Source organism: Acinetobacter sp. ANC 4636 (assembly GCF_054454555.1).
The window spans coordinates 1-115343 of sequence record NZ_JBTKVD010000009.1 but is presented as its reverse complement, the minus strand read 5'-3'; the positions used below and the strand labels follow the sequence as shown (position 1 = coordinate 115343).

At 40.0% G+C, this 115343-nt stretch carries 108 protein-coding genes, 1 other RNA gene and 1 pseudogene (1 of these 110 running past the window's edge); 56 read left to right on the top strand and 54 right to left on the bottom strand.

What is annotated here, in order from left to right; translation table 11 throughout:
- Together ACX1N5_RS11125 and ACX1N5_RS11120 are read right to left on the bottom strand one after the other, a co-directional pair.
- Nucleotides 1-49 carry the start of an alpha/beta fold hydrolase gene (locus ACX1N5_RS11125; protein ID WP_458802011.1) on the bottom strand. The gene continues 653 nt to the left of window position 1, outside the view, so only the first 49 of its 702 coding nucleotides appear in the window; its start codon is at nt 47-49; its stop codon lies off the left edge, out of view.
- A 12-nt stretch (nt 50-61) separates the two neighbouring features.
- Nucleotides 62-1345, bottom strand: coding sequence for an MFS transporter (locus tag ACX1N5_RS11120; protein ID WP_131381566.1), 1284 nt, complete (start codon nt 1343-1345; stop codon nt 62-64).
- A gap of 113 nt (nt 1346-1458) precedes the next feature.
- On the opposite strand from ACX1N5_RS11120, the gene ACX1N5_RS11115 reads away from it, so the two are divergent.
- Together ACX1N5_RS11115 and ACX1N5_RS11110 are read left to right on the top strand one after the other, a co-directional pair.
- Nucleotides 1459-2370, top strand: coding sequence for a LysR family transcriptional regulator (locus ACX1N5_RS11115; RefSeq protein WP_131381565.1), 912 nt, complete (start codon nt 1459-1461; stop codon nt 2368-2370).
- A gap of 17 nt (nt 2371-2387) precedes the next feature.
- Nucleotides 2388-2609 carry a DUF1653 domain-containing protein gene (locus ACX1N5_RS11110; protein WP_004752390.1) on the top strand — a complete coding sequence of 74 codons (222 nt, stop codon included), beginning with the start codon at nt 2388-2390 and terminating at the stop codon, nt 2607-2609.
- 124 nt (nt 2610-2733) lie between these two features.
- Here the strand turns inward: ACX1N5_RS11110 and ACX1N5_RS11105 are convergent, their stop codons facing one another.
- On the bottom strand, nt 2734-2943 hold the full coding sequence (locus ACX1N5_RS11105) for a KTSC domain-containing protein (RefSeq protein ID WP_004901391.1): 210 nt from the start codon (nt 2941-2943) through the stop codon (nt 2734-2736).
- 244 nt (nt 2944-3187) lie between these two features.
- A pseudogene (locus tag ACX1N5_RS11100) lies at nt 3188-4465 on the bottom strand (acetyl-CoA C-acetyltransferase); the annotation flags it as partial.
- Between the two features lie 244 nt (nt 4466-4709).
- Between ACX1N5_RS11100 and ACX1N5_RS11095 the strand changes: the two are divergent.
- The 9 genes from ACX1N5_RS11095 to ACX1N5_RS11055 all read left to right on the top strand — a co-directional run bounded on the left by ACX1N5_RS11095 (nt 4710) and on the right by ACX1N5_RS11055 (nt 14808).
- Nucleotides 4710-6101 (top strand): 3-oxoacyl-ACP reductase, encoded by a 1392-nt coding sequence (locus ACX1N5_RS11095; RefSeq protein ID WP_458802014.1) that lies wholly within the window; start codon nt 4710-4712, stop codon nt 6099-6101.
- Between the two features lie 62 nt (nt 6102-6163).
- On the top strand, nt 6164-7021 hold the full coding sequence (locus tag ACX1N5_RS11090) for a MaoC family dehydratase (protein ID WP_458802016.1): 858 nt from the start codon (nt 6164-6166) through the stop codon (nt 7019-7021).
- Between the two features lie 187 nt (nt 7022-7208).
- Nucleotides 7209-9182 carry a DNA polymerase III subunit gamma/tau gene (gene dnaX, locus ACX1N5_RS11085; protein WP_458802018.1) on the top strand — a complete coding sequence of 658 codons (1974 nt, stop codon included), beginning with the start codon at nt 7209-7211 and terminating at the stop codon, nt 9180-9182.
- 116 nt (nt 9183-9298) lie between these two features.
- Entirely contained in the window at nt 9299-9802 is a 504-nt protein-coding gene (locus tag ACX1N5_RS11080) for a low molecular weight protein-tyrosine-phosphatase (RefSeq protein ID WP_131381560.1), read from the top strand.
- Between the two features lie 15 nt (nt 9803-9817).
- Complete coding sequence (gene murB, locus ACX1N5_RS11075; protein WP_171458171.1) at nt 9818-10855, top strand: UDP-N-acetylmuramate dehydrogenase; 1038 nt, start codon at nt 9818-9820, stop codon at nt 10853-10855.
- A 2-nt stretch (nt 10856-10857) separates the two neighbouring features.
- Entirely contained in the window at nt 10858-11988 is a 1131-nt protein-coding gene (locus ACX1N5_RS11070) for a YdcF family protein (protein ID WP_458802020.1), read from the top strand.
- Complete coding sequence (locus ACX1N5_RS11065; RefSeq protein WP_458802022.1) at nt 11989-13020, top strand: alpha/beta hydrolase; 1032 nt, start codon at nt 11989-11991, stop codon at nt 13018-13020.
- Between the two features lie 411 nt (nt 13021-13431).
- Nucleotides 13432-14151, top strand: a complete 720-nt coding sequence (locus ACX1N5_RS11060; RefSeq protein WP_458802024.1) for a hypothetical protein — start codon at nt 13432-13434, stop codon at nt 14149-14151.
- A 72-nt stretch (nt 14152-14223) separates the two neighbouring features.
- Complete coding sequence (locus tag ACX1N5_RS11055; protein ID WP_458802026.1) at nt 14224-14808, top strand: hypothetical protein; 585 nt, start codon at nt 14224-14226, stop codon at nt 14806-14808.
- 44 nt (nt 14809-14852) lie between these two features.
- On the opposite strand, the gene ACX1N5_RS11050 is transcribed toward ACX1N5_RS11055, so the two are convergent.
- From ACX1N5_RS11050 to ACX1N5_RS11040, 3 genes are read right to left on the bottom strand one after another with little or no spacing between them, the layout of a single operon-like run.
- Complete coding sequence (locus tag ACX1N5_RS11050; RefSeq protein ID WP_458802028.1) at nt 14853-16025, bottom strand: ribosomal protein uL16 3-hydroxylase; 1173 nt, start codon at nt 16023-16025, stop codon at nt 14853-14855.
- An 18-nt stretch (nt 16026-16043) separates the two neighbouring features.
- On the bottom strand, nt 16044-16637 hold the full coding sequence (locus ACX1N5_RS11045; RefSeq protein WP_458802030.1) for a Maf family protein: 594 nt from the start codon (nt 16635-16637) through the stop codon (nt 16044-16046).
- A complete protein-coding gene (locus ACX1N5_RS11040) occupies nt 16637-17020 on the bottom strand; it encodes a DUF2237 family protein (protein WP_458802032.1) in 384 nt (127 codons plus the stop codon). The genes ACX1N5_RS11045 and ACX1N5_RS11040 overlap by 1 nt, the downstream gene beginning before the upstream one ends.
- Before the next feature lie 146 nt (nt 17021-17166).
- Here ACX1N5_RS11040 and ACX1N5_RS11035 point away from each other — a divergent pair, with 146 nt between their 5' ends.
- The 6 genes from ACX1N5_RS11035 (at nt 17167) to ACX1N5_RS11010 (ending at nt 22370) form a co-directional block, all read left to right on the top strand.
- On the top strand, nt 17167-18354 hold the full coding sequence (locus ACX1N5_RS11035; RefSeq protein WP_004752362.1) for a phosphoglycerate kinase: 1188 nt from the start codon (nt 17167-17169) through the stop codon (nt 18352-18354).
- An 18-nt stretch (nt 18355-18372) separates the two neighbouring features.
- A complete protein-coding gene (locus tag ACX1N5_RS11030) occupies nt 18373-18612 on the top strand; it encodes a hypothetical protein (RefSeq protein WP_458802034.1) in 240 nt (79 codons plus the stop codon).
- Nucleotides 18613-18733: 121 nt separating this feature from the next.
- Nucleotides 18734-19768, top strand: coding sequence for a class II fructose-bisphosphate aldolase (gene fba, locus ACX1N5_RS11025; protein ID WP_004752357.1), 1035 nt, complete (start codon nt 18734-18736; stop codon nt 19766-19768).
- A 298-nt stretch (nt 19769-20066) separates the two neighbouring features.
- Nucleotides 20067-20921 carry an EamA family transporter gene (locus tag ACX1N5_RS11020; RefSeq protein ID WP_131381551.1) on the top strand — a complete coding sequence of 285 codons (855 nt, stop codon included), beginning with the start codon at nt 20067-20069 and terminating at the stop codon, nt 20919-20921.
- 409 nt (nt 20922-21330) lie between these two features.
- Nucleotides 21331-21564, top strand: coding sequence for a hypothetical protein (locus ACX1N5_RS11015; RefSeq protein WP_131381550.1), 234 nt, complete (start codon nt 21331-21333; stop codon nt 21562-21564).
- 227 nt (nt 21565-21791) lie between these two features.
- On the top strand, nt 21792-22370 hold the full coding sequence (locus ACX1N5_RS11010) for a YceI family protein (RefSeq protein ID WP_004751965.1): 579 nt from the start codon (nt 21792-21794) through the stop codon (nt 22368-22370).
- 130 nt (nt 22371-22500) lie between these two features.
- Here the strand turns inward: ACX1N5_RS11010 and ACX1N5_RS11005 are convergent, their stop codons facing one another.
- Nucleotides 22501-23226, bottom strand: coding sequence for a glutamine amidotransferase (locus tag ACX1N5_RS11005; RefSeq protein ID WP_458802037.1), 726 nt, complete (start codon nt 23224-23226; stop codon nt 22501-22503).
- A gap of 221 nt (nt 23227-23447) precedes the next feature.
- A complete protein-coding gene (gene exaC / locus ACX1N5_RS11000; protein WP_131381547.1) occupies nt 23448-24959 on the bottom strand; it encodes an acetaldehyde dehydrogenase ExaC in 1512 nt (503 codons plus the stop codon).
- Nucleotides 24960-25106: 147 nt separating this feature from the next.
- On the opposite strand from exaC, the gene ACX1N5_RS10995 reads away from it, so the two are divergent.
- Nucleotides 25107-26285, top strand: coding sequence for a helix-turn-helix domain-containing protein (locus ACX1N5_RS10995; RefSeq protein ID WP_458802040.1), 1179 nt, complete (start codon nt 25107-25109; stop codon nt 26283-26285).
- Between the two features lie 193 nt (nt 26286-26478).
- Here the strand turns inward: ACX1N5_RS10995 and mdh are convergent, their stop codons facing one another.
- A complete protein-coding gene (gene mdh / locus ACX1N5_RS10990) occupies nt 26479-27651 on the bottom strand; it encodes an iron-dependent methanol dehydrogenase (RefSeq protein WP_045793069.1) in 1173 nt (390 codons plus the stop codon).
- Nucleotides 27652-27961: 310 nt separating this feature from the next.
- Here mdh and ACX1N5_RS10985 point away from each other — a divergent pair, with 310 nt between their 5' ends.
- Together ACX1N5_RS10985 and ACX1N5_RS10980 are read left to right on the top strand one after the other, a co-directional pair.
- Nucleotides 27962-29677 carry an AAA family ATPase gene (locus tag ACX1N5_RS10985; protein WP_458802043.1) on the top strand — a complete coding sequence of 572 codons (1716 nt, stop codon included), beginning with the start codon at nt 27962-27964 and terminating at the stop codon, nt 29675-29677.
- A gap of 13 nt (nt 29678-29690) precedes the next feature.
- Nucleotides 29691-30056, top strand: coding sequence for a 5-carboxymethyl-2-hydroxymuconate Delta-isomerase (locus ACX1N5_RS10980; RefSeq protein ID WP_116726084.1), 366 nt, complete (start codon nt 29691-29693; stop codon nt 30054-30056).
- A 36-nt stretch (nt 30057-30092) separates the two neighbouring features.
- Here ACX1N5_RS10980 and ACX1N5_RS10975 read toward each other — a convergent pair whose 3' ends face one another.
- The 4 genes from ACX1N5_RS10975 to ACX1N5_RS10960 form a co-directional block, all read right to left on the bottom strand.
- Complete coding sequence (locus ACX1N5_RS10975) at nt 30093-30719, bottom strand: LysE family translocator (RefSeq protein WP_131381544.1); 627 nt, start codon at nt 30717-30719, stop codon at nt 30093-30095.
- 51 nt (nt 30720-30770) lie between these two features.
- Nucleotides 30771-31589 (bottom strand): hydroxyethylthiazole kinase, encoded by an 819-nt coding sequence (thiM, locus tag ACX1N5_RS10970; protein WP_458802046.1) that lies wholly within the window; start codon nt 31587-31589, stop codon nt 30771-30773.
- Between the two features lie 27 nt (nt 31590-31616).
- Nucleotides 31617-32708 (bottom strand): hypothetical protein, encoded by a 1092-nt coding sequence (locus ACX1N5_RS10965; RefSeq protein ID WP_458802142.1) that lies wholly within the window; start codon nt 32706-32708, stop codon nt 31617-31619.
- A gap of 165 nt (nt 32709-32873) precedes the next feature.
- Nucleotides 32874-33131, bottom strand: a complete 258-nt coding sequence (locus ACX1N5_RS10960) for a hypothetical protein (protein WP_004751988.1) — start codon at nt 33129-33131, stop codon at nt 32874-32876.
- A 378-nt stretch (nt 33132-33509) separates the two neighbouring features.
- Here ACX1N5_RS10960 and ACX1N5_RS10955 point away from each other — a divergent pair, with 378 nt between their 5' ends.
- Nucleotides 33510-33878 (top strand): hypothetical protein, encoded by a 369-nt coding sequence (locus ACX1N5_RS10955; protein ID WP_131389395.1) that lies wholly within the window; start codon nt 33510-33512, stop codon nt 33876-33878.
- Between the two features lie 136 nt (nt 33879-34014).
- Here the strand turns inward: ACX1N5_RS10955 and ACX1N5_RS10950 are convergent, their stop codons facing one another.
- Nucleotides 34015-34287, bottom strand: a complete 273-nt coding sequence (locus ACX1N5_RS10950) for a DUF3761 domain-containing protein (protein WP_131381541.1) — start codon at nt 34285-34287, stop codon at nt 34015-34017.
- Between the two features lie 132 nt (nt 34288-34419).
- On the bottom strand, nt 34420-34845 hold the full coding sequence (locus tag ACX1N5_RS10945) for an Sbal_3080 family lipoprotein (protein ID WP_131381540.1): 426 nt from the start codon (nt 34843-34845) through the stop codon (nt 34420-34422).
- Nucleotides 34846-35324: 479 nt separating this feature from the next.
- Between ACX1N5_RS10945 and prmB the strand changes: the two genes are divergently transcribed.
- The 3 genes from prmB to ACX1N5_RS10930 all read left to right on the top strand — a co-directional run bounded on the left by prmB (nt 35325) and on the right by ACX1N5_RS10930 (nt 37829).
- On the top strand, nt 35325-36335 hold the full coding sequence (gene prmB / locus ACX1N5_RS10940; protein ID WP_458802049.1) for a 50S ribosomal protein L3 N(5)-glutamine methyltransferase: 1011 nt from the start codon (nt 35325-35327) through the stop codon (nt 36333-36335).
- A 12-nt stretch (nt 36336-36347) separates the two neighbouring features.
- The gene (gene aroC / locus ACX1N5_RS10935; protein WP_004901479.1) at nt 36348-37439 is read left to right on the top strand and encodes a chorismate synthase; all 1092 of its coding nucleotides are present in this window, start codon (nt 36348-36350) and stop codon (nt 37437-37439) included.
- Between the two features lie 150 nt (nt 37440-37589).
- Nucleotides 37590-37829, top strand: coding sequence for a hypothetical protein (locus ACX1N5_RS10930; protein ID WP_004751998.1), 240 nt, complete (start codon nt 37590-37592; stop codon nt 37827-37829).
- Between the two features lie 627 nt (nt 37830-38456).
- Here the strand turns inward: ACX1N5_RS10930 and accC are convergent.
- From accC to ACX1N5_RS10910, 4 genes are all read right to left on the bottom strand, one after another.
- The gene (gene accC, locus ACX1N5_RS10925) at nt 38457-39830 is read right to left on the bottom strand and encodes an acetyl-CoA carboxylase biotin carboxylase subunit (RefSeq protein WP_004752000.1); all 1374 of its coding nucleotides are present in this window, start codon (nt 39828-39830) and stop codon (nt 38457-38459) included.
- Between the two features lie 15 nt (nt 39831-39845).
- A complete protein-coding gene (gene accB, locus ACX1N5_RS10920; RefSeq protein WP_131381537.1) occupies nt 39846-40268 on the bottom strand; it encodes an acetyl-CoA carboxylase biotin carboxyl carrier protein in 423 nt (140 codons plus the stop codon).
- 23 nt (nt 40269-40291) lie between these two features.
- Entirely contained in the window at nt 40292-40741 is a 450-nt protein-coding gene (aroQ, locus tag ACX1N5_RS10915) for a type II 3-dehydroquinate dehydratase (protein ID WP_004752004.1), read from the bottom strand.
- Between the two features lie 846 nt (nt 40742-41587).
- On the bottom strand, nt 41588-42457 hold the full coding sequence (locus tag ACX1N5_RS10910; protein ID WP_131381536.1) for a DMT family transporter: 870 nt from the start codon (nt 42455-42457) through the stop codon (nt 41588-41590).
- Nucleotides 42458-42569: 112 nt separating this feature from the next.
- On the opposite strand from ACX1N5_RS10910, the gene ACX1N5_RS10905 reads away from it, so the two are divergent.
- The gene (locus ACX1N5_RS10905) at nt 42570-43961 is read left to right on the top strand and encodes an aminotransferase-like domain-containing protein (protein ID WP_458802053.1); all 1392 of its coding nucleotides are present in this window, start codon (nt 42570-42572) and stop codon (nt 43959-43961) included.
- A gap of 26 nt (nt 43962-43987) precedes the next feature.
- Here the strand turns inward: ACX1N5_RS10905 and ACX1N5_RS10900 are convergent, their stop codons facing one another.
- A complete protein-coding gene (locus ACX1N5_RS10900) occupies nt 43988-45397 on the bottom strand; it encodes a coniferyl aldehyde dehydrogenase (protein ID WP_458803638.1) in 1410 nt (469 codons plus the stop codon).
- A 436-nt stretch (nt 45398-45833) separates the two neighbouring features.
- Between ACX1N5_RS10900 and lldP the strand changes: the two genes are divergently transcribed.
- From lldP to dld, 4 genes are read left to right on the top strand one after another with little or no spacing between them, the layout of a single operon-like run.
- Complete coding sequence (gene lldP, locus ACX1N5_RS10895; RefSeq protein WP_458802055.1) at nt 45834-47501, top strand: L-lactate permease; 1668 nt, start codon at nt 45834-45836, stop codon at nt 47499-47501.
- A gap of 26 nt (nt 47502-47527) precedes the next feature.
- Nucleotides 47528-48283 carry a transcriptional regulator LldR gene (gene lldR, locus ACX1N5_RS10890; protein WP_004752013.1) on the top strand — a complete coding sequence of 252 codons (756 nt, stop codon included), beginning with the start codon at nt 47528-47530 and terminating at the stop codon, nt 48281-48283.
- On the top strand, nt 48280-49431 hold the full coding sequence (gene lldD, locus ACX1N5_RS10885; RefSeq protein WP_458802057.1) for an FMN-dependent L-lactate dehydrogenase LldD: 1152 nt from the start codon (nt 48280-48282) through the stop codon (nt 49429-49431). Before lldR ends, lldD begins: the two co-directional genes overlap by 4 nt.
- Nucleotides 49432-49447: 16 nt before the next feature.
- On the top strand, nt 49448-51145 hold the full coding sequence (dld, locus tag ACX1N5_RS10880; protein WP_458802059.1) for a D-lactate dehydrogenase: 1698 nt from the start codon (nt 49448-49450) through the stop codon (nt 51143-51145).
- A gap of 43 nt (nt 51146-51188) precedes the next feature.
- On the opposite strand, the gene ACX1N5_RS10875 is transcribed toward dld, so the two are convergent.
- Nucleotides 51189-52037, bottom strand: coding sequence for a YbgF trimerization domain-containing protein (locus ACX1N5_RS10875; RefSeq protein ID WP_458802061.1), 849 nt, complete (start codon nt 52035-52037; stop codon nt 51189-51191).
- 279 nt (nt 52038-52316) lie between these two features.
- On the opposite strand from ACX1N5_RS10875, the gene ffs reads away from it, so the two are divergent.
- An RNA gene (gene ffs, locus ACX1N5_RS10870) (signal recognition particle sRNA small type) lies at nt 52317-52413 on the top strand.
- Between the two features lie 9 nt (nt 52414-52422).
- On the opposite strand, the gene ACX1N5_RS10865 is transcribed toward ffs, so the two are convergent.
- The 4 genes from ACX1N5_RS10865 to ACX1N5_RS10850 all read right to left on the bottom strand — a co-directional run bounded on the left by ACX1N5_RS10865 (nt 52423) and on the right by ACX1N5_RS10850 (nt 55269).
- Nucleotides 52423-52908, bottom strand: coding sequence for a regulatory protein RecX (locus tag ACX1N5_RS10865; protein WP_458802063.1), 486 nt, complete (start codon nt 52906-52908; stop codon nt 52423-52425).
- 57 nt (nt 52909-52965) lie between these two features.
- Nucleotides 52966-54009 (bottom strand): recombinase RecA, encoded by a 1044-nt coding sequence (recA, locus tag ACX1N5_RS10860; RefSeq protein WP_004752024.1) that lies wholly within the window; start codon nt 54007-54009, stop codon nt 52966-52968.
- Nucleotides 54010-54152: 143 nt separating this feature from the next.
- The gene (locus ACX1N5_RS10855) at nt 54153-54596 is read right to left on the bottom strand and encodes an RNA-binding S4 domain-containing protein (RefSeq protein WP_458802065.1); all 444 of its coding nucleotides are present in this window, start codon (nt 54594-54596) and stop codon (nt 54153-54155) included.
- Complete coding sequence (locus ACX1N5_RS10850; RefSeq protein WP_458802066.1) at nt 54580-55269, bottom strand: HAD-IA family hydrolase; 690 nt, start codon at nt 55267-55269, stop codon at nt 54580-54582. The genes ACX1N5_RS10855 and ACX1N5_RS10850 overlap by 17 nt, the downstream gene beginning before the upstream one ends.
- A gap of 876 nt (nt 55270-56145) precedes the next feature.
- On the opposite strand from ACX1N5_RS10850, the gene ACX1N5_RS10845 reads away from it, so the two are divergent.
- From ACX1N5_RS10845 to ACX1N5_RS10815, 7 genes are all read left to right on the top strand, one after another.
- Complete coding sequence (locus ACX1N5_RS10845; RefSeq protein WP_131381527.1) at nt 56146-56340, top strand: hypothetical protein; 195 nt, start codon at nt 56146-56148, stop codon at nt 56338-56340.
- Between the two features lie 246 nt (nt 56341-56586).
- Nucleotides 56587-57288: a GntR family transcriptional regulator gene (locus ACX1N5_RS10840; RefSeq protein ID WP_004752031.1), complete on the top strand. Its 702-nt coding sequence runs from the start codon at nt 56587-56589 to the stop codon at nt 57286-57288.
- Nucleotides 57281-58165: a methylisocitrate lyase gene (prpB, locus tag ACX1N5_RS10835; protein ID WP_458802069.1), complete on the top strand. Its 885-nt coding sequence runs from the start codon at nt 57281-57283 to the stop codon at nt 58163-58165. Before ACX1N5_RS10840 ends, prpB begins: the two co-directional genes overlap by 8 nt.
- A gap of 66 nt (nt 58166-58231) precedes the next feature.
- Nucleotides 58232-59392, top strand: a complete 1161-nt coding sequence (gene prpC / locus ACX1N5_RS10830; RefSeq protein ID WP_004752034.1) for a bifunctional 2-methylcitrate synthase/citrate synthase — start codon at nt 58232-58234, stop codon at nt 59390-59392.
- Complete coding sequence (gene acnD / locus ACX1N5_RS10825; RefSeq protein ID WP_458802071.1) at nt 59389-61989, top strand: Fe/S-dependent 2-methylisocitrate dehydratase AcnD; 2601 nt, start codon at nt 59389-59391, stop codon at nt 61987-61989. The genes prpC and acnD overlap by 4 nt, the downstream gene beginning before the upstream one ends.
- Before the next feature lie 86 nt (nt 61990-62075).
- Nucleotides 62076-63635: a DUF4365 domain-containing protein gene (locus ACX1N5_RS10820; protein ID WP_458802073.1), complete on the top strand. Its 1560-nt coding sequence runs from the start codon at nt 62076-62078 to the stop codon at nt 63633-63635.
- Between the two features lie 320 nt (nt 63636-63955).
- On the top strand, nt 63956-64099 hold the full coding sequence (locus ACX1N5_RS10815; RefSeq protein WP_004752043.1) for a zinc ribbon-containing protein: 144 nt from the start codon (nt 63956-63958) through the stop codon (nt 64097-64099).
- A 140-nt stretch (nt 64100-64239) separates the two neighbouring features.
- On the opposite strand, the gene ACX1N5_RS10810 is transcribed toward ACX1N5_RS10815, so the two are convergent.
- Nucleotides 64240-65619: an L-serine ammonia-lyase gene (locus ACX1N5_RS10810; protein WP_458802075.1), complete on the bottom strand. Its 1380-nt coding sequence runs from the start codon at nt 65617-65619 to the stop codon at nt 64240-64242.
- 1147 nt (nt 65620-66766) lie between these two features.
- On the opposite strand from ACX1N5_RS10810, the gene ACX1N5_RS10805 reads away from it, so the two are divergent.
- The 6 genes from ACX1N5_RS10805 to prpF all read left to right on the top strand — a co-directional run bounded on the left by ACX1N5_RS10805 (nt 66767) and on the right by prpF (nt 71556).
- On the top strand, nt 66767-67630 hold the full coding sequence (locus tag ACX1N5_RS10805; protein WP_458802077.1) for a transporter: 864 nt from the start codon (nt 66767-66769) through the stop codon (nt 67628-67630).
- A 210-nt stretch (nt 67631-67840) separates the two neighbouring features.
- Nucleotides 67841-68089, top strand: a complete 249-nt coding sequence (locus tag ACX1N5_RS10800) for a DUF6868 family protein (protein ID WP_458802079.1) — start codon at nt 67841-67843, stop codon at nt 68087-68089.
- 104 nt (nt 68090-68193) lie between these two features.
- A complete protein-coding gene (locus ACX1N5_RS10795) occupies nt 68194-68898 on the top strand; it encodes a DUF1003 domain-containing protein (RefSeq protein ID WP_458802081.1) in 705 nt (234 codons plus the stop codon).
- A gap of 91 nt (nt 68899-68989) precedes the next feature.
- Nucleotides 68990-69655 (top strand): pseudouridine synthase, encoded by a 666-nt coding sequence (locus ACX1N5_RS10790; RefSeq protein ID WP_458802083.1) that lies wholly within the window; start codon nt 68990-68992, stop codon nt 69653-69655.
- Nucleotides 69656-69782: 127 nt separating this feature from the next.
- On the top strand, nt 69783-70157 hold the full coding sequence (locus tag ACX1N5_RS10785; protein WP_458802085.1) for a ribonuclease E inhibitor RraB: 375 nt from the start codon (nt 69783-69785) through the stop codon (nt 70155-70157).
- Between the two features lie 214 nt (nt 70158-70371).
- Complete coding sequence (gene prpF, locus ACX1N5_RS10780) at nt 70372-71556, top strand: 2-methylaconitate cis-trans isomerase PrpF (RefSeq protein WP_458802087.1); 1185 nt, start codon at nt 70372-70374, stop codon at nt 71554-71556.
- Between the two features lie 59 nt (nt 71557-71615).
- On the opposite strand, the gene ACX1N5_RS10775 is transcribed toward prpF, so the two are convergent.
- From ACX1N5_RS10775 to ACX1N5_RS10755, 5 genes are all read right to left on the bottom strand, one after another.
- Nucleotides 71616-73628 (bottom strand): esterase/lipase family protein, encoded by a 2013-nt coding sequence (locus ACX1N5_RS10775; RefSeq protein ID WP_458802146.1) that lies wholly within the window; start codon nt 73626-73628, stop codon nt 71616-71618.
- A gap of 178 nt (nt 73629-73806) precedes the next feature.
- Nucleotides 73807-74685, bottom strand: a complete 879-nt coding sequence (ubiA, locus tag ACX1N5_RS10770; RefSeq protein WP_131389354.1) for a 4-hydroxybenzoate octaprenyltransferase — start codon at nt 74683-74685, stop codon at nt 73807-73809.
- A 9-nt stretch (nt 74686-74694) separates the two neighbouring features.
- The gene (locus ACX1N5_RS10765) at nt 74695-75174 is read right to left on the bottom strand and encodes a chorismate--pyruvate lyase family protein (RefSeq protein WP_458802089.1); all 480 of its coding nucleotides are present in this window, start codon (nt 75172-75174) and stop codon (nt 74695-74697) included.
- Between the two features lie 498 nt (nt 75175-75672).
- Nucleotides 75673-76392 (bottom strand): UDP-2,3-diacylglucosamine diphosphatase, encoded by a 720-nt coding sequence (locus tag ACX1N5_RS10760; protein WP_458802092.1) that lies wholly within the window; start codon nt 76390-76392, stop codon nt 75673-75675.
- 15 nt (nt 76393-76407) lie between these two features.
- Nucleotides 76408-76917 (bottom strand): peptidylprolyl isomerase, encoded by a 510-nt coding sequence (locus ACX1N5_RS10755; RefSeq protein ID WP_004752066.1) that lies wholly within the window; start codon nt 76915-76917, stop codon nt 76408-76410.
- Between the two features lie 167 nt (nt 76918-77084).
- On the opposite strand from ACX1N5_RS10755, the gene ACX1N5_RS10750 reads away from it, so the two are divergent.
- Entirely contained in the window at nt 77085-78812 is a 1728-nt protein-coding gene (locus ACX1N5_RS10750; RefSeq protein WP_458802094.1) for a glutamine--tRNA ligase/YqeY domain fusion protein, read from the top strand.
- Nucleotides 78813-79334: 522 nt separating this feature from the next.
- On the top strand, nt 79335-79805 hold the full coding sequence (locus tag ACX1N5_RS10745) for an Lrp/AsnC family transcriptional regulator (RefSeq protein WP_004752070.1): 471 nt from the start codon (nt 79335-79337) through the stop codon (nt 79803-79805).
- 29 nt (nt 79806-79834) lie between these two features.
- Here the strand turns inward: ACX1N5_RS10745 and ACX1N5_RS10740 are convergent, their stop codons facing one another.
- Together ACX1N5_RS10740 and ACX1N5_RS10735 are read right to left on the bottom strand one after the other, a co-directional pair.
- Nucleotides 79835-80761, bottom strand: coding sequence for a ketopantoate reductase family protein (locus tag ACX1N5_RS10740; RefSeq protein ID WP_458802096.1), 927 nt, complete (start codon nt 80759-80761; stop codon nt 79835-79837).
- A gap of 169 nt (nt 80762-80930) precedes the next feature.
- Nucleotides 80931-82346 carry an aspartate ammonia-lyase gene (locus ACX1N5_RS10735; RefSeq protein ID WP_458802098.1) on the bottom strand — a complete coding sequence of 472 codons (1416 nt, stop codon included), beginning with the start codon at nt 82344-82346 and terminating at the stop codon, nt 80931-80933.
- A 182-nt stretch (nt 82347-82528) separates the two neighbouring features.
- On the opposite strand from ACX1N5_RS10735, the gene ACX1N5_RS10730 reads away from it, so the two are divergent.
- On the top strand, nt 82529-83419 hold the full coding sequence (locus tag ACX1N5_RS10730; protein ID WP_004752074.1) for a LysR substrate-binding domain-containing protein: 891 nt from the start codon (nt 82529-82531) through the stop codon (nt 83417-83419).
- 77 nt (nt 83420-83496) lie between these two features.
- Here the strand turns inward: ACX1N5_RS10730 and dapC are convergent, their stop codons facing one another.
- The 5 genes from dapC to ACX1N5_RS10705 form a co-directional block, all read right to left on the bottom strand.
- Nucleotides 83497-84666 carry a succinyldiaminopimelate transaminase gene (gene dapC, locus ACX1N5_RS10725; RefSeq protein ID WP_458802101.1) on the bottom strand — a complete coding sequence of 390 codons (1170 nt, stop codon included), beginning with the start codon at nt 84664-84666 and terminating at the stop codon, nt 83497-83499.
- A gap of 17 nt (nt 84667-84683) precedes the next feature.
- On the bottom strand, nt 84684-87350 hold the full coding sequence (gene glnD, locus ACX1N5_RS10720) for a [protein-PII] uridylyltransferase (RefSeq protein ID WP_458802103.1): 2667 nt from the start codon (nt 87348-87350) through the stop codon (nt 84684-84686).
- 29 nt (nt 87351-87379) lie between these two features.
- Nucleotides 87380-88588, bottom strand: a complete 1209-nt coding sequence (purT, locus tag ACX1N5_RS10715) for a formate-dependent phosphoribosylglycinamide formyltransferase (RefSeq protein ID WP_458802105.1) — start codon at nt 88586-88588, stop codon at nt 87380-87382.
- 117 nt (nt 88589-88705) lie between these two features.
- Entirely contained in the window at nt 88706-89053 is a 348-nt protein-coding gene (gene ygaH, locus ACX1N5_RS10710) for an L-valine transporter subunit YgaH (RefSeq protein ID WP_004752081.1), read from the bottom strand.
- Entirely contained in the window at nt 89050-89772 is a 723-nt protein-coding gene (locus ACX1N5_RS10705; protein ID WP_004752083.1) for an AzlC family ABC transporter permease, read from the bottom strand. The genes ygaH and ACX1N5_RS10705 overlap by 4 nt, the downstream gene beginning before the upstream one ends.
- Nucleotides 89773-89882: 110 nt before the next feature.
- Here ACX1N5_RS10705 and ACX1N5_RS10700 point away from each other — a divergent pair, with 110 nt between their 5' ends.
- Nucleotides 89883-90344, top strand: a complete 462-nt coding sequence (locus ACX1N5_RS10700) for a hypothetical protein (RefSeq protein WP_004752085.1) — start codon at nt 89883-89885, stop codon at nt 90342-90344.
- Nucleotides 90345-90386: 42 nt separating this feature from the next.
- Here the strand turns inward: ACX1N5_RS10700 and ACX1N5_RS10695 are convergent, their stop codons facing one another.
- From ACX1N5_RS10695 to brnQ, 3 genes are all read right to left on the bottom strand, one after another.
- Nucleotides 90387-90629: a hypothetical protein gene (locus ACX1N5_RS10695; RefSeq protein WP_131381507.1), complete on the bottom strand. Its 243-nt coding sequence runs from the start codon at nt 90627-90629 to the stop codon at nt 90387-90389.
- Nucleotides 90630-90821: 192 nt separating this feature from the next.
- Nucleotides 90822-91040 carry a hypothetical protein gene (locus ACX1N5_RS10690; RefSeq protein WP_004752089.1) on the bottom strand — a complete coding sequence of 73 codons (219 nt, stop codon included), beginning with the start codon at nt 91038-91040 and terminating at the stop codon, nt 90822-90824.
- Nucleotides 91041-91309: 269 nt separating this feature from the next.
- A complete protein-coding gene (brnQ, locus tag ACX1N5_RS10685; RefSeq protein ID WP_116726034.1) occupies nt 91310-92614 on the bottom strand; it encodes a branched-chain amino acid transport system II carrier protein in 1305 nt (434 codons plus the stop codon).
- A gap of 358 nt (nt 92615-92972) precedes the next feature.
- Here brnQ and map point away from each other — a divergent pair, with 358 nt between their 5' ends.
- Both map and ACX1N5_RS10675 read left to right on the top strand, forming a co-directional pair.
- Nucleotides 92973-93767 carry a type I methionyl aminopeptidase gene (gene map, locus ACX1N5_RS10680; protein ID WP_004752094.1) on the top strand — a complete coding sequence of 265 codons (795 nt, stop codon included), beginning with the start codon at nt 92973-92975 and terminating at the stop codon, nt 93765-93767.
- A 15-nt stretch (nt 93768-93782) separates the two neighbouring features.
- Nucleotides 93783-94673: an alpha/beta hydrolase gene (locus ACX1N5_RS10675; RefSeq protein ID WP_458802108.1), complete on the top strand. Its 891-nt coding sequence runs from the start codon at nt 93783-93785 to the stop codon at nt 94671-94673.
- 129 nt (nt 94674-94802) lie between these two features.
- On the opposite strand, the gene gcvH is transcribed toward ACX1N5_RS10675, so the two are convergent.
- The 7 genes from gcvH to ACX1N5_RS10640 all read right to left on the bottom strand — a co-directional run bounded on the left by gcvH (nt 94803) and on the right by ACX1N5_RS10640 (nt 101552).
- Nucleotides 94803-95177, bottom strand: coding sequence for a glycine cleavage system protein GcvH (gene gcvH, locus ACX1N5_RS10670; protein WP_004901591.1), 375 nt, complete (start codon nt 95175-95177; stop codon nt 94803-94805).
- A 74-nt stretch (nt 95178-95251) separates the two neighbouring features.
- On the bottom strand, nt 95252-97084 hold the full coding sequence (locus ACX1N5_RS10665) for an ABC transporter ATP-binding protein (RefSeq protein ID WP_458802110.1): 1833 nt from the start codon (nt 97082-97084) through the stop codon (nt 95252-95254).
- A gap of 84 nt (nt 97085-97168) precedes the next feature.
- Nucleotides 97169-98407 (bottom strand): mechanosensitive ion channel family protein, encoded by a 1239-nt coding sequence (locus tag ACX1N5_RS10660; RefSeq protein WP_458802112.1) that lies wholly within the window; start codon nt 98405-98407, stop codon nt 97169-97171.
- 107 nt (nt 98408-98514) lie between these two features.
- A complete protein-coding gene (locus ACX1N5_RS10655; RefSeq protein ID WP_131389327.1) occupies nt 98515-99051 on the bottom strand; it encodes a DUF2058 domain-containing protein in 537 nt (178 codons plus the stop codon).
- Between the two features lie 18 nt (nt 99052-99069).
- Nucleotides 99070-99741: a YoaK family protein gene (locus ACX1N5_RS10650; protein ID WP_116726028.1), complete on the bottom strand. Its 672-nt coding sequence runs from the start codon at nt 99739-99741 to the stop codon at nt 99070-99072.
- A gap of 26 nt (nt 99742-99767) precedes the next feature.
- Entirely contained in the window at nt 99768-100970 is a 1203-nt protein-coding gene (gene sstT, locus ACX1N5_RS10645; RefSeq protein ID WP_458802115.1) for a serine/threonine transporter SstT, read from the bottom strand.
- Between the two features lie 252 nt (nt 100971-101222).
- On the bottom strand, nt 101223-101552 hold the full coding sequence (locus ACX1N5_RS10640) for an ArsR/SmtB family transcription factor (RefSeq protein WP_458802116.1): 330 nt from the start codon (nt 101550-101552) through the stop codon (nt 101223-101225).
- A 380-nt stretch (nt 101553-101932) separates the two neighbouring features.
- Here ACX1N5_RS10640 and ACX1N5_RS10635 point away from each other — a divergent pair, with 380 nt between their 5' ends.
- Genes ACX1N5_RS10635 through ACX1N5_RS10625 form a run of 3 tightly spaced genes read left to right on the top strand, consistent with a single transcriptional unit; the run spans nt 101933 to nt 105721 of the window.
- Nucleotides 101933-103357, top strand: a complete 1425-nt coding sequence (locus tag ACX1N5_RS10635; protein ID WP_458802118.1) for an MBOAT family O-acyltransferase — start codon at nt 101933-101935, stop codon at nt 103355-103357.
- Nucleotides 103344-104423, top strand: a complete 1080-nt coding sequence (locus ACX1N5_RS10630) for an SGNH/GDSL hydrolase family protein (RefSeq protein ID WP_458802120.1) — start codon at nt 103344-103346, stop codon at nt 104421-104423. Before ACX1N5_RS10635 ends, ACX1N5_RS10630 begins: the two co-directional genes overlap by 14 nt.
- A 17-nt stretch (nt 104424-104440) precedes the next feature.
- Nucleotides 104441-105721 (top strand): GDSL-type esterase/lipase family protein, encoded by a 1281-nt coding sequence (locus ACX1N5_RS10625; protein ID WP_458802122.1) that lies wholly within the window; start codon nt 104441-104443, stop codon nt 105719-105721.
- Between the two features lie 48 nt (nt 105722-105769).
- Here the strand turns inward: ACX1N5_RS10625 and ACX1N5_RS10620 are convergent, their stop codons facing one another.
- Complete coding sequence (locus ACX1N5_RS10620; protein ID WP_458802124.1) at nt 105770-106213, bottom strand: universal stress protein; 444 nt, start codon at nt 106211-106213, stop codon at nt 105770-105772.
- A 316-nt stretch (nt 106214-106529) separates the two neighbouring features.
- Between ACX1N5_RS10620 and ACX1N5_RS10615 the strand changes: the two genes are divergently transcribed.
- Nucleotides 106530-106760 carry a hypothetical protein gene (locus tag ACX1N5_RS10615; protein ID WP_004752119.1) on the top strand — a complete coding sequence of 77 codons (231 nt, stop codon included), beginning with the start codon at nt 106530-106532 and terminating at the stop codon, nt 106758-106760.
- A 171-nt stretch (nt 106761-106931) separates the two neighbouring features.
- Here the strand turns inward: ACX1N5_RS10615 and ACX1N5_RS10610 are convergent, their stop codons facing one another.
- Together ACX1N5_RS10610 and ACX1N5_RS10605 are read right to left on the bottom strand one after the other, a co-directional pair.
- Complete coding sequence (locus ACX1N5_RS10610; protein WP_458802125.1) at nt 106932-107444, bottom strand: hypothetical protein; 513 nt, start codon at nt 107442-107444, stop codon at nt 106932-106934.
- Between the two features lie 148 nt (nt 107445-107592).
- A complete protein-coding gene (locus ACX1N5_RS10605; RefSeq protein WP_458802127.1) occupies nt 107593-108507 on the bottom strand; it encodes an AraC family transcriptional regulator in 915 nt (304 codons plus the stop codon).
- A gap of 122 nt (nt 108508-108629) precedes the next feature.
- Between ACX1N5_RS10605 and ACX1N5_RS10600 the strand changes: the two genes are divergently transcribed.
- Together ACX1N5_RS10600 and ACX1N5_RS10595 are read left to right on the top strand one after the other, a co-directional pair.
- The gene (locus ACX1N5_RS10600; protein ID WP_458802129.1) at nt 108630-109106 is read left to right on the top strand and encodes a (R)-mandelonitrile lyase; all 477 of its coding nucleotides are present in this window, start codon (nt 108630-108632) and stop codon (nt 109104-109106) included.
- Nucleotides 109103-110164, top strand: a complete 1062-nt coding sequence (locus ACX1N5_RS10595; RefSeq protein ID WP_458802131.1) for an NAD(P)-dependent alcohol dehydrogenase — start codon at nt 109103-109105, stop codon at nt 110162-110164. Before ACX1N5_RS10600 ends, ACX1N5_RS10595 begins: the two co-directional genes overlap by 4 nt.
- 156 nt (nt 110165-110320) lie before the next feature.
- Here the strand turns inward: ACX1N5_RS10595 and mhpT are convergent, their stop codons facing one another.
- Nucleotides 110321-111538, bottom strand: coding sequence for a 3-(3-hydroxy-phenyl)propionate transporter MhpT (gene mhpT, locus ACX1N5_RS10590; protein ID WP_458802133.1), 1218 nt, complete (start codon nt 111536-111538; stop codon nt 110321-110323).
- 454 nt (nt 111539-111992) lie between these two features.
- Here mhpT and hcaR point away from each other — a divergent pair, with 454 nt between their 5' ends.
- Nucleotides 111993-112886, top strand: a complete 894-nt coding sequence (hcaR, locus tag ACX1N5_RS10585; RefSeq protein WP_458802135.1) for a DNA-binding transcriptional regulator HcaR — start codon at nt 111993-111995, stop codon at nt 112884-112886.
- A 79-nt stretch (nt 112887-112965) separates the two neighbouring features.
- Here hcaR and ACX1N5_RS10580 read toward each other — a convergent pair whose 3' ends face one another.
- On the bottom strand, nt 112966-114600 hold the full coding sequence (locus ACX1N5_RS10580) for a bifunctional 3-(3-hydroxy-phenyl)propionate/3-hydroxycinnamic acid hydroxylase (protein ID WP_458802137.1): 1635 nt from the start codon (nt 114598-114600) through the stop codon (nt 112966-112968).
- Between the last annotated feature and the right edge of the window lie 743 nt (nt 114601-115343).

The following is a 115343-nucleotide window of genomic DNA, read 5'->3' as shown; positions in this document are numbered from 1 at the left end:
CGTTAAGTAAACCTGGAATAAAAACTACAGTTGGGAGAGGAGAAAGCATAAACAACCTAAATTAACGTTTTACATGCAGTAAAGACAAAATACTGCCCAAAATAGCAAAGCTCAAAGTCAGAGTAACAATAGAGAGCCAACCGCCATGTAGCCAGAACCAGCCACCCACAGAACCAATGATGCTCGAACCCATATAATAAAATAAAAGATAGAGCGATGCTGCATGACCTTTATGTTCGCCTGCGGTTGGGCCAACACAACCACTGGTCACCGAGTGACTGATAAAAAAGCCTGTGGTTACCAAAATAATCCCTGCGATTACCGCAAAAATCGAACTTGCCAAGGTCAATGCCACGCCTAAACCCATAATCATAAAGCCACTGAGCATAAGCGGGCGTTTACCAAAACGGTCGGCAAGACTTCCTGCAATTGAAGATGACACCACGCCAAAGGCATACACCAGAAAGATCATGCTAATCGTGGTTTGGCTAAATGAATACGGTGCATCAGACAAACGGAATGTCGCATAGTTAAACAGCGTGACAAAAATGCTGGTCAAGCAGAAACCGATAGCATACAGGCGAATCAGACCGATATTGCCCAAGTGTTTGCGCCATGTGCGAAGATGAAAACCAATACGAAAACCTGGTTGAGCGACAAAATTTCGGGATTTTGGCAGCAGTTGATAAAACCCGAAAGAGAACAGCAGACAGATCACGCCTAATATGCCAAGTGCTATACGCCAAGAATAAAACTCACTGACCAGCCCCATTCCCACCCGACCCATCATGGCGCCAAAAGCTGTACCACCAACATATAAGCCCATGGCTTTACCCAAGTGTGCAGGGTCTATTTCTTCTGCCAGCCATGCCATTGCTACAGCAGGCACACCGCCAAGTACCAAACCTTCAAGTGCGCGGGCAATCAGTAAAGCATGCCACTGCGGCATAAATGCAGCCAAAATGTTCAAGACCGATGCAACAGCCATAGAGACAAACATAATGCCGCGACGCCCAAAGGCTTGTGAAAATGCACTGGCAAGTACAATCGAAAAAGCCAGTAAACCTGTGGTCAAAGAGAGTGCTAAAGAACTGGTTGCAGGACTAATCTGGAAGCTATGTGAAAAAGCGGGTAAGAGTGGCTGCACGCAATAGATCAGGGAGAAGCTGGCGAAGCCCAGTAAAAACAATGCACCGCCTGCGCGATAGTAGTCTTTTGAGCCTTGCTGAATCCAGACATTTTTAAATGGAGGACGTAACGTGGACACAGAAGTTGTGTGATTAGAATCTGTCCAGGTTTCTGTTGTTGAAACCTGAACGGATTTGGATGAGGAATCGCTCGCCATGATGAATGCTCGATTTCTGGGGTTTTGCAGGGAGAAGTTAGTAACACTTAATCTAGCAATTTGATTGGTATTTTTCTAATATATTTATATGTGTACCTTGATATGTTTTATATATGGAACTTCGACATATTCGTTATTTTTTGGTGGCGGCAGAAGAAAAAAACCTGACCAAAGCTGCTGCACGTTTGAAAATTAGTCAGCCACCGCTGAGTATGCAAATTCGTGATCTGGAAAATGAAATTGGTGCAGCACTGTTCCATCGAAATGCACATGGCATTGTCTTAACAGAAGCAGGGCAGGCATTTTTACAGGCGGTGCAACCTTTGCAGCAACGTGCAGATGAAGCAATTCAGATCGCACGTCAGGTTGCCAATGGTGAACTGGGGCAGCTTAATTTGGGGTTTACAGGAACAGCCGCACTCAATCCGCTGATTCCTGCGGCGATTCGTGAATTTCAGAAAACTTACCCTAAAGTCAAGGTTAAAATTGAAGAAGCCAACTCTGCCACGCTGATTCATAAATTATTAAATGAACAGGTCGACATCGCTTTTCTACGTTCTTCTGACCCACAACCTGAAGCATTAAAAATCCAGCAGTTAGTCGATGAACCTTTGGTGGCGGTTGTGCCACATCATCATCGGGTTGCACAGCAACAGGGTGATTTGGCCTTGTTGGAACTTAAAGATGATCCATTTATTATGATTCCTGAATCATTTTCGGGCATGGGGTTGTACGATGCGATTGTACAAGCCTGCTTGCAGGCAGGTTTTGATCCGAAAATAGGGCAGAGAGCGCCACAGCTGGTTTCAATTTTATCTTTAATTTCAGCAAATCTAGGTGTATCACTGGTACCTGAGTCAGCCATGCAGGTGCAATTGGCGGGTATCCAACATCGCCGTTTGCAAGCACCTGTTCCACATGTCAGTTTAGCGCTAGCATATCGGATGGAAAACCCGTCACAATTGGCGATTAATTTTGCCAGTATCGTGATGGAACTTTGCCACCAACCACAACATTCATTTTGATTTCTCAGGAGGCTTCAATGCAGTTACAACGTGGAATTTACCGACATTACAAAGGGCAACTGTATCAGGTTTTTTCGGTTGCACAGCATAGTGAAACGCAAGAAGCGCATGTAGTTTATCAATGTCTATATGGTGATTATTCGATGTGGATTCGCCCACTAGAGATGTTTATAGAACAGGTGACTTTAGAAGATGGTACGGTGTGCCCACGTTTTGCATTGGTGCAAAGTCTAGCCTAAATGGGATGGATTGCTTGGTCAGTGTCAGAATTTATCGGAAAATAATAAACGCTGACACCAACTTTTTTAAAATCAATCATCTGCCGAGCGATGCAGATGGGTCTCTTTGAATAGAATCATGTGTTCAAGCAAGCGCAACACTGGAAAAATGTAAATTATAAGTTAAATATCTTTCTATAAAATCAGTTTTGTTCTGCACACGAAGCATGTTGTCATAAACAAAAGTTGGCACCGAATAAAACAGCACTGCCGAACCATCGGTATAAAAAATTTTTAAATAATGTGAACTCGCACTGTACTTCCATGTTTTAACAACGTGATCAGTTTTATACATATAATCTCATCCTTCTCGTTGTTGATATTTTTCTAAAATAGTGCAATTTTCAAACCAACAAATGCATTATTCCTTCTATTATTATGATTTATCTGCTGTTTATCTGACACATCCTGTGCTTTTGTATGATTCCATCCTATATTTTCAATATATCCTTTTTTAAAATAATAAGCTTGCTATAAAAAACAAACAAGTAGCCTTGCGTGTCACGTAAGGCTACTTTGTATAAAGATTATTTTTAGGTTTATTTCTCAACGATTGCAGTCACGCCTTGTCCACCTGCGGCACAGATCGAAATTAGTGCACGCCCAGAACCTTTTTGGTGAATGAGTTTGGCCGCAGTTACCAAAATGCGCCCACCTGTTGCTGCAAATGGATGCCCAGCTGCCAAAGACGAACCATTGACATTAAGTTTGCTGCGGTCAATACGTCCAAGCGGTTGAGCTAAACCTAGACGTTGCTCACAAAACTCTGGATCTTCCCATGCTTTTAAGGTGCTAAGAACCTGAGAGGCAAAAGCTTCATGAATTTCATAAAAATCGAAATCCTGAAGGGTCAGATTGGCACGTGCCAACATGCGTGGCATGGCATAAGCAGGTGCCATGAGCAAGCCTTCTTTTTTATGGACGAAGTCAACCGCCGCAGTTTCAGAGAAAGTTAGATAAGCAAGAACTTCATGCCCATTGGCTTTTGCCCATTCTTCTGATGCGAGGAGTACACATGAAGCCCCATCAGTCAACGGGGTTGAGTTGCCTGCGGTCATGGTGGCATTGTCGCCTTTACCAAATACAGGGCGTAGGGTTGACAGTTTTTCTAAAGATGAATCGGAGCGTAAATTTTGATCACGTTCTAAGCCCAAAAATGGTGTGATCAAGTCATCAAAAAAGCCAGCATCGAATGCTGCTGCCAGTTTATGGTGGCTGGCAACCGCGAGTTCGTCTTGTGTCTGACGGGAAATTCCCCATTCTAAAGCGGTGAGAGCCGCATGCTCACCCATAGACAACCCTGTACGTGGTTCGCCATTTTTCGGAGCTTCAATCAAGCTCTTAAAGTTGATGCTGGCAAGTGCCTGTAAGCGGGCTTTTGCAGTTTTGGCAATATTGAGTTCAAGTAATGCCTTGCGTAAACCATCGCCAAGTGCAACAGGAGCATCTGAAGTTGTATCTACACCACCTGCAATGCCGACTTCAATCTGCCCAAGCGCAATTTTATTGGCAATGGCAAAGGCCGCCTGTAGACCAGTGCCACAGGCTTGTTGTAAATCATAAGCGGGCGTTTCTGCTGCAAGCTGTGTATTTAAGATACATTCACGGGTCAGGTTAAAGTCGCGGCTATGTTTTAAGACCGCACCTGCAACAACTTCCCCGAGTCGTTGCCCTTGTAGCTGGAAACGTTCAATCAATCCATTGAGTGCCGCACTGAGCATGTCAGCATTACTGGCTTTTAAATATGGGCCATTGGAACGGGCAAAAGGAATCCGGTTGCCACCCAAAATTGCAACACGACGAATAGTCTGACTCATAACGGTGTTCCTATGCAAAAAATTGAAAAATACTGGATGGAAAATAAAGTGAAATTAGAGATAATTTTGGTTTACCATAGCATAGAATACAACTCGGGCAATTGACCGAAATGACACAATAACAACGATTCAAGTCAACATATCTTATACGCAATTTCAGTATGATAATTTCAGTATTATTTACCCATTCAAATGTGTTTCATGCTGTATCTATATGATTCACCGAAGTGAAGAGAACATAATTATGACTGATCAATACCAGCATTTCTTTAAAACACCAATTGGTAAATTTGTCATCAAGCATTTGGGTTTGCCTGCACCAGTCGTTCTAGAGCGTTATCAGACGGCTACGCCAGTGGTGCAAGGTGCGGTTTTATTGGGAACAACGCCGCAGGCAGTATTTACAGCTTCCATTCTGGATACATTACGACAAATCCATGCCAATACTTATATTGCCGATGACGCAGAGCTGATTAACCAAGCCAAGCAGGCAGATCTGGACGTCAGTATTTTTTCAGCAGAAGACAACACACAAAAATTCAAAGCACTGGTTTTTGATGCATCAGGGATTCGTAGCACCGAGCAACTCAAAGCCGTGTACGCATTTTTCCATCCACTGATGCGGCAAATCCAGCTCTCGGGTCGGGTGATTATTTTAGGCTTAAACCCAGATAAATCAGACAGTGTGGCACAAGCCATTGCCCAGCGTGCACTGGTTGGTTTTGTGAAGTCTTTAGGCAAAGAATTACGAAAAGGCATTACGGCACAACTGGTTTATGCTGACCCAGATGCGGCGGAGAATCTGGTATCGACCTTACGTTTTTTCTTGTCACCGCGTTCGGCTTATGTGTCAGGGCAGGTGGTACAAGTACAAAAAGCAGATGTGGTCGCTGTAGACTGGACTAAGCCGTTAGCAGGAAAAACCGCACTGGTGACAGGTGCCAGTCGTGGAATTGGCGAAGCGATTGCACATGTTCTGGCACGTGATGGCGCGCATGTGATTTGTCTTGATGTCGAACAGCAACAGGCAGATCTGGATCGGGTCGCGCAAAGTATTGGTGGCTCGACACTGGCACTGGATATTACCGCTGCTGATGCAGGCGAGAAAATTGCAGAAGCCTGTCAGCAACATGGTGGTTTGGATGTTCTGGTGCACAATGCTGGGGTCACGCGCGACAAAACCCTTGCCAATATGAAAGAACAGCTTTGGGATATGGTGATTAACATTAACCTGTCTGCGGCTGAACGGATTAACCATTATTTGCTTGAACATGATGCTTTGAATGCACATGGACGAATTGTTTGTGTGTCATCTATTAGCGGCATTGCGGGCAATTTGGGGCAAACCAATTATGCGACCTCCAAAGCGGGTGTAATTGGTTTGGTCAAATATACGGCACCACATTTAAAAAATGGCATGACCATCAATGCAGTCGCGCCAGGATTTATTGAAACGCAAATGACCGCCGCGATTCCTTTTGCAATTCGTGAAGCAGGTCGCCGTATGAATGCCATGAGTCAGGGCGGTTTGCCTGTAGATGTTGCCGAAACCATTGCATGGTTTGCCACAGCAGCATCGTCTGGAGTCAATGCCAATATAGTGCGGGTATGCGGACAAAGCTTGCTTGGCGCTTAAAATCATGCGAACTTTGGGGGATCAAAATCATCCCCCATTTTTATAATCAAAACAGGTGCATCATGAGAACACGCCATTTTAGCCAATTTCCGAAACCCTATTTTGCTTATCCAAAAGTGATTCAGGGGTTGATCTTAAAAAATAAAAAACTAGAGCAGCGTTTGCCTGAAGTGGAATATGTGGTCGATGCGTTCCATGTCGATGCCAAACATTTACGTGCTTATAACCAGATTTGTGGTTTTGCCAATAACGGCTATGTGCCTGCGATCTATTTTGCGGTGCTGTCACAAAGCCTGCAAATGCAGATGATGACGCAAGAAGCTTTTCCATTTGCAATTTTAGGTTTGGTGCATATCCATAATCAGGTGACGCAGTACAAACCGTTGGCAGCAAATTTTCAGTATCGGCTGGTTTGTCGTTTTGGTGAATTGAAACCGCATCATAAAGGTCAGCAGTTTGAGTTTATTACCGAAGTGTATATGGAGAATGAACTGGTGATGCAGGGTGTCAGTACTTATCTGGCACGACAAAAAAACACTCAGACAGTGATTGAAAAAGCTGCTGAAAAAGCCAATCTGGAATGGGTGTTACAAGATCACTGGTCAATCCATGAAAATACAGGGCGCCGTTATGCACTGGTTTCAGGCGATGCAAATCCGATCCATTTGCATGCACTGACAGCAAAAGCCTTTGGTTTTAAACAAGCGATTGCACATGGCATGTGGACTAAAGCCAAGGCACTGGCTGCGCTGAGTTTACCTGAGAAATATCAGGCAGATGTCAGTTTTAAGTTGCCTGTCTTTTTACCTTCGGATGTTGAGTTATTGACACATCAACAAAGCAAGACAGTGAGTCAGTTTTTGATTCGTAGCGCCAAATCACATAAACCACATGTGATTGGACAAATTAGCAGTTTATAACGATTTAAATTTTTTAATGGAATAGAAAGTGGGTAAAGGAATGCCCTGATTTTTAAATAGCCTAAGTATTTTAATACGCTTGATTTAAATCTTGAGCAGAATGAGTTGCTATTTAAACGAATAAATACAGTTGCATTCACTATTGATTAAAAAAACAGTATGCTTAGCGAGGTGGAAAGGAGCATACATGTATCAAGTTCTTGCTAGAAAATACCGTCCTCGTAATTTCAATGAGTTGGTCGGACAAAACCATGTGGCTAGAGCACTGATTAGTGCGCTAGAACGTGGACGTTTGCATCACGCCTATTTGTTTACTGGGACGCGCGGAGTGGGTAAAACCACGATTGCGCGGATTCTTGCTAAATGCTTGAACTGTGAAACAGGGGTAACCTCAACACCGTGTGAGACCTGTGCCACTTGTCGCGCGGTCAATGAAGGTCGTTTTATTGATCTGATTGAGATTGATGCAGCATCGCGTACCAAAGTTGAAGATACCCGTGAACTACTCGACAACGTACCTTATGCACCGACACAAGGGCGTTTCAAAGTCTATTTGATTGACGAAGTGCATATGCTGTCTACGCATTCTTTTAATGCGTTACTGAAAACACTCGAAGAACCGCCTGAACACGTCAAATTCCTGTTTGCGACGACCGACCCACAAAAACTGCCGATTACCGTGATTTCACGCTGTTTACAGTTTACCTTGCGCCCACTCGATGCTAGTGAAATTCATCACCATCTGGACCATATTTTAGTTAAAGAACAGATTCAGGCAGAGCAGGATGCACTCTGGCAAATTGCCGAAGCTGCACAGGGGTCATTGCGTGATGCGTTGTCTTTAACCGATCAGGCGATTGCTTATGGTCAGGGGACGGTACAACATCAAGATGTCAAAGACATGCTTGGATTGATTGACCGCTCTATTATTTATGATCTGATTTTGGCAATTCACCAAAACCAGCCTCAGCAAGTCAGTCAGCTTTTACTGCAATTTCGCCAGCAAGCACTGGATGTGGCGCTGGTGCTAGATCAACTCATTTCGACTTTGCATGAACTGGCATTAATGCAGTATTTGCCAGATTTGAGTTTGAAATACAGCCAAGAAATTAATCAAAAAATTCGAAATCTTTCTCAACGGGTTTCTGCTCAGGATTTGCAGTTGTACTATCAGATTGCCTGTAAAGGACGCTCTGAGCTGACATGGGCAGTGACTCAGGAGCAAGGTTTTGAAATGTGTATCTTGCGGTTACTGGCATTTCGACCTTTACAGAACAATGAAGTGATGCAAATTGTTGAATCAGAGCAGGCTTCATCTGTGGCTGTAGCTTTTGAAACGAATGCGCTAGCCTCGCCTGAGCCTGAGCCTGAGCCTGAGCCTGAGCCTGAGCCTGAGCCTGAGCCTGAGCCTGAGCCTGAGCCGATTGATGAAGAACAGTCACAAGCCGATTTGCCACAAGGCTTGGTACAGTTTGATGCACTTGATGAAAGTACTTTGATCGAAGTGGATTTACCTTCCGCTCAGCAAACTGTGATTGCCGTAGATATTTATGCTGAAGATAATCTGTTCCCGTTTGAACCTGAATATGCTGAGCCAGCACCGCAGTTGGCTGTAGAGCAACAACCCGTTTTTCCAGATCAACGCGAGGCATTGAGTTTATTTGCAGAGCCTGCTCCTGAAACAGTTATGCCTGTTGAGCAGCTGACCGCGAGTGAGCCATCTGTTGCACAAAATCTGATGCCACAGGACATTTTAAAGTTGCCTGAGCAACAACTTGAAGGGGAGTGGACGGTTGAAAAATGGGAATACTGGTTTAGAAATAGTGCATTATCACCTGCGGTGCAGGAACTGGCGCAATACGGCTTAATGCATGGTCAGATTGATGGTGTGAGTACCTTTCATATTCCGCAGCGATATGAACAGCTTTTGACCCAGCAACAGCACAATTTAGAGCAGGCATTGAAAGATCAGTGGGCAAATACCCGCTTTTCAGTTCAGTATGGTGATGTTACAGAGGTAACACCTTATGCCATGCAGCATTTGCGCCGTGAAAAAGCACAGCAGCGAGCAGCCGAACTCATCCATCAGGATCAGGTGGTTCAGCAACTGTTGAGTACTTTCGACGGGAATATTCAACAGATTGAACTCAAGCATGAATAGTCTTGTTGATTTTTTTACAAGAAATAGCATTTGTTTAAATAAAGTCTATCAAGCTGTATTTCATCGCGGAAATGAAAAGAATACAATTGATATTTAAGCCATTATTGAGGTCAGACATGTCTTCGCAACAGCCTTATAAGGTTTTGTGTGTGTGCTTGGGAAATATTTGTCGTTCTCCCACTGCCGAAGCTGTATTGCGACATTTTTGCCAACAGCATCAATTGAATGTACATGTCGATTCTGCTGGAACAGCAGCCTACCATATTGGTGAAGCGCCTGATTCTCGTAGTCAGCAATATGCACGTCAGCGCGGTTACGATTTGTCAGTGTTACGTGCGCGGCAGTTATCTCTCAACGATTTTCTGGATTTTGATTTAATTCTGGCGATGGATGAACAAAATCTAAAAAATATTCAGAAAATTGAATACCAAGCCCAACAGCAATTTGTTCAGCTTCGTGCTCAGGTTTATATGATGACTGAACATGCAGTCGAGTTGCAGCGCCAAGCGATTGCCGATCCATATTATGGTGGTGCAGAAGGGTTTGAACGTGTGCTCGATCAGTGTGAAACTGCCAGTCAGGCATGGGTAAATGTATTTAAGTCTTCACAAAAACAATAAGGTTCTGTGTCAGTGATTCAAATTCAACAAGAGTTTCAACTACAAGCATTCAATACATTGCATTTACAGGCAGTTGCTTCGCATTATGTCAAAGTGACGTCTGTGCAAGCATTACAAGACGCTTTGAACTATGCCAGCTCACAGCAGTTAAATGTGCTGATTTTGTCTGGCGGTAGTAATATTTTATTGCCTGAATATGTACATGCCTTGATTATTCATATGGATATTCAGGGAATCGAGGTGCTGGCAGAGGCCGATTCACATATTTCTGTACATGTCGGAGCAGGGCAAAACTGGCATGAGTTTGTATTGTATAGCACGACGCATCACTGGTTTGGCTTACAGAATCTAGCCCTGATTCCTGGGTTGGTTGGCGCATGTCCTGTACAGAATATTGGTGCGTATGGCGTTGAGGTTGGTGAATTTATTGAGCAGGTACATGTATATGACCGTGAGCTACAACAATTAACGCAACTTGCTGCCGAGCAATGTCATTTTTCTTATCGTCATAGTATTTTTAAAGAGCAACCAAACCGTTATGTGATTGTTGGCGTGACGTTTAAGCTACGTAAAACACCAGATTTACAACTGGCATATGGTGATTTACGTCAGGCAGTTGGCGAAGAACAAACCGCAGAAAATCTGCAAAAACAGGTCATTGCCATTCGCCAAAGCAAGTTACCCGATCCAGCAGAATTTCCAAATGTCGGAAGTTTCTTTAAAAATCCGCTCATTTCACAAGCGCAATATCAGCAGCTTGCTCAGTTATATCCTAACTTGCCCCATTATCTGCAAAAAAATGGTGCAGTTAAAATTGCAGCAGGCTGGCTGATTGATCAGGCGGGTTGGAAAGGTAAGCGTTTGGGGGCTGTTGGTATGTTTGCCCGTCAGGCACTGGTTTTAGTCAATTATGAATCGGCTAACTTGACTGATGTACAACAGACTTATCGTGCTGTTCAGGCAGCAGTCCAACAAAAATTTAATATTGTTCTTGAGCCAGAGCCTGTATTGTTTAATGAATCTGGTTTAATTCAATCGCATGTGAGTGTGTAGCGATGACTGATAAACAACATTGGATGATCAGCTTTGTGCGAATGGCTGCTGTGCTATTCGCTTTGCTGGCATGTCTGACAGTGTTGGTATACACCCCATTTTATTCCAAATTTATTGTTTTCTTGTTGAATCGGTTTACCCCTGTTGAAGTCAATACTGTAGCAGCGCGCAGTCAGCAAATGGCGGCCTTAAGTGAGCATGATGATTTAGAACCTGGTTCTGACTTGTGGGTGGCTCGACAAGCGTATTTAAAAGTCATGCAAGAAGCGGCACGACGGCAAGATGCGGCAAGCCTGAATTTGATTCAGGCACGCTATGATCTATTGCAGTCCGAGATTAAGCATAATCAGGAACACGAAGACAGTTTGCAGTCTGACCAGCAGATTGAGCAGGTCATCAAACATAAAAAACATGAGTTACGTCAGGAGCTTGAAGCTGATAATACAAAGCTTGCCAGTGAAATAGCGAGTTTGGATATGCCTGATAATTTGGCACTCATGGACAAATATATTCATTTTTTAAAAACTTTTCCTGTCAATACTCAAGTGAGTCAAGCTGTAAATCAACAGATGTATAGTGAATTACAGCAGGAAAATAACAGCCAGTCTCGTCGTATAGATACAACGCGACCCTCGGCAATTGTTGTTTTGGGTGGTGGTCTAACTTTAGCAAAAAATCGTAAAAATATTGTGGTGAATGATTATACGCGGTTGCGTTTAGAAACAACCTTAGCATTAGAAAAACAAAACAATTTACCAATTGTACTCAGTGGTGTAGAAGCCCCTTATATGCAAACCTGGCTTAACCAGCATGGTGTTTCTGCGAAATTGTTAGAAAATCGTAGTATGAATACCTGCGAAAACACTCGGTTTAGTTCACTATTATTACAAAAGAAAGGCGGAGCACCCAAAGTGATGCTAGTCACTGATGAATATCATATGCCGCGAACTCGGCGTTTATTTGCCATGAATGGGATTGCAACGATTCCAGTCAATGCACCCATGCCGATGCCACTGACCACGTGGAAACCATCGGTACAAAACTATGACCATAGCCGCCGCGCCAACTATGAATTACTTGCCACCATTCGTGATGCAATGTTTGGTGTGAGTGATTGTCGGGAGGTGCCTTAAATGGCTGATATTCCATTCTTAACGCCATCAATTTTAAAACAGCTCAAACTACCTGTACCGAGTCGGGAAATTACATCCAGCTTATTGCCTGTACTCAATTTAAATCGTCCTTATGAGCCTTCGGATGATTTGCTGGCTTATCAGAAACTGTATGGTTTAGATCAATTACAATGTAATCACTGGCAGGGGTATATTGAAATGCCTTTGTTTAAATTACATACTCAGGTTTTTGAGCCCAAAATAACACCTGTACGCGGTACGGTATTTTTGCTACATGGTTATTTGGAACATAGTGGAATTTATCAGCCGATTATTCAGGAAATTTTATCGCAAGGCTTTAGTGTTCTGGTGTTTGATTTACCTGGTCATGGCTTAAGTAGTGGTTCACCTGCCAGTATTCAAAATTTTGATCATTATCAGGATGTTCTCAGCGCTGTTTATCATTATGTAAAAAATGCTGATCAACTTCCGAAACCATGGTTGGGTATTGGGCAAAGTACGGGCGGTGCAATTTTTATGCATCACTTACTGGTATATGCTGAGCAGCGCAAAAACCCATTTGTTGATCGAGTCCTGTTACTGTCGCCATTGGTTCGACCTGCTAAAACGGCATGGTGGCATAATCCTGTTGGGCTGGGTATTATTCGCCGCGTACGCCGTCAAGTGCCGCGCCATTTTCGCCGCAATAACCATAACCCTGAATTCTTGCGCTTTATCCGTTTAACTGACCCATTGCAACCACGCATCATGGGTATGGACTGGATTTTAGCCATGTCGAAGTGGATGCAGGAAATGGAGGACCGTCCAGCTTGTCGCATTCCTGTATGGTTGGCACAAGGTGCGCTCGATCAGACGGTAGACTGGAAATACAATATTGAATTTGTTCGTAAAAAATTCCGCCTACAGACTTTATTGATGCTTGAAGAAGGTTCGCATCAGTTAATCAATGAGCGTGCTGATATTCGTGCTGCGCTCACAGGATTAATTCCTGCATTTTTACATGCCAGTCATAGTCAACTTTACTTTGAATAATCAAAAGTGATTAATGTTTTATAAAATGCTGAGTTCTAAAAAGGACTCGGCATTTTTCATGAAGAAACCAACATACCCCATAATTAGATAGCTTCTTAAAATCGAATGGCGATTTTGCAGTAAATGGTAAATGCAAAGTTAGCCGATAAGGCATTCATGAACTATCGATGATAAAGAACTGGAATGCTTAAAAGATTCTGTCTATTTTTTAGGGATATAGTGTTGGAAAGAACTTAATAAGATAAAAGTAAATAAACATAGCAACCAAGTTAAATGGCGACAAAAAAAGCTGTTGAGTTAACAGTGTTGGATTGTTTGTATTGTGCTTGCCATGGCTGTTTTAAATTAGTGAAAATATCAGTTAACTCGTCAATAAGTTTAGGGGACAAATTCTTATATATTCATTGACTTATGCGAAATTTATTTTTAATTGTCGGTGTGATTTTTGCGATTTTTTATGGATTAAATCGCTTTTCACAATCAAACTCAGGTCAAATACCTCAAAATAACCCGATTGCACAACGTGAACAAAAGCTCGGTCAGTTGGTGTTGTTACAACCATTGAAGCAGCATGATGCTAAGTATTATGAAGAAGCCCTGCAAATTGCTAATTCGGCACAGCCAAATGAAGTCGATACGGCGGTGGCGAGTTCATTATGGTGGTCGTTACGCCGTGTGATTGAGCAACAGGCAGATGATCAGGGACAATATCTTTGGGCACAAGCCTATGTACAACAATTATATGATGCTCGACAAGCAGATCGTTGCTTTTCGATTTCATTTCCTTTGTATAGCAAAAATACACCACAGCAATTGCATGAATTTCTTTCAGAATCAACCCAAAAGCAGTCTGCTGATGCTTTGACTTATATATTGACTCATTCGGGGTCATGGTCTGTGGTTGAGCGTATGCAAACTCCAGCTGCATGGATGGGTATTGCTCAGCATTTGCGTCAAGAATATGGTGCAGACGCAGACATGATTAATCAGGGTGAAGTGGCTACAGATAAACGCAAGCAATGTGATGTGGTGATTCGAGCCTTTGAATATAGCTTGTCTCTACCCGAACAAGAACGTGGCAAAGTACTACGTTGGTTGTTAGACGGACATATTAGTGTGGCTGTATTTTGATTGAATGACGAAAAATAGAGTAATAATATGAATCTCAATATTATAAAAATACCAATTCACTTATGGTTATGTATGATTTTTTCTGTATTACTTTCGGGATGTGTTCGAGTCGATCATGAGCCACATGCTGGAGAATATGGTCAGACTTTAGTGAATTCCATACAGTTGACATCTGAACAGATTGCAGCCATTAACCGTAGTGAAATGCCTCGAATACAGGACGCATTTAAACGCCCGAATATTGCAATTGACTTTCCAACCAGTCAGGAAAATCCTTATCGTTTTGTCATTGTGGTGAAAGGACATGCATTGCAACAAGGCAAAGTGAATATGCGTTGGTTTGGTGGAATTCGCCCAAGTGAAAGTGCTCAATATCATCCTCAAGTATTTGCTGGTGAAGATGATCATCGTTATAAGATCAATGAACCAGTATTGCTGGTGATTAGTTCAGATCCATTTTCGATTGCTAAAGAAAATTTCAATGTACATTATACAGCGCTGGCGGAACTCACAGAACGTGAAAATTTGGTCGTGGACTCTATACAGCTACAAGTCTGGCAGGGCAAAGGTTCACAATATTCATGGGTACGCTACGCAGGATTTTTTGTAGTTTTAATGATGGCGTTATTACCGATCTACCGCATACTCAATCGCTGATTGATTTAGTGTGACCTAAAGTAAATTTAGGTCACACGCCTGACTTATTCAGCATCTTCGTCAGGTGGTAGTAGCATCAAAATTGAATCATTCAGCAATTGTGCTAAATCCACCAAAATTTCTTCTGAAGCAAATTGCTGATTCAATTCAAAACATTGACCATCGGCAATTGCTGCCAAAGTTTCAGCAAATTCAGGTGAAATACACAATGCTTCACCATTGCCCCAAAACAGTGTTTCATCGTCCTGTTGTTTGTAGAGTAAGCGTGAAGCAGGTTCGAGTTGCAGCAAATAGCCTTGATCAAGCACAGCTTCTAAATCAGCCACTTCAATTTCGTCAGGTTCAGGCACATTGTCTGGGTACTTAGGCTCGCTCATGAGTGACATGATGGCAGCGTCAAACAGAGGTGAATCTTGTAATTGGGAGAGAACTTGTTGCTTAAGGTAGTTGAGTTCTTCTGCATCAATTTGACCGACACGGTGAGGTAGTGTGCGCTGAATATCTGCCAATGGGTTTTTGAGTAGTGCATTGTCGGCAAACTGGTCACTGACGCGATCCATCATATTCGCGACATTTGGCATACGGAAACCAAATGAGAATGTTAAGCAATCATCTTCTGCGACACCATAGTGAGACAAACCTGGTGGTACATATAACAAGTCACCTGGTGCAAGCACTTCATCAAAATTGATGTCCATATCTGGTAACAGTTTCAGCGGCTGATTAGGTACAAAAGCCGTATCTGCATCGCACATTTGTCCAAGCTGCCAACGGCGATGACCATAACCTTGTACCAAGAACACATCATAAAAGTCGAAGTGTTTGCCGACTGAACCGCCTTTAGGTGCATAAGACACCATAATGTCATCGCGACGCCACTGTGGAATAAAGTTGAATTGTTGCCAAAGTCCCGCCAAATCCATTGAATAATGATCAACGGCCTGAACCAGCAGTGTCCATAATTTTGGCATTTTCTGGAAATCGCTTTTGGCTAAAGGTGAGGATTTCACCGACCACTGGTTTGGGTCGCGATCTTTTTGTTTAATCAAACGTGCGCTGACATTCTCTTCGAGTGCCAGTTCCAAAACATCATCTGGTTCTAAAATGTTAGTAATTTCAGGCAATGCACGACGTACCAGCAGTGGTTTTTTCTGCCAGTATTCATTGAGAAATTGTTCTGCGGTAATACCGCCTAAGATGGTTAAAGGTTGAGACATGCGAGTACCTTTAAAAAATTAAGGAATTTGAATATTGAGTTGACGCAGTAGTTTACACAGTTGAATCATTGGTAGCCCCATCAAAGTGGTTTGATCCTGTCCAGTCATACTGGAAAATAGGCTAATTCCTAGACTTTCACATTTGAAACTGCCCGCGCAGTGTAATGGTTGATCTTTTTCAATATAACGCTGAATTTCGGTGAGGCTGAGTTTTCGGAACTGCACTTGGTAACGTTCAATCAGTGTGTGCTGAAAACCTGAAGCCAGATGTTGCACACTCAAACCTGTACTAAAGTAAACTGTTTTGCCTGAATTGAGCTGTAACTGCTGAATGGCATTTTCAACGCTCAGGGGTTTACCGATAAAGTCCTGTGGTGCAGTTTCACGCCATGCCACCTGATCTGAGCCAATTACAATCGCATCAGGATATTGCTCGGCAATCACACGGGCCTTTTCAAAAGCCAGACGTTTTGCCAAATCATCGGCATGGGTTTCTTGCTGGCTCGATTCATCAATATCGGGAGCGATGGTGAGATAATCCAATCCCAAACGATCCATCAATGCTTTTCGAGTCTGACTGCTTGATGCCAAAATAATCTGAGGTTGTTTCATTAGACGGCAAAATCCATGAGTATGTCGAGTGGAACATAACTCAGCACAGATTGATGGCAAGCCTGTAGTTTGAGCTTAGGTGTATGACCTGCTTCATAGGCTTCCACCCAACGGGTGACACAGATACACCAAAAATCCCCAGGTTTAAGCCCAGGGAAACCAATTTCGGGCAGTGGTGTAATCAGATCATTGCCAATTTTTTGTGAAAAATTCAGAAAGTCCGCGCTCATTTTAGCGCATACCGTATGTTGCCCTAAGTCGGTCGTTGCTGTATGGCAAAAACCATTACGAAAATAGCCCGTAATCGGGTCAAAACAGCAACTTGCCAGTGCATCACCAAAGACGTTCAGGCGGTTGATTTTTGGATCTGGATGAATAGACATACATGTTAATTTTTTTTAAAGATGCTTTATCATAATCAAAACCACATATTTCTACAGCTTTTCTACTAAAGAAGCTAATTTTTTTTTGCATAATCATTTAAAATGGCGCGATTTTTAATTTCCACAAACGCAAAAGAGAGCATTCCATGAATTTTCAGCGCATGACAGACCTTGATTTAACGGAGAAACGCGTCCTTATTCGTGAAGATTTAAACGTGCCTGTAAAAAATGGTGTGATTACCAGTGATGCACGTTTACGTGCTGCGCTTCCAACAATTAAAGCTGCACTTGAAAAAGGTGCTGCGGTCATGGTGTGTTCACACCTTGGTCGACCAGTGGAAGGTGAGCCAAAACCAGAACAATCTTTAGCGCCTGTTGCAGCATATTTAACTGAAGCACTCGGTCAAAATGTACAACTCATCACTGAATATCTAGATGGCGTTGAAGTTCAAGCAGGTCAGGTGGTATTGCTTGAAAATGTTCGTTTTAATCACGGCGAAAAGAAAAATAACCCTGAACTTGCACAAAAATACGCTGCACTTTGTGATGTATTTGTGATGGATGCTTTTGGTACAGCACACCGTGCAGAAGCGTCAACTGAAGGTGTGGCACGTTTTGCCCCTGTTGCTGCTGCAGGTCCTTTGCTTGCTGCTGAACTTGATGCTTTGGGTCGTGCTTTACAAACGCCAGCGAAACCGATGGTGGCGATTGTTGCAGGCTCTAAAGTATCTACCAAGCTCGATGTATTGACTTCACTTTCAACCCTTTGTGATCAGTTGATTGTTGGTGGTGGTATTGCCAATACCTTCCTTGCAGCGGCAGGCTTCAATGTAGGTAAATCATTGTACGAAGCAGACTTGATTGACACTGCAAAAGCGATTGCTGCAAAAGTATCTGTACCTTTACCAACTGACGTTGTGGTTGCTGATGCAACTCAAATCAACTTCGAAGACTTCTTGGGTTCTTTAGCTAATACGCCTGCGGTTGTGAAAAAAGTTGAAGATGTTACTGAAAACGATATGATTTTGGATGTTGGACCAGAAACAGCAGCAACTTTTGCAACATTATTGAAACAATCCAAAACTATTTTATGGAATGGACCTGTTGGGGTGTTTGAAGTCGATCAATTTGGCGAAGGCACAAAAGCCTTATCATTGGCGATTGCAGAAAGTGAAGGTTTCTCAATTGCAGGTGGTGGTGACACATTGGCTGCGATCGATAAATATAACGTTGCATCTCAAATCAGTTATATTTCAACGGGTGGTGGTGCGTTTTTAGAATTTGTAGAAGGTAAAACTTTGCCAGCAGTTGCAGTTTTACTTGAGCGTGCCTAAGCCGATTAGGAGCGTTTTATGAAAAAACAACTGATCATTGCATTGGCGTGTTTTGCATCACTTACGTTCACTGCATGTTCAAAAAAGTCAGAGGAAGCCAAAACTGAGCAGGCATCTGTGATTGTATCAGAAGATGACAAACCAACGACACCTGAACAGCAAGCGCAAATCAATGCTTTAGATAAACCTGTACTGGACGAAAAAAATACAGATGTCAAAGATGCTGATGCGCCAGTTTCCGAAGCAAAAGTCCAATGATTTGTTGATTTTTTAATAAAAGTCCCTGCCTATGCAGGGATTTTTTTTTAAATGATGTTTTTTGATGCTGAATTGCTATTCAGCAACATGTAGAATAAGGCCCACTACCTGGGAGGATACTATGGCACTTATTTCGTTGCGCCAGCTCTTGGATCACGCTGCAGAACATAACTACGGCGTACCAGCATTTAACGTAAACAATCTAGAACAAATGCGTGCAATTATGTTAGCTGCAGATGCAACTAACTCACCTGTTATTGTGCAAGCATCTGCGGGTGCTCGTAAATATGCAGGCGCACCATTCTTGCGTCACCTGATTTTGGCAGCAGTTGAAGAATGGCCACATATTCCAGTGGTAATGCACCAAGACCACGGAACTAGCCCTGACGTGTGCCAACGTTCAATCCAGTTGGGCTTTAGCTCAGTCATGATGGATGGTTCTTTGGGAACTGATGGTAAAACACCAACTAGCTATGACTACAACGTTGATGTGACTCGTCGTGTTGTTGCAATGGCACATGCGTGTGGCGTTTCTGTTGAAGGTGAAATCGGTTGTTTAGGTAGCCTTGAAACAGGTATGGCAGGCGAAGAAGATGGTGTGGGTGCAGAAGGCGTACTTGACCATTCTCAATTGTTAACTTCAGTTGAAGAAGCGACTCAGTTCGTTGCTGACACCAATGTTGATGCCTTGGCAATTGCAGTCGGTACTTCACACGGTGCGTACAAATTTACTCGCCCACCTACAGGTGACATTTTGGCGATTGACCGCATTAAAGAAATTCATGCGGCATTACCAAACACACATCTTGTGATGCACGGTTCAAGCTCAGTTCCTCAAGAATGGTTGAAAGTAATCAACGAATTTGGCGGTAACATTGGCGAGACTTACGGTGTGCCAGTAGAGCAGTTGGTTGAAGCGATCAAACACGGTGTACGTAAAATCAACATCGACACCGACTTACGTTTGGCATCTACAGGTGCGATTCGCCGTTTCTTGGCAGAAAACCCTGCTGAATTTGACCCACGTAAATACTTCGCGAAAACTGTTGATGCAATGAAACAAGTATGTATCGACCGTTATGAAGCATTTGGTACTTCGGGTAATGCTGACAAAATTCGTCCAATTTCTTTAGAGAAAATGGTTGAACGTTATTAATTGAGTCGTTGACTTGATTTTAAAAAACCGTCTGAAAGGGCGGTTTTTTATTTTAAAGTACACTGGCTTTGATCCATATGCTGCATGGACACTGATGAATTGGCAATTAAACAAAACTGATGCAAAAAGCTGCAAGTAGAAACTTAATGTTTCATCGTTGTATCGGTTGGTTATTATCTATAAATCATTGATTTAAAATTTAAAATCAATGATTTTAATCATGCCTTTTTATGTTGGATCATTCAGCAAACCACACCAATATTTTTCGTCCAATGTATCAAAATCCGGATGTGTATACATGAGCTTCATTTTTTTCGCTGCACTATGTAGCGTTGCTGTGTCTATTGTGTTGAAACAATTTAAGCAACTGGATTACTCAGCCTTACAAATGATTGTCTGGAATTATGTTACGGCGAGTATTTTATGCTGGTTGTGGTTTAAACCTGACTTTATGCATCTGAGTTTACAGGCAACACCGTGGTGGTTGATTGGCTTATTGGGAATGTTATTGCCAACAATTTTTTTCTGCTTGGCCAAATCTTTGCAACATGCAGGCATTATCAAAACCGAAGTTGCTCAGCGTTTATCCGTGGTTCTGTCGTTACTGGCAGCATATTTCGTCTTTCATGAGCAATTTTCTAACCTGAAACTATGGGGTGTGGTACTGGGTATTGTGGCGGTACTGAGTTTGATCGCTGCGAAAACACAGGCGATGCCACAAGCACAATCTAGCAAAGCAGGGCTGTTTCTTGCCAGTGTCTGGGTGGGTTACGCACTGATTGATATTTTATTAAAATACAATAGCAGTCTAGGTCAGCAGTTTGCCTTGAGTTTAAATCTGATGTTTATGCTGGCAGGTATTACTTCAGCAGTTTTTGTGAGTCTATCTAAGCAGCAATGGCAACGCAAAAACTTACCAGCGGGCGTGTTACTCGGTGTACTGAACTTTGCCAATATTGCCTTATATGTCCAAGCTCATCAATTACTCAAAGATGCACCTGCGGTGGTTTTTGTGGTGATGAATGTCAGTGTAGTAACGTTGGGCGTACTGAGCGGTTTGCTGTACTTCAAGGAAAAGCCAAATCTAATAACTGTTGTGGGTTTGCTATTGAGCCTCGTCGGCGTGGTGTGTTTAGCGATGAGCATGGCTTAAACTTAAAAGAACCTAAACGATATGATTTCATAAAAGGATGCTAAGTCACATTTCTTTGCTTAATCGAGGTTTTCGCAATTTAGCTTAGCATGATAATCTTACTCGTTGAATAACCCAAAGTTAACATTACAGCACTATGCGCCTTTGCTGAATAACTCAAACTCTTGGTTCAATTGCATCATCAAAGCCGCCAATCGGAAAGGCTCAATTCCTCAAAATCTGTGTGGTCAAAAGCAATTCATCGAATACAATAGAAGTCTGGATTTTTCATCCAGTTAATCTTTAACCTATGATAAATTTTTGTTTAAAAATCTTAAGCTTAACTATGTTTTACCATGCGAATAATGCTATTCTTTGCAGTGATTATTACGTGAAAGTTATTTAATTTATGTATACGGGACTAGATCAAATGATTGATAAGGATCTTGAACGTCAACTCTTAGAGCGAAAGCTAAATTTTCTAAGAAATGTGGTCATCCAGCGGGGTGATAAAATTCAATCACTAAGGGTTTTGATTAAGAAAAAAAATATCACGTTAAGCGATGACGAACTTTTGGAAAGGATTGAATTTTTGCAAGAACAAGTAAAGTATCAAGAATTTTTGGAAAAAAAGTTAGTTGAAATGATTGGATTTATTTCATAAATCATAGTTCATGCTCTTTTTGTTTTTTCCATACAGAGAAATAAGATGGATTGATTGTGATTTATTTATTTTATAAGGTTGAGATAAATTTAAAAAAATATAATCAGGCTAAGAATCTGTAAGGATTGTTGCATCGATGCAACAAACCGTTTTATCTATAACAGTGTAATTTTTCGATGAAAGTTTAGAATATCTATCATCATATAGTTTATTACGAGACAAACAAAATGAATTTCAAAGCATTATCCCTTGGTTTAGCAGTTGCGGTTGCGAGTTCATTGACTGTAGCAGCACCTGTAGCGTATAAAATTGACCCTGCGCATACAGCAACAGTTTTCTCTTGGAATCACTTTGGCTTTTCTACACCAAGTGCAAACTTTTCTGCTATTCAAGGTGTGATTAACGTTGATAACGCAAAACCTGCTAATTCTTCAGTAAACGTAACTATTCCTGTAAGCAGTGTAAACACTAACGTTTCTGCTTTAGACAAAGAGTTTCAGGAAGAAGGCTGGTTCAATGCAGCAAAATATCCAAACATTACCTTTGTAAGTACAAAAGTTGAAACTAAAGATAAAAAACACTTTAACATCACAGGTAACCTGACTGTTAAAGGCATTACTAAACCTGTTGTTTTAAAAGCTGTTTTAAACAAACAAGGTGTTCATCCGATGACTAAAGCTGAAGCGGTTGGCTTTAATGCAACAACCAGCTTTAAACGTTCAGACTTTGGCATCGCAAACTATGTGCCAAATGTTGGTGATTTGATTACTGTAAATATTACAACTGAAGCACAAGCTGCTAAGTAATAGCTTAAAATACAGTGATGTAATTTAAAAAAAGCCCTTGAGATAAGGGCTTTTTTATTGCTCAAAAATTTCAAACTATTTTTATATTAAAAATATTAATACAGTCGATAGGTTCTATTCAGAACAGCTTTTATATATTTAAATGGGTGAGATAATGTTTCAGCACTTCTGCCGATTTCGACATAAGCGCTGGTGCATAGCGCTGGTTATCTTGTCGTAACTGTGGAATATTGATATTGGCTTTACGCAGTTCACAAGTGTGCCCAATTAACCATTTTTCCAGATCTTCTTCTGCTACTTCAATATGAAACTGAAATGCCAGGATATTTTGTCCAATCTTAAATGCCTGATTCGGATACAGTTCAGAGCTTGCCAGTAATTCGGCTTGGGCAGGCAAATCAAAAGTATCACCATGCCAATGTAAAACAGCAGTATTGCCAAGTGCGGCCAAAGGATTATTGCTTGCTTCGGATAGGCTGAGTGAACTCCAGCCGATTTCTTTGGCGTGACCCGCGTAGACTTGAGCACCTAAAGCATAGGCAATCAGTTGTGCGCCAAGACAAATTCCTAAAGTTGGTTTGTTATCGGCAAGCCGCTGTTTTAAACCTGAGATTTCATCGACTAAAAATGGATAATCATCTTGCTCATAAACCCCGATAGGGCCACCCAAAATGATGACTAGACCATCGTAGGCAAGCGCGGCTGATAAATCATCAGCTCCCGCATCAAAATAGCGGACGCGAAAACCATATTGATAAAATACGTCTTCGAGTGCGCCTAAATCTTCAAAGGCAAGATGTTGAATGGCGTAAACTGTTTTGGGTAAATTGGGATGAAGTATTGTTGTCATAATCATAAAAACAGGCGAAGTAAACTAAAAACATAAACAATCAGTGGAAAAAATCAAGTCCATCAAATGTTATTTTTAAAAAGCATTTTATGGGAAAAGACAGGGCATAAAAAAGCTGATCTAAATTAAACAATCATGAATTGTTAGATCTAGATCAGCTTCGAATAAAAAATACAGCGAATCGAGGTTCGCTGTAGAGTGTAGCAAATTCGCTACAAAAGGCTAAATTAGAAGAAACCCATCGCTTTAGTTGAATAGCTTACCAACAAGTTTTTAGTTTGTTGATAATGGTTCAACATGTCTTTGTGGTTTTCACGTCCTATACCTGAACGTTTGTAACCACCGAACGCTGCGTGAGCAGGGTAGATATGGTAACAGTTGGTCCATACACGGCCCGCTTCAATTGCACGACCTGCGCGATAAGACGTATGTGCTGAACGCGACCATACACCTGCACCTAAACCATAGATGGTGTCGTTTGCAATTTTCATTGCATCATCAAAGTCTTTGAATGTGGTTACAGACAATACAGGTCCAAAGATTTCTTCTTGGAAGATCTTCATGTTGTTTTCGCCTTTGAAGATCGTTGGTTCGATATAGAAACCACCTTCTACGTCATGGCGAGGAGAACCACCTGTCAACAACTGAGCACCTTCGCTGCGACCTGTTTCGATGCAACCCAAGATTTTGTTTTGCTGTTGAACAGACGCTTGAGCACCGATCATGGTATCTGTGTCAAGTGGATGACCTGTTTTGATACGTTTTACACGCTCAATTGCTTTTTCCAAGAATTTGTCAGCAATGCTTTCTTGAACAAGTGCGCGAGAAGGGCAAGTACAAACTTCACCTTGGTTAAGCGCAAACATTGCAAAACCTTCAAGTGCTTTGTCTAGGTAGTCATCGTCTTGATCCATAACGTCTTCAAAGAAGATGTTTGGTGATTTACCGCCAAGCTCAAGTGTTACAGGAATAATGTTTTCTGTTGCATACTGCATGATCAATTGACCAACAGCAGTTGAACCTGTAAATGCAACTTTTGCAATACGTGGGCTAGTTGCAAGTGGGCGACCTACTTCAGCACCAAAACCGCTTACAATGTTTAAGATCCCTGGTGGAAGAAGATCTTGAATCAATTCAATGAGAACCAAAATACTTGCTGGCGTTTGTTCAGCTGGCTTCATAACGATACAGTTACCTGCAGCCAATGCTGGTGCAATTTTCCATGCCGCCATCAAGATCGGGAAGTTCCAAGGAATGATTTGACCCACAACGCCTAGTGGTTCATGGAAGTGATAAGCGATGGTATCTTCATCGATTTCAGAAATGCCGCCTTCTTGTGCACGAATACAGCCTGCAAAATAACGGAAATGGTCAATTGCAAGTGGGATGTCTGCAGCAAGTGTTTCACGAATTGGCTTACCGTTGTCCCAAGTTTCTGCTACCGCAAGAACTTCCAGATTTTCTTCTAAACGGTCAGCAATTTTAAGTAATAAGTTAGAACGAGTTGTAGGAGATGATTTGTTCCATGAAGCTTTTGCTTTATGTGCAGCATCTAACGCAAGCTCGACATCTTCAGCAGTTGAGCGTGCAACAGTTGTAAAAACTTTACCATCAACTGGAGAGCTATTTTCAAAATACACGCCTTTTACAGGTGGAACCCATTCACCACCAATAAAGTTCTCATATTGAGATTTGAATTGAACTTTTGAACCAGGTTGATTCGGGTCAAGATAGCGCATGTGAAAATTCCTTTGCTTTATTTTATATCATCTAACAAAAGCATACTGCTTCTGATAAAGTACTTCTGGTACATTACGGATATAATAATAATCATAAATTAGGTTGGAAAAAGGTTGGAATTTGCCAGCTATACAAGGGATATACAAATGTTTACGAAGAAAGATTTATCGCACCACCGCGGTGCGGTAGAGCAGTTAAGGCAGAGCATCTCCTGGTCGCCTCAACAAGCTCAAGAAGTAGGTCAGAGCATTATGAGCTCCTGGCAACGAAGTATTTCTGCATGCATTCCAAAAGAGCGCATGGCTGCACCATTGGTAGACAATACTGCATTCAAGGGCAACACCCTAGCTTCAGCGCTACAACGCTGTGAGGCCGAATTAAGGCACGTTGCACAGCAATCTTCCATGGTGCTGGCTATTGGTGACGTTGGTAGTACCATTGTCTGGACAGCCGCAAGCCGTGAAATGCAGGCTCAGGCTGAGCAGGTACATTTTGTGTCTGGTGGCAAATGGAGTGAAGATGCGGTGGGTACCAATGCCTTGGCACTGTCGCTGAAAACTCGACAGTCATGCTGTGTTTTTTCCAGTGAACACTATATGGAATCGGTGCATGACTGGGTTTGTTATGCGACACCAATTGTTGACCCATATTCAAATCAGTTGCTTGGCGTGGTCGATTTATCCACTACATGGAAAAATCATAATACTTTAGGCGTACTGGCAGTTGAGCGTTGTGCTTCGATCATTCAAACCGCACTGCTCGAACAGCAAAAACAGCGGTTGTATATTCGTGCTTTTTCTGTTTCGCAAGTATTGTTTAATGGCAAAGTCTTGGTACTGACTCCACGCCAATTCGAAATTATGACCATTTTGGCACTTTGCCCACAAGGTATGAATCTCGACAAGTTGCACAGCGCACTCTACGGCGAACGTAAGGTCAGTATGGGCACGTTAAAGGCAGAAATGTCACAGCTACGTGATCTGCTCGGTGGAATGCTTGGTTCGCGCCCATATCGCTTGTTAGCGCAAGTAGAGGCGGATTTCTTGCAGGCAGAGCAAGCACTTGATGCAGGCTATCTAGAATCGGCTTTACGTTTGTATACAGGTGTCTTTTTAGCGAAGACCGAAAGTCCATTTTTATGCTCTTGGCGTGATTGTCTGGAATCCCGTTTAAGTGATGCGATCTTTAAAGCCAAAGATACGGATACGCTGCTGAAACATATTGCACATGTGCCCGATGCGATTGATGCGGTTGAGCGTCTGATTGAGTTATTACCAGAAACCCATCCTGCTCATCAGGTCTTAGAAAAGTATAAAGATTCGTAAGATAAAACCAAATCGAAAAATTTAAACGATAAATAATAAAAACAACAAGCTAAATGAATAACAATAATAATTTTTGCGTTGCTCATGCATCGCATTGTCTTCTTTTGTTTTTAAAAATAAAAAAAGCCCCTCACAAAGCGAACTTTGTGAGAAGCCTATCTGGAGAAAACTTACAGCATTTAAATAAAAGCGATTACAAAGCAGCTTTAAAAATATCTACAACTTGAGCATGCGTTGCTTTACGTGGGTTAGTCAACATACAAGCATCTTTCTGAGCATTTTCAGCCATAACATCAAGATCTTCAGTTTTTACACCAAGCTCAGTCAAGCCTGAAGGAATACCGATAGAAGAAGACAATTCGCGGATTGCAGCGATTGCAGCATAAGCAGCTTCAGTCACAGTTAGACCATGAGTATTTACACCCATCAAGTGCGCAATACGTGCATAACGATCAGGACAAGCAATCAGGTTAAACTCACAAACGTGTGGTAGAAGTACCGCATTACATACACCGTGTGGCAAGTTATAGAAACCGCCTAACTGGTGAGCCATTGCGTGTACATAACCTAAAGATGCATTGTTGAATGCCATACCTGCAAGATACTGTGCATAGCTCATTGCATCACGCGCTTCAAGGTTTTGACCATTGGCAACCGCAGGGCGCAACCATTCACTGATCATGGTAATGGCTTTTTCAGCACAAGCATCTGTAATTGGATTTGCAGCAGTAGAAACATAAGCTTCAACAGCGTGCGTCAAGGCATCCATACCTGTTGCAGCAGTCAAGCTTGCTGGCTTAGCAATCATGAGTTTAGGATCGTCGATTGCAATTAGTGGAGTACAACGCCAGTCTACAATTGCCATTTTAACGTGAGTATCAGTGTTGGTAATGATACAGAAACGAGTCATTTCTGAAGCAGTACCTGCAGTTGTATTGACTGCGATTAACGGCGTCATTGGAACTGTACTTTTGTCAATACCTTCGTAATCACGAATATGACCGCCACCTGCAGTAACAAGGCCAATACCTTTTGCACAGTCGTGTGAAGAACCGCCACCGAGTGAAACGATAAAATCACAACCATTGTCAACGTATTCTTTTACACCGTTGTGTACGTTAATGTCAGTTGGGTTTGGTTCTGCGCCTGGGAAAATATGGCTCTCTACACCAGCATCTGTTAAGTATTGAGCAATTGTGTCTGCTACACCAAACTTAAATAAACCTTGGTCAGTAACAATCAGTGCTTTTTTTGCACCTAAATTTTGCGCTTTAGTTCCGATTTCTTTGGCACAACCTGGTCCAAATAAAGACACGCAAGGGATGTAAAAACCGTTAGTTTGGTCAGCAATATTTTTAAAAGCCATGGAGCGATTCCTTCTTCCATTATTCCATTGTGTTCTTTTGTAGGCGATTAACTTCACCATGTCGCTAGTATTGTTAGCTGCTCTAAAATTTCCTACCTACCAAATACCTACCAACATTTTATTAGGTAGGTTGTCTAATTATATCTTTAATTTTGAATGATTTTATTTTTATTTGTTGCAAAAAACTGAGTAAAAAACTCAGATTTTTACTGGATTTATAAAGTAAAAAAATAACACTTCAAACGGGAAATTTCCCTTATGTTTAGAAACTGGTTAAGCTATGTCAGATTGTTGAGATTTTGATGGGCTTATGAAACAAGAGACGGCGCTGAAACTTTTAAAAGCAGGCGAAAATGTTTTTTTAACGGGTTCGGCTGGTGCAGGTAAAACTTATACACTTAATCAATATATTCAATATCTTAAAATAAGAAAAGTACCCGTTGCTATTACTGCATCGACAGGTATTGCAGCAACGCATATGAACGGTATGACCATCCATACTTGGGCGGGTATTGGGATTAAAGATACGCTGAGTGATGATGACCTAAAGCGTATGAAAGAGCGTAAATACCTAAAAGAGCATCTGGAAAATACGCAGGTGCTGATTATTGATGAAATTTCGATGTTACATGCCAAACAGTTAAATTTGGTCAATCAGGTTTTAAAATATTTTAAAGAAAGTGACGAAGCATTTGGTGGTATACAGGTCGTGGTTGCTGGAGATTTTTTCCAGTTGCCACCTGTCAGTAAAAATGAAGAACGTAACCGTGATAAATTCTGTTTTATGTCAGAGGCTTGGGTTGACGCAAAATTTCGGGTTTGTTATTTGACCGAGCAGCATCGCCAAGATGATGAAACTTTAAACCAGATTTTAAATGCGATTCGGGCGCAGGATTTGCAGCACAATCATATACAAGCCTTGACCAGTGTACGCCAGCAAGATATTGGTGAAACCTTTACCCGTTTGTACACTCATAATCTGGATGTTGATAACTTGAACTTTCAACATTTAAATGCGATTGATGGCGAAAGTCACCAGTTTAATGCGGTGCTTGATGGTAATGAAAAACTGCTGGAAACTTTAAAATCTTCGGTGCGTGCTCCAGAAGAACTGACCTTGAAAAAAAATGCCAAGGTCATGTTTGTTAAAAATAATTTTGACATGGGATATATCAATGGCAGCTTGGGTGAAGTCATTGGTTTTGAAGAAGACGATGAACATGGCTTATTGCCTAAAGTTCAACTGAGCGATGGTTCGATACTTTTGGTTGAGCCTGAAACTTGGTCTGTTGAAAATGATGCAGGCAAAGTGATTGCCAGTTTTCAGCAAATTCCACTGCGTTTGGCATGGGCAATTACCATTCATAAAAGTCAGGGCATGACGTTAGAAGCTGCCGAAATTAACCTGAGTCATACCTTTGAAAAAGGTCAGGGTTATGTGGCACTGTCCCGTTTAAAATCTTTAGAAGGCTTGCGTTTGACGGGGTTTAACGATCAGGCATTGGAACTCGACAGTTTAGCCATAAAAGCCGATCGTCGTTTTCAGGAACTTTCGGAGGAAGCTGAGCAGCATTTTGCCAATATCGATTTGACTGCGCAGCATCAAACATTTATCCGACACTGTGGTGGCACGCTTAATCCCAGTGAAATTGCACGTAATGAACGCAAGTTCGCCAAAAATGCCGATAAAAATAGTTATGCCAGCAGCACTTTGGATGAAACCAAAGAGCTGTTTGAAAATGGCTATGAGATTGTGGATATTGCACAGGAACGTGGCTTGACGCCTGCCACGATTATTAACCATTTGGCAAGATTACATAAAGAGCAGGGGCTTGATATTTCTGTGGCGCATCCTGGAGATGAAGTGGTTGAGCAAGTTCGCAAGATTTATAAGCGCTTGAAAAAAGGACAACGTTCTGAAAACTTTAATGAAGATGGTTCGATTAAGTTGCGTCCAATTGTTGAAGCAACTCAACCGAAAATGGGCTATGATCAAGTAAGATTAGCCTTACTCTTTATCGAATAAAAAGGACAAGCGTATGCCACATTTAGTGATTGGATATTCACGTAACATTCATAACTTGAGTCAGGAAAAACTCCTTAAACATGTGAATCATCAACTGATCGCAACAGGGTTATTTCAAGCGAAAGACCTGAAATCGCGGATTCATAAAGACGAAGTATTTGTGATTGGAGACAATGACGATACTCAAGGTTATATTCATGCACAATTATCGGTGTTAAGTGGGCGAACCGAGGAACAAAAGCAGCAACTGAGTCAAATTTTGCTACAGGCTTTGCTGAGTTTTAAAGATTATGAAGCCTATACACTGTCGGTGCAGGTGTCTGCAGAAATTTTGGAAATGCCGCAAAATCAGTATGCGAAACAAAGTATTCAATATTAATCAATAGGGTGGAGTACGGTCTCCACCCTTTGCTTTTTAGTTTTTATACAATCCTAAGCGTAGCCCTAACATAATAAAAATACTGCCACTCAAATAACGAAATATATATTGCCCACGTGCTGATGTTTTAAATTTCTTTAAAATAAAATCTGCACAGAAGACACAAACTACATCTGCTGAGCTAAAAGCCAAATTGACGATTGTGCCAAGAATCAGAAACTGTAACCAAATCGGGAATGTGGCTTGAGCATCAATGAATTGAGGTAAAAAGGCGAGATAGAAAATAGCAGTTTTGGGGTTAAGGATTTCAACCCAAATACTTTCAGAAAAGGCACGTTGTTGCTGATGGTTCTGTAAATCTGAAGATGGTTTTGAATTACGAGCAAGCAGCAGTTTTAGTCCAAGCCAAATGAGCCAAAGAGCACCACAGATTTTGACTAGTGTATAGGCGATGGGAATAGCATGAAATAAAATCGTCAGACCCATTGCGGCAATCACGATATGGGTGTAACCACCGAAATGAATTCCTAGAGATGCCATGAGTCCTGCCTTGCGTCCGTGAGCAAGAGTTTGTGCTGCGGTATATAACATGGCAGGGCCAGGTAGATAGGCAAAAATTAAGGTGGTGAGCAGAAATGTACTGAGTAATTGTAATGAGGGCATTTTATTCTTCCTGTTATTTTGCCCAAATTCTACACATAAATGCTCGATTTTCTAGCCCAACAATTCAATATCTGCATATTGCACGATTTTCTCAGCATTCAAACTGAACAATTCATCCATAAATGCCACAGAAAATTGCCCAATCAGTGGTGCGCGTTCAGCAGCTAGTTGTCCTGCAATCGAAAAATGTACATGTGCTGCAACGCAAGCAAGCATTGGTGAAGTCACAGAACAATAAGCCGCGATCAATGCACCTAAAGCGCAACCTGTTGCCGTTACTTTAGGTTGTAATGCTGAACCGCCATTGATTTTAATCACTTGACTGGTTTCGTGACTCAAAATGTAGTCGCTTGCGCCCGAGATTGCAACACAGTCACAATGCTGCAATAAATTCTGAGCCTGTGCATAGACAGCATCACTGCTGAGCGTGCTATCTACACCTTTAGATGAACTTTGGTTTCCTGCCAAGGTACTGATTTCAGAAGCATTACCACGAATAACTGTTGGGTGATATTGTAGTAGAACATCGACCATGTCACTGCGCCATTTTAAAACTGTGCTATAGCCGACAGGGTCAAGTACCCACGGTTTTTGATATTGCTGAGCAGTTTGAGCTGAAACTTGCATGGCTTGCATTTGTTGTTCAGTCGGTGTGCCCAGATTAATACTGAGTGCTGAACTAATTTGCGTAAAACTTTGCGCTTCAAACGGGTTATCAATCATGGCAGGCGACGCGCCACAGGCGAGCAAGACATTTGCGGCATAGTTGCTGGCAACCTGATTGGTTATACATTGTACCAGTGGTGTATTTACCTGTAATTTTTGCCAAGCTTCAATCACTTGTTCAATCAAAAATGAGCGTTCAAGCATAAAAATGTCCTGTGAATTTCTTGGTGTTTAATGAGTAAAATAATGATCCTGATGCTGGCATTTGCGGCAGGTCAGTGTTACATAATCTCCTGCATCGTATTCGACATCCAGTTCATTTGAACCGCAGTGCATACAACGTTTGTCAGAGTAAAAATTTAGGCGAGGCTGGATTTTTTTCCAGAGGTGCCAGATAGGTTGGCTAAAAATTCGCTGATCGTAATTGAGAAAACGAAAATATAAAATCTGGCTCATTTTGCTGATGGGTAAATGTTCAGGTCGTGGAAAACTTGGCGTTTCCCATTTTTCAGCAATTGCACGCTCACGATACTGAGTAATGGTTTTTTTCAGGCGATGGGTATTAATAAAGCCGTCATTTCGTGCTGCCAAGGCTTTTTGTTCATGTAAATACAGCAGTGCAGTATGTGCCAAATAAAAAATCTGCTCCAGAGCAAGACTTTCTAACAACCGATAACAGAGCTGTTGAAAGGATGCATGCGAAGTAAACTGGACCTGCCACATCTTACAGATCGACTGAATAAACTGGATAATTTCCTGATAGAGCAATTCATACAATACCGCTTTTACTTCTTCACTACTTTTAAATGGAATACCTAGCGTCAGGTTGAAATAAAACCAATGCCGCAGTTGCTGAGTAATGCTAAACAGGCTCGGTTCGCTATAACCATCCAAACGGATATTTAAATAAAATGAAGTCGGTTCATCACTGGCAGTAGTGGCAGAGAAGATTTGCTCTTTTTGTAGTTGTTTTGCCAGTTGTTGCTGAAAATGATAATTTGGCGAAATATTGGAAAACTTGATTTTCTCCCAGTGAATATATTCATCGTATTGAGAGTCTTCACGCACATAGTCATCAAGTAGTGCAAGTAAAAATAGTTTTTTGAGCAAACTTAGCTGTTCTAGAGAGGGAACAACCAGATCTTTTTTTCGGTATTTTTGCAGTTCTTGTTGACGCGTTTCTTTTAGAATTTTTTTACGTTGCTGGCTACAACGAGCACAGTGACAAGTGTAGTTGCCTGTTGGGAAAACTCTATGTTCACAGTGACTGCATTGATAAAATTGAATGTCTTGATCAAATTGTTCAGCATCTACCCAAAACATGGCCGCATGACAAAGCGGGCAAAGTGTGCTGGCATCAAGTTGTTTATTTAAAACCTGAAACAAGGCAATGACCCATTCAAATAATAGCTGAACCCAAAATTATACACCGCCTGCCATAAAAAATATGCGAAAAAAAGCCAGTCATAGACTGGCTCTAGATAGGGATTATACGGGGCAAGGGAACCTGTCGTCATATTGTCCAAGTTTTTTGGCAACAATCATGGCTTGAACTTTTTTTTGCGGTACTCTGACTTTGCCACAGTCATCGTACAGATTAATAAGTAAAGTCACATCTTGCTCATTGAGAGAAAGCCCTTCACTGGTCATAAATAGGGCGATCACTTGATGCTGAATACCTGCTTTATGTAAGCAGTGTAAGGCTTTGAGGTTTTCAGCACGGTAGATTTGGTCTTTAATCGTCATTGTCGCTGACCTCCTTAAAGAGAACCTCATTCTACTTTGACATAAATTATCTGAATTGCCATGTGAAGAAATGTAAGAATCCGAAAAGTATAGTAATTACAAATGTCAAGATTATTTTTTGAATGTAACGAAATATATTGCATTGTTTTCATTCCCCAGTTTTATTTCTTTTATGTTGATTGGCATAAACTTTAATTTTTCTCAGGGAGTCAAAATCAGGTCTGAATCATGATGTAAGAAGGCAATTAATTTTTTTCTATATATTTTTTATTATAAATAAATATAAATTTCAATTGGTTATTTTATGATAGCTAAAATATATATAATATCTATTATGATAGGCAACCGAATGCTTAACAATAAAATAGGATTAAATCTATGTTGACTACTTTAAAAAAAATGACGTGTGGAATGATGATTCTATTCTGCTGTAAAAGTAGTTATGCGGAATTAAATGCTGAATTGAAACAGAGTATTGGGCAAAACTGTCAAGAAAAATCTGAAATAGCAGCCAACGTGATGACTGAGCGTCAAAGTGGAAAAGAGTTTGTTGAGATGGTACAAACGGCTGCTGCAATGCAAAAAAATGCCGTAACTAATGATCAGCATGCGCTTGCTCAATTTTATGCAGCACTTGCTTTAAAAGTATCTCGTCAACCTGTGGAAAGTAGTAATTCTGCCAAACAAGCAAAAATTGGAGAATTGCGTCAACTTGTTTTAAGTTCTTGTCAGAACAAGCAAATCTAACGATTTGATTCCTTCGTTTTCATCTAACCTGCTTTAATTAAGATTAAAGTAGGTTTTGTATGTCTCCTAAAACATTTATGTTATGCGAGTGAACCGATCTTTTTAATGAGAAATTGCAAATTCAGAGCTTAATAATTTACTTGTACCAAGTTGCTACACCACGATGTCTTGAACATGTTCCACGATGGTGTTTGCTAAAACTGTATGAGCCATCACGACATTTTGCAGAAGCTCCATTTGGACGTTTACCATTTTTACTATGTGCTGGTGAATGGACAATACGACCATTTACATTACGGTAGTGATGATGTTCAACGAGGTTTTGCTCATTGGGTTCGCTATAAGGAACATTTTTAGCAAATGTTGTTGTCGCGAATAATACGATGAATAATAAAGAAATATATTTCATAATAAGGATGTAGGTCTTTGTCGGAACTCTAAAAATAATCTTCCTTATTTTAAAGTTTGTAAACAAAAAATTGGTCGTAATTTACACAAAATGAAATAAATATGCATAAGTAAAAATTAAAAAATTAGTTCTTTATTTTCCAATGAGTTGGTCGACTAAAGGATTTATTTTTGATTCATTGCTTTTGTATTTGGTTGGGTTTAGCAAACCAAATACATGCAATTTGTATTCAGCACCACCTATTTTACTATCCCCCTTATAAAGTCTAAGCTCTGCTTGAGTGAGTATCATCGATAAATCCCATTTTTGGTATGCAACATATTTTATTGAATACTCACAATACGATGGCTTATTTCCTTTTATATATGTTTCTGTAGATATTCCATTATCTTCTAAGCGATTAATAACAATATCCTCAAATCCATTTACAACCACTCTAGGATTATGCTCAATACAAATTTTTTGTATTTTCTCATTTGCATTTAGATTCAAAGGGGTAACTTGTGTTGTTGCGCAACCTGACAATATTAAAGCAGTTAAAATTATGAATTTTTTCATTATAAATCCCTCATCGAAACACGGAATTTATAGCATAATTAATGATCAAATAGAATGTTGTTTAGTTTGGCAGTAATTACCTGAGCTTGTGGTTGGTTTTGACTGGCAGCCATAGCTTTATACTTGTTATTCAGATTGCGGATAGATTGAAGTGTAGCCATCCGAGTCTGAATTTTTCTAAGCTGCCTATATGGCAGTGAATAATAAAAATATTAAAAAAGTAATAAATAACAGTAGTTTAAATACAAGAAGTAAAGAAATACTCAAATTTTTAGCTCAGTTATAACTGATTGATTTTATTAAACTGTTAAAGAGTATTAAAAATATTGGGTCAAAATCATTCATCTGTCAAAGCAAAAACGATGAAAAACCCTTTTCTATTCAAATCTGGAAAGGTTTAAACACAGTACAGGCATTAAAAATCAAGCTAAAACAGGGTAGAATACCGAGCATATAAATTTATAGATTTGGAGTTCTGAGTGGAGCGATTGACGATTAGCCCTGAAAGTTTGAAAGAAGCGGCTGAAAACTTAAGCACGATTCGTGATTTTATTCGCTTTGGGGTCACAGCACTGCGTCAATACGATGCTCATTTAGGGCAAGGTACAGAAGACTTTTTTGCAGAAAGCTCGGCATTGGTGCTGCAAACATTGTCTTTAGACTGGGCGGCAGACAACGAAATTCTCGATGCAAAACTACTACCAAGTGAAAAAGCAGAATTTTTAAGTCTTTTGGAACGCCGTATTAATGAACGCGTCCCAACTTCTTATTTATTAAACCTTTCTTATTTTTGTGGTAAACCATTTTATGTCGATGAACGTGTGCTTATCCCACGTTCACCAATTGCAGAACTTATCGAACAGCGCTTTGCGCCATACTGTTTGGATGAAAATGGGCAAGTGCGTGAAGCATTAAACAACTTGCCTGAAAATGCAAACCCACAAACCCCACGCCGTATTTTAGATATGTGTACAGGTTCAGGCTGTATCGCAATTGCACTGGCATATGCTTACCCAGAAGCGGAAGTCGATGCAACTGATATTTCTCGTGAAGCACTTGAAGTGGCTGCAATTAATGCTGAACATCACAACATGCAGTATCAGGTTGCACTATTAGAGTCAGATTTATTCTCAAAAATTCCTTTAGAAAATAAATATGATCTCATCATCAGTAATCCGCCATATGTGGATGCTGAAGATATGGCGGATTTGCCTGAAGAATTTTTGCATGAGCCAGAACTGGCGCTTGCTGCTGGTCAAGATGGCTTAGATTTAGTACGTAAAATGTTGGCACAAGCGGCAGACTATTTGACTGAAGATGGTCTGATTGTGATTGAAGTGGGCAATTCTGAATGGGCAATGCGTCAGAATTTCAATACAGTTGACTTCCACTGGTTAAAATTCCAAAAAGGTGGTTCGGGTATTTTTGCTTTGACCGCTGCACAATGTCGTCAATATCAACAATTATTTCAAGATTCAGTAAATGCATAAGGAATTGTCATTATGGCAGGAAATAGTATTGGGCAACTTTTTCGTGTGACAACTTGTGGTGAGTCGCACGGTGTTGGCTTAATGGCAATTGTCGATGGTGTGCCACCAGGTCTTGAATTGGTTGAAGAAGATTTACAAAAAGATCTTGATCGCCGTAAACCAGGCACATCTAAATTTGCGACTCAGCGTAAAGAACCTGATCAAGTTGAAATTATTTCGGGTGTTTTTGAGGGGAAAACTACAGGCACCCCAATTGGTTTGTTGATTCGCAATACAGACCAGAAATCAAAAGATTACGGTAATATTGCCCAGACTTTCCGCCCTGGGCATGCTGATTATACTTACACACAAAAATACGGTTTCCGTGACTACCGTGGCGGTGGACGTTCAAGCGCCCGTGAAACTGCGATGCGTGTTGCCGCAGGTGCAATTGCTAAAAAATACTTGGCTGAGAAGTTTGGTATTGTGATTCGTGGGCATGTCACCCAAATCGGCACGGAAGTCGCAGAAAAACTGGACTGGAATGAAGTGCCAAATAACCCGTTTTTCTGTGGCGATGTCGATGCGGTTCCGCGTTTTGAACAGCTTGTCACGTCACTGCGTGAGCAAGGAACAAGCTGTGGTGCGAAACTGGAAATTCTGGCTGAAAATGTACCAGTTGGTTGGGGTGAGCCTGTATTTGATCGTTTAGATGCCGACATTGCACATGCCATGATGGGTATTAATGCTGTCAAAGGTGTAGAGATTGGTGATGGTTTTGCCGTTGCAGGTCAGTTCGGTCATGAAACGCGTGATGAACTGACTTCACAAGGTTTCTTGGCAAATCATGCAGGTGGTATTTTGGGTGGGATTTCAAGTGGTCAAAACATTCGTGTGGCGATTGCACTCAAGCCAACTGCGAGTATTACCACTTCAGGAAAAACCATCAACTTAAACCGTGAAGACACGGACGTCTTAACCAAAGGTCGCCATGACCCTTGTGTTGGTGTTCGTGCTACACCGATTGCAGAGGCGATGCTTGCAATTGTGTTGATGGATCATTTCTTACGCCATCGTGCGCAAAATGCCGACGTAGTTGCACCATTTGCGCCTATAGCACCTTAAAAAACCAGCAAAATCGAGATGGCTTCATGAATATGAAGCCATTTTTTTTAAGTGCTATTTATTCAGGCGATTTATACATAAATAGCGTTTCATTTCTTATTTAAACCTGTTAAAACAAAAATAAAGCCTAAAGGAAATGAGTTGAAGACAATGAAAACTATAGTGAAATATATTGCGTTAAAAAATAAAGATTATCAGTTAGGTCATCCACTTTTTGAAGAAGAGCTTGAAGAAACAGGCGATTATTTTGAGCGTATTCCAAGCCATATTCAGTTTCAAAATGTACAGTTTAAAGTAAAGTCTAAAGAACTGACGCGCAAACAAATATTCGATGACTTTGAGGAATCCCAAACGATTATTGTCAAGGTGATCGCAATGACTGAAGCTTAAGTCAATGCTGACTTAAACAGTAAAAATACATCACGTGACACGATTCAAATTAAAGCAGGCTTATTATTGATTTATCGCGCTAAACCCAACTTTAAAGTGTTGTGAAAATGCGATGCAAGTTTAGTGTATTCATAATTTATATTGAAAAACAATATCTTAAGATGTATGTGTGGTTTTGAAATAAGTGATACAGCCTAATCTTGCGGTATCAAGTGAAGGGTAAGAGGAATGAAATCGTAGAACATCATCCCTAATTGATTGATGTGATGTACAGATATTTCCCTTGTTCTGTCGATTTAATTTTGAAATTGTCCGAATCAAAAAGAAGCGAACGCAGCGCTTATTTTGCGCTTATATATAGTGATTCTTAAAATAAGTAGGTGTTTCCTAAATGGATTGGGTGAGGAGTTTTGTGGAATCAAATAGGTAGGCTCCAATGTGATGAGCATCTTATTTTTAGTAAACGGGTGATACTTGCAAAACAAGTTGAAAAAACGCATATGATCTATCAGTAAACTTAAAGACTGATATGGGTTTTAAGCAGTTTAAGAGTTTTATTGATACTTAAAATAAAACGCCCGATGAGGTTGTTCATCAGGCGTTTTAACTGAAATAAGAATAAGCTTATTAAGCAGGTTTCTTTTCTTCAGTTGCAGGCTCAAGTTGCTTTAACAAATGAGTCTCAAGATAGTGAATATCCATCGCTGTTTCACAGAAATCTTTATCTTGTAAGATCAGATCTTTGTGCAACGGAATATTGGTTTTCACGCCTGTGAGAATCATTTCATCTAGTGCTTGTCTCATACGTGCAATTGCAGTACTACGATCTTTACCATGCGCAATCAATTTTGCAATCATGGAATCATAATACGGCGGAATGCTGTAACCTGAGTAGATATGAGAATCTAGACGGATACCCGCACCGCCTGGCGCATAAAAAGTCTCAATGCGACCTGGAGATGGTAAGAATGTTGTTGGATCTTCAGCATTGATACGACATTCAATTGCATGACCACGAACTTCAATATCTTTTTGCTCAAGGTTCAGACCTAAACCAGAAGCAATACGGATTTGTTGTTCGATAATGTCAACACCAGTGACCATTTCAGTGACAGGGTGTTCTACTTGAACACGAGTATTCATCTCAATGAAGAAGAATTCACCATCTTCGAACAAGAATTCAAATGTTCCTGCACCGCGGTATTGCATGAGTTTACACGCATGCACACACGCTTCAAGAATGTCTGCACGCGCTTGTTCTGGCAAGTCTGGTGCTGGCGCTTCTTCAAGAACTTTTTGATGACGACGCTGTAAAGAACAGTCACGGTCATATAGGTGAATGGCATGACCATTACCATCAGCCAAGATTTGAACTTCAACGTGACGAGGTGTTTGTAAGAAACGTTCCATATAGACCGTATCATCACCAAACCACATTTCAGCATCACGTTGAGCTGCTTGTACAGACTCAAGCAAAGTGTCGATGCGTTCAACAATACGCATACCACGACCACCACCACCTGAAGCTGCTTTAACAATCAGTGGAAAACCGATTTTCGCTGCTTCTTCTTTGGCATTCGCTGGAGTTACTGCATGTTGTGAACCTGGTACAGTAGGTACACCCGCTTTACGCATTGCTGTAATTGCAGAAACTTTGTTCCCCATAAGGCGAATATGCTCTGGGCGTGGGCCGATAAAAACATAGCCCGAAGTTTCGACCATTTCGGCAAATTCAGCATTTTCAGACAAGAAGCCATAACCAGGGTGGATGGCATCTGCACCTGTAATTTCAGCAGCAGTTAATAATGCTGGAATATTTAAATAACTTTCGCTTGTTGAGCCTGGACCAATACATACAGCTTCATCGACAAAACGCAAATGCATCAAGTCTTTATCAGCGCTAGAATACACTCCAACGGTTTTAATCCCTAGAGCTTTACAAGCGCGGGTGATTCGCAAGGCGATCTCACCACGGTTTGCAATCAGTACTTTTTGCAACATTGTGAGTCCCTGTAATTATGCGCGGTAACGGAATAATGGTTGACCAAACTCAATCACTTCGCCATTTTTTACCAAGATTTCTTCAATCACGCCGCTTTGAGTTGCTTCAATCGGGTTCATAATTTTCATTGCTTCGATAATACCTAGAGTATCACCAGCAGAAACAGTTTGACCGACTTGAACAAATGGTGCTTCGCCTGGACTTGGAGCAGCATAATAGACACCAACCATTGGTGAAGTTTCAACAATGCCACGTGGAGTTTTTGCTTTTGGTGTAGATTCAGCAGACGGAGCAGGCATTGCAGCAACACCCATTTGAATTGGTGCTGGGCTGCGGCGGGTTAAAGCAATCGATTGATCACCTTCTTTTACTTCAATTGCGTGAAGATCAGATTCAATCATCAAATCGATGAGCTTTTTGATTTTACGAATATCCATGGTGTTCGTATTCCTTATGAAGATTAATGAGAAGGTTGAAGCTTAGAAACAGCATAATTGAGTGCAAAGTGATAGCCTTGTGCACCTAAACCACAAATCACACCCACAGCTTTGTCGCTGAGATAAGAATGGTGGCGAAAAGTTTCACGGGCATGCACATTAGATAAATGCACTTCAATAAATGGGATATTGACCCCAAGCAATGCATCACGTAGTGCCACAGAAGTGTGGGTGTATGCAGCAGGATTAATGATAATAAATTGCACAGCTTGTTCTTGTGCTAAATGAATACGGTCGACAATCGCACCTTCATGGTTGCTTTGAAAAGTATCTAAGTCGCAATCTTGTTGTTTTGCTTGTTCAATGAGGCTTTGGTTGATGTCATTTAAGGTGAGGTGACCATATACTTCAGGTTCGCGCTTTCCGAGCAAATTCAAATTTGGCCCATGAATGACCAAAATACGTGAAGTCATATAGTTCACTCCAATCTAAAATTGCAGTCATTTTCTGCAAGATCTTTACAAAGTTGGCGGATTTTTGCTTTGAATTCTGTAATTATTTTGCAAGTTGTACTTATCTATACAGAATAAACAAATCAAATTATGCGTATATCTTGTAAATTTTTGGAAAAATTAACAATGTTAAAAAGTTCCATTTTAAAAACTTAAAACTTGCTTGGATTGACAGTTTTTCTTAAATTTTACTTGGTCTGGTTGCTGTTTACACTACCACTAAACAAATGCAATTGGAATGGATGATTTTATAATAAAGTCATAAAAATATACGGGTTAAAAATACTTGCTAGATTTCTTGTGATTTTTATTTAATTGTATGAATTTAAACAATAATATAAATTGCGAACAAAGATTTTTTTTGAAAAATTATGTAGGTAAATTATGGTGATTACATGATATATTTTTCTTGAATAGCCTAAGTTTGACTACATTGTATGTGTGTAGATTAGATAAAAAAACGCATATAGTTTGGTTTTCTTTGGGGGAAATTTGCAAAGAACAGTAAAAGGCATTGACCATTTTGTTCAGATTGGCAGAGGCTATAGAATAAAAACGCAATATAACTGCTTATAGAATACGCAATAAGTTGTTACATCTGAACTAAATTAGGTTCTTATATTGGATTAATTGATAGTTGTTTTAAATATATTGCTGATTTTTTGATAGGTTTGAGTTATTACACTATAATTTTATAGTACAGGATAAAATAAAAAGTATAGATTACTGATCGTTTGCTTATTCCAGTTTTTTTGTATGTAATTGCAGACAAGCACAGCGCTCGTGTTGCCTGTATTGAGCAAATCTTTAACTGACTGAGAATTTTTTGGCATAACTTACACAGCCAACCACCAATAAACTGGTGAGAAACATCGACCAGCCTACAGGTTCATGCAAAAGAATTGCTGATAAACTCAGACCCAAAAAAGGTTGTAACAACTGTAACTGACCGACAGCAACTACGCCGCCTGTGGCTAAGCCGTGATACCAAAAAATAAAACCGATAAACATGCTAAACAGTGAAACATAAAGCAATCCTAAAGATGCGCTCAATGTGACATGGCTAAAGTCTTCAGGGTAATAATAAAAGCTAGCAAATAGCATGAATGGTAGGGTTAGGATAAGTGCCCAGGAAATCACCTGTAAACCGCCTAAGTCTCTCGATAATCGCCCACCTTCCGCATAGCCTAAACCACAAAGTAAAATTGCGATTAGCATGTACATATCGGCAGAAAGAGGATGTTGTGCCTGAGGTGACATGTAAATAAAAGCAATAATGCTACTGCTCCCTAGCACGGCAAATAGCCAAAATTTATGCTGTGGTCGTTTTTCACCACGTAAAATTGCAAAAATAGCCGTCGCTAAAGGCAGCAAGCCAATAAATACAATGGAGTAGGCGGCACTCATCTGCTTGAGTGCCAATGCTGTAAATAAAGGAAAACCCAGTACGACTCCAATTGCAACCAGAGTCAATGATTTGAACTGAGTAATAGACGGTAGACGCTGCTTCATGCAGAGTACCGTGCATAAAGCCAATATGCCTGCAATTAGGGCACGAATTGAGGTTAGAAATTCTGGGCTAAAGCCTGTTACAGCAATGCGAGTTGCGGGTAATGAACCTGCAAAAATACAGACACCACATAAACCACTCAACCAGCCTCGCGAAATATTCAACATGTTTAGCACTCTTCATGGATCTAAGAGATTTATAAAGAATGCTGACTTGCTGAAACAGCTACAGAGCAATACAATTTCATAAAACTGTTAGGGTGTGAAAAATAAAACTGTTATGGAAAAATCAGCACCATCAAGCAAAATTGAACGTGTGATTACTTTTGTTCAGCAACAAATTGATGATCGCGTCTTGGTTGCAGGCGCGCGTTTACCTTCGCTTCGTCAGCTTGCTCAGCAGTTAGAAGTATCTATTTCAACAGTTATAGAAGCCTATGCGCGGTTGGTCACGGCGCAGCGTATTGAGGCAAGAGCGGGCGCAGGCTATTTTGTCACAGGCATTCGGGCATCGTATGCCTTTACAGCCATTGCGCCACGTTTAGACCGAGAGGTCGATCCACTATGGATTTCTCGGCAGTCTTTAGAAGCCAATTCAACCCATTTAAAACCAGGTTGTGGTTGGTTGCCTGAACACTGGATGCCAGAAGATTTAATCCGAAAAGCGTTAAGAGTTGTTTCGCGTTCCACAACGTCACATCTGGTGGGTTATGGTCAGCCTTTGGGTTTTGCGAAGCTGCGGCATTTAATTGTGCAACGTATGCAAATGACAGGTGTTATGGCGCATCCAGATCAAATCTTACTGACCGATAGTGGCACACATGCAATCGATTTGGTTTGTCGTTTATTTTTAAACCCAAATGATGTGGTGCTGATTGATGATCCCTGTTATTTCAATTTTCATGCCTTACTCAAAACTCATCAGGTCGAGACGATTTCGATTCCTTGGACAACGACAGGACCTGATGTTGAACAGTTTCGTGCGGCTTTGGCACATAAACCTCGACTGTATATCACCAATTCAGGCATTCATAACCCAACAGGCGGGCAGTTGTCGTTAGCAACAGCGTATCAAATTTTAAAAATGGTCGAGCAAACTGATTTGGTCATTATTGAAGATGATATTTTTGCTGATCTGGAATATGTGCCTGCACCGCGTTATGCAGCACTCAACGGTTTTGCTCAGGTGATTCAAATTGGAAGTTTTTCCAAAACCCTTTCAGCATCTATACGCTGTGGCTATATAGCGACTCAAAATCAATGGGTTGAACAACTGATTGATCTAAAAATAGCGACCTGTTTTAACAATAACCAGTTAAATACAGAGCTGATTTATCATGCATTAACTGACAATGCTTATCGTAAACATGTCGAATGGCTGAAACAGCAGTTAGCATTGGCCGTGAGTAGAACCATACAAAATTTGCAACCACTGGGAATTGATCCTTGGATTATTCCCCAAGCTGGTATGTTTTTGTGGTGTCGTTTGCCTGATGGATACAGCGCTAAAGAAATTTCAAAAATATGTTTATCTCAAGGTGTGATTTTGGCGCCTGGAAATGCCTTTAGTACCCGTCAATCTGCTGAACAGTTCTTACGTTTTAATGTGGCACAGTCCACAGATCAGCGTATTTATCAGGTCTTGCAGCGTGCAATGCAGCAATTAAACTGATAGAAATCATCAACTCATATAGGTGGTTAGCGTAAGAATAAACGGAAAATTAGTTTCTGCAGCCGTGTACCATACGGCGGGTAAATCAGTTTCATTAAACTGAATTTTGGACGGACAAAGACTGATTTGGCATGACTAAAAGTCAAGAAACCTTCATGTCCATGATAGTGCCCAATTCCCGAAGCACCGACCCCACCAAACGGTAAATCATCCTGTGCGACATGAACCAAGGTTTCATTTAAACAGATGCCACCACTATGTGTATGCTTTAAAAAGTGCTGTTGTTCCTGTTGATCATAGCCAAAATAATACAGTGCCAATGGGCGATCATGCTGGTTGATGTAAGTCATGACTTCATCAATATTTTGGTAAGTTAAAACTGGTAAAATTGAACCAAAAATCTCATTTTGCATCAGCAACATATCATCATTGATATCATAAACCAGATAATGCCCAAAATGCGCTTCATCTTCAGGGTAAATACAAATCACCTTTGCGCCTTTGGCTTGCGCATCATCTAAATACAAATTTAAGCGTTGTTTTTGGCGTTGATTAATGATTTGAGTGCAATCAGGATTATTGGATAACTCTGGGTAAAATTGACGAATGGTTTTAATATAAAGATCAATAAATTGTTGTGATAAATCTTGTGGCACAAAAACATAGTCGGGCGCGACGCAAGTTTGTCCTGAGTTAATGGCTTTACCAAAAACAATACGGCGCACAGACTCTTCTAACGGCGCATCTTTACCAATTACACTTGGAGATTTTCCACCAAGTTCAAGCGTTACAGGTGTTAAGTGTTCTGATGCTGAACGCATTACTTGTCGACCGATTGATGTTGCCCCTGTAAAGAGTAGATGATCAAAGGGCAGTGCAGAAAACTGCTGTGCAATATTATGATCACCTGTTACGACGCTAACTAAATCTTCAGGAAAAACCTGTGCAATTATTTTTTGGAAAAGCGCAGAAAAATGCGGGGTAAATTCACTCATTTTCAGCATGACTCGATTGCCTGCGGCCAATGCTTGACATAACGGACCAACGGCTAAAAATAATGGGTAATTCCACGGTACAATAATACCGACGACACCGAGTGGTTGATACATCACATAGGCTTGAGCAGGTTGAAACAGAATACTGACCTGACGGCGACTAGGTTTCATCCATTTTTTTAAGTGTTTGAGGGTATGTTGAATACCCATCACACTCGGTAAGATTTCAACCAAACGAGTCTCATCTGCACTACGATGCCCAAAATCTGCTGAAATCGCATCAATAATGTATTGCTGATGTTCAACTAACAGAGTTTTTAACTGTTTAAGCCACATACGGCGTTGTTGCAAGCTTGGATATTGGGTGGTTAAAAAAGCCTGTTTTTGTTGCTGTAGCAGGTGATTTAAATACTCGGCAGAATCAGTCATTAGTTTCTGTATTGTTCCTTCAACGTTCAGATGTCATGTTAACTGAAAATTCTGAACTGCAAAATTTAAGTTGTGCATTTCACAGTCAATGATTTTGTTTGTAGCCAAAAAATACCAATCTTTGGTTTGCAAACATGATTCTAGACTAAAGTCGCAAAGCGTTCGCAGTTTCATCGCAACATGTTTCATTCGTTTTATATGTTTCTGATATATCAGTGTTATTTAAAAGACACATAGCTGTATTGTTGTAGAGAAGACAGGAAAATTAAAATAATATTGGTCATACCAATATTAAAATATTCAGACCAATGTTGATCTTTAAGTTGGCATTATTTACTATTTGATGACAAATAGGTGCTTTTTTAATTTAAATTGGTATGACCATTTTATGAAAAAGCATTCTAGAATTCACGAATAAGTATCGCCGAAGCATTTCAAGGAGAAGAGAATGCTACAACAATGGCAACAAATTTATGACCCTATTGGTAATATCTGGCTATCTAGTTTGGTCGCTTTGATTCCAATTATTTTCTTCTTTCTTGCGCTCGCTGTATTTCGCCTGAAAGGCAGCGTGGCTGGAACGATTACTGTTGGACTGGCATTATTGGTATCGCTTTTTGCCTATCACATGCCAACCAGCATGGCTTTCGCATCAATTATTTATGGATTCTTTTATGGGCTCTGGCCAATTTCATGGATCATCATTGGTGCGGTATTCCTGTATAAAGTCTCTGTAAAAACAGGGCAGTTCGATGTAATTCGTTCGAGCATCCTATCTATTACGGAAGATCAGCGCCTTCAAATGCTATTGGTCGGCTTTGCTTTTGGTACTTTCCTTGAAGGTGCTGCAGGCTTTGGTGCACCTGTTGCAATTACCGCAGCGTTGCTCGTGGGTTTAGGCTTTAAACCACTGTATGCAGCGGGTTTGTGCCTGATTGTGAACACGGCACCAGTTGCGTTTGGTGCAATGGGGATTCCAATCATTGTAGCGGGTCAGGTTTCAGGTGTAGAAACACATGAAATTAGCCAAATGGTTGGTCGTCAATTACCGTTTGTTGTGCCAATCGTATTGATCTGGATCATGGCGATCATGGATGGCTGGCGCGGTGTGAAAGAAACTTGGCCTGCAATTTTGGTCGGTGGTGGTGCATTCTCATTGGCACAATACCTGACTTCAAACTTTGTAGGGCCTGAGCTTCCAGACATTACTGCAGCAATTTCTTCTTTGATCAGTTTGACGATTTTACTTAAGTTCTGGAAACCAAAACATATTTTTCGTTTCACTGATGAAGATGGTACGGTTATTGATAGTGCGGTTCTAGAGCAACAAAAGCAAAAACATACTGCAGGTCAAATCTTTAAGGCATGGTCTCCATTTATGATTTTGACTGCGATGGTCACTATATGGAGTATCAAGCCATTCAAGAGCTTGTTTGCCAAAGATGGTGCTTTGCATGACTGGATCATTGCGATCAAAGTCCCATACTTGCATCAATTGGTACAAAAAATGCCACCTGTAGTTGGAAAACCAACTGATTATGATGCCATTTTTAAATTTGACTGGTTCTCTGCAACAGGCACAGCGATTATTTTTGCCGCAATCATTTCAATTATTGTCTTAAAAATGCGTCCTACGGCAGCCGTAGCAACCTTTGCGGAAACTGTGAAAGAGTTAAAAACACCAATTTACTCAATTGGTATGGTGTTAGCGTTCGCGTTTATTGCTAACTACTCGGGCATGTCTGCAACATTGGCGTTGGCATTGGCACATACAGGTCGGGCATTTACCTTCTTCTCGCCATTTTTGGGTTGGATGGGTGTGTTCCTTACGGGTTCTGATACTTCTGCAAATGCGTTGTTTAGTGCTTTACAAGCCACTACAGCACATCAGATTGGTGTACCAGATGTGTTACTTGTCGCAGCCAATACTTCTGGTGGTGTGACAGGTAAAATGATTTCACCACAATCGATTGCTATTGCGTGTGCTGCCGTTGGTCTGGTTGGTAAAGAGTCAGATTTATTCCGCTTCACAGTGAAGCACAGTATCGCATTTACTGTGATGATTGGTATTATCATTACCCTTCAAGCCTATGTTTTTCCATGGATGATTCCATGATTGCAGATTGACCGAAGGAAAATGAGATGAAAATAGCCGATCGTGTAGTACAAAGTTTGTATGATTTGATAGAACAGCAAAGCATGCAGGTGGGTGATCGGCTGCCTTCGGAGCGTCAACTGTGTGAACAACTGAGCGTTTCGCGTTCATCGTTACGTGAAGCATTGCAAAAGCTCTCAAGTTTGGGCGTGGTTTCCAGCCGTGTAGGTGCAGGAACTTACCTTGCAAAGCGCCCACAGAGCGACTGGTCTGACCAGTTTATTCTTCAACCGTTGAGTGACTTGATTGATCAAGACCCTCTATATCGTTTTGATGTTCAGGAAGCACGCCTGATTTTGGAAGGTGGGACAGCATGGTACGCTGCCAAGCGCTCAACGGAAGAAGATCGTGCCAAGATTCATTATTTCTATGATCAGGTTTTGTATTTCCAGTCGATTGGCGATGCAGATAAGGCTTCGGCATCGGATGCCAACTTTCATTTGGCGATTGCGGAAGCCTCTCACAATATTGTGCTGACGCAAATGATGCGCAGCCTGTTTGATTTACTGCAATACAACGTCGTACTCGGTCGACGCAAAATCTATACCGATGTCCATCAGTTTGGGCAACTCCATTTACAACACTTTCAGGTGATGGATGCCATTGATCGACAAGATCCAGAATTGGCACGCTCATCGGTGTGTGACCATATCGAATTTATTATTCAACAAGTGCGCGCGATTGACGAAGCAGAAGCTCGTCTAAAACGCTCGTCTCGCTTAAAAAGGATCGATTTAAAATGATCATTTCTTCTTCTAATGACTATCGTGAAGCAGCACGCCGTCGTCTACCGCCATTTTTATTTCACTATATCGATGGTGGTGCTTATGCAGAATATACTTTAAAGCGAAATGTAGAAGATTTATCGAAAATTGCGCTGCGTCAGCGTGTATTAAACGACATGTCGCAGTTGAGCCTTGAAACCAAGATTTTTGATGAAACACTTTCTATGCCTGTCGCATTGTCACCTGTTGGTTTGACAGGCATGTATGCACGCCGCGGTGAAGTGCAAGCCGCGGTTGCCGCAGATAAAAAAGGCATTCCATTTACGTTGTCTACCGTATCGGTATGTCCAATTGAAGAAGTGACGCCTGCCATTCAGCGCCCAATGTGGTTTCAGTTGTATGTGCTGCGTGACCGTGGCTTTATGAAAAATGCTTTGGAACGTGCCAAGGCAGCAGGCTGTTCAACCTTAGTGTTTACGGTTGATATGCCAGTTCCAGGTGCACGTTACCGTGATGCACACTCAGGTATGAGTGGCCCAAATGCTGCAATGCGCCGTTATTTACAGGCTTTTGCACATCCGCATTGGGCATGGAATGTAGGCTTACTCGGTCGTCCACATGACTTGGGCAATATCTCTAAATACTTGGGTAAGCCAACAGGTTTAGAAGATTACATTGGCTGGTTGGGTACGAACTTTGATCCATCTATTTCATGGAAAGATCTGGAATGGATTCGTGATTTCTGGGATGGCCCAATGGTCATTAAAGGCATTTTAGACCCTGAAGATGCAAAAGATGCTGTACGTTTTGGTGCAGATGGCATTGTGGTGTCCAATCACGGTGGTCGTCAACTAGATGGTGTATTATCAACCACCCGTGCTTTACCTGCAATTGCCGATGCGGTTAAAGGTGATCTGAAAATCTTGGTCGATTCAGGTATTCGCAATGGTCTAGATGTTGTGCGTATGCTGGCAATGGGTGCTGACCTCTGTATGTTGGGGCGTGCTTTTGTCTATGCATTGGGTGCCGAAGGTGGGCAGGGCGTATCGAACTTACTGGAACTGATTGATAAGGAAATGCGGGTTGCCATGACCTTGACGGGTGCGAAAAGCATTCAGGATATTAACTCAGACTGTCTTGTTCATTTAGATCGTCTAGCCAAATAAAACTAAGAGAGCTCCTATGTCACAGGCAAAGCATAACAATACAATTCAGCAGTTAAAAAACATTGTTGGTGAACAGCACGTATTGACAGATGATCAGCATACGCGCATGTACCGTCAGGGACGCCGCTTTGGTGAAGGTAAGGTTTTAGCCGTAGTTGTGCCAGGGAACTTGCTAGAGCAGTGGCAGGTTTTGCAAGCCGCGGTGGATGCTGATTGTATTGTGATTATGCAGGCAGCCAATACGGGGCTAACAGGTGGCTCAACGCCTTATGGTGCAGATTATGATCGCCCTGTGGTGCTGATTAGTACCCGACGTTTGGCGGGCATTCAGGTGATTAATCAGGGTAAACAGGTGATTTGCTTACCTGGTGCAACCCTTGACGCTCTGGAACGTGAACTGGCGCAATATAACCGTGAGCCTCACTCTGTGATTGGCTCATCGTGTATTGGCGCTTCGGTTTTAGGCGGTGTGTGTAATAACTCGGGTGGTGCACTGGTACGCCGTGGGCCTGCCTATACTGAGCTGGCTCTGTATGCGCGGGTGAATGAACAAGGTAAACTAGAACTGGTCAACCACTTGGGTGTCAATCTGGGGCAAACTCCTGAAGAAATTCTGACACGTTTACAGCAAAACAATTATCAGGCGACAGATGTTGAAAACTCGGAGCATCGCTGTGCTTCTGACCAGCACTATGTCCATGATGTATGTCAGGTCGATGAAGAAACGCCTGCACGTTTTAATGCTGACCCAAGTCGTTTGTTTGAAGCTTCAGGTTCGGCAGGCAAAGTCTGTGTCTTTGCAGTGCGTTTGGACACTTTTGAAAAGATCAAAAGCCAGGTGTTTTATATCGGTTCCAATTCAATTCATGATTTGACTGAAATTCGCCGTTACCTGTTGCAAGATTTACCTCGTATTCCAATTGCAGGTGAATATATTCACCGTGTTGCTTACGATATCGGGGCAAAATACGGTAAAGATACCTTTGTCTTTATTGAAAAGTTTGGGACAGCCAAAGTTCCTCAAGCCTTTGCTATGAAAGATAAGGTTGATGGCTTTTTGGAAAAATTTGGTGTGCGCGGCTTGACCGATAAGGTCTTGCAAATGATGACGCATTTCTTACCAGATCATTTGCCAAAACGCATGAACCAGTTCCGTGACCTGTATGAGCACCATTTGATTTTACGTATTGAAGATCAGGATGTGGTTCAGGTTCAGAAATTTCTAGCGGACTACTTTGCTCAAAATACTTCAGGTAACTATTTCTTGTGTGATGCCGATGAAGGTCGCAAGGCGTTTTTACATCGTTTTGCAGTAGCAGGCGCAGCAATCCGTTATCGGGATACGCATCGTAGTGAAGTGGAAGATATCGTGGCGTTAGATATTGCACTGCGTCGTAATGACCGTGAATGGCTAGAAACTTTGCCAGAGGAAATGAATCAGAAAATTATTCATAAGTTGTACTATGGGCATTTTTTGTGTCATGTGTTCCATCAGGACTATATCGTGAAAAAAGGTGTTGACCCTTTAGATATGGAACATCAGATGTGGAAACTGCTAGATCATCGCGGAGCAGAGTATCCTGCAGAACATAATGTCGGGCATTTGTATGTGGCTAAGCCTGCATTGAAACAGCATTACCAAAAACTAGATCCGACTAATAGTTTTAATGTCGGGATTGGGCATACTTCTAAGTTGAAATACTGGAAATCTTAAGTCTAAGAGAATAAAAAAACCGAGTCTTGACTCGGTTTTTTTATTATGGTTTTTTGAGATAGCCTGCTTCGGCGGATTTTGGATATTGTTTCAGTAGTTGCTGGCGATATAGGTTGGCAGAAACACTATTGTGATCGACATTCTTGGCAATACTATAAAGCTGATATAGCGCTCGCGGTGCTTTGGCAGATTGTGGATATTGTTTATTCACAACCTCATAATTCTTCTTGGCTTCTGCATAATTGGCAGGTTCAATTGCTAAATAAAACTCGGCAAGCCAAAAGTGTGCATTACCAATATAGATGCTATTGGGATACTTTTTAATAAAATCCTGCATAGGCTTGATCGCCTGTTTAGCACCACCTTGTTTGTAAGCATCGAGTGCTAAGGTATAGGCATCCTTCTCATTTAACGGCTTTTTTGCCGGGGGCGCTCCTGTAGGCGAGTTGGCTGTATCATTAGCTGGAGCAGACGGTGGTAGTGTGGTGCTATTGGTTGCTGTTCCAGACTTACTTGAAGCATCTTCGCTACTTGCAGTATCGGATGCTGCCGAGCCATCATCACCATCCACTTTTTGTTGAAGTAACTGTAAACGCTGGTCTAGGTCGTTGTAGTGATTGTCTAGATCTTGGCGTTGCTGGTCAATGGTATGTTGCTGTTCTTCAATGACGCCACGTAAACTGCGTACTTGATTTTCAAGTTGATCAACACGTTGCATCAGTTCCCAGTTAACATTGGTTGGAATATTGCTACTTGGTGAATTGGTTGTTGTATTGTTGCTTGATCCGCTACTATTGTTTTGGCTAAGTGATACATTTTCAATGGGTGCAGCCAACACAGCATATGTGGTCGTACATGCCAGCAATCCAAGCGCTAACTTTTTAAGCTTCATAATGAAGAACCTGAAGAAATCGAAATGAGAATGACAAGCCTAAGAGGTTTGTACAAGATTCTAGCGTTTATTTATCAACTTTACTTTGTTGAAAGCAAGCAAGCTTTACAATATTTCAGCATTTCTTCTGTAAATTTTCAAAGAAATTTTCTTGTAAGTGTCATGAATTGATCAAAATGTTTCTTTAATAATCAAACGCATCGCTTTTTATAGAAATCTCTTATTTTCATATTGCATGTTAAATAAAAATCTCTATACTTGTCCTTGCAATGGTAGCCCTGCTGGTAGCCTCGCAATTATACTCTGTGAACCCCGCCAGGACCGGAAGGTAGCAACGGTAGCAGATCTATGATGTGCCGAAGTTTTGCTAGTAGGGTTGCCACCATTATTCTTCTTGCGCTTCTCGACGCACTGCTTTTAAAATCACATCCATATCAAAACCACGATACTGTAAAAAACGAATTTGCTTTGCCTGTAGTTTTGGGTCTCTTGTCACTTCAATTCCATATTTCTTGACTTTTAACTGATAGGCTTGTTCTAACCAGTCAATCTCTTGTACCTGTTCTTGGATATAATCCTGATCTACCTGTTTTTGTTGTAAGGTTTGATAAATTCGTCGTGGACCTTTACCTTTACGCATTTGGCTCACAAGAACAAGTTCAGCAACGCGTTGATCACTTTGATATTGATACTGACCAAATTCTTCAAGTAGTTTTTCTACTTCTTCCGAGTCTAAAGCATAGCAATTTAACTTTTCGCGTAGCTCAGCTTTTGAGTATTCACGTTTACAGAGTAAGGCATAGGCATAACTACGCAAACGTACGCCTGTTAATGTCTTTTTTACTTGTTGATCGGTCTCAATATTTTGCATAAAGGTTTTCCATAAAAATCAAAAAACGCCCCGTAGGGCGTTCTATTGTCTGGTGAATTAGCTTTCTAAAAGTTCTGCTGGTTCTTCAGTGTCCTGACTTGCAGGTGCATTAGAAGTCGTCAGTAACTGCTCGCGAATTATACGTTCAACTTCTTGAGCAATTGCAGTATTTTCTTCCAAATAACGGATCACGTTATTTTTACCCTGACCAATTTTATTGCCTTGATAAGAATACCAAGCGCCTGCTTTTTGAATGATTTCTTGTTGCACGGCAAGGTCAATGAGTTCGCCAAGCTGGTTCACGCCTTTACCATATAAAATCTGGAACAATGCTTCTTTAAATGGAGGCGCCATTTTGTTTTTGACGACTTTGACTTTGGTTTCAGAACCAATAATCTCGTCACCTTCTTTGACCTGACCAATACGGCGAATGTCTAAACGTATAGAGGCGTAGAATTTTAGCGCATTACCACCTGTTGTGGTTTCTGGGCTACCAAACATGACCCCAATCTTCATACGAATCTGGTTAATGAAAATCACCATGCAGTTTGAGCGTTTGGCATTACCTGTGATTTTACGCAAGGCTTGGCTCATCAAACGTGCCTGTAAGCCCATGTGAGAGTCGCCCATTTCGCCTTCAATTTCAGCACGTGGTGTAAGTGCAGCAACGGAGTCGACGACGATAAGGTCGATTGCGCCTGAACGAACCAGCATATCTGCAATTTCAAGGGCCTGTTCGCCATTGTCAGGTTGAGAAACCAAAAGATTGTCAATATCTACCCCAAGCTTACGGGCATATTGCGGATCAAGTGCATGTTCGGCATCAATAAAGGCACAAGTGCCACCTACACGTTGACATTGTGCAATCGCTTGCAAGGTCATGGTGGTTTTACCAGAAGATTCTGGTCCGTAAATCTCGACAATACGCCCTTTAGGTAAACCGCCAATGCCTAGTGCAATATCTAAAGTTAGTGAACCTGTTGAAATCGCTTCTACTGCCTGTACGGTGTTGTCACCAAGGCGCATTACAGTGTTTTTACCGAACTGTTTTTCAATTTGGCTTAAAGCTGCATTGAGCGCTTTACTTTTATTCTCATCCATCTTACAACCTCAAAACGATGTAAATGTCACTATATACTCAAAGTGGATGTCTTTCATCAATCTCGTTTCCACAGGGTGCATAGTGACAGAAATAATCTGCATTTTCTATGTTAAATTACGATGCCGCGACATGGTATGTCGTGCTAGGCACCATCCTGATATGACCAGTATTCATCATAATGTTGATCATTTTCTTGTTTAAATTTACCAATTTGCCGCCGATCTTTTTTGTTGGGGCGATGATCTGGTCTTGCTAAGTTATTCATTTTTCGCTGGGCGGTAATCAGTTCCCGACGAGCAACACTCACAACTGTCTCTTCATAGAGTTGTTGTGCAATTGGTGCAGAGCCGCGTGTTCCAGAAAGAGCAAGAACGACAACGGTTTTTTTGTCAAAGCCTTGTTGAATGGTGAGTTCCATACCAGCTCTGATTTCTTTGGAAACTTTGACGCGTTCGCCTTGATGATGAACTTTACCACCTTCAATGGCAGCTTTGGCTAAAGAACGGGTTTTAAAAAAGCGTGCGACCCAAAGCCATTTGTCAATACGCATGCTGTCAGCAGGAGCAGTTTCATGCTGTTTTGTCATGGATATCCTTGTATGCATTTAATGAAAACAAATCCAGTAAATCAGGCAGGTGTTGAATGACTGGATAACCTAGTGTAGCACTCTCTCGTGCGGGCTCAAGACTAGAGGGTTGAGCAATGCTATACAGATGTTGAATTCCAAAGCGTTTAGCGCTGTCGAGGACGCGAACGGTATCATCAATAAATACAGCATGCTCTGGTGTGAAAGGGTACTGTTGTTGTAGAGTTGACCAAAATTCAGGATGCTCTTTTGGAAAACCGATACTTTCACTACTGATAATATGTTGAAAATATTCACTTAGTCCTGTCATTTGCATTTTAAGCGCAAGGCTTGAGCAATCGGCATTGGTCACAATCCAGCATTTTTGCTGATGCTGTTTTAAGGCTTTAAGCAGGTCATGGCAACCAGATCGTGGCTGAATCTTATGGCGAAACTGATGCTGTAATTGCATAACGTCACTGCCGACCACTTCAGACCAGAATTTGGATGAATACCAGTTGAGCGTATGCTGATGCTGCTCATAAAATTCATATAGCTGTGTTTGGCTTTCTTCTAGAGAGCATTGGTGTTGTGTCGCATAATGCTGTGGTAAATGCTCATTCCAGATAAATTGGTCAAAAGCTAAATCCAGTAAAGTGCCATCCATGTCAAACATGAAGACTGTTTCAGTCATTGAGTGATCCTCAAAATATTTCAAAATTCAGTAACTCGCCATAAAAATACCTTTAGCTGTTTGAATCATAAGAAAATTATTTTCAATTTTAACGCTCAAAATTCAACTAAGAATTTCATGTTCCAAAGGTTATGTATGTGTATTTAAACAAATATATACCTGAATTCAAATTATATATCATTTCATTATGACAAAATTAATATGACATTCAGGGCAGTTTGATTAAAAATGCATTGCAGTAAAGATTAAGATAAATACAAGCTGGTTGATAGATTTATATTGACTTTGGGCATTGATTGCAATGCAATCGTACAACTTGCCTTGAGATTGATTGGGGGCTATCAGCAATCTTCAAAAATGCCAGAAATCAAATTTTTAAATGCCAAGTTAACCAGATTTTCATCATGATTTTCTTGCATAGAAGGGTGTTAAATGAGCTGATAATAAAAGAAATTCTAGTGAGGCGAAAGAAAATCTGAATTGTTAAATTTAAGAAATATTTATATGTGTGAGCCTTATATCAAATCACTTTTATCATCGTTGATATACTCACTACTTTTCTTTGTTTTATAAAGATATTGATCATTTTATATAGGTGATCCGATCTTTTCCAAAAAAAATCGTGAGTTGGGTTTGTGCCGATTTACTTTAGCCTATGCTGATTATTTTGTATGATTTTGTTTTTAAAATTATTTTTTAAGAGTTAAATTATGAGATATATGTTGTTTTTTCTTAAATGTCTAAAACACTCTACATGAGGTCTTGAGTTGATTTAGAGCATAAAAATATGATTTTTACGTTAAATAACTAAATTTAAATTTTAAAAAATGAATGATTTGTATACTATTATTTAAAGTTGTTTTCGAGGTTTTTAACATGAATAAGATACTAATTGAATTGATCCGGCCCATCAAACATGAAAAACAAGGCTATGAACCAAAACTTTATAATGAAGGAACACTTTTAAAAGTGATTCATGAGGCACACGATGCTTATCTTGTTCGAGCTGATGATGAATTTTCATTTTCTGTACGCAAGACCGATGAAAATGTGACTTGGGTAAAAATTTAGAACAGCTCAATATTGAATATTTCCAACCCCTTATCTTTGAGTGAGATAAGGGGTTTTTTATTGTGACCGTTTCTTTTAATGTAAAACAGATTGTCGACAATCTTGGTTTTTAGATTGAATAAAATAAGAAAAAATCGTGTTTTATAGCACATTAGTCGTAGATAAAATTTATATTGTTGACAATAGTTTGATTTTTGCTAAAAAATAAGCATCATTCAGTGATCTTTGATAAGAATTGTCAACACTATGCAGAATTTGCTCGAAAATAATACAGCAAAAGTATATCAAACGCTTACAGATCAGATTTTTTATAAAATCCAGTCTGCCATTATCTGCGGTGATCTTCCCGCAGGGAGTAAGATTTCTGAGCCTGAACTGGCACGTGTTTATGGCATTAGCCGTGGGCCATTGCGTGAAGCCATTCATCGTCTGGAAGGGCAAAAACTGGTAGAACGCACGGCACATGTAGGTGCGCGTGTGGTGTCATTGTCTCATCAGCAGCTTTATGAGCTGTATCAGATTCGAGAAAGCCTTGAGGGGTTGGCTTGTCGTTTGGCAGCACAACATATCGATAAAAAACAAATCCTGATTTTACGAGACATTTTAAAGCGCCATGCCGAAGATGATGCTTTTAAAGCAGGTAAGGGCTATTTTTTACAAGAAGGTGAAGATGATTTTCACTATTGCATTATCAAAACCAGTTGCAATAAAACCTTGGAAAAAATGCTCTGTGATGAGCTATACCACCTGATTCGAATGTATCGCATTCAATTTTCAAAAACCCCCAATCGTCCGCATCAGGCATTTAACGAACATATTCGCATTTTAGATGCAATTGCCGATGGCGATGCCGAACTTGCCGAATTACTGATGCGACGACATATCGCTGCATCTTATAAAAATATTGAATCCAACTGGATCCAAGCACAAGGAGAATCACATGTCTAATTTATCTGCGGGTCAGCGTTTCCGTGATGCCGTCGCGGCTGAAAAACCGTTACAGGTTGTCGGAACCATTAACGCTAACCACGCTTTACTGGCAAAACGAGCAGGCTATAAAGCCATCTATTTATCAGGAGGTGGGGTTGCCGCAGGCTCATTAGGTTTGCCTGATTTAGGCATTAGTAACCTCGACGATGTTTTGACTGATGTGCGTCGTATTACTGACGTATGCGACTTACCGCTATTGGTCGATGCCGATACAGGTTTTGGTGCATCAGCATTTAATATTGCGCGTACAACCAAGTCTTTAATTAAGTTTGGCGCAGCAGCCATGCATATTGAAGATCAGGTTGGAGCAAAACGCTGTGGACATCGTCCAAACAAAGCCATTGTTTCTCAACAAGAAATGGTAGATCGCATTAAAGCCGCAGTCGATGCTCGTGGTGACGACAAATTTGTGATTATGGCGCGTACTGATGCCTTGGCAGTGGAAGGTTTACAAGCGGCAATTGATCGTGCAGGTGCTTATATTGAAGCAGGTGCAGACATGCTGTTTCCTGAAGCCATTACTGAATTGTCGATGTACAAACAGTTTGCCGATGCCGTGCATGTGCCAATTTTAGCCAACATTACCGAATTTGGTTCTACGCCGCTATTTACCACTGAAGAACTGGCTTCTGCCGACGTTAGTATTGCCTTGTATCCACTGTCAGCATTCCGTGCCATGAATAAAGCTGCGGAAAATGTTTACCAGACCTTGCGTAAAGAAGGCACACAAAAAAATGTGGTCGATACCATGCAGACTCGTCAAGAATTGTATGACCGTATTAACTACCATCAGTTTGAACAGTATTTAGATGCCTCATTCGTTAAAAATAAATAAGCATCTAACGGCTGAGCCATCCCAATCATTTTGACAATAATATGGAATAGACAAAAGGAAACTGTCATGAATACACAAGTTGAAAAAACAGAATTCAAACCAAAAAAATCAGTTGCGCTTAGCGGTCAAGTCGCTGGGAGCACGGCGCTATGTACCGTAGGACGCAGTGGTAATGACCTACATTACCGTGGTTACGACATTCTTGATTTGGCAGTACATTGCCAGTTTGAAGAAGTGGCGTATTTGTTGGTACATGGAAAATTACCCAATACAGCAGAGTTAAGTGCTTATAAAGCCAAGCTTAAATCACTGCGTGGTTTGCCAGCAAGCTTAAAGACTGCATTGGAACAACTACCACCGTCTGCTCACCCAATGGATGTAATGCGTACAGGTGTTTCGGTTTTGGGCTGCTTAACGCCAGAACATGATGACCATAACTATGCAGGTGCACGTGATATTGCTGACAAGTTGATGGCAAGTTTGGGTTCAATGTTGCTGTATTGGTATCACTTTAGCCATAATGGAAAACGCATAGAAGTTGAAACTGACGATGACTCGATTGGTGCGCACTTCCTGCATTTGTTGCATGGTGAAAAACCGTGTGAACAATGGATTCAAGCGATGCATACATCTTTGATTTTGTATGCTGAGCATGAATTTAACGCGTCAACATTTACCTCACGCGTGATTTCGGGTACAGGTTCAGACATGTATTCAAGCATTGCAGGGGCGATTGGTGCATTGCGTGGACCAAAACACGGTGGCGCGAACGAAGTTGCATTTGTGATTCAACAGCGTTACAACACTGCTGATGAAGCTGAAGCCGATATTCGTAAGCGTGTCGAAAACAAGGAAGTGGTGATTGGTTTCGGACATCCAGTTTATACCATCGCTGACCCGCGTAATGACGTGATCAAGAAAATCGCTTCTGAACTTGCCGATGTACAGCAGAACAAAAAAATGTATTTGATCGCGGAGCGTTTGGAAGCCGTGATGAAAGAAGTTAAAAACATGTTCCCGAACCTTGACTGGTTTAGTGCAGTGAGCTATCACCTTATGGGTGTGCCAACAGCAATGTTTACGCCATTGTTTGTAATTGCACGTACAGCAGGCTGGTCGGCACATGTGATTGAACAACGCCAAGATGGCAAGATTATTCGACCAAGCGCACATTATACAGGTCCAGAGAACCTTAAATTTGTGCCACTTGCGGAGCGTGATGCATGAACACCCAGTACCGTAAAAAGTTGCCCAATAGCAACTTAGATTATTTTGATGTGGTACAGGCAGTTGAAGACCTGCAAGCAGGTGCTTGGGCAAAACTGCCGTATATCAGCCGTGTACATGTTGAAAATATTGTGCGCTGCGCTGAACCTGAAAAAATCAAAGATTATTTGCTCCAGATTATACAAGGCAAACAGGAACTGGACTTTCCGTGGTTTCCTGCACGTGTCGTGTGTCATGACATTTTAGGACAAACGGCACTGGTTGACCTTGCAGGTCTACGTGATGCGATTGCCGATAAAGGCGGTGATCCCTCTAAAGTTAACCCTGTCGTACCAACCCAGTTAATTGTCGATCACTCTTTGGCAGTGGAATATGGTGGTTTCGACCCTGATGCGTTTGCTAAAAACCGTGCAGTCGAAGATCGCCGTAACGAAGACCGTTTTCACTTTATTGAGTGGACAAAAACTGCCTTTAAAAATGTCGATGTAATTCCTGCGGGCAACGGCATCATGCACCAGATCAATCTGGAAAAAATGTCGCCTGTGATCCAAGTGCGTGATGGCGTGGCATTTCCAGATACCTGTGTCGGGACAGATTCGCATACGCCACATACCGATGCTTTAGGTGTGATTTCGGTGGGTGTCGGTGGCTTAGAAGCTGAAAATGTCATGCTTGGTCGCGCTTCTTGGATGCGTCTGCCTGACATTATTGGGGTAGAGTTTGTTGGTCAGCGTCAAGCAGGCATTACTGCAACCGATATCGTTTTGGCACTTACTGAGTTTTTGCGTAAAGAGCGTGTAGTTGGTGCATATCTGGAATTCTTTGGTGAAGGTGCGGACAGTATGTCTGTTGGTGACCGTGCCACCATTTCCAATATGACGCCTGAATATGGCGCAACTGCGGCAATGTTCTATATTGACCAGAACACGATAGATTATTTACGTCTGACTGGTCGTGAAGATGCACAAGTCGAGTTGGTCGAAACCTACGCGAAACAAGTAGGTTTATGGTCAAGCAGCCTAAAACAAGCTGAATATCCACGCGTTTTACGCTTCGACTTGTCTAAAGTGACCCGTAATATTGCAGGCCCATCTAACCCGCATGCGCGTGTGTCTACGAGCGATTTGAAAGAAAAAGGCATTGCAGGTGTGGTTGAGCATCGTACCGATGGTTTAATGCCAGATGGTGCAATTATCATTGCTGCGATTACCTCATGTACCAACACCTCGAATCCTCGAAATACAGTTGCTGCTGGTTTGTTGGCACGTAAAGCCAATGAATTGGGTCTAACCCGTAAACCGTGGGTGAAATCTTCTTTTGCTCCTGGTTCAAAAGCGGCTGCGTTGTATTTGGAAGAAGCAGGCGTGTTGCATGACCTTGAAAAACTCGGTTTCGGGATCGTGGCATATGCGTGTACGACCTGTAACGGCATGTCAGGTGCATTAGATCCTGTTATTCAACGAGAAATTATTGACCGTGATTTGTACGCTACAGCAGTGCTTTCAGGTAACCGTAATTTCGATGGCCGTATTCATCCGTATGCAAAACAGGCGTTCTTGGCATCGCCACCGTTGGTTGTTGCATATGCGATTGCAGGAACGATTCGCTTTGACATTGAAAAAGATGCTTTGGGTACAGACAAAGACGGCAACCCGATTTATCTGAAAGACATTTGGCCAAGTGATGCTGAAATCGATGCTTTAGTCAAAGAATCGGTAAAACCTGAACAGTTCCGTAAAGTCTATATTCCAATGTTTGACCTAGGCGAAATTGAACAGGCGAAAAGCCCGCTGTATGACTGGCGTGCGCAAAGTACCTATATTCGCCGTCCACCGTATTGGGAAGGGGCTTTGGCTGCACCGCGCACTTTGACTCATATGCGTCCGTTGGCAATTTTGCCTGACAACATCACCACCGATCATTTATCTCCATCGAATGCGATTGTGAAAAAATCGGCAGCAGGTGAGTATTTGGCGAAAATGGGTGTACCAGAGGAAGATTTCAACTCTTATGCAACCCACCGCGGAGATCACCTCACTGCACAGCGCGCGACTTTAGCCAATCCGAAACTGTTTAATGAAATGGTGCTTAATGAAGATGGCTCAGTGAAACAAGGTTCTCTTGCCCGTGTTGAGCCTGATGGTAAGGTTATGCGCATGTGGGAAGCGATTGAAACTTACATGAACCGCAAACAGCCACTCATCATTATTGCTGGTGAGGATTATGGTCAGGGCTCTAGCCGTGACTGGGCAGCCAAAGGGGTGCGTCTGGCAGGTGTGGAAGCGATTGTTGCTGAAGGTTTTGAGCGTATTCACCGTACTAACCTGATTGGGATGGGCGTGTTGCCATTGCAGTTTAAGGCAGGCACAACTCGCAAGACTTTAGCGCTTGATGGTACTGAAATGTATAGCGTGATTGGTAATATTGCGCCGCGTGCGACTGTGACTTTGGTGATTGAGCGTATTAACGGTGAAATCGTTGAAGTGCCTGTGACCTGTCGTCTGGATACTGAAGAAGAAGTGCATGTGTATGAAGCGGGCGGTGTATTGCAGCGTTTTGCACAGGACTTTTTGGAAGGTGAAGGTCAGGCAGCCTGATTGCCAAGTCTTAGTTAAAGTTTATTGATATTGTTTAAAAAAAGCCCTACTGTGAAGTGGGGTTTTTTATTTTGCATCGAGGGTACATGAGAGATTTGGGGCAACTAGGAGAAAGTACATTTGCAATGTGGTGTGCTCAGGTTGGATTGATTGCTAACGGCTCAGCTATTGATAAAACAGGATGGGATTACTATGTTGAATTCCCAATATCTTCAAGTATAACCACTAATGAATTACATAAATCAGCTTTTGAATGTAAGGTTCAAGTTAAAGCAACTGATAAACAAGATAGAAAACTTCCAATAACTATTTCTAATCTTAGAAGAATGGCAACAGCACAAATGCCCACATTCTATGTTTTTTTAGAATTTGGTGGAAAAAATGAAGTGCAAAATGCATTTATTTTGCATATAGATAATGATCTGATTTTTAAAATTCTTAAAAAAATTCATGAAATAGAGCAGAGTGAAAGTGAAAAAGATAAAAATTTAAATAAAAGGAAAATGACTCTTTTTTATAATGAACAACATAAGCTTGAAAAATTAGACGGTGATAATCTTAAAAAAACTATATTGAAATATATAGGTAAAAATTATTCAGAATATATATTTAATAAAAATAAATACTTACAAAACTGTGGTTTTGAAGATGGATCTATAACGATGAAATTCTCTATTGAAGGTGAAGATGGTATTCAGAAAATTATTGATGTTTCATTGGGGCTAGAGAAGGAATTTAATGCAAAAAATCTTATAAGTATTGAAAAACGATTTGGTATTCCAGATAAAAAATCCCAAGTTGAATTACCTTATGCAAAATTGAGTCTGGATATGTTACCTCCTAAAAGAGGTAAAATTCGATTTAAGGAAGATAATTTATCAAGTGGTTTGGCTTTTGATATAAATTTTTATAATTCACCCTTAAGTTTTAATGAATTTAGGAAGTTTTCGAAATTCAGAGTTGTTAATGACTTATTTGATATTATTTTTCAGCCATATGTAGGGAAAGCTAATTATAATTTTAATTTAGGTGATAAAAATAGAAGATTTGAATTAAAAATATTAAAAGATGCTATTAATTTAATAAGTATGATGAGTAGGGATAATCAGAAGATTATTATTGAATTAGAGGTGGAAAATTTAAATACCTTGGCCTTTGATTTTAAAAGTGAGTATGTAAAAAGAGATTTAGAGGTTTTTGATGAATTGTTAAGTAAAGCATTGCAAATATGTTTTCAAGCAAAGATCTATGAAGAAATAACTATTTCTATACAGGAATTATATTCTTATAAGCAAGAAATAGAGCAGTTTCATACATTAATTACTAAGTCTGATCAATGTAATTTTATGGCTGAATTTGAATTGAAAAAGAGATTAACTTTTAATAAGGCAGCTTTTATTGCTGTAATTACATGTCGACTAGGTAGCCATACTTTGGGGATGATTTATACAATATTTGGAGAAATAAAGGGAACATCGAAGTATAAATTTAGAATTGAAAGTGTTGAATCAGTAATAGAAAAAACTTTTATTTATATATCAAATACAGATGATACAAGTGTACTGAAAAAAGATTTATTTAAGTCAATAAATGATATAAGTTCGAAATATGAAGATAAATATAATGTTATCTATAGTTGGGGCTAATTGTAATCATAACCAACTATCTATCCTCTTAAATCACAGCCCCAACCTCACGGGGCTTATTTGTATCAAAATTTAAGACTTTCATCTTATAACAAAAACACAGCATCAAATTTCTGTCGACCAAGAAAAATAGTTTTTTACGCATAAGTGCATTAAAAGTAAGAAGAATTGTCTAACGCAAGCAAGCTTTAGTTGTTCAAATTTATTAATTTAGTATTTTTTTAGATTATACGGTCATTTTAATTTAAAATAGTATGTAGACAAGCCACTCATTTTGTCTATACTTTGAACACCATTTCTAAAATCTATGGAGAACAAAGATGGTAACTGCTGGCTCTCAACCTGGAACAGGCTTCTATTTTTGTGTCCAATGCGGACATCGCGTTTACTTAGAAATTGGTACAGACCGTTTACCCCAGTGTACCAAATGCCTTGGCAATAAATTTAACAATAAAATTGCTTAAGGCTGCACATATAAAAACAGCTACTCTCTGTTTTTTAAAAAGCCCTATCGCGTGATAGGGCTTTTTACATTTGTGTATGCGCCAATAATAGTTAAGTTTTTGAAGCTTAAGTGTCAACTTACAGATGAAGCATGAAACTATTAACACTCAATCGAATTGACTGCTAAACCACCTTTTGATGTTTCCTTATATTTATCTGACATATCTTTGCCTGTTTCTTTCATGGTCTGAATCACTTTATCGAGTGAAATAAAATGTTCATCTTCATCATGCAATGCCATCTGTGCAGCATTAATCGCTTTCACCGCTGCAATTGCATTTCGTTCAATACATGGAACTTGTACCAATCCACCCACAGGGTCGCAGGTGAGTCCCAAATTATGCTCCAGTCCAATTTCAGCCGCATGTTCAACCTGATCTGGCGTACCACCTAAAATTTCGGTCAAACCCGCAGATGCCATTGAACACGCTGAACCGACTTCACCCTGACAACCGACTTCAGCGCCTGAGATTGATGCTTTTAACTTACATAAAATACCCACCGCTGTCGCGCTCAAGAAAAAACGGACAATTTTTTCTTCGGACAAATCTTGTGAAAAAGTGACGTAATAATATAAAACAGCAGGAATAATCCCTGCCGCGCCATTGGTTGGTGCAGTCACCACGCGACCGCCTGCGGCATTTTCTTCATTGACTGCCAGTGCAAATAAATTGACCCATTCCATGGCTGTAAATGTCGTATCGATTAAATTAGAGTTTTTCTTTTGCAATAACTGTTGATGAATCTTTTTAGCACGGCGTTTGATATTTAACCCACCAGGCAGAATGCCTTCATTTTGCAGACCATTTTGAATGCACTCTTGCATGACCTGCCAAATGTTCATAATTTTTGCCTGAATTTCAGCTTCGCTACGCCAGCTTTTTTCATTTTCCAGCATGAGTTGACCGACACTCAAGTTGTGCTGCTTGCATAGGGCTAAAAGTTCTTTGGCACTACTAAACGGATACGGAATCTGGGTGTCATCTGCGACCAATGAACCTTGCTGGATATGGCTTTCATCGACAATAAAACCGCCACCAACTGAATAATAGGTATTTTTGTAGAGCACATTACCTTGATCGTCATTGGCTTCTAAGGTCATGGCGTTGGGATGGTAGGCTAAAGGCTCATCGGTAAACATCACATCGGTCATATAGTCAAAAGCGACAGGGTGAGTCCCGTTTATGATCAGAGTTTTTTGTGCTAATGCTGTTTTTAATAAACCATCGCTCTGTTGGGTATCAATGCTTTCAGGATCAAAACCCATTAAACCCAGTAAAGTTGCTTTGTCGGTATTGTGGCCAATCCCTGTCGAGGACAATGACCCATAAAGATGAATGCTGATCTTTGAAACCGAGGTTAAAAGATGGTGCTTTTCGAGATATTGACTAAAGCTATATGCTGCCCGCATAGGTCCAACCGTATGTGAGCTCGATGGTCCTACGCCAATTTTAAATAAATCAAATACACTAAGCGCCATATATTACGTCCTTGCTGGCTTAAAATTGGGGAGAGAAAATTAACTTTAAAAATAGATTGTTAGCATGATTGTGATGTGAAATCTATAGCATAAATATGAATATTCTATTTATCTTAGATAAAGATTTTGCAGTGTATAAACTTTGAACTGTGTAAAGAAAATATTCTTAATCTTGTAGGGTCTTGGGGATTCTGGAGCTAGGTTGTTACGCTGATCTTCAAACTGAGTTTGTTTTGCTCAATTGGCTTCCTAAGCAGAGTGTGTTTTATAAAATTTAGATAATAGTAGTGGTAAAAAAATGATAAATTAGACTGAAATATGCAATGAAATGAAGATTAATTTTTCTTATATAGGAATAATTTCTTAAAATATTTTATTTTTCGGTAAATTTTTTCAAAAAATCCAAAAATGCGTTTATCTTAGAAAAACAATCCCATCATGATCTGACTAAACTATATTTCAAGGGTGTGATGGGGATCGAAAAGAGTAGCATGCACCGAAGCGTATAACGCAAGTGTGTACTCACCCAAAAGGTCTCGATTCGGCTTAGGACGCTATAAATCAAGAGTTTATAGGCATAAGGTCATCATTTACCAAGTCATGATTGTTGAAGTAAACCATAGTGTTTTCCCTTGACACCCTAAAAAATTCTCACATTCTAATAAATTTTCTATCGCTTATTTTTCTTCATCAATTCGCAATTCTAAATATCTCATCTCTTACATCTCTGTTTCTCTCATCGTCCTAAATATCTAAACACCGCTAAAATTCTGAATATTGAGCCTGTCTATGCTCAGATCATCATGACATCTGCATATCTAAAACCACAAAACAGTGGCTCAGTTACAAAAAAGTTTGGGCAAAAAAGCAAATTCTACGACTTTAAAATATGCAAAAAATTGGGAAATTCGTCTAATTTGTAGCCAATCTAATAAATGATCAAGAAACAATCTATTATTATAATTTATTCTAAATGATACCATCATAAAATTTGATACTCGGATCGTATAAAAGCAATAAAGTCATTACGACTATCGCATGGCTTTTTTTTAATAACAAAAACAGTAGATTAGAAAACGGCAGGATTTCTTGTTTAAAAAAACGACAACGATCTGCTTTTTATTTTTGGTATTCAAAGGATTAGAATATGAAGTTTTTAACAAATAGCGCAGTTGCTATTGCTGTTTATTTAAGTTTGAGCCATGCCTATGCGGTCGATTTAGACGCGGGGGATTATGACTATGCTCCAACAGGTACAAACCTCGCAATTTTGTATTATCAGCATGCTACCCGAGATGCTTTATATAGTGGTAGTGATAAAGTTCCAGGAAACTATAGCCTGACTTCCGATGTGGGTATTGCTCGTTATGTGCATTACACTGATATTGCAGGGATTCATGTTGCACCACAAATTTTGATTCCTTTCGGGCGTTTGGATGCAGGTAAAGATATTTCAGATCTAGGCTCAAGTAGTGGCTTGGGGGATATTATTTTAGCCAATACATTCTTTTTTTATAACAATGCCAGCACACACAGCACTTTTGGTATTACGCCGTATTTGTTTTTGCCAACGGGTCAATATTCTTCAGACAAAGCACTTAATCTTGGGGAAAATCGTTACAAGTTGAATATACAGGCAGCTTATACCACACGTTTGACGCCAAAACTGGCGTGGGATGTATCTGCGGACATGACTATTTATGGTAAAAACACCGATGCAATCGGCGGTGACATTAAGCAGGATATCGGCTATCAGGTACAAACCAATGCGCGTTACTTCCTGAATGATAAAGTCGATTTACGTGCAGGTCTTTCTTATAGCGATGCGGGTGATACCAAGCAGGCAGGTGTGACAACCAACGGAACACAGCAAACCAAATTTTGGGTGGGTACTGGAATTAACCCAACACCAACTACGCAAGTTATTGTTGCCTATGGATGTGATCTAAAAGTTGAAAATGGTTTTAAAGAAGACAATCGTATTAATTTACGCTTCTTGAAGGCGTTTTAAAAAGTAATTTAGCCTAAGTAAAAATGGCATTTCATATTTAGTGTAAATTCTCATCAAATATGGAATGCTAAAGAAATGATAATTTTTGATATTTTTATTTAAGATTTTGTTTTTAATATTTTTATTTTTGTGGAATTAAATTTGTATTTTTATTTACTGCTGATTTTTTGCGCTATTATATTAACTATAGCCCAAAAATAAGGCACTCTCATGAGTTATGAAGCTATACGACAAGTTTTACTTTATGCCACTCTGATTAACTATGCCATTTTAATAATTTGGTTTTTGCTGTTTGTTTTTGCGCGCCAGTTTTTAAAACGTTTACAGGGCAGTTGGTTTAATCTATCAGACAATACGTTTGATGTGATTCATTATTCAGGTGTCGCTTTTTATAAAATTGCAATCATCATGTTTAATCTGGTGCCGTGGATTGCAATGACGCTTGCAAGAAATTCATGATGTCGATGAAAGAAAGCAGGATAAATCAAACAATTCAACAGTTGCCATAAAATAGTCAAATCTTGCTATCATCATGGAGATAAGATTAAGAATATCGGGGAATTATGGACAATAATAGAAACACGATGCATCAATGTGCAGTATGCAAAAAACTGTTCCCCTTAAAAGATTTGATTCCGAGTGACGGCATTCGTGATGTGATTGCCGAGGCGATTCTTAAAGACTCTCCAGAATGGTCTGAGCAGAGCTTTATTTGCCGTTCGGATCTAACGCATTATCGTATCCAATACGTACATTCATTACTCAAGTCGGAAAAAGGTGAACTGACCGATTTGGAGCAAGAAGTCGTTCTTAGCATGCAGAATCATGAACTCATTACTAAAAATGTCGAGGTTGAACTTGATGAAAACTGGACATTTGGAGAAAGGTTAGCCGATAAAATTGCCAGTTTTGGTGGGAGCTGGACGTTTCTGATTTGTTTTTTTGTGTTTTTGGTTGTATGGATTGTCGTGAATACTTCGGTGGTTATGCTGCATCCTGCCGACCCGTATCCATTTATTTTTTTGAATTTGGTATTGTCTTGTTTGGCAGCCATTCAGGCTCCGATTATTATGATGAGTCAAAATCGTCAGGAAGCTAAAGATCGGTTGCGTTCCCTGCATGATTATCAGATTAATTTAAAGGCAGAGTTGGAAATTCGACATTTGCATGAAAAGATTGATCATTTACTGTCGCATCAATGGGAGCGTCTGGCGCAGATTCAGGAAATTCAGCTTGATTTGCTTAGTGAAATGAATAAAAGACGTTAGCTATAGCTATCCGTCAAATTGACGCTGCAAAATTGACAGGTGAAAGTGTCATTGTTATGTTGTCTGCATTGTTTTTTGTTTGAATTGTATTATGTCTGCCGATGTTGCGTTTGTGTATCGTCCACCACAAGAACTACTACATACCATTTATGAAGATGATGATTTGCTGGTGATTAATAAGCCTGCGGGATTATTGTCGGTGATGGGGCGCTTACCAGAACATCAGGACAGTGCATATTTGCGGATTTTGCAGCAATATCCACAAGCCAAAGTCACACATCGCTTAGATATGGCAACTTCAGGGCTGTTGATGTTTGCTAAACACCGTGATGCTGAAGTTGCAGTGAGTAAAATGTTTCAGGCACGTCAGGTCACTAAACATTATGTGGCATTGCTTCAAGGGGAAATTACAACAGAAGGTTGTGTTGAAGTTCCTCTAATCACGGATTGGCCCAATCGCCCCAAACAAAAAGTTGATTTCGATATAGGTAAACCTGCCAAAACATTGTATCAACGTATAGGTTATGATCTTGAGTTGAATATCAGTCGCGTCAAACTGACGCCAATTACAGGGCGTTCACATCAACTTCGTGTGCATATGGCACATATTGGGCATCCAATTATGGGAGATAACTTATATCACCCTAAACCGAGACAATTCTCTTTGCCACGTATGGCGCTTCATGCAGCATATTTGGGATTTAAACAACCTCTAACTCAACATGAAATTGAGTTGGATTTACCTGCACCATTCTAGTCTGCCTATTTATGTTTAACAGTCATATTGTCGACAATATTTTTTGTTTGACATATCGTTAAACTGCAATAAAAATGGGTTAGGCTGTATTTTATAACAATAGCCAGCAGACAATAAGGACACAACAATGACACGCGATTATCAACAATTCCCAGACGATGAAAATGGCAACTTGCTTTGGCAGATGGTTGAGGACGGTAGCGACCTCACCGAACCTCATGAAGTTGAATTTTCAATGGCTTTTGAACACAAGGAACAAGCAGAAAAATGTGCTTTGAATTTGTTGCATCAAGAGCAAAAAATTTCGTTATATCAAGAAGATCAGCATACTGATCAAGAAAATCTATGGATATTAAACGTACATATAAATATGATTCTGGAACATCAGGACGTGGTGGGTCTGGAAGAATGGTTGACTAAAATTGCCAAAGAATTTGGTGGTCAATATGATGGTTGGGGATGTATGAGTTACTTGTTTGAATATGAAGAAGACGAAGAGTAATCCATCTGATTTAAACATCTGAACAGATAAAAAAGCCCAAGGTGAGTTAAAACTTGGGCTTTTTTATTGGGTAATTAAATCTAAAAGAGGTTTTTAAAAAAACCGAATTCCCCCATAGTCGAATAGAATTGTCGACAATTTTGATTCATGATGTCATTCAGATTCATGCAAGGTGAGTCGTTTTTAAATATAGAGAAGATAGGAAAATAAGGAAATGGCTGCCCAAAAACAAATGACGATTCCAGCAACGTATATGCGTGGCGGAACCAGTAAAGGCGTATTTTTTAACCTGAATGATTTGCCTGAAGCTGCACAGGTCGCGGGCGAAGCGCGTGACAAAATTTTACTGAGAGTCATTGGAAGTCCAGACCCGTATGGCAAGCAAATTGATGGCATGGGTGGTGCAACTTCAAGTACCAGTAAAACCGTGATTGTGGCAAAAAGCCAGCAGCCTGAACATGACGTTGATTATTTGTTTGGGCAGGTTTCAATTGATCAGGCTTTTGTTGACTGGAGTGGCAACTGCGGTAATTTATCTGCGGCAGTAGGACCTTTTGCCATTCGTCAGGGTTTGGTCGATGCCAACCGAATTCCTGAAAATGGAATTTGCACGGTACGCATTTGGCAGGCGAATATTCAGCAAACCATTGTTGCCGAAGTTCCAATTGTTGATGGTGAAGTGCAGGAACTGGGTGATTTTGAACTCGATGGCGTGACTTTTCCTGCGGCTGAAATTTCACTGGCATTTTGTGAAGCAGTTGATCCTGAAGCAACCACAGGAATTTTTCCGACAGGCAAACTCAAAGAACAGCTCGATGTGCCTGAAATTGGTTCATTTGAAGTGACTATGGTTCAAGCAGGAATTCCAACAGTATTTTTACATGCTGAAGATTTGGGTTATCGCGGAACCGAGTTGCAAGATGATATTAACAATGATCCACAAGCCTTAGCCAAACTTGAAAAAATCCGTGCTTATGCCGCGGTAAAAATGGGTTTAATTAGTGATATTGCAGAAGCTGCAACGCGTCAGCATACACCGAAAATTGCATTTGCAGCTCAATCTCAAGACTATGTCAGTTCAAGCGGGAAAGCTGTTGCCGCGACAGATATTGACTTGCTTGTTCGCGCAGTGTCTATGGGGAAATTGCACCATGCCATGATGGGAACCGCTGCTATTGCCATTGCAGCCGCAGCTTGCGTTCCAGGCACGATTTTATATGAAAAGCGTAGCTCAAAAACAGGCAATAAAGTCTGTTTTGGTCATCCATCGGGGACTTTAACTGTTGGTGCTGAACTCATTGAAAAACAAGGCGTATGGCAAATGCAACAAGCCATTATGAGTCGTAGCGCACGTATTTTAATGAAAGGTGAAGTGTATTTGCCTGCCAATACGTTTTAATCTATTGAACTAAGTTCAAGGCAAGCATCAGAAATATGATCTTATGCTTGCTTATTAGATTATTTTGCGGTCGGAGCTTGATACAAACCGTGTTGAATCAAGTGCAAACGTAAAATCCGCCGTAACTCCAAAACTGCTTCAGGAGTTTCCTGAATAGAATGCCCCCCGTGAATAATTTTCTCTGACGCGGCACCCTCTAAATGAGCACTGCTATAAGGAACGATTCCATCAGTTATTTTTTGTAGATCATTGCTTTTGGTGTCATTACCAATAATTGAATGAAAAATAAATCCTTTAGGTGGATTTACATTTTTGGTAAGCGCAATGAATTTGGATTTGTAACTGAGGTCGCTAGGGCCATTTTGAATAATACTTTGATTGAGCTGTTTGATGGTGCCTTTGACATTCAGATCGCCCTCTAACGTATCGCCAATTGCCCCCATAAAAACACTGGGTACACGAATGATTCGGCGCGCCATTTTCGTAAACCATAAATCAGCAAAAGCAGTGCCTTTGTTTGGAGAAGACAGGAAAATCGCCCGATCGAAGTTGGGAATAGGCTGGATATTGAAGCGCTCAAGTATCACAGGATCATTTTTGTGTGCAAGTAAACTGTGGCTATTGTAAATTTTAAATGCTGGAGCACTCAAGTTCTGATTACTAACCAGTAAGCGTGCAATAATTCCACCCATAGAATGACCAATTAGCACAGCATCACTATATGCTGGCGCTTTAGGGTCGACCAATGCAAAAGACTGCTTGAGTAGAGCATAAATTTGAAAGCGACTTTCAATGATTGGCATGTTGGTTGAATAAAATACTTGCCAAACCTGATAATGCTCACGCAAAACAGGATCGCTCATAATATCATTCGTCAAGCGTACCCATGCTTCGGGGCTGCTGGCAAGACCATGAATCAGCACAATGACTTTTTTGTTCGGATTAAAGGGTTCCAGCATATATAAATGCGGCATCACGATGTTTTTGTCACGATCAATCAGGCTTAAATAAGCCGATTTACCTAGATTATTTTGTGCTAACCACAATCCATAAGGTACAGAGAAATTTGCAGCCAGTGGATAAGCGTTATGCTCAATACTGATTTTGTCATAACGATAGGGGTCATGTATCTTGACAACCATAGGTGAATTGTTCAGTAAGCTTTGTAAACTGGTGTTTTTTTCAGGCTCGATGGTAATGGTACTTGCAAGGTAACGCGGAGCATGAATATTTGGATTACCTCCAGTATTAAACTGATAGCTTAGCGGATCTAAAATATACTGATTTTCCTCATGACGTTGCTTTTTTGGCAAGACCACCACAAATTCTGAGCCAAAGCCATCCCTTCGGTTAATGGAGCGTAGCCCTGAAAAATTCATATTGTAACTTGAAATATAGCTCTCAATTGGCTGATGCGCTAAATCTGGATAGTCGCTAAAGTCAATTTGATAAGTGCTATTGCCAATCTTGATGCTAGCAGGTTGGCTCGTGGTTTGTTGTTCTATAGGCTGGGCAGGGTATGCAGAGGCAAGTTTGGCAATTGCCTGATTATAAAAGTCGCGAACTTGAACTTGTCGGTTATCAAAAATACGTTGTGTAGGTTCTCGAGTAGAACGAAATAGATAGGCATAACTGTAACGAATGCTTTTGTCGAGCATCTCACCTTCTTGTGTAATACAGCTAGAAAACAATTGTTGCTGCTGTTGATATTTTTCGGAAAGATGCTGCTTCGGCTTAGGTTTTTTCTTACAGGCCGATGAGTTTTCTAATAATTTGGCTTTTGCTAGATACAGCTCGCTGGCAGTGGAAAATAATTGCTCTTGTGGAATTTGTTGCATATTTTTTAAACATGCTACGGGGCTTTCAATACAGCTTTTAGCTTCACGTCCTGTCATGGACAAGACATTTAAACTGGCTTCGCTCAGTTGGTCGCGGGTGAGAATGCTGTCACGCTCATTGGAAATTGTTACATTTAAGGCTTGCCGTTTGACATTGACTACCTGACAGCCGCTTAGCATGAGGCTGGATAGACCAATCAACACAAATGTAGATTTCAACAGTTTTACATGCATAGAGCCTAAATCTGCAACAAAGAAAAGAGTTAAAAGAAGCATACGAAATTACGGGTGTTTTTCAATGCAAACAATATAAAAGGCGACCAAGACAGTCACCTTTCATATTGTTTAAGAGTATCCTGTCCTGATATGTATTTATATTGGAGTTTTATTTCAAGACGAAGAAAATTTGAACTTAAAGTAGAGCGATAAAGATCCCTGCAAAAATAATCATACCGACCCAGCGATTATGCAAGAATGTTTTGAAACAACGCTGTGGATCACGCTGACGAGTTTGCATCCATTGATAAATATAGTCAGCGATTACAGCACACAGTGCAATTATGCCATAAGGATAGAATAACTCTTCTCGATATAATGCTGCGCCAATTAATACGACACTGGCTGCCTGTAATAAATTAATAATCTGAATATCATAACGACCAAATAAAATTGCGGTGGATTTCACACCAATTTTTAGGTCATATTCACGGTCGGTAATTGCATACTGCGTGTCATATGCGACGGTCCAAGCCAGATTACCAAAGTAAAGTAGCCAGCAGGTTAAATCCAGTGGACGTCCCATTGCAGTAAATGCCATAGGAATTGCCCATGAAAATGCTGCACCCAAAAACACTTGTGGCAAATGGGTATAGCGTTTCATAAATGGATAAATGAACGCCAAAATGAGTGCACCAAAAGAACAATAAAAGGTTGCGATTGGTAAAAAGAACAGCAGGCAGGCACTAGCAGCCACCAAAGCCAAAAACACCATGATGGCTTCAATCGGTTGAATGATCCCTGTTGCCAGTGGACGTTGCTTGGTGCGTGCAACATGACCATCGACTTTACGGTCAGCAAAATCATTAATCGCACAGCCTGCGGCACGCATAAAAATCACACCGAGGAACATCACAATAAAGGTTTTTAAATCAGGAAAACCCTTTGCAGCAATCCACAGTGCCCACATGGTTGGCCAAAGCACCAGCTCTGTGCCAATTGGTTTATCAAAACGGCACAGGTAATAATATGCTTGTAAGCGCTGTTGCCAGTTGGTGTGTTGTACAGTTGCCATGCCAGTCCTTCATCGCAATGTTTGAATAAAGCGTTCAAATGCAGGTAAAAAAGTTTCTTGAACAATAAACTTGCAGCCGTGCCAAGTATAACAACTTTGCCGTGTCCAACCCTCATTCAAATGCAGTATCCGCCGTTCACAGTGCGGTGTCGTGCGTTGAAATAAGTAATGCCCAATTGGACGTTGACCCAAATGTCGAAAGCGTCGTGCTTTACCTTGCAGGCTTAAAATCGGAAAAATACTTTTGGCACGTACCCACGGCTCGGATTCACAGCCATATAAAAAAACTTCTCGTACCCATGCAGTATGTTGATGGGGCATAGTCAACCATAAACTGTCTTGACGCTGCATGCGCTGAAAAGATTCTTGAAGCGGCTCTACTCGAAACTGCCCACCTGCAAGCTGAGTGAGTTGCTGAGTCAGTGAGCCTGAGGCATATAGCCAAGGTTTTAAATGGGAATCAAGCCCTTGTGGATAATGCTGAGTCATATGCAGTGTCTTGTTGCGTGGTCAGTCGTGCAATTTGTTCGAAAGCCATTCACGTGGAGCAAACATTGTAATGTACCGATGCAAATTGATGAAGTCATAAATTTTAACTTGTTATAAATTATCATTATTTTATTTGAATTTTCCTGTAATTTGACGGCGTTTTTTTACGCTAAGCATTGAATTTAAAAGTGTCGTTCTGCTTGAAATCGACCATATTCGAATGAGATTAAAATTGAATTACAGAAAGCTGGGCGAGAAACTTTATATGAACAAATATTATTTGCCCTGTTTTAAAACCAGAATAATGAATGGCTTAAAATAACTTGATCTGTAGTATCTAGTGATTGTGCAAGGGAATGTATAAACAGATAGCAGGATTGATCATTAAGGGAATTATGTTACGAGAAACTACTCTAGTCATTTGCGAGAGTAATTCTGTAGGGAAGTTATAACACTTATTGCATCTACAAATTATGCATGCTTGGTTAGCATGATTTATTAAAATTTATAATTCTTAAACTGTTGCTGACCTTGCGCATCAACCTCTAAAATTATAGCTTCGCCTGTTTTTTCACGCCAGTCACCCAGTACAATACGCTGTTTATGATCAATTTCTGTGTGAATCATGGGGCGGTGAGTGTGACCGTGAATTAAAACATCAACATCTTTGAGTGCAGCATCAACGGCTTGCTGATTGACATCCATGATATCGTAATGCTTTTCTTGTTTGGATTCGTGGCTTTTTTGCCGAAAACCTTCAGCCAGTTTTTTGCGAAAACTTAAAGGTGTGCGTCGCAAAATAAAAATTAAAACTGGATTGCGAATAATTTTTTTAAAGCGTTGATAAGCAACATCATCGGTACACAGGGCATCACCATGTTCAAGGCGATATAACTGGTTGTGAATCTTTAATGTCGCAATCTCAGGCAACAAATGACCTGAAAACTGATTTAGGAACTTTTGGCTTAATGCAAAATCACGGTTGCCGACTTGAAAATAAACCTGATTGCCCTGTGCAGTAAATTGTTGCAGCGCCTGCACAATTTCATCAAGCCATACTGAGCGGTTATCATCGCCAATCCATGCATTGAACCAGTCACCCAAAATATACAGTTGGGTTTGTTTTTGCTGATAGTCGTCTAATAAAGCTAAAAACCCTCGAACGAGTCGAGGGTGATTAGGTGACAAATGTAAATCAGAGATAAACAGGTAAGTCACAAAGGCATCCTAAAATTATTCAGCGATAATTTTAGCAGTTTCAATCACGACATTTTCAAGAGGAACGTCAGCGTGGTAACCACGGTTGCCTGTACGTACGCCTTTAATTTGTTCAACAACGTCCATACCTTCAACAACTTTACCAAACACGGCATAACCCCAACCTTGGGTAGTTTTGCCAGTGTGGTTTAAGAAAGAGTTGCTTTTTACATTGATAAAGAACTGTGCAGAAGCAGAGTGTGGTGCTTGTGTACGAGCCATAGCAATAGTGCCAGCATCATTGCTTAAACCATTGTCAGCTTCGTTTTCAATTGCATCACGAGTTGCTTTTTCTTTAAAGTTTTCGTCGAAACCGCCACCTTGGATCATGAAACCATCGATTACACGGTGGAAAATTACACCATCATAGAAACCATCACGCACATATTCTAAAAAGTTTGCCACTGTTTTAGGCGCTTTTTCGCTGTTAAGCTCAAGAACAATACGACCTTTATTGGTGTTTAATTCGACTTGAGGAAAACTCATTACATAATCTCCTAGGCATGGCAAAAAAAGCCACGGGTTTTTTTGTTGAGAGAAGCATAAGCAAACTGTAAACTAGATAGCAAGTATAAACGTTATTTTGTTTGAGAAAAGAGCCTGATAGCGTTTAAATTATCCTAAATTTTTAACCAAGAAGTGATTTATCCATTATGAAGCCGAATGATGCTGTTTCAAATCTGCCAAATATACCGACACCGAATAGCCAAGCCACTGTCGATGCTGCGCAGCAAGAACAACAGCCCGGCTTAGACTTTATCCGTCAAGTCATTACCGATGATGTTGCCGGAGGCCGCACTGCTACAGTTGTAACCCGTTTCCCACCTGAACCTAATGGTTATTTGCATATTGGTCACGTAAAAGCCATTTGCTTGAACTTTGGTGTTGCTGAAGAATTTGGTGGCTATTGTAATTTACGTTTTGACGATACCAATCCAGATGCAGAAGAACAAGAATATGTTGATGGTATTGCCAATGATGTGAAATGGCTCGGATTTAACTGGAAAGGCGAGCCATGCTACGCTTCGAGCTATTTTGATCAACTCTATACATGGGCTGTACAGCTGATCGAACAAGGCGATGCTTATGTTGATTTGCAAACGCCTGAAGAAATCAAGTTAAACCGCGGTAACTTTGTTGAACCTGGTAAAAACTCACCTTACCGTGATGCAACTGTACAAGAAAATCTTGAACGTTTTGAAAAAATGAAAGATGGTACATTTGCTGAAGGTCAGGCTGTTTTACGTGCCAAAATTGACATGGCAAGCCCAAATGTCCATATGCGTGATCCGATTTTGTATCGTATTTTGCACTCTGAACACCATCAAACAGGTGACAAATGGAAAATCTACCCAATGTATGACTATGCGCATCCATTGTCAGATGCCATTGAAGCCGTTACGCATTCACTCTGTACTTTAGAATTCCAAGATCACCGCGCGTTTTATGACTGGGTGATTGAGAAAGTTCATTCTGTTGCTGTACCGCATCAGTACGAATCTTCGCGTTTAAACATTGATTATACGATTACCTCAAAACGTAAATTACGCCGTTTGGTTGAAGGTAACTTTGTCAATGGTTGGGATGACCCACGTATGCCAACCGTAGTCGGTATGCGCCGTCGTGGTTTCACTGCTGAAGGTTTACGCGATTTCTGTAAACGTGTAGGCGTGTCAAAAACTGACGGTGTGGTGGATGTTGCCATGCTGGAGTTCTGTATTCGTCAGTCGCTTGAAAACAGCGCGGCGCGTGGTATGGCAGTGCTTAACCCACTCAAAGTAACGTTAACTAACTTGCCTGAAGATATGGACTTGGCTCATGCACGCCATCCAAACGTAGACATGGGCGAGCGTATCATTCCACTCAGCAAAGAAATTTACATTGATCGTAAAGACTTTGAAGAAGTGCCACCAAAAGGTTTTAAACGCTTGGTGCCTGAAGGCGAAGTACGTTTGCGTCATGCTTATGTGATCAAGTGTGATGAAGTGATTAAAGATGAAAATGGTGAAGTGGTTGAACTGAAATGTTCGATTGACCCTGCAACTTTAGGTAAAAACCCTGAAGGTCGTAAAGTGAAAGGTGTTATTCACTGGGTATCTGCAAGTCAAGGTATTCCTGCTGAAGTACGCATTTATGATCGCCTATTTAGTATTGCAGACCCTGAACAAGGTGAAGATTTCTTGGAAAATCTCAATCCAAATTCACTGACTGTATTACAAGCCGTGATTGAGCCTGCTTTGGCACAAGCCAACCCTGAAGATCGCTTCCAGTTTGAGCGTGAAGGCTACTTCGTTGCAGATCGTTATGATCACAGTGCAGAAAAACCAGTGTTTAACCGTATTTTGGATTTAAAAGATAGTTTTAAGCCAGAGAAAAAATAATTGATTTAAGATCAATGCTTTTTGCAAGATAGATGATCTTACCAGTCAAGCCCTTGGAGCAATCTGAGGGCTTTTCTTTTGGTGGAAGTTGCTATGGATTTGTATGAAAAATTCTTCAAAAACTTGAAAAGTAGATAAGAAAGTTGGTTAAAAAAGCATTAAAAAGAAAAAAATAAGTTTTTTTGTTTTATATGTGAAAAATAATTCCAAAAAGATGTTAAATTAGAATTAATCAGGAAAATAATTCGAAATGACCGTTGCTATAGTACGAATCAGGGTGTGATGGGGATCGAGAAGATTGGTTAGCCAATATTGGGAGATAAGTGCTAACCTCGCTCACAAAGTATCGACTCGGCTTTTAGACACAATCAACCACAAGTTGCTTGCCAAAGGCTTAATGTTAGCATCATTAAGTTGTTAAAAGTAAACATAAGTTTTCCCTTGACCCTTAAAAATTCTTGCCTGCAATGATAAAAATATATTTCTTATTATTTTTCCAAAATTAAATTATGGAAAAATCTCATGCAATTAGACCGTTATGACAAGCAAATTCTTGAAATTTTGACTCATGAAGATTTAAACCTTAATGAGTTGTCCGAGCGTATTAATTTATCTGTCAGTTCAGTACATCGCCGTATCAAACATCTGATCGAATCTAAGATTATGACCAATTTGAAGCGCGAAATTAATTACGCCAAATTGGGCTTTACCTTGCATATTTTGCTGCAAGTCTCTCTAAACAAACATGACAGTGAAACATTTGACAGCTTTTTAGAGCAAATTGAAGCTATTCCTGAAGTGATCAATGCCTATCTGGTTACAGGGCAAAGTGCAGATTTTATTGTCGAGCTTGTGGCAAAAAATATGGAAGACTATAGCGAGATTTTACTACGCCGTATTGCCAAAATTGAAAATGTGGTCGCGCTGCATTCGAGCTTTGTGATTAAAAAATATGATGTTTTTAACTGTTATAATATGTTGAGCCGTGTTTAAGGCTCAACATAATCTGGTTTTAAATACGATTAAAAACTGGCTTCAATCGCATGAATCATATTGACTAGAACCTGATTGACAGGCGTTGCCACATGGTACTTTAAACCCAGTTCAATCACAGTTTCCCCAAAAATTGCCACTTCAGTTTTGCGTTTGGCTAAAATGTCCTGGCACATTGAAGTATATGCCTGATCATTGAGTTGGAGCATCGGTGTAAGAATCTCTTTATGGTCTTGTTCAGTTAATGCAATACCTGCAACATGCGCAATATCAAGGACTTCTTGTGCCGCAGAAAACATGAGTTGCTGTACATAAGGATTTGTTTTGACTTGGCCATACGGGACTTTCAAAATCGCTGTGACCTGATTGGCCGCGACATTCAGCATAAATTTTTTCCAAAGCGCATATTGCATATCGACAGGGGTTTGATAGGGAATCTGTGCTTGTTCAAATAAACACTGTACCTGTTGCACATCGCAGCTTGGTGTTTGGTTATTTTGCTCACCAAATACCAAGAAGCCCGCTTTAGTGTAATTGACATGGGTATCTTGTCGAGTTGCATCCATGGCCACGCCATAAGCATAAAAAGGATGTTGTGGTCCTAAATGTTCGGCAATCATACTTTCGCTGCTGATACCATTGAGCAAGGAAATAATACGTGTTTTAGGCTGAAGAATTTCACGACATAATTCAATGGCTTCATGCAATTGTGCAGCTTTAACCCCGATAATAATCAGGTCGGCTTTGGGCGCATGCTTACTTTGTTCAGGAGTTATATAGTCAAAATCATATTTTTTATTATTGACCCAGAAACCATCGCGTTCATAGCGCGTTTTACGCTGTTCATCTAAGATGACATGCACCAGTTCAGGATTATAGTCATAAAGTTTAGATGCGTAAAGCGCACCCATTGCACCCAGTCCAATCACATAAATATGTTGAATTTGATCTAGCATGGCAATTCCATTTTTAAGTTCAATATTTTATGGAATAGTGTATAAAAAAAGCCAAATAAATGCCTGATAAAAATGCATTGAGGGGTGTGCTTTGCTCAATTCGCAAGAGAGTGTATTAAAAAAAGAGGTCAGCCACATGAAGTGACTGACCTTTAAAAGCGCGGGAGAGTTACGCAGAAACTTTTGGTTGAATCATATTTTCAATTGCAAGGATTTCAGAAAGTTGCTCTTCAGATAACAATTTTTCTGCACGGATTAAATCCAGTACATTGCGGTTTTCAACATTCGCAGTTTTTGCAATACGTGTTGTATTTTCATAACCAAGGTACGGGTTCAATGCAGTCACGATACCGATTGAATTTTCTACCAAGTTTTTGCAATGTTCAGGGTTTGCAGTCACGGTGTTGATACATTTATCTGTAAACATCAACATTGCTTTTGCAAGTAAATCAATTGATTCAAACAATTTGAACGCGATTAATGGTTCCATAGCATTCAATTGTAGTTGACCTGCGTCAGCTGCCAATGTTACTGCCAAGTCGTTTGCGATCACTTGGAAAGATGCCAAGTTAACTGCTTCAGGAATCACAGGGTTCACTTTGCCTGGCATGATTGAGCTACCTGGCTGGCGTGGCTCAAGGTTAATTTCATTTAAACCTGTACGTGGACCGCTTGAAAGTAAACGTAAGTCGTTGGCAATTTTTGACAACTTAGTTGCAGTACGTTTAAGCAAACCTGAGAATAAAACAAAGTCGCCCATGTCTGAAGTTGCTTCAACAAAATCAGGTGCAGCTTGGATGTTTTCTTTGGTGATTGCAGCTAATGCAGAAATTGCATACGGTGCATACGCCGCTTCAGTGTTAATCCCTGTACCGATTGCAGTACCACCAAGGTTGACATAGCCAAGCATGTCAGGAGCGATGGCATTGATTTTGTCGAGGTCTTTTTGCAAAGTGGTTGCAAAAGCTGCAAATTCTTGACCCAAAGTCATTGGTACAGCATCTTGTAGTTGGGTACGACCCATTTTCAAGACATCTTTAAACTCAACAGCTTTGTTCGAGAACGCTTGGATTAGAGTTGCAAATGCTGTTTGTAAACCTTTCAAACTCAACAATAAACCGACACGAATTGCAGTTGGGTAAACGTCGTTGGTTGATTGTGACATGTTCACGTCATTGTTCGGGTGCAGGTGTTTGTATTCACCCTTTGCAAAACCCATATGCTCTAATGCCACGTTTGCAATCACTTCATTGGCATTCATGTTGGTTGAAGTGCCCGCACCACCTTGAAGCATGTCGATAGGGAACTGGTCGTGATAATGACCATTGATTAACTGTTGGCAAGCAAACTCAATCGCTTGGTATTTTTCTTCGCTAAGTTTGCCTAGTTTGTGGTTGGCTTGCGCACAAGCCTGTTTAACCATTGCAAGTGCAATAATAAAATTTGGATGATTACTAATTTTGCTGTGTGTTAAGTTAAAGTTTTCAATAGCTCTAAGTGTCTGAACACCAAAGTAAAATTGGTTAGGAATATCACGATAGCCTAAAAGATCTTTTTCTGAGCGAACTGAAACATTAGTATTCATATTTGGTAACAATCAAGAGGAGATAGCCAAATCATAAAAACAAAAAAGCCAAATTGATAATGCATAAAATTCTTGAGATATGTATTTTTTGCATAGTATTCATTAAAAAATGGATATGTATTTTCCTCATAATCTATGCGTATAATTCAGCGCTTTAACATAGCAACCAATCAAAGTGATCTATGAATCTTGAAATTCGTTGGGCTCTTGATCTGATTACCCTCGATCAGGAACGTTCAATTTCAAAAGCGGCACAAAAAAGATATATTTCACAATCTGCGTTTAGTCGAAGATTACAACACCTCGAAGAAACTGTAGGTTTTTCGATTATTGATCGAAACAGCAAGGAAGTAAGTTTTACAGAATTAGGACAGGTTTTATTATCCACAGCAAATACTTTGCAAGCGCAATTAAATGAAAGTATGCAACTCATTTATGAGATTAAAAACACCAAAGATAATACCCTAAGATTTGCAGTTGTTCATTCTCTGGTAAATAGTTTCTTTGCCGATTATTTGAGGTTTGTTCCGATTGATGAACAAGCCATAAAATTTGAAATTATGGCAATTAATACAGGCGAAGGACTAAAACTTTTAAAAGAAGGTAAAATCGATTTTCTAGTTTCTTATGCTTCTAAGCATGAAATGAATCAAGGGAAGTTCGATGCATTATCTTCTGTGCGGGTCGGAGAGACCGAGATTATTCCAGTTTATGCAAAAACGACCAATAAAACATATGATTTAAATCAACATTTTCCATTATTGACCTATAGTAAAAATGCATATTTGAGAAATTTGGTTGATCATGTGATTCAAACCAATAATTTAGATTGCCATATTTTGTATGAAACTGATAATGCTGAAAATTTAAAACAGTTGGTGCTACAGGGTGTTGGGGTTGCATGGTTGCCAAGAATTACCATTATGGATGAACTGGCAGAAAACAAACTGATCGAATTATCAACATCACAATATGTGGTAAATCAAAGTATTTATATTTATAAAAGTAAATTAAATAATAATCCATTAACTCAATTTGTTTTTGAGCATTTTAAAGAGCTTAAAAATAAATAAAATAAAAACGATGCTGATATTTAAATATCAGCATCGTGATTTGATTTAAAATAACTTAAGTTAATATAACAATTAAATTAAAGAATACGCTTTAAACGCTCAATAACTTGTTCACATTGCGCGATATCTGCAACGAGTGCCATACGTACATGATTTTCACCCGGATTACCTTGTTCCGTATCACGGGATAAATAACGCCCTGGCAAAACTTTAATATGCGCTTTTTCCATCAGCATGCGTGCGAATTGTTCGTCATTATCGACTTTTAACCAGTAATAAAACCCTGCATCCGGTTTTTGTAATGGCAATAAATGTCCAAGCTCAGACTGAAATAAATCAAATTTAGCACGGTAGAGTCTACGGTTTTCTTCAACGTGTTGCTCATCATTCCATGCAGAGATAGAGGCAATTTGATGCTGTACTGGCATTGCCGCACCATGATAAGTACGATATTGCAAATACGGTTTGAGCAAACTTGCATCACCTGCAACAAAACCTGAACGCATGCCAGGAAGGTTTGAGCGTTTAGACAATGAGTGGAAAACCACACAATTTTTGTAGTCATGACGACCGATTTCTGCACAAACTTCCAATAAACCCGTTGGTGTTTCATCAAACCAAAGCTCTGAATAACATTCATCTGAAGCGATTACAAAGCCATATTGGTCAGAGAGCGCGATTAATTTTTTAAATTTTTCTTTAGAAAGTACTGCACCCGTTGGGTTACCTGGCGTACAAACAAACAATAATGCGGTTTTTTCCCAAACTGCAGCAGGAACAGCATCGAAGTCACCTAAATAACCATTTTCTTCAGTACAGTTAATGAAGTACGGTTTTGCTCCAGCCAAGATGGCTGCACCTTCATAAATTTGGTAAAACGGGTTTGGCATGACCACATAGGGCGCATCTTCACGGCGTACCAAAGCTTGTACAAATGAAAATAAAGCTTCACGTGTCCCTGAAACGGGTAAAATTTCATGTTCTGCACTGATTTGTTTAAGCTTGAAACGCTGTGTCAGCCAGTTAGCGATACTTTGACGTAGCTCAGGCACACCTTTACTGTTCGGGTAGGTTGATAGATGTGCAAAATTGTCAATGATGGCTTGTTTGACAAATTCAGGGGCAGGGTGCTTCGGTTCACCAATTGAAAGTGGGATCAGGGGTAAATCAGCAGGCTGAATGTCCTGAAAAAGACGATTCAGCTTTTCAAAAGGGTAAGGATGTAAAAGAGATAAACTCGAGTTCATTGGGTTAACTACCAAAATTAATGTTGCACAATCACTTGACTAGAGGCTTCATCTAAAGCCGCTTTCAGCTGTTGTGCTAAGGTTGAAGCTTCTGTATCCGACATCGGGATATTATTTTTCTTTGTCACAAAGAAAATATCTTCTGCACGTTCACCTAAAGTGGCAATTTTTGCAGAGTGAATGTCCAAGCCCTGCATCATAAACAAACCACCTACTCGCGCCAGTAGACCTGGCTGGTCAAGGGTTGAGATTTCCACCATGTTTTGGTTGAGTACAGGATTAAGGCTAATATCGACCGTATTTTCAATATCAAAGTGACGTAACTGGCGTGGAATACGGCGTTGCATCAGACCTGGGTATTTGTCTGAATGGCTCAATCCATCTATCAGAGATTCCTTCACGGTGATTTCACGTTCAGGATCGGTCAACAGTGTGCCAAAACGATCGAGGACAATATAAGTATCGAGGCTAAATGCTTTGATCGCTGTGATAATGCGTGCATCTTGTACATCGAGATTCATACGGTCAAGAATGGCGACTGTCGTTGCAAAAAGGTTAGGTTTATCTTGTGTATAAATAAAGATCTGAATGGCATCGGGTGCAGATTTACGATGTGCACGTAACTTGACCAGCGGCGCTGGATTTTCACCATGTTCCAAGATTGCGCGGGTATGCCATGCAATATCTTCGGCGGATTCTTTCAGGAAGTAATCATCACCAAGTTCTTGCCACACCCGTTCTACATCTGTTAATGAAAATTCATTGACCAGCAATTCACTTGCAGCAAACTTGGTGTCTTCAACCAGCATTTGATAGTCAACAGGACGGTCAAGCCCTAAGCGAATTACATCACGCGCCTGAGTATAAAGCTGACGCATCAGTGATGAACGCCATGTATTCCAAAGATTTGGGTTGGTCGCGTTAATATCTGCAACGGTCAGAGTATATAAATAATCCAGATGCTCCATGTCACCTAATTTTTCAGCAAAATCCTTAATGACGGTTGGGTCTGAAATATCTTTTTTCTGTGCAGTCAGTGACATGAGTAAGTGGTTTTGGATTAACCATGCAATGAGTTTGCCTTCACGCTCAGTAAAACCGTGCATGCGACAGAACTCCATCGCATCTTCAGCACCTAGTTCACTGTGATCACCACCACGACCTTTGGCAATGTCATGGAATAACGCAGCAATCATGACAATGTCACGGCGCTGCAAACGCTGATACACTGAACTGACTACAGGGAATTGTTTGGCAAATTCAGGTTCTTTAAAGCGGCTGAGATTACGCAGTAACAGTAAAGTATGTTGATCAACGGTATAAATATGGAACAGGTCATATTGCATCAGACCCATAATTTGCCCAAACGCAGGTAAATAGCTACCTAAAATGCCATAGCGTTTCATTGCAGACAGTGTTTCGTACAAACGCCCTGATGTACGAATAATTTCCATAAATAATGCTTGATGTTCAGGTTTATTACGAAAAGTCTGGTCAATGCCTTTCGCAGCAAGCGTGAGCAAACGTAATGTACGGGCACGAATACCCTCAATTTCAGGGCGGGTCGCCAATAAATAGAAAATTTCTAAAATGGCACTTGGGTTTTCAGCAAATGCCTTATGGTGCTGCACCGCAATTTTATGATCGACCAGCTTAAAATGAGTATTGATCTGTTCGATTTTACGTTCATAATGCGGAAGTCTTGGAGTAATGACCGATTCATTGAAATATGCCAATAAGATTTCATTGAGCGTTGAAACCTGTTGAGCGGTACGGTAATAACGCTTCATGAACTGTTCGATTGGATAATTCGGCGATTTGCCTTCTTCACGTTCATAGCCAAACTTGGCAGCAATTTCACGTTGATAGTCAAACAACAAACGGTTTTCATCGCGCTTGGTCAAACGGTGCAAATGATGGCGAATTTCCCAGTAAAAACTTTCTGCTTCTTCTAAAACATTCAGTTCGAACTCAGAAATAAAGCCCAAATGTACCAAGTCATAGACACGGTTAACACGGAAATGACGTTTGGCAATCCAGCCAATCTGGTTCATATCACGAATGCCACCTGGTGCATTTTTAATATCAGGCTCTAAATTACTCTCAGTGTTATTGTGTTGAGCATGGCGTTTAACTTGCTCTTGCATCTTTGCATCGAAAAAGGTCTGATCTGTCCATGTTTCGGCGACAATTCGACGTGGCCATTTACTGAGCTGTACATTGCCAATCAGTATACGAGCTTCGATCAGCGTGGTAGCAATCGTCAAGTCATGACGAGCCTGATCGATACAACTGACAATCGAACGAACACTTACCCCAGGTTTGAAGTTACCGACATCCCAAAGTGATGCGATAAACCGAGACACCTGCTTTTCCTGTTCTTCCGTCAACTCATGTTCTGACAAAATCATGATGTCAACATCAGAATATGGCAGCATTTCACGGCGACCATAGCCACCGACTGCAAACAGACCCAATTCGCTCTGTTCTAGACCCGCATGCTTCCATAAAAAAGTCAGGGCTTCATCAATCATGTTAGAACGTGCAAGTACGATTTGACGAATGCTATAGCCTTCTTCAAAAAACTGCTCGAGTTGCTGTTCAACATCATTGCGCCATTGATTAATCGCGCGAATGTCTTGGTTATCTTTCACATAATCCAACAGGGGCAAGGTTTCAATCATGGTTTTTTGGCCTATGTGTCCAGTTTACTTTAATGGTTTTGTTGCACAGCTACGCTTTGTGCTGCCTGTTGCGCAATATCACGTGCCTGATCAGTGCTTTCTGCACGTGCAGTGACAACACCCATGCGGCGGCGTTTAAAACCTTCTGGTTTGCCAAAGATGCGAAGGTCGGTATTTGGTTGGGCCAATACATTTTGCAAGTTACCAAAAGACAGGTTGCTATCATCAACCCCTGCGTAAATGACTGCGCTGGCAGCAATGCTATGGCGAGTTGTGTTGACAGGCAAGCCTAAAATTGCGCGGGCATGTAGTTCAAATTCACTTTGGAACTGTGATGCCAAGGTCACTAAACCTGTGTCATGTGGGCGTGGAGAAACTTCACTAAACCACACTTGATCACCTTTGACAAATAGCTCAACACCGAAAATGCCACATCCCCCTAAAGCTGTTGTCACTTTATCGGCAATTTGCTGAGAGGTTGCTAAAGCAATCGCAGACATTGGTTGAGGCTGCCAGCTTTCGACATAGTCACCAGAGTCTTGACGGTGTCCAATTGGGTCACAGAAGTGTGTTTCAATCGCACCAGTTGCTGAGTTCTTGGCACGAACAGTCAGAAGCGTAATTTCAAAATCAAAATCGATTTGTGATTCTACAATGACTTTACCCTGATTGACGCGACCCGCCTGCATTGCATATTCCCATGCAGCATCGACTTCATCAAAGCTTTTCACACGTGACTGACCTTTACCTGATGATGACATGACAGGTTTTACAAAGTTTGGATAACCAATATCGTCACATGCGGCACGGAAACTTTCTAAAGAATCGGCAAAACGATAAGTTGAGGTGGGTAGACCTAACTCTTCAGCTGCTAAACGGCGAATACCTTCACGGTTCATGGTCAAGTTTACGGCTTTCGCTGAAGGGATGATTGTGGTTTGTTGTTTTTGTTCAATCTCAACCAGAACTTCAGTCGCAATCGCTTCAATTTCAGGAACAATTAAATGTGGTTGAACTTGATCAATCAGTTGTTGCAACTCTTGGGCATTTGCCATGTTGAGCGTGTAGGAGAAGTGTGCAACTTGCATAGCTGGTGCGTGGTCATATCGGTCTGCGGCATGTACTTCTACACCCAGGCGTTGCAAAGAAATGACGACTTCTTTACCAAGTTCGCCAGAGCCTAAAAGCAACACTTTAAATGCTGAAGATTGAAGAGGAGTACCGATAGAGACGCGCATGCAATTCATCCTTATTTCAGGTGGACTTTTAGCATAACAGAACTCGAAGTGCTGTTTTGCCTATGGAAGAAGAAAAATTAAATTTTATTTAAAAATAAGTAAATGGAAATGATTTATTCACATTATAGCGGGTAAATAAGTGTAACTGATGCCATAAATCAGCGCAGCAAGCAGAGTTGCCATGACCATGCGCCGTGTTTTTAAATACAATACTGTAAGCGTAATAAAACCTAAACTCATGGCAATGATTTTGTCGGGTGTGGCGATTAATGGGGGTAAGGTCGCAACCATGAGCATGGCACTAATCGCTGAAATTCCAATACAACCCAAAGCAATTCTAAGCCAGATTGCACCACGCCGTTGTTCGTGTTGCTGGTATTTTTGAATAAACCAAAGAGGCATAAAGCGTGAGCTAAAGTTGGCAATTCCAACAATAATCCCGATCAGGAGAATGGATAAATTCATAAATGATGCTCATCCTGCTGCTTCAAAATATAATGTTTAAACAGTCCTGCACCAATCCCTGCCAATATTCCCAAGAAAATTGCTGCCGAGAGATTGATCAGATAACAAGCCAAACCCGCTACAATCAGCGTTACTGCAACCACCAGTGTATGACGTTTTTCAAAGGCAGCCAGTAAGAAACTTAAAAACAGGGCAGGTAATAAGAAATCGAGAGAAGCCTGTAGAAATTTGGGAAGAAGATGCATTTGGTTAGCAAATAAGCCACCTAAAAAGCTGCCCAGCGCCCAAGAGAACCAGCTCGACAGACTTACGCCCAGCATCCATGATTCACTCCAGTCCTGACGGCGCTGTGATAATTGAATCATGGCACGGGCAAAAACTTCGTCAGTAAGCCCCCAGCCCCAAATTGCAGTCTTTTTAAGATTTAGTTTTTGTTGAATAAGATGCTGTAAAGCAGGGCCATACAATACATGACGAATATCTAAAGCGATTACGGTAATGGCAGCTAGCCAAATAGAAGAACCACTGGCAAGTAATGCGACCACTAAAAACTGACTGGCTCCAGCATACATGGTGCAAGACAGAAATAAGGCTTCAAAGGCAGAAAAACCAAATTTGGCAGCAGAGACACCAAAAGCAAAAGAAACAGGCAAATAAGTCAGCATAATGGCTTGACTATCTTTAAAACCTTGCCAAAAACTTGCATGAGATTGAGACATATTTTTCAGTTTGGGTGCATTGCACCAAAATATCTACTAGAATTCTAAAAACGTTATTGTAAATGAAATCATGCAGCTTAGCGCTGAAATATTTTGAATGAGGCAACCTTATGTTGTTGAAAAAACATCAAGTCGCTTATCTAATGACGGCATGTCTATGTTTAGGCTTGCAAGGTTGTGACCGATCATCTTCGGAGAAGAAGGTAGAAATTAAACCCGCACCAAAACTGACCAATGATGCAACCACCTATGCACATAAAGCATGGGCGCTGATCAATCAGGTCGAACCGATTGTTGCGCAAAAGCAACTCACAAAAATTGAAACAGATGTTCGTAAACCTTTACGTGAGCTAGGTGTTGCGTGGCGGATCAATGTAAAAATGACGGACTCTGTGACTGAGGGGAAATACGCATTATGTCGTAAAGCCATGACCAGCCTAGATTCATGGGCAAGGGCAACGGCAAATCAGGATTCAGATCTTGCACAAACCTATACAGAGTACACACGGGATAAAGCTTTGTGTAAAGATGCGATTGATCATCCAAATCTAGGTAATACACCAGCCAATTAAAATAAAAAAAGCGGTATAAACCGCTTTTTTTATGTCTAAAAATTATGATTTAGGTTTGTTTGTTGGTGCTGGAGTAGGAGTATTTGTTGTTTTTTTCTCTACTGCTTTAGTTGGTGCAGCTTTAGCAGGAGCTTTCTTATCAACTTTGTGTACTAGTACGCATTTACCGCCTTTATGTTTTGGACCTGTACCGCCTTGTAAAGTTGTACCTTTAGGGCAAGCCATAGCATTGGCACTTAAAACTGCAAAGGTTAAAGCAACAGCAGAAGTTAGAATTTTTTTCATCATGAACCTTTATGATTAATCTAGGTAAAATTACCTATACATCATCATACTGAATTTAATTGATTAAATAATGTAGTGAATTTGCATCTTTTTTTATTATTTTAATATACGTTTTCTTGATTGGACTTTTAGTCAAAATATCGAGGTTGAGTGGATATAAAAAAACTGGATATCAATCCAGTTTTTTTTAAATTATTGCTTACGGAACCTATGATCAATGACTGCCCACAGCGCAAAGGCGAGTGACACAACAAGTGCATATAAAAAGTATGCAGGTTTTAGATTTCCTGTAATAACGCCTTCAAATGTTAGCGTTAACATGAGTGCTAGTGTAGTAAAACAATACGTCAATGCTTGCTGATTATGTTTTACTGCATTGTTAATGAAGATTAGTTTGTTCATTGAAATCATCCTCACTTCTCCTGTCTATCACGACAAACACACTGTTTCAGTCAATTCTTACCGTTTTACTTTGAATTTTGGCTAAATTCAAGAGCTATTAACATTTTTTTGTTAAGGTAATATGACAAAAACAACTAAAAGTTATAGCCTAGTCACATTCTGTGAATTCCCAGTGTCACTCTGTAAACTACAGTAAAAATATAAGCAAAAAAAATGCCTGAATGAATCAGGCATTTTTAGAAAATAATTAAATATTTGAAATTTAATTATCTTTAATTTTAGTGTCGAGAAATTGCAAGAAATTTATCGATGACAAAGAACAAGCCAAAAATCGCAACGGATGGAATTAACCATGCCAGATTTTGTGCATCGAGTGGTAATTGTGACAAAAAGCTAGGTACAAGATTGCTCAAGCTTGATGCTTTTAAACCTTCAAAAACACCAAAGACCAGCGCAACAGCAGTCACAGGCGTCACAATTAACGATGGACGATTGAAAAACTTCCATAAGAAACTCAGAAGAATGACAACAATCGCTGGCGGGTAAATTGCTGTGAGTACAGGAACCGAAAATGCAATCAGTTTGGTTAAACCCAAATTGGAAATTAACAGTGCAAATAGTACTAACACTAACACCAGTAATTTGTACGAAATTTTAGTCAGCTCATGGAAATATTCAGCACACGAACAGGTTAGGCCAATCGCGGTTACCGTACAGGCAAGGAAAATCAAGACTGTTAAGAACAACGAGCCAATATCACCAAATGTATGCTGTACATAAGCATGCAGAATTTCCGCGCCGTTGGTTGCAGTCGTTATAAATGCATAGCTTTGTAAACCAAGGCGGAATAAGCATAAATACAAAATTGTTAAACCAACGCCAGCCATAAGACTTGCAATAATTGCATAGCGCATGATCAGCTTTTTGTCAGATACGCCACGAGATTGAATGGCTTGTACAATGACGATACCGAACACCAGTGCACCAAGCGTATCCATGGTTAAGTAACCATTTACCAAACCTTCAGACATTGGTTGCTGAATATAGTTATGTACTGCTGGTGGTGCGACTAAAATAGGGAAGACCAACGTTGCAATACATAAAATTGCCAAAGCAACAATTTTGAGTGGTGCAAGCACATGCCCAATCGTATCGAGCAATTTGTTTGGATACAGTGAAATAATGCCAACAATGGTGAAATAAATGCAGCTATAAATAAATAGATGCATTGGAGAATTACCAAAGTAAGAGGAGAAACCGATTTCATAAGAAACGGTTGCAGTACGGGGAGTTGCAAATAAAGGGCCCACAGCTAAATAACAGACTATGGTCAGCAATAAACTTGAAAAACGACCTAAAGGAGCACTAAGCGTTTCAATAGATCCTTCTACACGAGAAAGCGCCATAATTGTTAAAACAGGTAACCCAACCGCAGTAATTAAAAAGCCTGCTGCTGCAAGCCAGACATGCTCACCAGCTTGCTGAGCAACAATGGGAGGAAAGATAATATTGCCTGCACCAATAAATAGCGCAAAGGTCATAAAACCTAAAGCAATAATATCTCGGATATTCAGCTTATTCATAAAAACAGGGAGGATGTTGAAACAAAGCGATAGATTCTAGTGCAAAAAAAAACTTTTTAAAATCCTTATGCTCTTAAATAAAGCATGATTATTTTTTATAAATTCCAATTCAGGAGGTTTAAATTTCTAGGTTTGATTTATTTGCATATTTTAGATTTTATTTAAATATATATTTTTTGTTTAAATTTAAAAAATAAATATTATTTTTCATATATTTAAAAATAACAAAAAGTAAATTTTGGATTTAAACGCTTGCAGTTCTATGCGATGAGGATTATTTTTGAAATATTTACGATGTAAAATAGCCTAAGTAAATCAATCTAATTTCAGATTTGAAATGAAATAAAGGATACATTCTATGCGAGCCACAAAAATTGTCATTAAAACCGAACAGGAAATCGAGAAATTAAGAATTTCTGGGCGGCTCGCTGCAGAAGTTTTGGCAATGATTGGTGAGCATGTTAAACCTGGGGTAACAACTGAATATCTAGATGATTTATGTCATGATTTTATTGTCAATACACTCAAAGTGATTCCTGCCAATATTGGGTATTATGGCTATACGAAAACAACCTGTATTTCACCCAATGAAGTTGTTTGCCATGGCATTCCATCAAAAAAAGTCGTGTTGAAAGAAGGCGACATCATTAATATTGATGTTGCGATTATTAAAGATGGTTTTTATGGTGACACGAGTCGTATGTATTATGTGGGGCAGGTTACCCCACAAGCACAAAAACTGGTTGAAACGACCTATGCAGCAATGGTTGCAGGAATTCACGCCGTTAAACCAGATGCAACTTTAGGTGATATTGGTCATGCGATTCAAACATTGGCTGAAAAATCAGGTTATAGCATCGTGCGTGAATACTGTGGTCATGGCATTGGGCAAGTCTATCATGAACAGCCAAATGTATTGCATTTTGGGCAAAAAGGTCAGGGCTTAAAGCTTAAAAAAGGTATGGTATTTACTATTGAACCAATGGTAAATATGGGTAAACCTCAAGTAAAAGAACTTACTGATGGTTGGACCGTTATTACCAAAGATCGTTCACTTTCCGCACAATGGGAACATATGGTTGCTGTCACTAATGACGGTTTTGAGTTATTAACGCCGTGGCCAGAAGGCACTGGAACTTATCCAGCAATCTAATTTTGAGGTGAAGCAATGCAGTATCAGGTTGAAAATATTTATTTTACGAGCTGTGGCGAGCGACTTGCAGCAGATGTTTATTTTCCACAAGAAATTGCATTGCCACCCGTTATTATTATGGCAAATGGATTTGCCTGTGAGCGTAAATTCAGTTTACCTGATGTTGCAGAGCGTTTTGCAGAGCAAGGTTTCGCCGTTATTTTATTCGATTATCGGGGTTTTGGTGACAGTACAGGTCAGCTACGCGAGTTAGTTTCACCCAAGCATCATTTGCAAGACTGGAAAAATGTAGTTGAACAAGTCAAATCTTGGTCAAATGTGAATCAAGAACAATTGTTTTTATGGGGAGTTTCGCTCAGTGGAGGTCATGTCATGACTCTTGCAACAGAAATTCCAAATATTAAAGCGATTATTGCACTTGTTCCACATGTCGATGGTTTGGCGAGTGCTTGGTTATATCCCAAAAACTTACTTCCTCAGGCACTAAAATTGGCTTTACAAGATCTTTGGGCCGCACGCTTTGGACGTGTAGTAGGGATTCCTGTCGTCTCTAAAGAGGGTATTTGTTGTTTGGCAGGAGAGGGGTGTTATGATGCCTTTATGGAAAGTGTTCCTGAAAACTCAACATGGACAAACTGTGTTCCTGCAAGAATTTTATTAGAAATCAATACGTATCGCCCAACACATATTGCAAAAAAAATTAAGTGTCCAACTTTAATGATTGCCGCGCAGGATGATTGGCTTATTCCAATTACTGCAACACGAAAAGCTGCTCATAAAATTCAAAATGTTCAATTTATTGAATGGTCTATGACACATTTTGATATTGTACATAAACAAAGCGACATCTTTGAGCAGTCTATTCAGACTCAGCTACAATTTTTAAAGCATCAGATGCAAACCTAATTCTTTAAAGTGCTTAAATAGCCTAAGTAATACTGATAAAAACATAGCACAATCAAAAAAGTCTAAAAAATAAAAAACGCAGAAAAATCTGCGCTTTTTAAAATTTGATAAGACTAAAACAAATTTAAATTATAAACCTGCTTCATAATCTTGAGCAGAAAGTAATTTTTCTACATCCGCCATATTGTCAGGTTTAATTTTATACATCCAACCCGCACCATATGGATCATTATTGACTGATTCTGGTTCATCTTCTAACGAAGTATTTACTTCAACGACTGTTCCAGCGATAGGGGAATAAATATCTGAAGCAGTTTTTACAGACTCTACAACGCCAGCTTGTTCACCAGCATCTAAGTGACGATCAACTTCTGGAACTTCAATGTAAACTAGGTCACCTAAAGCATCTTGCGCATGGTCAGTAATGCCTGTAACAACTAAATCGCCTTCAATTTTTGCCCATTCATGCGTTGCTACATATTTTAAATCATTCGGGTGGTTCATAATGACTCCATCATTAAAATCAAATATTGCAGTGAGTTATACCTGTTTTTTTTAAAAAACAAAAGTAAAAATGCTCAGTCTACCAAGAAGCCGCCAGTTTGCCTTTGCCAAAGCTGAGCGTAAATTCCATGAAGTTCCAATAATTCATTATGTGAGCCTTGTTCAACAATTTTTCCTTGATCCAGTATGACAATACGATCCATTTTAGCGATAGTTGATAAGCGGTGAGCAATTGCAATCACTGTTTTTCCTGCCATAAGATCATTTAAACTCGACTGAATAGCAGCTTCAACTTCAGAATCTAGAGCGCTGGTTGCTTCATCTAAAATTAAAATAGGTGCATCTTTTAAAAATACTCGTGCTATCGCAATACGTTGGCGCTGTCCACCTGAGAGTTTTACACCACGTTCACCGACATAAGCATTTAAACCTTTTTGCCCGCGAACATCCGATAAAGTGTCAATGAACTCTTTAACCTTAGCTTTTTCAATTGCGTAATTAAATTGCTCATCAGAAGCATCAGTACGTCCATAACGGATATTTTCCGCGACTGTGCGATGTAACAGTGAGGTGTCTTGTGTTACAAGCGCAATATGTTGGCGTAAACTGTCTTGTGTTACGTGTGCAATATTTTGACCATCAATCTCAATTGAACCGTGCTGAATATCATAAAAATGCAATAAAATTTGGATTAGTGTTGATTTTCCTGCACCTGAACGCCCAACAATACCAATTTTTTCACCAGGTTTGATGCTCAAATTAAAATGATCAATGACATTGCGATGTTGATTGTAGGAAAAACACACATCTTTAAATTCAATTTTTCCACCCTGATTGAGTTGTAATGGCTGAGCATCAGGTTGATCTACAATCGAAACGGCCTGAGCAAGAGTATTTTTACCATCTTGGATCGTACCAATGTTTTCAAACAGCATAGAAATTTGCCACATGACAAATTCACTTAAACTATTGAGTTTTAAAATCATGGCTGTTGTTGCTGCAATAATTCCCAGTGCAACTTGTCCAAGTGTCCATAAATAAAGCGCTGTGCCGAGTACACCAATAAATAGTACAGCGCTTAATAATTTCAGACTTAATTCAAATAAAGTTGCAAGCCGCATTTGCGTATAAACAGTCACCATGAATTCCTGCATGGATGTTTTAGCGTACTGACTTTCGCGCTGTGTATGTGCAAAGAGTTTGACGGTCTGAATGTTTGTGTAGGCATCGGTAATTCGCCCCGTCATGACAGCGCGAGCATCAGCTTGTTTTTTAGAAATCTGGATCATGCGTGGTACGAAAAAAATCGCTGAACTGATAAATAAAAGTAACCAGACAAATAATGGAATGAGCAAACTAGGGGCAACACTGCCAAGCATTAAACTGATTGAAATAAAATAGATCAGTACATAGGCGATAATGTCACCTAAAATCACCCAAAATTCGCGTACGGCAAGTGCCGTTTGCATAATTTTAGCAGCCAACCGCCCAGAAAATTCATTAGAGAAAAAGTCCAGACTTTGCTGCATCATCAAATTATGAAAACGCCATCTGAGACGCATAGGGAATGAGCTAAATAGAATTTGATGGCGGATAATGGATTGCATGGTTGCAAAGATAATATTGGCCACCAAAATAGCGACCAGCATGAGCAATTGCTGGGCATGCTGGCTTAGAAATGTGTTGGGATGGCTTTGGCTCAGCCAATCAACCAAATGCCCGATTTGTGAAAAAAATAATGCTTCAAAGCTAGCAGTGGCAGCAGTCAGTAGCACCAAAATAATTAAATAATGTTTTAATCCTTCAGCACATTGCCAAACAAATGGAAAAAAATCTTTTGGTAATGGTTTGTTTAGATTTTTCGAAGGATAGGGGTCTACACGATTCTCAAACCATTTTAATAACATACATTTTCTCCAAAGCTATAAGTGTATTAAAACCGAAAAGCTGCTTTGAAGAAAATGTAATATGCAAAATTCTGCGATTAAAAATTATTTTGTGGCTAAACCCTGCAAATCAATTTGTGAAGCTGACTGATAAATTCTTAAACCAAATTCAGGCAGAATGGAAATTAGATGATCAAAAATATCTGACTGGATATTTTCATAATCGATCCAGACTGTTGTGCTAATAAAAGCATAAATTTCGATAGGCAATCCCATACTGGTTGGTTGTAGTTGACGCACAATGAGCGTTTGGTCTTGAGCAATGCCTTCATGTTGACGTAAATAGAAATTTACATAAGCACGGAAAGTCCCCAAGTTGGTTAGACGGCGTTGATTATATTCAGACGGATTGGAGAGTTTATTATTGAATTCTTCTAATTCATTTTCTTTTGAGTTGAGATAATTATTGAGTAACAAAAAGTCTTTTAACCTTTGATGTTCTTCAAAAGTCATGAAATGTACGCTGCTCTGATCGATATAAAGTGCTCGTTTCATACGGCGTACGCCAGATTGCGTCATACCACGCCAGTTGCGGAATGTATCCGTGACCAATTTATTAGTAGGAATTGTGGTAATAGTCTTATCAAAATTTTGCACGGTAATGGTATGTAATGACATATCAATTACATCACCATCCGCATTGAGTGATGACATTTCAATCCAGTCCCCAATACGGATCATGTCATAAGAAGAAATTTGCACACTGGCAACCAGTGACAAAATGGTATTTTGGAACACTAACATGAGTACCGTTGCCATCGCACCGAAACCAGCAAGTAAGGTAAAGACATCTTTTTTCAGGAATGTTCCTAAAATCATTAATCCACAAATAATAAACAGCATTAATTTGACGAGTTGCAAATAACCCTTGATCGGCTTGTTTCGAGAGTTGGGATTACGCTGGTAGATCGCATTAAAGACATTCAGAATTTCACTGATGGTGCGAGCAATACTCAGGAAAATAAATGCCTGACACAGCATTTGAACCAGATACACTAGTTTTGCAGATAGATGTGGAACCGTATCTATCCCGTTCATGATAATGAGTGCAGGAACAATATTAGAAAAACGCTGAATGACACTATGTTCAGCAAGGATAGAATTCGTTGCGAATGTCATCTTGAGCAAGATTTTACGAATACCACGAACAACGATTTGCTTGGTAATAAAATTAGCAACAAATGCAGAAAAAATCAGGATGCCTAAACCACTGAGCATTTCTAGCCATGGGAACTTGTTTGCCCAAGTCTGGAGATCCTGAATATATTGGGAGAAATTAGACAAAATACCTAAGCCTTATACCAAAACTAACCCATATTGTAAGGTTATTTTGCATATTGGCTTAGGCAAGTTTAAATAAATAAACGTTTTATTATAATTGAATTACAGACTTACCACATTAGATCATCTGGAATGACATATGCTGCGTAAGGATCTTCTTCATCTGTAGTTTCTTGGTTCTCTTCAGATTCTTTCCACAAAATAAAGCCCGACATTTTTTGTTCAATACGGTCTGCCAATGCTTTAGGCAAATATGCATATTGCTCATTTTCTTTGGCAATAACCAAACTACCTGAGACCAGTGCATTATAAATTTGCTGGTTAATGTAGACTTTCTTGATTTTGTTTTCATCAATAAATTGATAGATGCTATCGCCATCGGTGTCTTTAATTTTGTGTTGACCAATCATCTGAACAATATTGGCTTTGAGGGTCTTTTCTTCCAGTTGGCGTTGTTTTTCCGAATTGAGTTGCTGATCTTTTTCCTGTTTCTGTTGCTGATCTTGAGCAATTTTTGCTTTGATTTCAGCATCATTGCTTAGGCCTGCACGTTGTTCATGCTGTGCTTGTTTGGTCAATTTTTTCGCTTTTTTATTGTCGACTAAGCCCGCTTTCAATAACTGCGCCTGTAAAGCATTTTTAACCATAAGATAAATCCAACAAAATTAGTGATGTAGATGCTTGCGAAGATACAATGCCCAGTAAGTTAGACTCATGGTCAAACTGACGAACACTGGAATCAGAAAAGTATGTAAGTTTAAATAAGGATATAACCAAGTAACAAGTATCCCCCCACATAAAAAACCAATCAAAATCAAAAGCAGTAACATGATACGGCGTTTTTCCACAGGTAAACCACGTAGCAAATAACCAAAATTAAGCCCTAAATCCGTCAATAGTCCAGTGAGGTGCGTGGTTCGAATAATTGCGCCTTTATAGTGGCTGACCATAGCATTTTGCATACCCATTCCAACACACGCCCAAAGTAATGCATAGCGTGGATAATAAGGAATAAACAACCAGCATAGAAAAATACACAGCGCAGAAAGGCTAAGCGGAATACCGTAACGGCGTCCGAGTTGAAAATGACTGCTACCGAGTAAATAACCGCTATATAAAGAACCCAATACAAAGCTTAAAATGACACAAATAATATAAATGGCATGCATGAATTGCCCATGCACAATGGCAATTGCCAGCATACTAACATTGCCTGTCATGTGCGAAACAGTTTGATGCCAAATATTCAGTAACCCCAGTGCATTGACCATGCCTGCATTAAAAGCAAGAAAAAATGCACTGAGCTGAACCCAAACAGGTAATGTCTGAAATGGCATATCACGATCATGTGAGTAATAAAAAGTTATTTATATTTATACCCTTGATCAACTGCAATTACAAATAACACATCAGTCGAAGAATTAAGTGCAGTTTCTGTCGAATCCTGCAAGACACTAATCACCATTCCAATAGCAACAACCTGCATGGCAATTTCTGAAGAAATACCAAACAGACCACATGCAACAGGAACAAGGAGTAAAGAACCACCTGCCACACCAGAAGCGCCACATGCAGAAATCGTCGCAACCACACATAAAATGATCATGGTGGTCAAATCAGTCTGAATACCCAAAGTGTTCACTGTCGCCAGTGCCAATGTCGTAATGGTTACAGCTGCGCCTGACATATTAATCGTGGAACCTAAAGGAATGATCACATTTGCTGTAGATTCATCTACACCACAACGGCGAGCGAGATCTAAGTTCACTGGAATATTTGCTGCAGAGCTACGCGTAAAAAATGCAGTAATTCCACTTTCACGTAGGCATTTAAGGACCAACGGGTATGGGTTACCTCTAATCACCAGTGCCACCATAATTGGGTTAATGATTAAAGCAACAAAGAACATCGTGCCGAGTAAAACAACCAGCAAATGTGTATAGCTAATCAGGGTATTTATACCTGAGTTAGCAAAAGTTACGGCAACTAAACCAAAAATACCCACGGGTGCAAAGCCAATCACCAGTTTAATCACTTTTCCAATGGCTTCTGCACTGTCATGTAAGAAGGCTTTAGTTGAATTTGAGCTATGACGAAAAGCCACTCCCAAAATCAATGCCCAAGCTAAAATACCAATAAAATTGGCTTCACTTAATGCAACGACTGGATTGGAAACAAAACTCAAGACCAGGTTTTTAAGCACCACACTTAAGCTATTTGGTGGCTGTAAAGACTGATCAGTGGCTAAATGCAAAATAAGTGTTGTTGGAAATAAATGATCAGCGACGACAGCACTTAGGGCAGCAAGCAACATCCCTGCGGTATACATGATCAAAACAGGTTTAAAATTTTTAGCACTTTGCGCTGCCTGAAAATTTGCAATTGAGGAAATGACCAATACAAACACTAAAATAGGAGCAACTGATTTCAATGCCTTAATGAAAATATCACCTAAAAGGCTCAAGTAAGGTGCAACATTTGGGAAAAAAAGGGCAACACAAACCCCTAAAATAATCGCAATCACAATCCTAGTTACTAAACTAGATTGCCTAATAGCTAAAAGCATAAGAACGCCTTAAAAACCAATAAGGTTCTAAATCTACAGGAAAGAAAGGTTGGGTATTCTATAGAAAAAAATTCATATCTTGCATTTTTATTGTGGAAAAAAGCCGATTATTAGTGATGAAATGAAAAATAATATTATCTAATAATTTGATTTTTAATTATTTTAAATTAAACGGTGAGTAAAATACAATCTTATGGTTTGTTGCTAAAATAAACAAAAAAATCAAAAAATCACCGTTTAATTCAGCACATCTTATCCTGCCATTGATAAGGCAGAGGAGTTAAGATGGAAATGATAAATATTGCTTAAGATTTTGATAAAACGTTGGTCTTTTATAGAGTAAAAAATTTGTTTGCCTGAACGGCGAGTGGTGACAATATTATTTTTACGCAAAATCATGAGCTGCTGAGAGAGTGTTGGTTGTAGAATTTGACTTCTCGTTTCAATTTCAGAAACATTCAGCTCTTCATTTACCAATAAGCTCAAAATCAGCAAACGATCTTTATTACCTAGTGACTTGAGTACAGTTACGATATCATCAGATAATTCACGAATTACATCAATATCCAGTGGCTCGCTCATTTTTTCCCCTTATTTAAGATTGATATAATTTATTAATAAACATACAGAAAATATGTGTATAAAAAATGGATTTTGTTATTCTTTGCGTATGATTGTAACAAAAACAAATAATAACCATGATCATCATCAATAACTTTGATATTTGTATAAGTTATTGCATGATTATCAATAATTTATGTTTTGTCAATTTTACCTATAGAAAAAAACTATCAGTATAATATTTTTATCATTTTTATAAGAGATCACACTTTTTGTAGTGACTTAGTATAATATGCGTGAAAATTTTATGTGCAACCTTTTCACTCATGTTTTCCTTTCTTTCAATTGAGTTCGCACTCTCTTTTATAGGTTTTTTTTGCCTATATTGGGGCTTACGGAAGATGCCCCAAATACAAAATATTGTGCTGATTATTGCCAGTTATTTATGTATTTTGCTGATGTCTAACTGGATTGCAGTCGCAGTCATCGCAAGTTATAGCTGTATTATTTATGCACTTTCTATTGCCATGGATCGCTGGCAGCAACATAAGAAAAAAATCTTTATTTCAGGGATTATTCTTACGCTGATTCAATTGGCATTTTTTAAGTATTATGATTTCTTTTGTCAAGAAACGAGTCTTGCGCTAGATGCTATGCATTTAGACAGCTCATTTTTGGTTTCAAATTTGCTGTTACCTTTGGGAATTTCTTATTACTCATTTCAATCGATTAGCTATTTGTTTAGCCGTTATCAAAATGAAATAGAAGTTCCGCGTTTTAACTTGCCACAGCTATTACTCCATTTTTCATTTTTTACTACGATTACTGCAGGGCCAATTGCTCGCGCGCAAAGTACTAAAGGTTTAACTGACATTCATCAGCAACCTTGCGGGATGAGCGCACAGATTTGCCAAACTGAACCGCGCAAGATTTTGTATCCAAGTTTAGCTTTTGCATTAATTTTACTGGCACTGATTAAAAAATGGTGGATTGCAGGCTGGCTCGCAGATCATTGGGTCAATCCAGTATTTGCAAACCCGATGCAATATCATTCGCTGGAAGTGTTGTGCGCCATTTATGGCTATACCTTGCAATTATTTCTCGATTTCTCTGGTTATAGCGAAATGATGATTGCATTTGGTCTACTGCTGGGTTTCCGTTTACCTGTCAATTTCCGCGCGCCACTGTTAGCACACAATATTCGAGATTTCTGGGATAAATGGCATATCAGTTTATCTACCTGGATTCGTGATCATATTTATATTCCACTGGGGGGAAGCCGTGGTGGATTTGCACGTACACAAATCAATTTATTGATTGCTATGGTCTTGTCTGGCGTATGGCATGGTTCAGGCTGGAACTTCTTCTTGTGGGGGTTATTACACGGCGTTGGTTTAGTCTTGCTGAATATTGGCGATAAAGTTTATGAAAAAGTCCGTCAGGTCACGCCAAGAGAAGCGCGCAATGTATTGGCAAATACTGGCTGGTTCGGCAAAGCAGTTGGCGTATTTTTCACCATTCACTTTGTTTGTTTCTGCTTTGTATTCTTCAGAGCAAAAAGCTTAGATGAAGCACTGCAAGTTTTCCATGCGCTATTTAGCAACACAGTAAATGTGTCTTGGTCAAACAACCCATTGTATTTGCTAGGTGTATTGCTGCTTGCTTGGGTAATTTATCCTCTGGTGCTAAATAACACGCATAAATTGGCTGAAGTTTTTAGTCGAATTCCCAAATATGCGGTTTCAATTCCTTTATTTATCGTGTTTTTACTTGTACTGATCTGTGCACCTTCAGGTATTCCAGGATTTATCTATGCAAACTTCTGATACGGATATTATCAGTTCATCATTAGAACAAACTCAACAAACCGAATATGTTCAGGATCATCTGGAACAACGTCAGAATTTTTTATATGTGCTCTTCATTTTGCTGGCATTTGCCTTAACGTCCATCTGGATTATGCAAAATTCGGTCAATGCTTATTTTCAGCAGACCTATCATAAAGATAGCCCGTTTGCGATGTTAGATCAGTTTCAGATCTGGCATATGGGTGGAGAAATTGGGGATTATTTATATCGTGAAAATGGGCAATATGATGAACGTGTCAATCAAATCAACAGTCATATGATTGATAGGTTTAATCAAGATTATGCCTATACTCCTGAATATAAAGCCGCAGAAGCAAAGCGTTTAAAAGAAGAACAGATAAAAATGGCGCTGCTTGAAAAACAAAAAGCCAAACAGGCTTTTGACCAGCGTTTTATGCTGACAGGACAAGATCAGGTGTTTTTTGCGGGTGACTCCATGATGCAGGGAGTTGCACCACATGTACAGAAAGTTCTCGAAGAACAAGGCATTCAGACGGTAAACCTGAGCAAACAAAGCACAGGGCTGACCTATCCAAAACTCTTTGACTGGCCAAAAACCATTCGGGATACATTAAACAGTAATCCACGTATTAAAGTGATGATTGTATTTTTAGGGCCAAATGACCCTTGGGATATGTTTAATGCAACAACTAAACATTGGCTGACCTTTAAATCACCAGAATGGGAAACTGAATATCGCACCCGCATTGACAGTATTTTAAATGAAGCGCGTAAACATCATGTCAGTGTAATGTGGTTAACCCCACCTAATATGCATAAAGATCAACTGAATGAACAAATGATCTATTTGAACCAGATCATTCAAAGTGAAGTACAAAAAGCCCAAGAGTTCGTGATTGATTCACGTCCAATTATTGGTGGAAAAAATAACCATTTTGCAGAAACACTCAACACGGAAAATGGCAATGTAAAAGTGCGCAGTGCGGATGGGATACATTTTACAGTTGAAGGACAGAAAATCATCGCGCACAATATTTTGCAATACTTACATTTAACAAATTAAGCGATTTTTGAATGAAAATGAAAGAATTAAAACGGTGTGGCCTGTTTCTGGCCGCATCTATTATTCATATTTCTGCTTTTGCAGGCAATCTCTCCAATTTCCAAGAACCGAATACTCCTCAACTGGTTAAAAGCATTCAGCAGCACAAACTCAATGTAGTTCAGTTTGGTGATTCACACACCGCCGCTGACTATATGAGTAATGCTTTAAGAACCACATTACAAAATACGTTGGGCAATGGCGGAATGGGATGGGGAATGCCCATGTATTTTTCAGGCCAGCGCCTGACCCGTTTCGGTTACGACAATAACAATTGGCAACCTATTTCAATTCGTATTCAGGCAAATGAAAACTATACCTTAGGTGGCTTGATTGCCCGTCCCGTTACAGACGGCGCTACACTCACCATTAAAGCCAAGCAGTCAGAACAACTGCAAAAGATTACGGTCAGCATTCGTCAGGGGGCTGAGGATAGCGACTTTCAGGTCACAGACAACCGTGGTCAGCATTTTCGTTTAAGTGCACCAATAAAAAATAGCACATGGCAATTGCAAACTTTTGAAGCTTATTTACCTTTTACCATTACAGCACCACACAACCCTCAATCTGCGTTAGGTGGTTGGTGGGCAAAAAATGCAACGGGTTCTGGCGCTGTAGTATCAGCTCTAGGGGTTAACGGTGCACAATTGCAGTCTTGGAATAACTGGAGTAATAACTGGAAGCAACAGCTTGGGCAACTCAAATTTGACTTGATTATTTTGGCCTATGGAACCAATGAGGCCTATACTTATCATGATCTTGAGCAACAAAAACAGCTTTTACTCAGCCGAATTCATGATATTCGTGAAGCTTCACCGCATAGCGCAATTTTGATCGTTTCTGCACCTGAGAGTCTAAAAGATAAATCGGGTGAGTGTGGCATACGCCCAGCGCAACTGAGTGCATTTCAAAATATGCAGCGCCAAGTTGCCAGTCAGGCACATACTTTATTTTGGGATTGGCAAGAAGCGATGGGTGGGCATTGCAGCATGAAAAACTGGATAGCACGTGGTGATGCTGCCCGAGATGGTGTGCATTTCTCTGCTTCTGGATATACAAAGTTTGGTGACATGCTTGCCAATGATATTTTGGCACTGGCAGGAAAATCGGGTAATGGAGGAGTATTGGCTTCTAGTCATGTAGAAAAACATCCCTCAAGTCGATCAGCTGTATTTTCTGTCAATACTCCAGACCGTGCGATGGCACATGCAAGCATTTGTAATGTAGATGAAACGAATGACTGTAAAATCATTCATTAAAATAAAAATAACCCACAAAATTTGTGGGTTATTTTTTTCTAATCGGGATTACTTGTGTACAACAAGTACAGGAACAGTACTTTCAGAAAGAATCGCTTGAGTAACGCTACCCAAGAAGAGTTTTTTGATTCCTTTACGACCGTGTGAACCAATGACGATCAGGTCAGCGCCTAATTCTTTGGTTGCTGCAACAATCTCTTTATGAATGGTTTGACCTTCAAGAATTTGAGTTTCAGCAGTTACGCCTTCTTGAGCAAACAAAGCTTTTGCCTGTTCAAGAATTTCCTGAATTTCTTCTTTTGCTTTAGCCACATAATCATTAATAAATTGATCAGTGTTTACAAACTCAACAGCAACAAAAGGATCAACCGCTAAAACACAAACTGCAGTCACTTTACTGCTAAATGCTTTTGCAATAGATGAAGCTTGTTTGACTGCTGCTAATGATGTTTCTGAACCATCAACTGGAACTAAAATATGTTTGTAAGCCATGTGAATTTACTCCTAAGCTGTCCTTAGATACTGGATACTTTTTAAATTTTCATCGTTGTTAAATGTAAGTGTCTCATCTATAAGAATTTCTAGTAGTATTTAATCTATAAGTATTGTACAAACTAGAATTTTTTAATCCAAGAGCACGTGGCTTAAGGCTAACACATTTTATAAGCTTGAAAAAAGAGGGAATATTTTATTTTGATGAATAAAATTTATGCTAAAACTTGGCAATATCGAGGAAATAAACTCACATTTCATCGTTCTTTCACAAACGTATGCCCATAATATCCATCATTTTTTAGAGTGGGCTATCATGGATAATCAATCGGACCTCCAAAATTTAAATAATTTAATTGAGGAATTCGCGGTTAAAAATAAAAAACCTGAGAAAATCTTAATTGGTTATAAAGTTTATGCAGAGTTGATGAATGATCGTCAGTTTATGCAAGAGGTTGTTGGATCAGCAATGAATCCAAATAAACGTAAGTATAAAAATATCAAAATTAAAGTAACTCAAGATGGTCGACAACTTGAGATTGTTTAAATTCTAAATTGTTAGAAGTTGATAGGAGTGTGGTATGGAAATGTCAGTTGATATACCACGACCATTCTCCTACAGGCCAAAAGCCTAGTTCAAAATAAACGATGTATTTGAAAGCTGATACAATTTTATCGGCTCGCCCTACGCATTGAGTTAAAATATACCAGCCAATAGTTATTTTTTGGTGTTAAGCAGAATATTAGGAATTTTACCCAAGAAAATATCGCGGGCAATATCACCTTGTTGTTCGATATTATAATCTGTGAATGCTTTATGCTTTTTTAGCGTGTAAGCATATGGGTTATAGCGTTTCAAGCTTAGATAATAAGCCGTTTGTAAAATAGCACCTTTCACCAATACTGAGTTGCCTTGTTGAAATTGCAAGACATGGGTCAATTCATGAATGAAAACTGCCTGATAAATCTGTGACTCTTGTGCATAGTCCAATGAATAATTTTCAGGGTTCACAAAGATGGCACCTATAGGTGCCATGAACATGCCAATCGGCTGCCATGGTAAAAACGGCGTGTTCCAGATACGAACCTGCTGATAATCAATCAGATTGCCAAAGACTGTAGATGCAAGGGCAATCTCATTGTTTGTGAGTGGTCGGACATGCAGCGACCAGATTTTAAAATAATCCAGACAGCACAATAAAATTCTGTTTTGAAATACATCTTTAATCATAAGAAATATTAATCTAAGCGCATTGCTTCAATAAATAGACGAAAAAAAGATAATTCGGCATTCCGACTTGGGTAATACATAGAGTATCCGCTATAACGCATAAGCATGGTTTTGGGGTGAAATAATAGAATATCCCATTTTCCTGATTTTACTGTTGAGATGAAAATGTACTCAGCGATAATTTTTTAATATCTTCCGACGGCGGTACGCCAAAGAAACGTTTATATTCTCGGGAAAATTGCGACAAACTTTCATAGCCGACTTGCAAACTGGCGGAAGAAATATCACGATTTTCAGTCATGAGTAGGCGCCGCGCTTCGGTTAAACGCAGGCTTTTTTGATACTGAAGCGGGCTCATACTGGTAATGTCCCGAAAATGCTGATGAAAACTCGATACGCTCATACCCATACGCTTGGCAAGTTCTTCTACACAGAGAGGTTGGGTAAACTGGTGTTTAATCCAATCAATCGCGCGAATAATTCGATGCCCCGTAGTCCCCATCGTGACAATCTGCTTGAGGCGTTCACCCTGTGGGCTGATCAGTAGTCGGTAAAAGATCTCTTTAATAATTAATGGTGCGAGTACGGGAATATCTTGCGGGGTATTCAGCAAGTTGATCAGTCGAATAAAAGCACTGACCATATCTGGCGTGAGTGTCCCGACAGCTACACCTTTACGATCTTTATGTGCTGGCTTAAAAGAAATCTGTGCTTCGAGCATGATTTGCGCCAGTAAATGCGGATCAAGTTTCAGTAACATACTGAGGTAGGGACGCTCTGGAGACGCTTCGGTAATTTGTGCAATCACAGGAAAATCCACCGCGGTAAACAAAAAATGACTGGCGTCATAGGTATACATTTCCTGACCCAGCATCACCTGTTTTTGTCCTTGTGCAATCAGACACAGGCTGGCATCCATTACATAACTGGTTGGTTCGGTGGGGTGTTCCCAACGGCTTAAACTCAAACCTGTGATTGGCGTTTGCACATGGTGCTGACCTTGAGTCCACTGTGCGATGCTACGCCCCAGAATTTCATTGAGCCCCATTTCCAAGTTTGACATTGCCTGACCTTTTACCACTGTAACTCTGCTCAACATAGCGGTAATTGGGAAAGAAACCTAGAGCCTGCATTATTTTTTTGGAGAATTAGGCAAATCTGCAAGAGGAATGGAACAACGGTTTCGTGCTGAAATTTCTATACTGGCTTTACGGTCTGATCACAGACCGCTTTGAAAAAGAGGTGAAGCTCATGCAAGTGCTTAAAAATGCCGAGCATCAGTCTCAGCAAGGTTCGCCAGACTGGTTTAGTGGCACAGTCCATATTGATAGCTTATTTGCACAGCAAGAACCTGCTTATGTCAGTGGTGGGCGGGTAACCTTTCAACCCCAAGCCCGTACTGCTTGGCATATCCATCCACTGGGTCAGATTCTACTGGTCACCGCAGGTCTGGGTTATGTACAGAAATGGGGTGAACCACGCCAGATGATTCAACCTGGCGATATTGTGGTGATTGCACCTAATGAAAAACACTGGCACGGTGCATCGGAACAGCAGTTTATGACCCATATTGCGTTGCAGGAAGCACAACAGGGTCAGGTCGTGACTTGGTTAGAACACGTTATAGATGAACAATATTTAGCTTCTGGAGAACACAAATGAGCATTAAAGTCTTGGGCTATGCAGCCCAATCGGAAACCAGTCCCTTAGCACCTTTTACCTTTGAACGTCGCGATCCACGTGAAGATGATGTCACCATTCAGATCGAATATTGTGGTGTGTGCCATTCTGACTTACATCAGGCACGCAATGACTGGGGTTTTAGCCGTTATCCAATTGTTCCTGGACATGAAATTGTTGGTCGTGTGACTGCAACAGGTGCGAAAGCCCACAAATTTAAAGTCGGTGATTTGGTTGGGATTGGTTGCTTGGTGGATTCTTGCCGCCATTGTTCAGCCTGTGACAGCGGTCTGGAACAGTACTGTGAAAATGGGCATGTCCAAACTTATGCAAGTGAAGACTTGCATGATCACCGTCCAACCTATGGCGGTTATTCGCAAACCATTATCTGCTCCGAAGATTTTGTACTGAAAGTCTCTGAAAACCTTGACACCAAAGCCGTTGCACCGTTGTTGTGTGCAGGGATTACTACATGGTCACCATTACGCCACTGGAATGTTGGTCAGGGTAGTAAAGTCGCAGTGGTTGGTTTAGGCGGTTTGGGACATATGGCGATTAAGCTAGCTCATGCACTCGGTGCAGAAGTGACCTTATTTACCCGCTCAGCCAGTAAAGAGCAAGATGCCAAACAGTTAGGTGCAGATCATGTGGTTCTATCAACCGATGCTGAGCAAATGCAAGCCGCAGCCAATCAGTTTGACCTGATTATCGACACTGTGCCGTATGAGCATGACCTGAATCCGTATGTTCCAACACTTGCACTAAATGGAACACTGGTTTTGGTGGGTTATTTGGGTGAGATCAAACCGCATACGGTTCCAATGATTATGGGACGACGTTCGGTTGCAGGTTCAGTGATTGGTGGAATTAAGGAAACACAGGAACTTTTGGACTTCTGTGGTGAGCACAACATTACCGCTGATGTGGAAATGATCGAAATGCAAACCATCAATGATGCTTTTGAACGTATGCTGAAAAGTGACGTGAAATATCGTTTCGTGATTGATATGCAATCTTTCCATCAAACGAATTCACTTTAAGATCATATTTTTTTAATGAATTTGCTCAGTGTTTATTTTGCCACTGAGCAGTATCGAAAAAAACAGCGAGTCTGAACTAATGCAGACTCGCTGTTTTTATGCTGAAACTATGCAACTTCAACACTAATCATCTCGTCATCACTCAAGATATTGAACTTAAAATGACGTTAACTTCTTTTGGGCAGATTTAAAGTTTGAGAGTGATGCAACAGCAACAGCAGAGATGACTACTGTCGGCAAGCTTGCGATCAAGATACCAGTTGTTCCTAATCCTAGTGCCAAGATTTTCCCTGTTAATAGCGGGCCTGTCATGGCACCCAAGCGTCCTAAAGAAATGGCACTTCCGACACCAGTGACTTTCCCCATACCTGAATAGAAAATAGGAGAAATACCGTAAAGAATGGATTGCCCACCTGTAGAGAAAATTCCTCCCATAATGCCAGCAACAATTAACACAGGAATGGATGTTGTTGTGAACAGTAGACTCAACGCAATAAATAAACCACTGTAGATAATCGTTGTTAATTGCCAAAGTTTTAGGCGATCCAGTAAAAAACCAAATGCTAAAGTTCCCACAATTGCGCCAATCTGGAAGACCAGCATGACCATAAAGGCTTGTTGTTTTTGTAAACCTTGTTCCATCAACAAGTTAGGTAACCAACTAATTAAAATGTAATTGATCATTAAAGTGAAGAAAAAGCTGACCCAAAGCGGAAGGGTATGTCTGTATTGCTTGTTTTTAAACAAAACATTCATCGTGCTTGGCATAGCTGTAACAGATTGTACTTCTGTGACGACTTTAAGCTTATCTTTTAAAACAAAAGATATGAAAGGAATCAAAAATAATGGCGTGATTCCCCCAATCAAAAACAAGGTTTGCCATTTTATCTCTGGTAAAAAGATCGCAAGAACTGCAACAAAACTTGCACCGACGGGCAAACCGCAATACATCAGGCTATTTAACTTACCCCGATTTTTTTCAGTTGCTTCATCGCCGACACCTGAAATCATGGCAGGCATTGCAGCCCCTAAACCTAATCCCGTAAAAAATCGTGCTATATATAAAACTTCAACATTTGGTGCAAATGCCGTGATCACCATAAAAATGCCAAAAACTGCAATAGAAAGCATCAGAACTTTCTTTTGCCCTAAATAATCAGCAAGTCGCCCGCCAAAGAATGCGCCAAATAACATACCAGATACGCCTAAGCTAAATACGTATCCCATTTCTACTTTGCTTAAACCAAAAGTTGTGGCAATTCCCTTTGCTGCGATACCTGGTGCCTGAAGGTCATAGCCTTCAAAAAATGCGACCAAAAAACACAAAAAAATCGTTAAGATTTTTTGCACTTTCCCTGTTTGTATTTGTGCCATGATTGATCTCCATCAATAATATACAAATCGTTTTCAACTTACGATTCGGCTTGTTATTCTCTGTTTAATTATCATTTATAAATATCAAGACAATAGTCGGACATAATCACGATAAAATAATAAATCAGACTTATTTTAGGATTGTAAATTAAATATTATTAATATAAATTTTTAAAATGTATATTTATTTCAATATCTTGAATATGGATAGTTATTTTTTATGAAACGATAGTAAAAATAGATCATTGTAAATCAATAAATCTAAAAGAATCATATAATATGACCTGATTATTTGTTGAGTTTATTAAGCTTTCTTCTTTATTTCTCGTTATAAGAGAAAATAAAGAGGAGGAAATAATATCAATCTATATAAGGCATAAAAATGTAAGTTTTTTTGCAAGTATGAGTTTTTGATAGGTATGATTAAAGGCGTCTAGGGAAGATCAAGTAAGTTATGGAATTACGTCATTTACGGTATTTTGTTGCTGTAGCGGAAGAGTTAAATTTTACGAAAGCAGCACAAAAAATGTGTACAGTACAGCCTTCACTCAGTCAGCAAATCAGGGATTTGGAAGAAGAAGTGGGGGTACAGCTTCTCTTACGCTCTAATCGCAAGGTAGAGCTTACAGAAGAAGGGAGAGCATTTTTAAAAGAGGCTCTACTTTGCTTGAAGCATTCTGAAAAAGCCATAGAAGATGCCCGTCAGGTGGCTAAATTAAATCACGATTATTTAAATATCGGTTTTGTTCCCGTTGCCGAGATGAAAGTATTTCCCTATATTATGCCGAATATTCGTGCCCACTTTCCAAACTTACATATCAATTTTCAAAGCCTTACAGATGCACATCAATTTCAGGCACTGAAAAAAGGCGAGATTGATATTGCTTTTACCCGCTATACCGATGATAGTCAGGAATTTGAATCATTTCATGTTTTTCAAGAGCCGTTAGCCTTGATTGTACCTAAGGATTCACCTGCTGCGCAGTTAAAGCAAATCAGTATTAAAAGCTTTAACCAGCAGGATTTTATTGTCAGTGAAGAAGTTGCTTCACCACAGCTACACAAAATTATTAAGGATTTTTTTAAGCAAGAAAAAATTACACCCAATATTGTTCAGTATTCGAATAATATTTTATTGAATGTAAATTTAGTGGGGATGGGGGTTGGCTGGAGTCTAGTGCCCTTATATGTCACGCCATTACTTGGTGACAAAGTGGTTGTGAAAAGCACGGTTGAGTCTTTACCCATGATTGATTTGTATGTGAGTTACCGAAAAAACCAGAAAAATGAAACGATTGAGTTAATTTTAAAGATATTAAAAGAACACTTTCATATTAATCTTATATAGACACACCGACTCTGGATAAGGGTTGTCATACAAATAAAAAAAGGTCGCCTTATGAGCGACCTTTTTATTAGATACAGGCTTATGAATATAGTTTTTCAAATAAATCGTTGCTGATGCTATTGAGCGTTTGTGGAATCGCAAGTGCTGCAACAAAACGGTCTGGGCGCAGAATCACAATCGATTGCGAAGTTTTACCAAACCAACTACGTATATCGATACCAGAATCACCAATAGTAATTACGCCATCAAGTTTTTTACGTTCAGGATTATCAATCTGGACGGCAGGCAAAACTTGGATAAATTTCACACCCAAAGATTTCCATTTTGCCATGGTTGCGTCATTCATGCCCCATTTAGGATCAACGCCCCATGCGATGATTGCAAAATCATTATCAATCACGTCATCAAGTAGTACAGTTTCACCTGATTCGAGTTTGACTTGGGGTTGTATAAACATTTTACCAACAGGCGAATGTTTATGACCGTCTGTTACCAATGCACCGTCTTTGTATTGCGGCATTGGTTTAAAACGCATTTCCAATAAATACTGCTTAATTGGCTTAATATAATTGAGCGCATAAGCAATACTGTCTCGTACAAAGCCTTGCCATACTTTTGGTGGTGCAAGTACATGACCCGCCATCACAGATAAATCAATCATGGCTTTAGCATGGTCTTTACGTTCAACTTGATACGAATCCAGTAAAGCAGGGCCTGATTTACCTTGAACAACCAAGGCAAGTTTCCACGCCAGATTAAAGGCATCGCGCATACCGCTATTGTATCCCTGACCTTGCCATACAGGCATAATGTGCGCTGCATCACCTGCCAGTAAAATGCGGTCAACACGAAATTTATCGGCGATACGTGCATTATGTGTATATACACGTTGACGAATAACTTCAACCTTCTCAGTGTTTGGAAGCACCTTGGAGAGGAGTTTGTTGATATTTTCAGGTTTACTCAGTTCTTCCTGGGTTTCGCCAGGCATGACCATAAATTCAAAACGACGAATACCATGCGGTAGAGCGGCTGAAACATATGGTCGTACAGGGTCACAACACAGATAAATATGCGGTGTTGCAAGCGGATCATTTTCAATATCAATCACGATCCATTGATTTGGCGCTGTTTTTCCATCAAAACCAATGTTTAATGTACGTCGAACAACCGAGTTACCACCGTCACAAGCAACTAAATATTGTGCACGAACCACTTCAGATTTTTTATCTGCGGTTTCAATGTTGAGTGTCACGCCATTTGCATCTTGGCTAAATTTAGTCAAATCACGTGAGAAAAGAACCGTTGCAGTATCATACTGTTGTAAGTTTTCGAGTAGAACTTTATCCACTTGAGGTTGAATAAATGCATTTCGACGAGACCAGCCAAATTCACGGGTCATAGGCTGAATATCGGCAAAACAATGGCCTTTAGGTGTTAAAAAGCGCATGGCATGATTTGGAGTGGTATGCGGTAAAACTTTATCAATTAGCCCAAGCGACTGAATTGTACGTAAAGCTTCATCATCAATACCAATTGCGCGAGGGTAATCAATCAAGCTATCCAGTTTTTCTACCACAACAACTGAAATGCCTTGTTTGCTTAAATAGTTCGCGATGGTCAAACCGACAGGGCCTGCACCTAAAATTGCCACTTGGGCATTGTAATCAATTTGCTTCGTACTCACAGCGAAATCCATTCCATTGACATTCATTTAATTAACTGCCAATACTGAAGTCTGTACAACCTAGTCAATAGTCGTTATATAGGCTAATTAAAATCATTTATAAAGAATTTTAAAATAATAAGTATTTGAAATATAAATATATTATTAAATTTATTGGATATATTTTTGTGATCTGACGATCATTTTTTTCTATCGTTACCCAAATTCAATTTCATTGATTCTGAATCGTTTAGAGAGTTATTATTTAATTTTATAAATATTTTACTTAATAAAAACAATAGTTTATTTAAATTTTCCCGATTATTTATCGAATTATTCATAAATTTTTATTAGCTATTAGTCGTATAAATTGGCCATATTTGAAATATGAGCTCTTCGTTGTAATGATGGAAGTTAATTATCCACATGTTTTTTAAATATTTTTTTTATTAAAGTACAAATGAAAAATGTATCTATCATTTCTAACTATTATAAAAAACAAAATAACTATTGGAATAAAAATAATATTTTCTTGATTCTAAACAGGTTTTAAATACACGTTTTTTATAGATAGCCAGATATCGTATCGCTGTAAGCATTCATTTGGCTACTGTGGAAATTTTCAGACCGCGTTCAATGATTCACTCATTGTTTGTAATAAGAAAATTACATTTCGTAGTTTAAGGAAAAAATAATGTCGAATTCTGGTGTTGTTGAATTAGTTGCACAAGCCCTACGTACGGCTGAATCCTCTCGAACCGCAATCGCGCCTATTCGTTCCGAACTTGGTA

What these genes read in the sequence shown, in the direction of transcription:
- ACX1N5_RS11120 (WP_131381566.1), bottom strand. Translation starts at nt 1,345, where the DNA reads ATGGCGAGCGATTCCTCATCCAAATCCGTTCAGGTTTCAACAACAGAA.
- ACX1N5_RS11115 (WP_131381565.1), top strand. Translation starts at nt 1,459, where the DNA reads ATGGAACTTCGACATATTCGTTATTTTTTGGTGGCGGCAGAAGAAAAA.
- ACX1N5_RS11110 (WP_004752390.1), top strand. Translation starts at nt 2,388, where the DNA reads ATGCAGTTACAACGTGGAATTTACCGACATTACAAAGGGCAACTGTAT.
- ACX1N5_RS11105 (WP_004901391.1), bottom strand. Translation starts at nt 2,943, where the DNA reads ATGTATAAAACTGATCACGTTGTTAAAACATGGAAGTACAGTGCGAGT.
- ACX1N5_RS11095 (WP_458802014.1), top strand. Translation starts at nt 4,710, where the DNA reads ATGACTGATCAATACCAGCATTTCTTTAAAACACCAATTGGTAAATTT.
- ACX1N5_RS11090 (WP_458802016.1), top strand. Translation starts at nt 6,164, where the DNA reads ATGAGAACACGCCATTTTAGCCAATTTCCGAAACCCTATTTTGCTTAT.
- dnaX (WP_458802018.1), top strand. Translation starts at nt 7,209, where the DNA reads ATGTATCAAGTTCTTGCTAGAAAATACCGTCCTCGTAATTTCAATGAG.
- ACX1N5_RS11080 (WP_131381560.1), top strand. Translation starts at nt 9,299, where the DNA reads ATGTCTTCGCAACAGCCTTATAAGGTTTTGTGTGTGTGCTTGGGAAAT.
- ACX1N5_RS11070 (WP_458802020.1), top strand. Translation starts at nt 10,858, where the DNA reads ATGACTGATAAACAACATTGGATGATCAGCTTTGTGCGAATGGCTGCT.
- ACX1N5_RS11065 (WP_458802022.1), top strand. Translation starts at nt 11,989, where the DNA reads ATGGCTGATATTCCATTCTTAACGCCATCAATTTTAAAACAGCTCAAA.
- ACX1N5_RS11060 (WP_458802024.1), top strand. Translation starts at nt 13,432, where the DNA reads ATGCGAAATTTATTTTTAATTGTCGGTGTGATTTTTGCGATTTTTTAT.
- ACX1N5_RS11055 (WP_458802026.1), top strand. Translation starts at nt 14,224, where the DNA reads ATGATTTTTTCTGTATTACTTTCGGGATGTGTTCGAGTCGATCATGAG.
- ACX1N5_RS11050 (WP_458802028.1), bottom strand. Translation starts at nt 16,025, where the DNA reads ATGTCTCAACCTTTAACCATCTTAGGCGGTATTACCGCAGAACAATTT.
- ACX1N5_RS11045 (WP_458802030.1), bottom strand. Translation starts at nt 16,637, where the DNA reads ATGAAACAACCTCAGATTATTTTGGCATCAAGCAGTCAGACTCGAAAA.
- ACX1N5_RS11040 (WP_458802032.1), bottom strand. Translation starts at nt 17,020, where the DNA reads ATGTCTATTCATCCAGATCCAAAAATCAACCGCCTGAACGTCTTTGGT.
- ACX1N5_RS11035 (WP_004752362.1), top strand. Translation starts at nt 17,167, where the DNA reads ATGAATTTTCAGCGCATGACAGACCTTGATTTAACGGAGAAACGCGTC.
- ACX1N5_RS11030 (WP_458802034.1), top strand. Translation starts at nt 18,373, where the DNA reads ATGAAAAAACAACTGATCATTGCATTGGCGTGTTTTGCATCACTTACG.
- fba (WP_004752357.1), top strand. Translation starts at nt 18,734, where the DNA reads ATGGCACTTATTTCGTTGCGCCAGCTCTTGGATCACGCTGCAGAACAT.
- ACX1N5_RS11020 (WP_131381551.1), top strand. Translation starts at nt 20,067, where the DNA reads ATGAGCTTCATTTTTTTCGCTGCACTATGTAGCGTTGCTGTGTCTATT.
- ACX1N5_RS11015 (WP_131381550.1), top strand. Translation starts at nt 21,331, where the DNA reads ATGATTGATAAGGATCTTGAACGTCAACTCTTAGAGCGAAAGCTAAAT.
- ACX1N5_RS11010 (WP_004751965.1), top strand. Translation starts at nt 21,792, where the DNA reads ATGAATTTCAAAGCATTATCCCTTGGTTTAGCAGTTGCGGTTGCGAGT.
- ACX1N5_RS11005 (WP_458802037.1), bottom strand. Translation starts at nt 23,226, where the DNA reads ATGATTATGACAACAATACTTCATCCCAATTTACCCAAAACAGTTTAC.
- exaC (WP_131381547.1), bottom strand. Translation starts at nt 24,959, where the DNA reads ATGCGCTATCTTGACCCGAATCAACCTGGTTCAAAAGTTCAATTCAAA.
- ACX1N5_RS10995 (WP_458802040.1), top strand. Translation starts at nt 25,107, where the DNA reads ATGTTTACGAAGAAAGATTTATCGCACCACCGCGGTGCGGTAGAGCAG.
- mdh (WP_045793069.1), bottom strand. Translation starts at nt 27,651, where the DNA reads ATGGCTTTTAAAAATATTGCTGACCAAACTAACGGTTTTTACATCCCT.
- ACX1N5_RS10985 (WP_458802043.1), top strand. Translation starts at nt 27,962, where the DNA reads ATGAAACAAGAGACGGCGCTGAAACTTTTAAAAGCAGGCGAAAATGTT.
- ACX1N5_RS10980 (WP_116726084.1), top strand. Translation starts at nt 29,691, where the DNA reads ATGCCACATTTAGTGATTGGATATTCACGTAACATTCATAACTTGAGT.
- ACX1N5_RS10975 (WP_131381544.1), bottom strand. Translation starts at nt 30,719, where the DNA reads ATGCCCTCATTACAATTACTCAGTACATTTCTGCTCACCACCTTAATT.
- thiM (WP_458802046.1), bottom strand. Translation starts at nt 31,589, where the DNA reads ATGCTTGAACGCTCATTTTTGATTGAACAAGTGATTGAAGCTTGGCAA.
- ACX1N5_RS10965 (WP_458802142.1), bottom strand. Translation starts at nt 32,708, where the DNA reads ATGTTTTGGGTAGATGCTGAACAATTTGATCAAGACATTCAATTTTAT.
- ACX1N5_RS10960 (WP_004751988.1), bottom strand. Translation starts at nt 33,131, where the DNA reads ATGACGATTAAAGACCAAATCTACCGTGCTGAAAACCTCAAAGCCTTA.
- ACX1N5_RS10955 (WP_131389395.1), top strand. Translation starts at nt 33,510, where the DNA reads ATGTTGACTACTTTAAAAAAAATGACGTGTGGAATGATGATTCTATTC.
- ACX1N5_RS10950 (WP_131381541.1), bottom strand. Translation starts at nt 34,287, where the DNA reads ATGAAATATATTTCTTTATTATTCATCGTATTATTCGCGACAACAACA.
- ACX1N5_RS10945 (WP_131381540.1), bottom strand. Translation starts at nt 34,845, where the DNA reads ATGAAAAAATTCATAATTTTAACTGCTTTAATATTGTCAGGTTGCGCA.
- aroC (WP_004901479.1), top strand. Translation starts at nt 36,348, where the DNA reads ATGGCAGGAAATAGTATTGGGCAACTTTTTCGTGTGACAACTTGTGGT.
- ACX1N5_RS10930 (WP_004751998.1), top strand. Translation starts at nt 37,590, where the DNA reads ATGAAAACTATAGTGAAATATATTGCGTTAAAAAATAAAGATTATCAG.
- accC (WP_004752000.1), bottom strand. Translation starts at nt 39,830, where the DNA reads ATGTTGCAAAAAGTACTGATTGCAAACCGTGGTGAGATCGCCTTGCGA.
- accB (WP_131381537.1), bottom strand. Translation starts at nt 40,268, where the DNA reads ATGGATATTCGTAAAATCAAAAAGCTCATCGATTTGATGATTGAATCT.
- aroQ (WP_004752004.1), bottom strand. Translation starts at nt 40,741, where the DNA reads ATGACTTCACGTATTTTGGTCATTCATGGGCCAAATTTGAATTTGCTC.
- ACX1N5_RS10910 (WP_131381536.1), bottom strand. Translation starts at nt 42,457, where the DNA reads ATGTTGAATATTTCGCGAGGCTGGTTGAGTGGTTTATGTGGTGTCTGT.
- ACX1N5_RS10905 (WP_458802053.1), top strand. Translation starts at nt 42,570, where the DNA reads ATGGAAAAATCAGCACCATCAAGCAAAATTGAACGTGTGATTACTTTT.
- lldP (WP_458802055.1), top strand. Translation starts at nt 45,834, where the DNA reads ATGCTACAACAATGGCAACAAATTTATGACCCTATTGGTAATATCTGG.
- lldR (WP_004752013.1), top strand. Translation starts at nt 47,528, where the DNA reads ATGAAAATAGCCGATCGTGTAGTACAAAGTTTGTATGATTTGATAGAA.
- lldD (WP_458802057.1), top strand. Translation starts at nt 48,280, where the DNA reads ATGATCATTTCTTCTTCTAATGACTATCGTGAAGCAGCACGCCGTCGT.
- dld (WP_458802059.1), top strand. Translation starts at nt 49,448, where the DNA reads ATGTCACAGGCAAAGCATAACAATACAATTCAGCAGTTAAAAAACATT.
- ACX1N5_RS10875 (WP_458802061.1), bottom strand. Translation starts at nt 52,037, where the DNA reads ATGAAGCTTAAAAAGTTAGCGCTTGGATTGCTGGCATGTACGACCACA.
- ACX1N5_RS10865 (WP_458802063.1), bottom strand. Translation starts at nt 52,908, where the DNA reads ATGCAAAATATTGAGACCGATCAACAAGTAAAAAAGACATTAACAGGC.
- recA (WP_004752024.1), bottom strand. Translation starts at nt 54,009, where the DNA reads ATGGATGAGAATAAAAGTAAAGCGCTCAATGCAGCTTTAAGCCAAATT.
- ACX1N5_RS10855 (WP_458802065.1), bottom strand. Translation starts at nt 54,596, where the DNA reads ATGACAAAACAGCATGAAACTGCTCCTGCTGACAGCATGCGTATTGAC.
- ACX1N5_RS10850 (WP_458802066.1), bottom strand. Translation starts at nt 55,269, where the DNA reads ATGACTGAAACAGTCTTCATGTTTGACATGGATGGCACTTTACTGGAT.
- ACX1N5_RS10845 (WP_131381527.1), top strand. Translation starts at nt 56,146, where the DNA reads ATGAATAAGATACTAATTGAATTGATCCGGCCCATCAAACATGAAAAA.
- ACX1N5_RS10840 (WP_004752031.1), top strand. Translation starts at nt 56,587, where the DNA reads ATGCAGAATTTGCTCGAAAATAATACAGCAAAAGTATATCAAACGCTT.
- prpB (WP_458802069.1), top strand. Translation starts at nt 57,281, where the DNA reads ATGTCTAATTTATCTGCGGGTCAGCGTTTCCGTGATGCCGTCGCGGCT.
- prpC (WP_004752034.1), top strand. Translation starts at nt 58,232, where the DNA reads ATGAATACACAAGTTGAAAAAACAGAATTCAAACCAAAAAAATCAGTT.
- acnD (WP_458802071.1), top strand. Translation starts at nt 59,389, where the DNA reads ATGAACACCCAGTACCGTAAAAAGTTGCCCAATAGCAACTTAGATTAT.
- ACX1N5_RS10820 (WP_458802073.1), top strand. Translation starts at nt 62,076, where the DNA reads ATGAGAGATTTGGGGCAACTAGGAGAAAGTACATTTGCAATGTGGTGT.
- ACX1N5_RS10815 (WP_004752043.1), top strand. Translation starts at nt 63,956, where the DNA reads ATGGTAACTGCTGGCTCTCAACCTGGAACAGGCTTCTATTTTTGTGTC.
- ACX1N5_RS10810 (WP_458802075.1), bottom strand. Translation starts at nt 65,619, where the DNA reads ATGGCGCTTAGTGTATTTGATTTATTTAAAATTGGCGTAGGACCATCG.
- ACX1N5_RS10805 (WP_458802077.1), top strand. Translation starts at nt 66,767, where the DNA reads ATGAAGTTTTTAACAAATAGCGCAGTTGCTATTGCTGTTTATTTAAGT.
- ACX1N5_RS10800 (WP_458802079.1), top strand. Translation starts at nt 67,841, where the DNA reads ATGAGTTATGAAGCTATACGACAAGTTTTACTTTATGCCACTCTGATT.
- ACX1N5_RS10795 (WP_458802081.1), top strand. Translation starts at nt 68,194, where the DNA reads ATGGACAATAATAGAAACACGATGCATCAATGTGCAGTATGCAAAAAA.
- ACX1N5_RS10790 (WP_458802083.1), top strand. Translation starts at nt 68,990, where the DNA reads ATGTCTGCCGATGTTGCGTTTGTGTATCGTCCACCACAAGAACTACTA.
- ACX1N5_RS10785 (WP_458802085.1), top strand. Translation starts at nt 69,783, where the DNA reads ATGACACGCGATTATCAACAATTCCCAGACGATGAAAATGGCAACTTG.
- prpF (WP_458802087.1), top strand. Translation starts at nt 70,372, where the DNA reads ATGGCTGCCCAAAAACAAATGACGATTCCAGCAACGTATATGCGTGGC.
- ACX1N5_RS10775 (WP_458802146.1), bottom strand. Translation starts at nt 73,628, where the DNA reads ATGCATGTAAAACTGTTGAAATCTACATTTGTGTTGATTGGTCTATCC.
- ubiA (WP_131389354.1), bottom strand. Translation starts at nt 74,685, where the DNA reads ATGGCAACTGTACAACACACCAACTGGCAACAGCGCTTACAAGCATAT.
- ACX1N5_RS10765 (WP_458802089.1), bottom strand. Translation starts at nt 75,174, where the DNA reads ATGACTCAGCATTATCCACAAGGGCTTGATTCCCATTTAAAACCTTGG.
- ACX1N5_RS10755 (WP_004752066.1), bottom strand. Translation starts at nt 76,917, where the DNA reads ATGAGTTTTCCTCAAGTCGAATTAAACACCAATAAAGGTCGTATTGTT.
- ACX1N5_RS10750 (WP_458802094.1), top strand. Translation starts at nt 77,085, where the DNA reads ATGAAGCCGAATGATGCTGTTTCAAATCTGCCAAATATACCGACACCG.
- ACX1N5_RS10745 (WP_004752070.1), top strand. Translation starts at nt 79,335, where the DNA reads ATGCAATTAGACCGTTATGACAAGCAAATTCTTGAAATTTTGACTCAT.
- ACX1N5_RS10740 (WP_458802096.1), bottom strand. Translation starts at nt 80,761, where the DNA reads ATGCTAGATCAAATTCAACATATTTATGTGATTGGACTGGGTGCAATG.
- ACX1N5_RS10735 (WP_458802098.1), bottom strand. Translation starts at nt 82,346, where the DNA reads ATGAATACTAATGTTTCAGTTCGCTCAGAAAAAGATCTTTTAGGCTAT.
- ACX1N5_RS10730 (WP_004752074.1), top strand. Translation starts at nt 82,529, where the DNA reads ATGAATCTTGAAATTCGTTGGGCTCTTGATCTGATTACCCTCGATCAG.
- dapC (WP_458802101.1), bottom strand. Translation starts at nt 84,666, where the DNA reads ATGAACTCGAGTTTATCTCTTTTACATCCTTACCCTTTTGAAAAGCTG.
- glnD (WP_458802103.1), bottom strand. Translation starts at nt 87,350, where the DNA reads ATGATTGAAACCTTGCCCCTGTTGGATTATGTGAAAGATAACCAAGAC.
- purT (WP_458802105.1), bottom strand. Translation starts at nt 88,588, where the DNA reads ATGCGCGTCTCTATCGGTACTCCTCTTCAATCTTCAGCATTTAAAGTG.
- ygaH (WP_004752081.1), bottom strand. Translation starts at nt 89,053, where the DNA reads ATGAATTTATCCATTCTCCTGATCGGGATTATTGTTGGAATTGCCAAC.
- ACX1N5_RS10705 (WP_004752083.1), bottom strand. Translation starts at nt 89,772, where the DNA reads ATGTCTCAATCTCATGCAAGTTTTTGGCAAGGTTTTAAAGATAGTCAA.
- ACX1N5_RS10700 (WP_004752085.1), top strand. Translation starts at nt 89,883, where the DNA reads ATGTTGTTGAAAAAACATCAAGTCGCTTATCTAATGACGGCATGTCTA.
- ACX1N5_RS10695 (WP_131381507.1), bottom strand. Translation starts at nt 90,629, where the DNA reads ATGAAAAAAATTCTAACTTCTGCTGTTGCTTTAACCTTTGCAGTTTTA.
- ACX1N5_RS10690 (WP_004752089.1), bottom strand. Translation starts at nt 91,040, where the DNA reads ATGATTTCAATGAACAAACTAATCTTCATTAACAATGCAGTAAAACAT.
- brnQ (WP_116726034.1), bottom strand. Translation starts at nt 92,614, where the DNA reads ATGAATAAGCTGAATATCCGAGATATTATTGCTTTAGGTTTTATGACC.
- map (WP_004752094.1), top strand. Translation starts at nt 92,973, where the DNA reads ATGCGAGCCACAAAAATTGTCATTAAAACCGAACAGGAAATCGAGAAA.
- ACX1N5_RS10675 (WP_458802108.1), top strand. Translation starts at nt 93,783, where the DNA reads ATGCAGTATCAGGTTGAAAATATTTATTTTACGAGCTGTGGCGAGCGA.
- gcvH (WP_004901591.1), bottom strand. Translation starts at nt 95,177, where the DNA reads ATGAACCACCCGAATGATTTAAAATATGTAGCAACGCATGAATGGGCA.
- ACX1N5_RS10665 (WP_458802110.1), bottom strand. Translation starts at nt 97,084, where the DNA reads ATGTTATTAAAATGGTTTGAGAATCGTGTAGACCCCTATCCTTCGAAA.
- ACX1N5_RS10655 (WP_131389327.1), bottom strand. Translation starts at nt 99,051, where the DNA reads ATGGTTAAAAATGCTTTACAGGCGCAGTTATTGAAAGCGGGCTTAGTC.
- ACX1N5_RS10650 (WP_116726028.1), bottom strand. Translation starts at nt 99,741, where the DNA reads ATGCCATTTCAGACATTACCTGTTTGGGTTCAGCTCAGTGCATTTTTT.
- sstT (WP_458802115.1), bottom strand. Translation starts at nt 100,970, where the DNA reads ATGCTTTTAGCTATTAGGCAATCTAGTTTAGTAACTAGGATTGTGATT.
- ACX1N5_RS10640 (WP_458802116.1), bottom strand. Translation starts at nt 101,552, where the DNA reads ATGAGCGAGCCACTGGATATTGATGTAATTCGTGAATTATCTGATGAT.
- ACX1N5_RS10635 (WP_458802118.1), top strand. Translation starts at nt 101,933, where the DNA reads ATGCCCCAAATACAAAATATTGTGCTGATTATTGCCAGTTATTTATGT.
- ACX1N5_RS10630 (WP_458802120.1), top strand. Translation starts at nt 103,344, where the DNA reads ATGCAAACTTCTGATACGGATATTATCAGTTCATCATTAGAACAAACT.
- ACX1N5_RS10625 (WP_458802122.1), top strand. Translation starts at nt 104,441, where the DNA reads ATGAAAGAATTAAAACGGTGTGGCCTGTTTCTGGCCGCATCTATTATT.
- ACX1N5_RS10620 (WP_458802124.1), bottom strand. Translation starts at nt 106,213, where the DNA reads ATGGCTTACAAACATATTTTAGTTCCAGTTGATGGTTCAGAAACATCA.
- ACX1N5_RS10615 (WP_004752119.1), top strand. Translation starts at nt 106,530, where the DNA reads ATGGATAATCAATCGGACCTCCAAAATTTAAATAATTTAATTGAGGAA.
- ACX1N5_RS10610 (WP_458802125.1), bottom strand. Translation starts at nt 107,444, where the DNA reads ATGATTAAAGATGTATTTCAAAACAGAATTTTATTGTGCTGTCTGGAT.
- ACX1N5_RS10605 (WP_458802127.1), bottom strand. Translation starts at nt 108,507, where the DNA reads ATGTCAAACTTGGAAATGGGGCTCAATGAAATTCTGGGGCGTAGCATC.
- ACX1N5_RS10595 (WP_458802131.1), top strand. Translation starts at nt 109,103, where the DNA reads ATGAGCATTAAAGTCTTGGGCTATGCAGCCCAATCGGAAACCAGTCCC.
- mhpT (WP_458802133.1), bottom strand. Translation starts at nt 111,538, where the DNA reads ATGGCACAAATACAAACAGGGAAAGTGCAAAAAATCTTAACGATTTTT.
- hcaR (WP_458802135.1), top strand. Translation starts at nt 111,993, where the DNA reads ATGGAATTACGTCATTTACGGTATTTTGTTGCTGTAGCGGAAGAGTTA.
- ACX1N5_RS10580 (WP_458802137.1), bottom strand. Translation starts at nt 114,600, where the DNA reads ATGAATGTCAATGGAATGGATTTCGCTGTGAGTACGAAGCAAATTGAT.